The organism is Streptococcus sp. AM43-2AT, assembly GCF_003603405.1.
GTDB classification, from domain to species: Bacteria; Bacillota; Bacilli; order Lactobacillales; family Streptococcaceae; genus Streptococcus; species Streptococcus ilei.
The window spans coordinates 115,344-216,764 of record NZ_QTND01000004.1; the positions used below are offsets into that span (position 1 = coordinate 115,344).

The 101,421-nt window shown below is 41.8% G+C and carries 115 protein-coding genes, 4 tRNA genes and 4 pseudogenes (1 of these 123 cut by a window edge); 14 read left to right on the forward strand and 109 right to left on the reverse strand.

Features of this window, described 5'->3' with window-relative positions:
* The 6 genes from DW930_RS08835 to DW930_RS08865 all read right to left on the reverse strand — a co-directional run.
* Positions 1–430 carry the 5' end (the start) of a sensor histidine kinase gene (locus DW930_RS08835; RefSeq protein ID WP_123159828.1) on the reverse strand. 890 nt of this gene lie to the left of the window's left edge, so 430 of the gene's 1,320 nt are visible here — the first part of the coding sequence; its start codon is at positions 428–430; the stop codon falls past the left edge of the window.
* Positions 430–1,416: a substrate-binding domain-containing protein gene (locus DW930_RS08840; RefSeq protein WP_120701342.1), complete on the reverse strand. Its 987-nt coding sequence runs from the start codon at positions 1,414–1,416 to the stop codon at positions 430–432. Before DW930_RS08840 ends, DW930_RS08835 begins: the two co-directional genes overlap by 1 nt.
* 220 nt (positions 1,417–1,636) lie before the next feature.
* Positions 1,637–2,032 (reverse strand): single-stranded DNA-binding protein, encoded by a 396-nt coding sequence (locus DW930_RS08845; protein WP_120701343.1) that lies wholly within the window; start codon positions 2,030–2,032, stop codon positions 1,637–1,639.
* Between the two features lie 236 nt (positions 2,033–2,268).
* Complete coding sequence (ytpR, locus tag DW930_RS08855; protein ID WP_123159829.1) at positions 2,269–2,895, reverse strand: YtpR family tRNA-binding protein; 627 nt, start codon at positions 2,893–2,895, stop codon at positions 2,269–2,271.
* Positions 2,896–2,909: 14 nt separating this feature from the next.
* Positions 2,910–3,227, reverse strand: a complete 318-nt coding sequence (locus DW930_RS08860; protein ID WP_123159830.1) for a thioredoxin family protein — start codon at positions 3,225–3,227, stop codon at positions 2,910–2,912.
* Positions 3,224–3,514, reverse strand: a complete 291-nt coding sequence (locus DW930_RS08865; RefSeq protein WP_023022087.1) for a DUF4651 domain-containing protein — start codon at positions 3,512–3,514, stop codon at positions 3,224–3,226. The genes DW930_RS08860 and DW930_RS08865 overlap by 4 nt, the downstream gene beginning before the upstream one ends.
* Before the next feature lie 147 nt (positions 3,515–3,661).
* Here DW930_RS08865 and pepA point away from each other — a divergent pair, with 147 nt between their 5' ends.
* Entirely contained in the window at positions 3,662–4,726 is a 1,065-nt protein-coding gene (gene pepA, locus DW930_RS08870) for a glutamyl aminopeptidase (RefSeq protein WP_123159831.1), read from the forward strand.
* Between the two features lie 160 nt (positions 4,727–4,886).
* On the forward strand, positions 4,887–6,371 hold the full coding sequence (locus tag DW930_RS08875; protein WP_023022085.1) for a DUF1846 domain-containing protein: 1,485 nt from the start codon (positions 4,887–4,889) through the stop codon (positions 6,369–6,371).
* Between the two features lie 109 nt (positions 6,372–6,480).
* On the opposite strand, the gene DW930_RS10475 is transcribed toward DW930_RS08875, so the two are convergent.
* The 68 genes and pseudogenes from DW930_RS10475 to DW930_RS09185 form a co-directional block, all read right to left on the reverse strand.
* Complete coding sequence (locus DW930_RS10475) at positions 6,481–6,636, reverse strand: hypothetical protein (RefSeq protein WP_165851221.1); 156 nt, start codon at positions 6,634–6,636, stop codon at positions 6,481–6,483.
* Between the two features lie 342 nt (positions 6,637–6,978).
* Positions 6,979–7,803 carry a 2-amino-4-hydroxy-6-hydroxymethyldihydropteridine diphosphokinase gene (gene folK / locus DW930_RS08880; protein WP_023027571.1) on the reverse strand — a complete coding sequence of 275 codons (825 nt, stop codon included), beginning with the start codon at positions 7,801–7,803 and terminating at the stop codon, positions 6,979–6,981.
* A 26-nt stretch (positions 7,804–7,829) separates the two neighbouring features.
* Positions 7,830–8,384 (reverse strand): GTP cyclohydrolase I FolE, encoded by a 555-nt coding sequence (gene folE, locus DW930_RS08885; protein WP_123159832.1) that lies wholly within the window; start codon positions 8,382–8,384, stop codon positions 7,830–7,832.
* A gap of 1 nt (position 8,385) precedes the next feature.
* Positions 8,386–9,690 carry a folylpolyglutamate synthase/dihydrofolate synthase family protein gene (locus tag DW930_RS08890; protein WP_123159833.1) on the reverse strand — a complete coding sequence of 435 codons (1,305 nt, stop codon included), beginning with the start codon at positions 9,688–9,690 and terminating at the stop codon, positions 8,386–8,388.
* 16 nt (positions 9,691–9,706) lie between these two features.
* Entirely contained in the window at positions 9,707–10,663 is a 957-nt protein-coding gene (gene folP / locus DW930_RS08895; protein ID WP_165851222.1) for a dihydropteroate synthase, read from the reverse strand.
* A 158-nt stretch (positions 10,664–10,821) separates the two neighbouring features.
* Positions 10,822–11,496, reverse strand: coding sequence for a type II CAAX endopeptidase family protein (locus DW930_RS08900; RefSeq protein WP_227877753.1), 675 nt, complete (start codon positions 11,494–11,496; stop codon positions 10,822–10,824).
* 152 nt (positions 11,497–11,648) lie between these two features.
* A complete protein-coding gene (locus tag DW930_RS08905; RefSeq protein WP_120701350.1) occupies positions 11,649–12,845 on the reverse strand; it encodes an acetate kinase in 1,197 nt (398 codons plus the stop codon).
* Positions 12,846–12,893: 48 nt separating this feature from the next.
* Positions 12,894–13,847 carry a class I SAM-dependent methyltransferase gene (locus DW930_RS08910; RefSeq protein ID WP_120701351.1) on the reverse strand — a complete coding sequence of 318 codons (954 nt, stop codon included), beginning with the start codon at positions 13,845–13,847 and terminating at the stop codon, positions 12,894–12,896.
* Positions 13,848–13,878: 31 nt separating this feature from the next.
* Positions 13,879–14,310, reverse strand: coding sequence for a competence type IV pilus minor pilin ComGG (comGG, locus tag DW930_RS08915; protein ID WP_335926151.1), 432 nt, complete (start codon positions 14,308–14,310; stop codon positions 13,879–13,881).
* Entirely contained in the window at positions 14,291–14,743 is a 453-nt protein-coding gene (gene comGF, locus DW930_RS08920; protein ID WP_162614527.1) for a competence type IV pilus minor pilin ComGF, read from the reverse strand. Before comGF ends, comGG begins: the two co-directional genes overlap by 20 nt.
* The gene (gene comGE, locus DW930_RS08925) at positions 14,727–15,020 is read right to left on the reverse strand and encodes a competence type IV pilus minor pilin ComGE (RefSeq protein ID WP_123159834.1); all 294 of its coding nucleotides are present in this window, start codon (positions 15,018–15,020) and stop codon (positions 14,727–14,729) included. Before comGE ends, comGF begins: the two co-directional genes overlap by 17 nt.
* Positions 14,986–15,411 (reverse strand): competence type IV pilus minor pilin ComGD, encoded by a 426-nt coding sequence (gene comGD / locus DW930_RS08930; RefSeq protein ID WP_042361330.1) that lies wholly within the window; start codon positions 15,409–15,411, stop codon positions 14,986–14,988. The genes comGE and comGD overlap by 35 nt, the downstream gene beginning before the upstream one ends.
* A complete protein-coding gene (gene comGC / locus DW930_RS08935; protein ID WP_123159835.1) occupies positions 15,380–15,649 on the reverse strand; it encodes a competence type IV pilus major pilin ComGC in 270 nt (89 codons plus the stop codon). The genes comGD and comGC overlap by 32 nt, the downstream gene beginning before the upstream one ends.
* Positions 15,650–16,423: 774 nt before the next feature.
* The gene (gene acrIIA6, locus DW930_RS08940; protein WP_123159836.1) at positions 16,424–16,972 is read right to left on the reverse strand and encodes an anti-CRISPR protein AcrIIA6; all 549 of its coding nucleotides are present in this window, start codon (positions 16,970–16,972) and stop codon (positions 16,424–16,426) included.
* 27 nt (positions 16,973–16,999) lie between these two features.
* Positions 17,000–17,344, reverse strand: coding sequence for a hypothetical protein (locus DW930_RS08945; RefSeq protein ID WP_123159837.1), 345 nt, complete (start codon positions 17,342–17,344; stop codon positions 17,000–17,002).
* Positions 17,345–17,515: 171 nt separating this feature from the next.
* Entirely contained in the window at positions 17,516–18,400 is an 885-nt protein-coding gene (locus DW930_RS08950) for a hypothetical protein (protein WP_123159838.1), read from the reverse strand.
* A gap of 11 nt (positions 18,401–18,411) precedes the next feature.
* Positions 18,412–18,759 carry a hypothetical protein gene (locus tag DW930_RS08955; RefSeq protein ID WP_123159839.1) on the reverse strand — a complete coding sequence of 116 codons (348 nt, stop codon included), beginning with the start codon at positions 18,757–18,759 and terminating at the stop codon, positions 18,412–18,414.
* 12 nt (positions 18,760–18,771) lie between these two features.
* Positions 18,772–19,236 carry a hypothetical protein gene (locus tag DW930_RS08960; RefSeq protein ID WP_123159840.1) on the reverse strand — a complete coding sequence of 155 codons (465 nt, stop codon included), beginning with the start codon at positions 19,234–19,236 and terminating at the stop codon, positions 18,772–18,774.
* 16 nt (positions 19,237–19,252) lie between these two features.
* Entirely contained in the window at positions 19,253–20,008 is a 756-nt protein-coding gene (locus DW930_RS08965; protein ID WP_123159841.1) for a CHAP domain-containing protein, read from the reverse strand.
* Between the two features lie 63 nt (positions 20,009–20,071).
* Positions 20,072–20,350: a phage holin gene (locus DW930_RS08970; protein WP_123159842.1), complete on the reverse strand. Its 279-nt coding sequence runs from the start codon at positions 20,348–20,350 to the stop codon at positions 20,072–20,074.
* Position 20,351: 1 nt separating this feature from the next.
* Positions 20,352–20,768: a hypothetical protein gene (locus DW930_RS08975; RefSeq protein ID WP_123159843.1), complete on the reverse strand. Its 417-nt coding sequence runs from the start codon at positions 20,766–20,768 to the stop codon at positions 20,352–20,354.
* A 15-nt stretch (positions 20,769–20,783) separates the two neighbouring features.
* A complete protein-coding gene (locus DW930_RS08980; protein WP_123159844.1) occupies positions 20,784–21,389 on the reverse strand; it encodes a hypothetical protein in 606 nt (201 codons plus the stop codon).
* A 5-nt stretch (positions 21,390–21,394) separates the two neighbouring features.
* On the reverse strand, positions 21,395–21,610 hold the full coding sequence (locus DW930_RS08985) for a hypothetical protein (RefSeq protein ID WP_123159845.1): 216 nt from the start codon (positions 21,608–21,610) through the stop codon (positions 21,395–21,397).
* A gap of 10 nt (positions 21,611–21,620) precedes the next feature.
* A complete protein-coding gene (locus DW930_RS08990; protein ID WP_123159846.1) occupies positions 21,621–24,860 on the reverse strand; it encodes a phage tail spike protein in 3,240 nt (1,079 codons plus the stop codon).
* On the reverse strand, positions 24,857–25,570 hold the full coding sequence (locus DW930_RS08995) for a distal tail protein Dit (RefSeq protein ID WP_123159847.1): 714 nt from the start codon (positions 25,568–25,570) through the stop codon (positions 24,857–24,859). The genes DW930_RS08990 and DW930_RS08995 overlap by 4 nt, the downstream gene beginning before the upstream one ends.
* Positions 25,570–29,205 carry a tape measure protein gene (locus tag DW930_RS09000; protein ID WP_123159848.1) on the reverse strand — a complete coding sequence of 1,212 codons (3,636 nt, stop codon included), beginning with the start codon at positions 29,203–29,205 and terminating at the stop codon, positions 25,570–25,572. The genes DW930_RS08995 and DW930_RS09000 overlap by 1 nt, the downstream gene beginning before the upstream one ends.
* Positions 29,206–29,769 (reverse strand): Gp15 family bacteriophage protein, encoded by a 564-nt coding sequence (locus DW930_RS09005; protein ID WP_123159849.1) that lies wholly within the window; start codon positions 29,767–29,769, stop codon positions 29,206–29,208.
* Positions 29,770–29,778: 9 nt separating this feature from the next.
* Positions 29,779–30,249 carry a hypothetical protein gene (locus DW930_RS09010; RefSeq protein WP_123159850.1) on the reverse strand — a complete coding sequence of 157 codons (471 nt, stop codon included), beginning with the start codon at positions 30,247–30,249 and terminating at the stop codon, positions 29,779–29,781.
* A gap of 65 nt (positions 30,250–30,314) precedes the next feature.
* Positions 30,315–30,767, reverse strand: coding sequence for a phage tail protein (locus DW930_RS09015; protein WP_123159851.1), 453 nt, complete (start codon positions 30,765–30,767; stop codon positions 30,315–30,317).
* Between the two features lie 18 nt (positions 30,768–30,785).
* A complete protein-coding gene (locus DW930_RS09020) occupies positions 30,786–31,196 on the reverse strand; it encodes a minor capsid protein (RefSeq protein WP_123159852.1) in 411 nt (136 codons plus the stop codon).
* Positions 31,193–31,543 (reverse strand): minor capsid protein, encoded by a 351-nt coding sequence (locus tag DW930_RS09025; RefSeq protein WP_123159853.1) that lies wholly within the window; start codon positions 31,541–31,543, stop codon positions 31,193–31,195. The genes DW930_RS09020 and DW930_RS09025 overlap by 4 nt, the downstream gene beginning before the upstream one ends.
* The gene (locus DW930_RS09030; protein WP_123159854.1) at positions 31,543–31,890 is read right to left on the reverse strand and encodes a putative minor capsid protein; all 348 of its coding nucleotides are present in this window, start codon (positions 31,888–31,890) and stop codon (positions 31,543–31,545) included. The genes DW930_RS09025 and DW930_RS09030 overlap by 1 nt, the downstream gene beginning before the upstream one ends.
* Positions 31,880–32,269 carry a hypothetical protein gene (locus tag DW930_RS09035; protein WP_123159855.1) on the reverse strand — a complete coding sequence of 130 codons (390 nt, stop codon included), beginning with the start codon at positions 32,267–32,269 and terminating at the stop codon, positions 31,880–31,882. Before DW930_RS09035 ends, DW930_RS09030 begins: the two co-directional genes overlap by 11 nt.
* A 31-nt stretch (positions 32,270–32,300) precedes the next feature.
* The gene (locus DW930_RS09040; RefSeq protein WP_123159856.1) at positions 32,301–32,504 is read right to left on the reverse strand and encodes a hypothetical protein; all 204 of its coding nucleotides are present in this window, start codon (positions 32,502–32,504) and stop codon (positions 32,301–32,303) included.
* A 179-nt stretch (positions 32,505–32,683) separates the two neighbouring features.
* Positions 32,684–33,553 carry a capsid protein gene (locus DW930_RS09045; protein ID WP_123159857.1) on the reverse strand — a complete coding sequence of 290 codons (870 nt, stop codon included), beginning with the start codon at positions 33,551–33,553 and terminating at the stop codon, positions 32,684–32,686.
* 23 nt (positions 33,554–33,576) lie between these two features.
* On the reverse strand, positions 33,577–34,140 hold the full coding sequence (locus DW930_RS09050) for a phage scaffolding protein (protein WP_123159858.1): 564 nt from the start codon (positions 34,138–34,140) through the stop codon (positions 33,577–33,579).
* A gap of 203 nt (positions 34,141–34,343) precedes the next feature.
* Positions 34,344–34,535 carry a hypothetical protein gene (locus DW930_RS09055; protein WP_123159859.1) on the reverse strand — a complete coding sequence of 64 codons (192 nt, stop codon included), beginning with the start codon at positions 34,533–34,535 and terminating at the stop codon, positions 34,344–34,346.
* A 121-nt stretch (positions 34,536–34,656) separates the two neighbouring features.
* A pseudogene (locus DW930_RS09060) lies at positions 34,657–35,742 on the reverse strand (phage minor capsid protein); the annotation flags it as partial.
* Between the two features lie 2 nt (positions 35,743–35,744).
* Positions 35,745–37,256, reverse strand: a complete 1,512-nt coding sequence (locus DW930_RS09065) for a phage portal protein (protein ID WP_279387283.1) — start codon at positions 37,254–37,256, stop codon at positions 35,745–35,747.
* A gap of 15 nt (positions 37,257–37,271) precedes the next feature.
* The gene (locus DW930_RS09070) at positions 37,272–38,579 is read right to left on the reverse strand and encodes a PBSX family phage terminase large subunit (protein ID WP_123159861.1); all 1,308 of its coding nucleotides are present in this window, start codon (positions 38,577–38,579) and stop codon (positions 37,272–37,274) included.
* Positions 38,569–39,051: a terminase small subunit gene (locus DW930_RS09075; RefSeq protein ID WP_123159862.1), complete on the reverse strand. Its 483-nt coding sequence runs from the start codon at positions 39,049–39,051 to the stop codon at positions 38,569–38,571. Before DW930_RS09075 ends, DW930_RS09070 begins: the two co-directional genes overlap by 11 nt.
* 212 nt (positions 39,052–39,263) lie before the next feature.
* Positions 39,264–39,713, reverse strand: coding sequence for an ArpU family phage packaging/lysis transcriptional regulator (locus DW930_RS09080; protein ID WP_123159863.1), 450 nt, complete (start codon positions 39,711–39,713; stop codon positions 39,264–39,266).
* Between the two features lie 9 nt (positions 39,714–39,722).
* Positions 39,723–40,085: a hypothetical protein gene (locus DW930_RS09085; RefSeq protein ID WP_123159864.1), complete on the reverse strand. Its 363-nt coding sequence runs from the start codon at positions 40,083–40,085 to the stop codon at positions 39,723–39,725.
* Between the two features lie 423 nt (positions 40,086–40,508).
* Complete coding sequence (locus tag DW930_RS09090; RefSeq protein WP_123159865.1) at positions 40,509–40,688, reverse strand: hypothetical protein; 180 nt, start codon at positions 40,686–40,688, stop codon at positions 40,509–40,511.
* Positions 40,685–40,873, reverse strand: a complete 189-nt coding sequence (locus DW930_RS09095) for a hypothetical protein (protein WP_123159866.1) — start codon at positions 40,871–40,873, stop codon at positions 40,685–40,687. Before DW930_RS09095 ends, DW930_RS09090 begins: the two co-directional genes overlap by 4 nt.
* Entirely contained in the window at positions 40,873–41,259 is a 387-nt protein-coding gene (locus DW930_RS09100) for a YopX family protein (protein WP_123159867.1), read from the reverse strand. The genes DW930_RS09095 and DW930_RS09100 overlap by 1 nt, the downstream gene beginning before the upstream one ends.
* Positions 41,243–41,521 carry a hypothetical protein gene (locus tag DW930_RS09105; RefSeq protein ID WP_123159868.1) on the reverse strand — a complete coding sequence of 93 codons (279 nt, stop codon included), beginning with the start codon at positions 41,519–41,521 and terminating at the stop codon, positions 41,243–41,245. The genes DW930_RS09100 and DW930_RS09105 overlap by 17 nt, the downstream gene beginning before the upstream one ends.
* Positions 41,511–41,729 carry a hypothetical protein gene (locus DW930_RS09110; protein ID WP_123159869.1) on the reverse strand — a complete coding sequence of 73 codons (219 nt, stop codon included), beginning with the start codon at positions 41,727–41,729 and terminating at the stop codon, positions 41,511–41,513. The genes DW930_RS09105 and DW930_RS09110 overlap by 11 nt, the downstream gene beginning before the upstream one ends.
* A complete protein-coding gene (locus DW930_RS09115) occupies positions 41,719–41,967 on the reverse strand; it encodes a hypothetical protein (protein ID WP_123159870.1) in 249 nt (82 codons plus the stop codon). The genes DW930_RS09110 and DW930_RS09115 overlap by 11 nt, the downstream gene beginning before the upstream one ends.
* Positions 41,964–42,548, reverse strand: coding sequence for a DUF1642 domain-containing protein (locus DW930_RS09120; RefSeq protein WP_165851223.1), 585 nt, complete (start codon positions 42,546–42,548; stop codon positions 41,964–41,966). Before DW930_RS09120 ends, DW930_RS09115 begins: the two co-directional genes overlap by 4 nt.
* Positions 42,541–42,813, reverse strand: coding sequence for a DUF1372 family protein (locus DW930_RS09125; protein WP_123159872.1), 273 nt, complete (start codon positions 42,811–42,813; stop codon positions 42,541–42,543). The genes DW930_RS09120 and DW930_RS09125 overlap by 8 nt, the downstream gene beginning before the upstream one ends.
* 99 nt (positions 42,814–42,912) lie before the next feature.
* Positions 42,913–43,194: a hypothetical protein gene (locus DW930_RS09130; RefSeq protein WP_123159873.1), complete on the reverse strand. Its 282-nt coding sequence runs from the start codon at positions 43,192–43,194 to the stop codon at positions 42,913–42,915.
* Positions 43,195–43,596: a hypothetical protein gene (locus DW930_RS09135; protein WP_123159874.1), complete on the reverse strand. Its 402-nt coding sequence runs from the start codon at positions 43,594–43,596 to the stop codon at positions 43,195–43,197. It lies immediately after the preceding gene.
* An 8-nt stretch (positions 43,597–43,604) separates the two neighbouring features.
* Positions 43,605–43,781, reverse strand: coding sequence for a hypothetical protein (locus DW930_RS10480; RefSeq protein WP_165851224.1), 177 nt, complete (start codon positions 43,779–43,781; stop codon positions 43,605–43,607).
* An 11-nt stretch (positions 43,782–43,792) separates the two neighbouring features.
* Positions 43,793–44,218 (reverse strand): annotated as a pseudogene (gene ssb / locus DW930_RS09140) (single-stranded DNA-binding protein).
* A 15-nt stretch (positions 44,219–44,233) separates the two neighbouring features.
* On the reverse strand, positions 44,234–44,881 hold the full coding sequence (locus DW930_RS09145; protein ID WP_123159875.1) for a hypothetical protein: 648 nt from the start codon (positions 44,879–44,881) through the stop codon (positions 44,234–44,236).
* 3 nt (positions 44,882–44,884) lie between these two features.
* Positions 44,885–45,538, reverse strand: coding sequence for an ERF family protein (locus DW930_RS09150; RefSeq protein WP_123159876.1), 654 nt, complete (start codon positions 45,536–45,538; stop codon positions 44,885–44,887).
* Positions 45,539–45,548: 10 nt separating this feature from the next.
* Positions 45,549–46,022, reverse strand: a complete 474-nt coding sequence (locus DW930_RS09155; RefSeq protein WP_123159877.1) for a siphovirus Gp157 family protein — start codon at positions 46,020–46,022, stop codon at positions 45,549–45,551.
* Positions 46,006–46,143: a hypothetical protein gene (locus DW930_RS10485; protein WP_165851225.1), complete on the reverse strand. Its 138-nt coding sequence runs from the start codon at positions 46,141–46,143 to the stop codon at positions 46,006–46,008. Before DW930_RS10485 ends, DW930_RS09155 begins: the two co-directional genes overlap by 17 nt.
* Positions 46,140–46,331 carry a hypothetical protein gene (locus tag DW930_RS09160; protein WP_123159878.1) on the reverse strand — a complete coding sequence of 64 codons (192 nt, stop codon included), beginning with the start codon at positions 46,329–46,331 and terminating at the stop codon, positions 46,140–46,142. Before DW930_RS09160 ends, DW930_RS10485 begins: the two co-directional genes overlap by 4 nt.
* On the reverse strand, positions 46,321–46,467 hold the full coding sequence (locus tag DW930_RS10490) for a hypothetical protein (protein ID WP_165851226.1): 147 nt from the start codon (positions 46,465–46,467) through the stop codon (positions 46,321–46,323). The genes DW930_RS09160 and DW930_RS10490 overlap by 11 nt, the downstream gene beginning before the upstream one ends.
* Positions 46,468–46,477: 10 nt before the next feature.
* The gene (locus DW930_RS09165; protein ID WP_123159879.1) at positions 46,478–46,729 is read right to left on the reverse strand and encodes a hypothetical protein; all 252 of its coding nucleotides are present in this window, start codon (positions 46,727–46,729) and stop codon (positions 46,478–46,480) included.
* Position 46,730: 1 nt separating this feature from the next.
* Positions 46,731–46,874 carry a hypothetical protein gene (locus DW930_RS10495; protein WP_165851227.1) on the reverse strand — a complete coding sequence of 48 codons (144 nt, stop codon included), beginning with the start codon at positions 46,872–46,874 and terminating at the stop codon, positions 46,731–46,733.
* A gap of 48 nt (positions 46,875–46,922) precedes the next feature.
* Positions 46,923–47,264: a hypothetical protein gene (locus tag DW930_RS09170; protein WP_123159880.1), complete on the reverse strand. Its 342-nt coding sequence runs from the start codon at positions 47,262–47,264 to the stop codon at positions 46,923–46,925.
* Positions 47,265–47,276: 12 nt separating this feature from the next.
* Positions 47,277–47,414 carry a hypothetical protein gene (locus DW930_RS10500; protein ID WP_165851228.1) on the reverse strand — a complete coding sequence of 46 codons (138 nt, stop codon included), beginning with the start codon at positions 47,412–47,414 and terminating at the stop codon, positions 47,277–47,279.
* Positions 47,411–48,205, reverse strand: coding sequence for an ATP-binding protein (locus DW930_RS09175; protein ID WP_123159881.1), 795 nt, complete (start codon positions 48,203–48,205; stop codon positions 47,411–47,413). The genes DW930_RS10500 and DW930_RS09175 overlap by 4 nt, the downstream gene beginning before the upstream one ends.
* A 3-nt stretch (positions 48,206–48,208) precedes the next feature.
* On the reverse strand, positions 48,209–49,030 hold the full coding sequence (locus DW930_RS09180) for a phage replisome organizer N-terminal domain-containing protein (RefSeq protein ID WP_123159912.1): 822 nt from the start codon (positions 49,028–49,030) through the stop codon (positions 48,209–48,211).
* A gap of 41 nt (positions 49,031–49,071) precedes the next feature.
* Complete coding sequence (locus DW930_RS09185) at positions 49,072–49,287, reverse strand: helix-turn-helix transcriptional regulator (RefSeq protein ID WP_123159882.1); 216 nt, start codon at positions 49,285–49,287, stop codon at positions 49,072–49,074.
* Positions 49,288–49,451: 164 nt separating this feature from the next.
* Between DW930_RS09185 and DW930_RS09190 the strand changes: the two genes are divergently transcribed.
* The 4 genes from DW930_RS09190 (at position 49,452) to DW930_RS09205 (ending at position 52,314) form a co-directional block, all read left to right on the forward strand.
* Positions 49,452–49,817, forward strand: coding sequence for a helix-turn-helix transcriptional regulator (locus tag DW930_RS09190; RefSeq protein ID WP_123159883.1), 366 nt, complete (start codon positions 49,452–49,454; stop codon positions 49,815–49,817).
* Positions 49,814–50,191, forward strand: a complete 378-nt coding sequence (locus tag DW930_RS09195) for an ImmA/IrrE family metallo-endopeptidase (RefSeq protein ID WP_123159884.1) — start codon at positions 49,814–49,816, stop codon at positions 50,189–50,191. The genes DW930_RS09190 and DW930_RS09195 overlap by 4 nt, the downstream gene beginning before the upstream one ends.
* Positions 50,192–50,205: 14 nt before the next feature.
* The gene (locus DW930_RS09200; protein ID WP_123159885.1) at positions 50,206–50,745 is read left to right on the forward strand and encodes a hypothetical protein; all 540 of its coding nucleotides are present in this window, start codon (positions 50,206–50,208) and stop codon (positions 50,743–50,745) included.
* 132 nt (positions 50,746–50,877) lie between these two features.
* Positions 50,878–52,314: a recombinase family protein gene (locus tag DW930_RS09205; RefSeq protein WP_123159886.1), complete on the forward strand. Its 1,437-nt coding sequence runs from the start codon at positions 50,878–50,880 to the stop codon at positions 52,312–52,314.
* 63 nt (positions 52,315–52,377) lie between these two features.
* Here DW930_RS09205 and comGB read toward each other — a convergent pair whose 3' ends face one another.
* From comGB to pbp1b, 10 genes are all read right to left on the reverse strand, one after another.
* Positions 52,378–53,400, reverse strand: a complete 1,023-nt coding sequence (comGB, locus tag DW930_RS09210) for a competence type IV pilus assembly protein ComGB (protein ID WP_023027560.1) — start codon at positions 53,398–53,400, stop codon at positions 52,378–52,380.
* Complete coding sequence (gene comGA, locus DW930_RS09215) at positions 53,324–54,283, reverse strand: competence type IV pilus ATPase ComGA (protein ID WP_123159887.1); 960 nt, start codon at positions 54,281–54,283, stop codon at positions 53,324–53,326. The genes comGB and comGA overlap by 77 nt, the downstream gene beginning before the upstream one ends.
* 104 nt (positions 54,284–54,387) lie before the next feature.
* Complete coding sequence (locus DW930_RS09220; protein WP_123159888.1) at positions 54,388–54,765, reverse strand: DUF1033 family protein; 378 nt, start codon at positions 54,763–54,765, stop codon at positions 54,388–54,390.
* Positions 54,766–55,123: 358 nt separating this feature from the next.
* Positions 55,124–56,227 (reverse strand): glycosyl hydrolase family 8, encoded by a 1,104-nt coding sequence (locus tag DW930_RS09235; protein WP_123159889.1) that lies wholly within the window; start codon positions 56,225–56,227, stop codon positions 55,124–55,126.
* A gap of 8 nt (positions 56,228–56,235) precedes the next feature.
* Positions 56,236–57,546: a glycosyltransferase family 2 protein gene (locus DW930_RS09240; protein WP_123159890.1), complete on the reverse strand. Its 1,311-nt coding sequence runs from the start codon at positions 57,544–57,546 to the stop codon at positions 56,236–56,238.
* A gap of 142 nt (positions 57,547–57,688) precedes the next feature.
* The gene (locus tag DW930_RS09245; protein ID WP_123159891.1) at positions 57,689–58,477 is read right to left on the reverse strand and encodes a hypothetical protein; all 789 of its coding nucleotides are present in this window, start codon (positions 58,475–58,477) and stop codon (positions 57,689–57,691) included.
* A gap of 2 nt (positions 58,478–58,479) precedes the next feature.
* Complete coding sequence (gene wecB, locus DW930_RS09250) at positions 58,480–59,631, reverse strand: UDP-N-acetylglucosamine 2-epimerase (non-hydrolyzing) (RefSeq protein WP_123159892.1); 1,152 nt, start codon at positions 59,629–59,631, stop codon at positions 58,480–58,482.
* Between the two features lie 387 nt (positions 59,632–60,018).
* Positions 60,019–63,672, reverse strand: a complete 3,654-nt coding sequence (gene rpoC / locus DW930_RS09255; protein WP_123159893.1) for a DNA-directed RNA polymerase subunit beta' — start codon at positions 63,670–63,672, stop codon at positions 60,019–60,021.
* A 150-nt stretch (positions 63,673–63,822) separates the two neighbouring features.
* Positions 63,823–67,392, reverse strand: coding sequence for a DNA-directed RNA polymerase subunit beta (gene rpoB / locus DW930_RS09260; protein WP_123159894.1), 3,570 nt, complete (start codon positions 67,390–67,392; stop codon positions 63,823–63,825).
* 422 nt (positions 67,393–67,814) lie between these two features.
* Complete coding sequence (pbp1b, locus tag DW930_RS09265; protein ID WP_155223262.1) at positions 67,815–70,265, reverse strand: penicillin-binding protein PBP1B; 2,451 nt, start codon at positions 70,263–70,265, stop codon at positions 67,815–67,817.
* 208 nt (positions 70,266–70,473) lie between these two features.
* Here pbp1b and tyrS point away from each other — a divergent pair, with 208 nt between their 5' ends.
* Together tyrS and DW930_RS09275 are read left to right on the forward strand one after the other, a co-directional pair.
* Positions 70,474–71,730: a tyrosine--tRNA ligase gene (gene tyrS, locus DW930_RS09270; RefSeq protein WP_123159896.1), complete on the forward strand. Its 1,257-nt coding sequence runs from the start codon at positions 70,474–70,476 to the stop codon at positions 71,728–71,730.
* Between the two features lie 56 nt (positions 71,731–71,786).
* A complete protein-coding gene (locus DW930_RS09275) occupies positions 71,787–72,629 on the forward strand; it encodes a putative RNA methyltransferase (RefSeq protein ID WP_023027550.1) in 843 nt (280 codons plus the stop codon).
* A gap of 52 nt (positions 72,630–72,681) precedes the next feature.
* Here the strand turns inward: DW930_RS09275 and DW930_RS09280 are convergent, their stop codons facing one another.
* The 10 genes from DW930_RS09280 to DW930_RS09325 all read right to left on the reverse strand — a co-directional run bounded on the left by DW930_RS09280 (position 72,682) and on the right by DW930_RS09325 (position 87,033).
* Positions 72,682–73,980, reverse strand: a complete 1,299-nt coding sequence (locus DW930_RS09280; protein ID WP_120701365.1) for a response regulator transcription factor — start codon at positions 73,978–73,980, stop codon at positions 72,682–72,684.
* A gap of 12 nt (positions 73,981–73,992) precedes the next feature.
* Positions 73,993–75,639 carry a sensor histidine kinase gene (locus DW930_RS09285; protein ID WP_123159897.1) on the reverse strand — a complete coding sequence of 549 codons (1,647 nt, stop codon included), beginning with the start codon at positions 75,637–75,639 and terminating at the stop codon, positions 73,993–73,995.
* Positions 75,640–75,641: 2 nt separating this feature from the next.
* Entirely contained in the window at positions 75,642–76,253 is a 612-nt protein-coding gene (locus DW930_RS09290; protein WP_123159898.1) for a DUF624 domain-containing protein, read from the reverse strand.
* Between the two features lie 196 nt (positions 76,254–76,449).
* Positions 76,450–77,931, reverse strand: coding sequence for an ABC transporter substrate-binding protein (locus tag DW930_RS09295; protein WP_123159899.1), 1,482 nt, complete (start codon positions 77,929–77,931; stop codon positions 76,450–76,452).
* A gap of 63 nt (positions 77,932–77,994) precedes the next feature.
* Positions 77,995–78,927 carry a carbohydrate ABC transporter permease gene (locus DW930_RS09300; protein WP_023022064.1) on the reverse strand — a complete coding sequence of 311 codons (933 nt, stop codon included), beginning with the start codon at positions 78,925–78,927 and terminating at the stop codon, positions 77,995–77,997.
* A 13-nt stretch (positions 78,928–78,940) separates the two neighbouring features.
* Positions 78,941–79,870, reverse strand: a complete 930-nt coding sequence (locus DW930_RS09305) for a sugar ABC transporter permease (RefSeq protein ID WP_023022063.1) — start codon at positions 79,868–79,870, stop codon at positions 78,941–78,943.
* A 212-nt stretch (positions 79,871–80,082) separates the two neighbouring features.
* On the reverse strand, positions 80,083–81,963 hold the full coding sequence (locus DW930_RS09310; protein ID WP_123159900.1) for a beta-N-acetylhexosaminidase: 1,881 nt from the start codon (positions 81,961–81,963) through the stop codon (positions 80,083–80,085).
* On the reverse strand, positions 81,957–82,826 hold the full coding sequence (locus DW930_RS09315) for an ROK family protein (RefSeq protein ID WP_123159901.1): 870 nt from the start codon (positions 82,824–82,826) through the stop codon (positions 81,957–81,959). The genes DW930_RS09310 and DW930_RS09315 overlap by 7 nt, the downstream gene beginning before the upstream one ends.
* Positions 82,827–82,921: 95 nt before the next feature.
* Positions 82,922–85,567: an alpha-mannosidase gene (locus DW930_RS09320; protein ID WP_123159902.1), complete on the reverse strand. Its 2,646-nt coding sequence runs from the start codon at positions 85,565–85,567 to the stop codon at positions 82,922–82,924.
* A gap of 185 nt (positions 85,568–85,752) precedes the next feature.
* A complete protein-coding gene (locus DW930_RS09325; RefSeq protein WP_023022059.1) occupies positions 85,753–87,033 on the reverse strand; it encodes a glycoside hydrolase family 125 protein in 1,281 nt (426 codons plus the stop codon).
* Between the two features lie 193 nt (positions 87,034–87,226).
* Here DW930_RS09325 and DW930_RS09330 point away from each other — a divergent pair, with 193 nt between their 5' ends.
* Positions 87,227–89,305 carry a GH92 family glycosyl hydrolase gene (locus DW930_RS09330; RefSeq protein ID WP_123159903.1) on the forward strand — a complete coding sequence of 693 codons (2,079 nt, stop codon included), beginning with the start codon at positions 87,227–87,229 and terminating at the stop codon, positions 89,303–89,305.
* 61 nt (positions 89,306–89,366) lie between these two features.
* On the opposite strand, the gene DW930_RS09335 is transcribed toward DW930_RS09330, so the two are convergent.
* From DW930_RS09335 to DW930_RS09385, 11 genes and pseudogenes are all read right to left on the reverse strand, one after another.
* Complete coding sequence (locus DW930_RS09335) at positions 89,367–89,912, reverse strand: DUF6287 domain-containing protein (RefSeq protein WP_117745002.1); 546 nt, start codon at positions 89,910–89,912, stop codon at positions 89,367–89,369.
* A 272-nt stretch (positions 89,913–90,184) separates the two neighbouring features.
* Entirely contained in the window at positions 90,185–91,684 is a 1,500-nt protein-coding gene (locus DW930_RS09340) for a zinc ABC transporter substrate-binding protein AdcA (protein WP_123159904.1), read from the reverse strand.
* A gap of 8 nt (positions 91,685–91,692) precedes the next feature.
* Entirely contained in the window at positions 91,693–92,496 is an 804-nt protein-coding gene (locus tag DW930_RS09345; protein WP_023022055.1) for a metal ABC transporter permease, read from the reverse strand.
* On the reverse strand, positions 92,489–93,193 hold the full coding sequence (locus tag DW930_RS09350; protein WP_023027537.1) for a metal ABC transporter ATP-binding protein: 705 nt from the start codon (positions 93,191–93,193) through the stop codon (positions 92,489–92,491). Before DW930_RS09350 ends, DW930_RS09345 begins: the two co-directional genes overlap by 8 nt.
* Positions 93,193–93,630 (reverse strand): zinc-dependent MarR family transcriptional regulator, encoded by a 438-nt coding sequence (locus DW930_RS09355; RefSeq protein WP_023027536.1) that lies wholly within the window; start codon positions 93,628–93,630, stop codon positions 93,193–93,195. Before DW930_RS09355 ends, DW930_RS09350 begins: the two co-directional genes overlap by 1 nt.
* A gap of 406 nt (positions 93,631–94,036) precedes the next feature.
* Positions 94,037–94,168: pseudogene (locus DW930_RS09360) on the reverse strand (ABC transporter ATP-binding protein); the annotation flags it as partial.
* 125 nt (positions 94,169–94,293) lie between these two features.
* Positions 94,294–94,383, reverse strand: a pseudogene (locus tag DW930_RS09365) (winged helix-turn-helix transcriptional regulator); the annotation flags it as partial.
* A 27-nt stretch (positions 94,384–94,410) separates the two neighbouring features.
* Positions 94,411–94,974, reverse strand: coding sequence for an NAD(P)H-dependent oxidoreductase (locus DW930_RS09370; RefSeq protein WP_120701374.1), 564 nt, complete (start codon positions 94,972–94,974; stop codon positions 94,411–94,413).
* Positions 94,974–95,567, reverse strand: a complete 594-nt coding sequence (locus tag DW930_RS09375; RefSeq protein WP_120701375.1) for a TetR/AcrR family transcriptional regulator — start codon at positions 95,565–95,567, stop codon at positions 94,974–94,976. The genes DW930_RS09370 and DW930_RS09375 overlap by 1 nt, the downstream gene beginning before the upstream one ends.
* Positions 95,568–95,910: 343 nt before the next feature.
* Positions 95,911–96,531 carry a tetratricopeptide repeat protein gene (locus DW930_RS09380; protein WP_120701376.1) on the reverse strand — a complete coding sequence of 207 codons (621 nt, stop codon included), beginning with the start codon at positions 96,529–96,531 and terminating at the stop codon, positions 95,911–95,913.
* A 163-nt stretch (positions 96,532–96,694) separates the two neighbouring features.
* Complete coding sequence (locus DW930_RS09385) at positions 96,695–97,141, reverse strand: helix-turn-helix transcriptional regulator (RefSeq protein ID WP_000287814.1); 447 nt, start codon at positions 97,139–97,141, stop codon at positions 96,695–96,697.
* Between the two features lie 320 nt (positions 97,142–97,461).
* On the opposite strand from DW930_RS09385, the gene DW930_RS09390 reads away from it, so the two are divergent.
* The 5 genes from DW930_RS09390 to DW930_RS09410 are packed head-to-tail and all read left to right on the forward strand — an operon-like array spanning position 97,462 to position 100,952.
* Complete coding sequence (locus tag DW930_RS09390; protein ID WP_123159905.1) at positions 97,462–97,935, forward strand: hypothetical protein; 474 nt, start codon at positions 97,462–97,464, stop codon at positions 97,933–97,935.
* A gap of 40 nt (positions 97,936–97,975) precedes the next feature.
* The gene (locus DW930_RS09395; protein WP_123159906.1) at positions 97,976–99,172 is read left to right on the forward strand and encodes a replication initiation factor domain-containing protein; all 1,197 of its coding nucleotides are present in this window, start codon (positions 97,976–97,978) and stop codon (positions 99,170–99,172) included.
* A gap of 2 nt (positions 99,173–99,174) precedes the next feature.
* Positions 99,175–99,561, forward strand: a complete 387-nt coding sequence (locus tag DW930_RS09400) for a hypothetical protein (RefSeq protein WP_006595173.1) — start codon at positions 99,175–99,177, stop codon at positions 99,559–99,561.
* 59 nt (positions 99,562–99,620) lie between these two features.
* Positions 99,621–99,815 (forward strand): DUF3173 domain-containing protein, encoded by a 195-nt coding sequence (locus DW930_RS09405; protein WP_000598356.1) that lies wholly within the window; start codon positions 99,621–99,623, stop codon positions 99,813–99,815.
* Between the two features lie 3 nt (positions 99,816–99,818).
* The gene (locus tag DW930_RS09410) at positions 99,819–100,952 is read left to right on the forward strand and encodes a site-specific integrase (protein ID WP_123159907.1); all 1,134 of its coding nucleotides are present in this window, start codon (positions 99,819–99,821) and stop codon (positions 100,950–100,952) included.
* Between the two features lie 74 nt (positions 100,953–101,026).
* On the opposite strand, the gene DW930_RS09415 is transcribed toward DW930_RS09410, so the two are convergent.
* The 4 genes from DW930_RS09415 to DW930_RS09430 form a co-directional block, all read right to left on the reverse strand.
* Positions 101,027–101,110 (reverse strand) — tRNA-Leu (locus tag DW930_RS09415).
* 9 nt (positions 101,111–101,119) lie between these two features.
* A tRNA-Gln gene (locus DW930_RS09420) sits at positions 101,120–101,191 on the reverse strand.
* A gap of 13 nt (positions 101,192–101,204) precedes the next feature.
* Positions 101,205–101,277, reverse strand: a tRNA-His gene (locus tag DW930_RS09425).
* A gap of 12 nt (positions 101,278–101,289) precedes the next feature.
* Positions 101,290–101,360: transfer RNA gene (locus tag DW930_RS09430), tRNA-Trp, on the reverse strand.
* Between the last annotated feature and the right edge of the window lie 61 nt (positions 101,361–101,421).

Here is a 101,421-nt window from a genome sequence, read left to right on the forward strand (position 1 = left end):
TCAGAAGGATAAAGGCAAACCAGTAGCGCCTATCTTTGGAACTACTAAACTCTTTGGAACCGTAAAAGATATCAGCAAATACCAAGAGGATGATCCCATTGTAGGAGAAGCTGAGGGCCATCATGACACCTAGCATCAGCAGTATTTCTAGAATATTCCATTTGTCAAAAACTGACCACTCCTGTGTCCCTTGACGCATCCGATAAAAGGTAATGAGAAGAATCCCTCCAAAGAGAAGAATGGAGATCCAAAAATTCTGAGCTGGTGAACTCGGTATTGCTCTTAATTGCTCCAATAATTGATACCCTTGCCCCTTGGCAATGATGTAATTGGTCGCATGTAGGTAGAGCGAACTGCTAAATAAAATGGCGATGAAATTAATGATTTTTAATAAAATCAAACTATAACGAATACCACGGAGCTTGGTCATTACTGCCACCCGTTGACATCGTATCGGTCAACATTATCCTTATCAATCATCTCTACTGGGATCTTATATTGCTCCTTGTAGGATTTACCTGTCCTCATGCACTCAATCACTTGCATCACCTGTCTTCCCATTTTAAGAGGAGATTGAGCAACTGTCCCTTCAATATCATCCGTCGTCGAAAGCAAAACCTTCATATCCGGAGAGCCATCGATTCCATAAATAGAAATCGGCATAGCTAATTGATTTTCCTTAATCGCTGCTAAAGCTCCGATGGCTGCCCGATCATTTAAGGCCACGACAGCATCAAATGCAAGACCGTCCTGAATGACCTGGGAAACAGCTGGCAGGGCCAATTCCGTTTGCCCACGAGTCTCTTCTCTCCCAACAATCTGATAGGCAGGTTCCGACTGAATCGTATCTAAGAACCCTTGAATCCGTTGCTCTGCCGATATCGTCCCCTTATGCTCTAAGAGGAGGATTTTCGCCTCTTTTTTCTGCTTCATCAAGCGCTGTGCTACCAAGACCCCTGCTTGGTAATTATCCGACACCACACTGGCATCCACCGTGAAATGGCTGAGCTGACTGTCCACTGCAATGATTTTAATCCCTGCCTGTTGGGCTCTCTTTAAGGAAGCAATGATTTTAGGGCTATCTCCTTTTACAGGATTAATCACAATCACATTGACCTTTTGTTGACGAAAATAATCAATCTGTTGACTTTGTTTTTCTTCGTCTAACTCTGGATTACGAACTAGAAGCAAGTCCCCTTTTTCGTCAGCCACTCGTTCAATTTCTGCATTAAGTGTTTGATAGAATTCATTGTTCATGGTCATGTAGGTCACGCCAATCCGCATCTGACCACGCACAGGCTTTAGTTGACTAGCATTCAAGTAGATGACCCCTACCACAAAAACCAGGCTCAAAAATATCGTATAGATCATCGCTCGATCGCGTTTCTTTTGATCAGTTCCCTCTTCCAACCCCATCTCTTCTCCTCTTAAAAACGAATTATTTTACAACATCAAACCTTTTCGTTCGCATTTAATACCTTTTATTATAGCATTTTTTACCAAGAGCTTGAAGGTCTTACGGAAATGAATGCGTTTTACTCCTCTTTCTAGACGATAACTTTTCCCTGCAACTTCAGCGAGAAGTTTTCGAAAAAGAAAAAACGACACAGCTTAGCAACTGCACCGTTTTCGTCTTTTAAAATGGAAGTTCTTCCTCTTCGAGGATGAGATCCGCTAGATCCCCTCCCGCTCCATTAGCCCGCATCGCTCGTTGAGCGCGACTTTCTAAGAGCTGGAAGCCTTGACAGAGCACTTCTGTCACATATTGTGTCGCCCCATTTTTCTCATAACGTCTGGTTCGAAGCTCGCCATCTACTGAGAGCAAGCTCCCCTTGTTGGCATAGGAGACAAGGGTCTCTGCTAATTTCCCCCAGACCACTAGGGTGATAAAGTCCGCCTCCCGCTCGCCATTTTGATCCTTGTAACGCCGATTAACAGCCAGAGTTGCACGGGCAACGGACTTGTCTGTATTGGTCTTATGAAGCTCTGGGTCTGCCACAAGGCGCCCGATTAAAATTACTTTATTGTACATATTTTTTCCTCCTACTTATATAATTCGTAGTTTTTTAGCCATTTGAGGAAAAAATAAAAAAGAGAGTGGGACAGAAATCGGTCATTCGTTAGAATTCGATTTCGTCGTCCCACCTCCGCACAGTTGAGTAGGGCTGTAAAAGCTGATGAAATCAGCGTAGTAGAGCCCACTCAACCACTGCGTCTTGCTCGACAATCCAAAGACAATTGAGAGGTTAGGACTTTTGTCCCACTCTCTTATCCTTGCCAGTGACGGGTGGGGTCAAATGGAGTTCCCACCTCTTCTGTATCTTGCAATTCAATAATCCCACGTTTTTGTGGAGCATTTGGTAAGTGCAATTCGCGTGGGCTACACATCATCCCAAAGCTCTTTTCTCCACGAAGGGCCCCTGGGAAAATCAAGCTTCCATCTGGCATCATCGCACCTGGTAGAGCCACGATTGTCTTGAGACCTTCACGCGCATTTGGCGCACCTGCTACGATCTGAACCGTCTTGTCTGGTCCGACAGCCACCTGGCAGATGTTGAGGTGGTCACTATCTGGATGAGCAACCATTTCAACGATTTGCCCCACGACAAACTTAGGCTCCTTGTCATTGACCAAGACTTCTGCAAATCCTTCCGCTTGCAATTCTTGATTGAGACGTGCAACTTGCTCATCACTCAAGAAAATTTGCCCCTTGCCATCAAGTGCAAAGAAAGTCGAAGCCTCAAAAATATTCCAGGCCACTGTTTCTTGCTTGTCTTCACGGTAGACACGGGCTACTTTGCCTTTGCGCTCTGCTGCTAATTTGGCATCCCCACTGTTTTTCAAGGTAAGCATTAAGACATCGCCGACTTGTTCTTTATTATAGGTTACAATCATTTTTTCTCTTTCTCCTACTTCAATCCTGCTAAAAATTCTGAAATCTGAGCCTTGGTTTTACGGTCGCGATTGACGAAACGACCCAGTTCCCGATCCTTGTCTAGGACCACTAGACTCGGAATGCCATAGATATCCCAAAGCTTAGCCAGGTCTAGATACTGGTCTCGGTCAACCAAAACGAAGGTAAATTCAGGGTATTCCGCTTCAATCTCTGGCAAAAAGGGCTGGATATACCGGCAATCGCCACACCAATCCGCTGAAAAGAAGAAAACCTTCTTTCCTTCTTGCTCGACGTAGCTGGCTAATTCCTCTAAAGACTGTGGTATGATCATAGTTTTTCCTCTTCATACTGAAGAAGGCCTTCTTCATAGACAAAGCGATAGTGGCGCTCATCCTCAAATACGAGCCCTCCTACCAGACGTTCTTCGCTTGATTCATAGAGTTCCACATAAAGGGTCGCAATCTTTCCCATATTCTCCATCTGCTCACGGACTTCTGCGACTAACTCTTCTTGCGTCCGCAGACGTTTTTGATCTTTGGCAATTTTATAGGCCCCAAGGGCAAGAGCACTTGCACTAGCTGCTGCAAGGCTGGATAAAATGATTTTTTTAGCTTTCATACCTCATATTGTAACACAAAATACAAGCTGGGACAACGAAAGGAGAATACTGCTACCAACAATTACGATCTGCTCTCATCCCCTTCAACTGCCACTACCATCTCGACTAAAAAAGTGATAAAATAACAATCAGAAAGAAGGTAACTTATGACTGATTTATTTTCTAAAATCAAAGAAGTAACAGAACTTCCTGCCATCTCTGGCCACGAAGCGCCTGTTCGCGATTATCTACGCAAACAGATCACTCCACATGTGGATGAAGTGGTCACAGACGGCTTGGGAAGCATCTTTGGGGTACGTCACTCAGAAGCGGCTCACGCTCCTCGCATCATGGTCGCAGGCCATATGGATGAAGTTGGCTTTATGGTCAGTGAGATCAAGGCAGACGGCACCTTCCGCGTGGTTGAAATCGGTGGTTGGAACCCTATGGTGGTCAGCAGCCAACGTTTCACCCTTTTGACACGCGATGGCCGGTCTTATCCTGTCATTTCCGGATCTGTTCCCCCGCATTTGACACGTGGCGCAAACGGTCCTACACTTCCAGCAATCGGGGATATTGTATTCGATGGTGGCTTTGCCAACAAAGAAGAAGCAGAAAGCTTTGGGATCCGTCCAGGCGACACCTTGGTCCCTGAAAGCACTGCAATCTTGACAGCCAATCAGAAAAACATCATTTCCAAAGCTTGGGACAACCGTTATGGGGTCTTGATGGTCAGCGAATTGGCACAAGCCCTTTCTGGACAAGCCCTAGCAAACGAACTCTATGTCGGAGCGACTGTCCAAGAAGAAGTCGGACTGCGTGGTGCAGGGACTTCTGTGACCAAGTTTGATCCAGAAATTTTCCTGGCTGTTGACTGTTCTCCAGCTGCAGATGTCTACGGAGGCCAAGGAGCTATCGGTGAGGGTACCCTCCTTCGTTTCTTTGACCCAGGTCATCTCATGTTGCCAAATATGAAGGACTTCCTCCTAACCACTGCTGAAGAAGCGGGTATCAAGTACCAATACTACTGTGGAAAAGGCGGAACGGATGCTGGAGTGGCCCACTTACGAAGTGGTGGAGTGCCATCTACAACCATCGGAGTCTGCGCGCGCTACATCCACTCTCACCAAACCCTCTACTCTATGGATGACTTCCTTCAAGCCCAAGCCTTCCTTCAAGCCTTGGTTCAAAAATTGGATCGTTCAACGGTTGATTTAATTAAGAATTATTAATATTTTTCTCAAAATAATTGTTTTAAACCCCCATCTGGGGGGTTTTTTTGATATAATACTGAATGAATATTGCAACGGGTGTTCTTTTGTACTCCCCTTTCCTTATATGAAAGGCGGAGTACCGCTAAAGATCACCCTCGCTTCTTTATTGGAGGTTTAAATGAAGAAACAAGCTTTTAGTTCCGAGAAGTATTTGAATTTGCAACGTGATCACATCCTCGAGCGCATCAACCAATTTGATGGCAAGCTCTACCTAGAGTTTGGGGGAAAAATGTTGGAAGATTTCCACGCTGCACGTGTCCTTCCTGGTTATGAACCAGATAACAAAATTAAGCTTCTCCAAGAACTTCGTGACCAAGTGGAGATTGTTATCGCTATTAATGCCAATAACATTGAGCATTCAAAGGCGCGTGGTGACCTAGGAATCTCTTATGACCAAGAGGTCTTTCGCTTGATCGATAAATTCAACGAATTGGGCATCTATGTTGGTTCTGTCGTCATCACTCAGTATGCTGGTCAACCAGCCGCAGATGTTTTTCGTAAACAGTTGGAAAAGAATGGCATCGCCTCTTACCTCCACTACCCAATCAAGGGCTACCCAACGGATATGGATCACATCATTTCTCCTGAGGGAATGGGGAAAAACGACTATATTCAGACTAGCCGCAATCTCGTTGTCGTGACAGCTCCTGGTCCTGGTTCTGGTAAATTGGCTACTTGTATGTCCAATATGTACCATGACCAACTGAATGGCATCAAATCCGGTTATGCTAAGTTTGAGACTTTCCCAGTTTGGAACTTGCCTTTGCACCACCCAGTGAATTTGGCCTATGAAGCAGCGACAGCAGATCTAGACGATGTCAATATGATTGACCCCTTCCACCTCCAAACCTATGGCGAAACAACGGTCAACTACAACCGAGATATCGAAATCTTCCCTGTCTTGAAGCGGATGTTGGAACGCATCCTCGGAGAATCTCCTTACGCTTCCCCAACGGATATGGGAGTGAACATGGTCGGCTTTGCCATCGTGGACAATGACGCAGCGATTGAAGCCTCTAAGCAAGAAATTATCCGCCGTTACTACCAAACCATTCTGGATGTGAAAGCGGAGCGTGTTGGCAGTGGGGCTATTAAGAAAATTGAACTCTTGATGAACGACTTAGGTATTTCACCAAAAGATCGCCAAGTCACCATCCTTGCCCGCCAAAAAGAAGAAGAGACTGGTGATCCTGCCTTGGCCCTCGAATTACCAAATGGAGAAATCGTGACAGGTAAGACCTCTGACTTATTTGGTCCAACGGCAGCTGTTCTCATCAACGCCATCAAGAAATTGGCCAATATTGATAAAGAAACTAAGTTGATTGAGCCAGAATATGTGAAACCAATCCAAGGCTTGAAGATCAACCACTTGGGCAGCCGCAACCCTCGCCTCCATTCAAATGAAATCCTCATCGCCCTAGCCATTACCGCCATGAACCATCCAGAGGCTAATCTTGCCATGCAAGAATTAGGTCGATTGAAAGGGAGCGAAGCTCATTCAACAGTGATGTTGACAGACGAAGATAAGAACGTTCTTCGCAAACTGGGTATCCATGTAACCATGGATCCAGTTTACCAATACGATCGCTTGTACCGCAAATAAAGAAAACCAAGGCTAGACCGTTGCTCTTAGCTCCATATACAAAAAATCCCTTGAGTACCCGAAACAGTTGGCACCCAAGGGATTTTTCGTATGTTAGTTGGATGGGGAATTACTTTTCCTTAAAAAGATAGAGCCCCACAACCAGCATCAGGACAAGGAGGATTGGATACACTTCTTTTGGAAGTAAGTCCGTTTCCAAACTCACCCAAAGAAAAAGAACAGCCAAGACAATCGCGATCAACCATTTTACAAGATAAGATTTCATCAGCCCCTCCACTCCTAGTCTAGTTAAGCTCAGTATAGTCCTGCTCAAACAACTTGTCAAGGTGAAAAAAGGTAGTTGACCCTTGGATCAGCTACCTCTGATTGAATACAAAGTAATCTTAGAAACTTTCCTTAGGTGAGTACGGACGTCAGCGAACTTCGAAGAAGTTCCATGACTTAGTTTTGGATCTAAGGTTCCAAAACTCCCGAGTGCTAGAAACACTATTGTTTCTAGCACTTTTTTCACCGCTGAAAGTTCCTGTACATGTTTGAATAAACCTAATAATATGGAGCATTTGCTTCTTTTCAACATCACTTAGGTTGTTTTATATCAAGAAACAGTTTATGTATCTTTTGTTTCTTTCACAGTCTCCCACAGTTGTCGGATCTGTTTTCTTTGGACAGGATCCACAAAGTAAGGAGCAATTTCATTTAAGGATTCTAGGACAAATGCTCGTTCTGCCACATAAGGATGTGGGAGAATCAAATCTGTACTATAGAGGATCAGATCCTCCATATAAAGGAGATCTAAATCGATGACACGTGGTCCCCATTTCACCTCACGGACCCGGCCCATTTCTCGTTCGATTCCGAGTAGCGTATCGATGAGATCTTGGGGCGTAAACCAGCTTTCGACCTCTACAACTTGGTTAAGGAAGCTATCTTGCTCGACCCCTCCCCAAGGCGCTGTCTCAATCTGAGAAGAGGTTTGGAGAATAGTGAGCCCCTTTTCTTCTAATTTGGATACAGCTGTTGCCAACTGGTGTCCCTTATCGCCCATATTGGTTCCCAAACCAATAAAGGCCCGTCTTTTTTCTCGTTCAATCGTGACCGAACAAGTATCCAAAGGCAGAGGGACTGGAGCCCAAGGTTTTTTCAATTCGAGTCGAACCTTTCTGACAAATTCATAGGTCGCAAAAATCTTCTCCACTAGCTGAAAAGCCACTGTCTCAATCAAATCGATCTTCTCAGCTTGAAGCCAGTCTGTCAGTTGCTCAGCTAAGATTCCATAATGGATCGAAGCCGTCAAATCACCCGTCCGCGCCGATTTTGTCATCTCATAATCGACACAAACATCCAGGACAAAACGCTGCCCCAATTCCTTTTCAGCGGAAAAAACACCATGATAGGCATAAATTTCCAAATCTTTGATCCGTAATTGATCCACGATAGTCACCTCAGTTCATCTAGGGGTTAGTGTCCCATCAGTTTATAGGCTTCGTTTTTCAGGTCTTTATCTGTCTCTAACAAGCCACGCGCCGCTGTCGTCACAGTAGCCGTTCCTGGTTTCCGCACTCCACGCATGTTCATACACATGTGCTCTGCCTCTACCCAAACAAGGGCTCCCTGCGCTCCCAGATACTCCATCAAGGCATCCGCGATTTCCACTGTCAAGCGCTCCTGGATTTGAGGTTTTTTGGCGTAGACTTCCACCGTCCGAGCTAGCTTAGAAAGGCCCGCTACGCGCCCGTTAGGGATATAGGCAATGTGGACCTTACCATAGAAGGGCAAGAAATGGTGTTCGCACATAGAGTGGAAGAAGATATCCTTTTCCACCACCATATTATTGTCCACAATCTCAAAAGATTTTGATAGATGGACTTCCGCAGTTTGGTTGAGACCTGCAAAAATCTCTTGGTACATCTTGGCAATGCGTTCTGGAGTTTCTTGCAAGCCCTCACGGCTTCCGTCTTCACCGACTGCGTCGATAATCATCTTCACGGCTTCTTGAATTTTCTTTGTATTCATGTCATCTCCTACTGATTTCTTCGATTAGAAAGGCTCTTACATGAGCCAAAAAGTACAAGGATCCCGTCACTAAGAGGAGATCAGATTGTTGCGATTCTTTTTCTATATAATTCGTTAAAAATAGCTTCCACTCTTGATAAGGCAGGCCTTTTTGATGGGCTATTTCCTGCATTTCTTTTGTGGAATAGGCCCGTGGGTCTTCAAAGGTCGTCAAGGTCAACGAACTCTTTTCCAGTCCACTCCACAGTTCCAGCATCTCCTCGATCGCCTTGGTCTGGATACAGGTAAACAAGACTTGCTTGTCCAGTTGTCCATAACGTTCTTTCATGGTGGTTACAAGAGGAGCTACTGCATGCGGATTATGGGCGCCATCTAGAATGATGAGAGGCTGACTAGAAATGATCTCTAGGCGACCTGGCCACTGGACTCCCTTCCAAGCTTGGAGGATTTCTTCTTGGCTCAAGAGGGAGAGTCCTTTTTCTTGACAGAAGGTATCGCAGAGAGCTAAGGCCAGACCAGCATTGTCTACTTGATGAAGTCCCAATAACCCTGTCTTCAGTTGCAGTTCTTCCCGATACTGGCTCCGATAATGAAAAACTTCTCCATCAGCCAAAGATTCTTGGTAGCCAACTAAAAAGTCCTGTCCTAGCAACTCTACTGGTGCAGATAGGCGGCGGGCCTGCTGCACAATGACTTCTTGGGCTTCCAGTTCCATCCGGCCTAGCAAGACCGGAATCTTTTCCTTGATGATCCCTGCCTTCTCCCGTGCAATCGAGGCTAAATCCGGTCCTAAGAGTGCCACATGGTCCAGGCCAATCGTCGTGATGGCTGTCAAAATAGGCTGGCAAACATTGGTACTATCGAGACGACCGCCCATCCCCACTTCCATCACGACCACATCTGGCTTCTCTGCCGCAAAATAATCAAAGGCCATGACCGTCATCAACTCGAACTCGGTCAAGCCACGTAAGGTCTGATCAGAACTGTTTTTTGCAAGTAACTCCTGATAGAGGGACAGATAAGTCTCCACATCTCGGTCCGAAATGGGAATCCCATCGATACTGATTTGCTCATTAAAGGAAACTAGATAGGGGGAAGTGAAAACACCAACCCGCAACTCTTTAGCTTCTAGTAAAGACCGCAAATGAGCTAGGGTTGATCCTTTCCCATTGGTCCCAGCTAGATGGATTACAGGACAGGCGAGGTGAGGATTCCCCCTCAAGGCTAGCAGGGCTTCCATTCGTTCCAAGCCGAAATGGGGCTCGGAAGAACGATACCTAGCTAACCAACTGAGATCTACTGTCATATCTCTTCTCTTTTCTTTAGCGATATTGTTTTAAATGAAGGTCCGGCGCTTGATCAGCTTGGTAGATCGCACTACCAATAGCTACTGCCATCTTATGAAGAGGTATATCATGCACGCGAACGATTTCTACCCCTTGGCTGGCAGCCATACTCGTTAAATGGCTTGAGGCCAAATCCCGATTGTAAAATCCTTCTTTTGTTTCAGGGTCGGTCTCAAATCCCTCTTCTTCTAGAATATTGACCACAAAGCGCTTACGAGAGACTCCTAAAAAGATCGGATAGCCCTTGGCATGAATGGTTTTTAGGTTCTGCAAGAGTTGGAGGTTTTCCCGCTTGGTCAAGCCAAAACCGATCCCAGGATCTAAGAAGAGTTGATCCTGACTCAATCCTGCTTCCTCTGCCCTCTCAAGACTCTTGTCAAAGAAGGCCCACATACAGTCTTGGATAGGAAGACCTTCAAACTGCGCTAGCTCCTCCGATGAAAAGGCCGGCTCAAAACCAAAGGACGGAAAAATCACAGAACTTGGATGATGAGGACGAGCCATGACTGGATTAAACATAACAACGGCTCCAGCACGAGCTTCTGCAATCACCCTCGCCATTTGCGGATCCCCAAGCAGGCCTGTAATATCATTGACCAAGTCTGCTCCAGCTTCTAGAGCTACACGAGCAACCTCTGACTTCCAAGTATCAACCGATATCAAGATATCACTCTCTGCTCGAATCGCTTCAATCACTGGTACGACCCGCTGGATCTCTTCTTGGATCTCTACGAAGTGACTCCCTGGACGTGTGGACTCTCCACCAATATCCAGCATCCTTGCCCCTTCTGCAATTAGCTTGCGAGCCTGTTCCAGAGCTCTTTCTACCGTTTGGTAACGCCCCCCATCTGAAAAGGAGTCGGGGGTGACATTGAGGATGCCACATAGAAGGGTCCGATCCTTGCCTAGTTGTCTCCATTCACTCTTTGACATATCTTCCTTCATCTTTCTAAGAAAAGCCAACCAAGCATAGAAAAGAGGTTAGAATGATTCCAACCTCTGAGTTTGTCTCTATCTGCGCCTAGATGCTTCTTTGGTAGCTGACCAAAGCTTCTGAATAAAACCCATTGGTCCTATCATTCTACCATATTTTAAGCAGGAAGAAAAGAAACCAGAACAGTTATCAGAAAGGCAAAAGCATTCAAGGTAAAGTGCAATAAAATAGAATATTCTACTCGTTTGTAGCGGTAGGCGACCCAAGTCAAGATGAGGGACATGCCACCATAGATGACCCAGGAACCAAGATTACTTGGTGTGTGTAAATAGGCAAAAACAACAGCCCCAACCAAATAGCCAATTTTTTCGTATCCCTTAAAGATTAAGCGGGGAATCACAGCCCGACAGATAATTTCTTCTCCTAAAGGTGCCACTACGACAATGAGCAACCCCATTGCCAGCTGAGGGGCCACTGAAGAAATCCCCTGAATTGTTTCCTGATTGGCTGTAGTGGTCTCTCCTATATTCCGAAGCACTGTAGCCCCCACAATATTATTTGCAAGTAGAAGCAAAAAGAAAAGGAAATTTCGTCCAATATCTCTGCCTGTAATCCGTGAAAAATCTAGTGGATCGAGTGGACTCCATTTCATAAACCACCAAAGCAAATAGACGAGAATCATGGTAACCCCAAGGACCAGGCTATTAATTGTCCAATTTGACCAAGCATTTTCAATCCCCAAAATCAAAGCGACCATCGGTAGTTGAGTTGCAAATAATAGCGGTATTCCGATTAGTAACCATAAACCATTCGAAACCCATTTTTTCTCCATCCAATTTTCCATTATTTTACCTCGATTATCAAACTATTTTTCTAGTATAGCATAGATGGCCAACTGGAGCAAGCCCAAGTAGAAATCGCAAAACAGAAAAAAGAGGCGCTTCGAATCAGCCTCTTCTCTCTTCTTTCTTTAGAATAAAAGTCTTATCCCTTGTTTTTAAAACGTTCTACATCACGTGCAATGACTAATTCTTCATCTGTTGGGATTACCAAGACTCTCACTTTGGCATCTGGTGTTGAAATATCCCCTTCTGCACCAAAGACATTCTTTTCTGGATCCACATCACAGCCGAACCAAGTCATCCCGTTAATGACTTGTCCACGGATCGTTTTAGAGTTTTCTCCGATACCAGCTGTAAAGATGATGGCGTCTGCTCCATTCAAGACAGCAAAGTATTGCCCGATGTATTTCTTAATACGATCAACAAAAATATCGTTTGCCAAAAGCGCCTTATCATTCCCATTGCGCATGGCTTCGTGAATATCACGCATATCACTAGAAAGTTCAGACACTCCTAGAAGACCAGATTCACGGTTCAAGATACGACTGATATCTTCTGGATTTTTGAAATCTTCTGTGTTCTCCATTAAGTACGGAATAATGGCAGGGTCAATATCCCCTGTACGTGTTCCCATCATGATTCCACCAAGTGGTGTGAAGCCCATAGAAGTATCTACTGAAATTCCTTTGTCTACCGCTGTAATAGAAGCCCCATTCCCAATGTGACAGGTGATTAATTTCAACTCTTCGATTGGTTTTCCAAGAAGCTTAGCCGCTTCGTGGGCTACATACTCATGGCTAGTCCCGTGAGCTCCATACTTACGAACCTTGTTTTCAGTGTAATATTTAGTTGGAAGAGGATAACGATAGGCTTTTTCAGGCATTGTTGTATGGAAAGAAGTGTCAAATACCACCACGCTAGTGATGTCTGGCAACAACTCTTTAAAGGCGCGAATTCCAGCAGCGTTTGCAGGGTTATGCAAAGGCGCTAATAAAGAAAGTTCTTCTACCTTTTGAAGCACTTCTTCATCTACAAGAGCAGACTCTTTGAAGTACTCACCACCTGCAACGACACGGTGTCCTACTCCAGTGATTTCATCATAGGAAGCAATAATATTAAAACGAATCAAATCATCTAGAAGGATTTTAACCGCTTGTGTGTGGTTCTCAATGTCTAAAACTTGTTTTTCTGCTCGACCATCAAATTTTACTGTGGAAATGGAATCTTTGAGTCCAATTCTCTCGATGAGACCTTTTGCCAAAACTGTTTCTTCTGGCATTTGGTATAATTGCCATTTCAAACTTGAACTACCTGCATTAATTGCAATTGTTTTCGTCATTTTTTTACCTCTTTAAGCGTTTTCACCCCTATTATAGCAAAATTTTGTTTAAATTTCACTTTCTTTATTCCAGTTTTGAAAACTTTCACGGAATTTCATGACGTCTTCCTGATTTTGCAAATCGGTTAAGGGATAGACAAATGGTTGGACCACTGCTTCTTCTTGCTTGCGCAAAACAAAGATGGTTTTTGCTAGATTAGCTGATCGAAAGAGGTTCTCTGGCAAGGTAACCATGGCCAAGACCTGAGCATGATCCTGCATCCATTTTTTCAAGAGAGGGCTCTGCTCGCTCGTCAACAGATCATTCGGAGCTAGAAAAATAGCGATACCACCCGGCTTTAAGTATTTTAACGATTGTTCGATTAATAAATGATGGGCATAGGTGTGGCCCTGAGGGGAAGCGACCTGATAACGACTTGCAATGGCATCATCTGGATAATAACCGACAGGTAAATCACTGATAATCACATCACTCTCTTTCAAAACCTGTGGACGAACCGCATCACCTTGGGCGAACTTCACATCCGCCTTCATCACTTCTGCCATACTGGCCGCAAGATCAATCAACAGATCATCGATTTCCAAGCCCAAATAATCTAGCGAGCGCTGGCAGTTGTTCATTAAGGTTTGGGCTAAGTTTCCTGTTCCGCTTCCAATTTCTAGCACATCTACTTTATCAGAACTAGCCAACTGATCCACTAGAAAGACCAGAAGAAATCCAATCCCATCTGGGGTAAATTGGTGATTGGCTTGTAGGGGCTCTGTTTGGGCCGCCTTCATCAAAAGATATTGGAAGGAGCGACGCCACTCTTCTTTGTTCAAATTCAAGTCCTTCAGCCGCTGGTTGTTTTCCTTCACTAGAGTCAACTCAGTCTGCCCATCCAGATAGATTGCATTCTGCTCCACTAGAGCATCATAAAAGTTGGTCTGCAAATCATTTTGGATGGTTTGGGTATTTTCTAATAGATAGCCATAGGCTTTCTCAATTTTTTCGAAATTCATACTTTCCTCCATCTCTTAATCATATCAAATTTTAAGAGTTTTCGCTATGCTTTTCGAAGACTTCCACACTCGATTCCTCCGTTGTAGTTGGGAGGTTTGTGACCAAATCAGGAGCTCGCTTCTCCTTTTCCTTCTTATCGGTTTTTTTCTTCTCACTAGGGGAAAGGGCAAAGGTGAAATGGTAGATCGTGCCATCCTGTAAGTGACTGCTGACGTTGGCAAAACCAGATCTTTCTTCTAGGTCGACTCGCCCAGTTGAGAAAATCATTGTATTCTCTTTCCGATCCCAAGTATCAACAGCCAATTGGGCTTGCGCATAGGCTTGGATACGTTTCTGACTAGCAAGGAGGATTCGTCTCTCTGCTACTTGTCTATTCAGATAAAACTGAAGCAAGAGACTGAAAACTGCTGACATAAAAAGGGCATAAAGGAGAATTCCTGCCTTAATCTGCTTCTTTTTTATCCTTATCCACCACACGGTAGACCACCTCCCTTTCTAATCCTTCTGCAAAGCGAAGTTGAATAGACACCAAATCTCCTCTTTTTTCAATCAAGGCGGATTCGACTCCGTCTATCATCGGTTGATAGCCACGGCCAGTCGCATCTGTCTTTCGGAGATCTCCCCCTTTAGCCAATCCAATGGCTATAGGTTTCTGATCCTGAACAAGATAGAGTTTATTGTCTCTGACCCCTTCAAATTGGCTGCGAGATAATTCAATGTCCAGTTGATCCTGAAAAAGCAACCACTCTTCTTGCTTGATTTGACTTTGGTACTGGAGTTCTTGACGCAAGAGGCTTGTCAATCCTTGAAACACCAATAAACCACCGCTAATGACAAGGAGGGCAACCAAGGCCTCCAGTAAAGTAAAGGCTGGAAGTTTATTTCTTTTCAACAGCAATCACAACCTTTCCTTCCTGGTAGACCTTTAAGGACTTAGCCGATTTCTCCACTTGAACACTGACCTGATTGATGGTTAATTGATCCTGCCTTGTCTGGATGGCCATTTTTGCGACTCGCAAGACTTCTGCTTGTCTCAACTCTTCTAAGTGTTGCTGCCGTGACTGGCCTAGCTCTCCTAGCACAAGAGTCGTGAGGACGCCAAACATCGCTAGGGCGATTAGCCCTTCTAACAAGAGACTAGCGAGGAGCTGTCGATTTCTTAATTTTTCCATTCCCAATTGCCAACTGATAGGTCACCACCTCTTTCTCTGTCTGAAATTGAATCTTGGTCAAGCTTGAATTGCCTCCTGCTGGATCAAACGTTAGTTGCTTCTCTTTAATCAGTTTCACCCCTTTTGGAAGTGGCAGTTCTTGATAGGGGCTGTGAACCCCCACATGGTCGATGGAAAGGAGGGTTCTTTCCTCTCTTGCAATGCTCATCTTTTGTGTCTCTTGATAGACCCGTTCAAATTCTGAGAAAAACAATGTTTCTTCCACCTGCCCAAAGCCCTGATGAACTGATCCAGCTAGCAGCCAGCATAAAAGGCTGACGATACCTAGAGTTAGTAAGCTCTCTAGAAGGGTAAAAGCCTTAATCTCCAACCGCACGGTGATCACCTGCATTCTTCACATAGTGAGCACGGTAGGCTTCTGCTTGTTTTTGAGTGATTTGTCCTTCTGCGACAAGCTTAGAAAGACTGGCTTTTTCATTCTGATGATTGAGTTCATAGAGCTCAGCCTGACTCTCCACAACTTTGACAACTGCTCGATTTCCTGTATCCGTTACCGAATCTTTCTGCTTGGTCAAGTTTGGAACAAAGAGCAAGAGAAGAACACTAATAATCAGCAAAACAACTAGCATTTCAATCAAGGATAGTGAAATTATTGCTTTTTCGAAAAGAAAAACCCTTGCAAGGAGCAAGGGTATACACAAACTTTAAACAATCTATTAAATGAGCCTTCGCTCTACTTCGATTGTACGCAATTTATTGACCGATAGCCTACCACGGTCTGAGCCATAAGGAGCGACCCTATAACTTCCGTAGCGATTTAATGGCTAGGCACGACTGGTTACGTCCAACTTTCACCCGACATTCAGATTAATATTTTAGCACAATATATCTTGTAAATTCTCTGCACAATTTGGGCTACTTGTACTTATCTTTGGTGTTATTGGCTGATGTCTCAACCTCAAGTGCAAAACAGTTTATTATAGCTTTTCTAGTTTGGTTCTTACTGCTACATAAGGCCTTGCTAGATTATTCTTCCACTGGAAGCGTCTATTGTCACTGCCACCGTCTGATAATGATCTAATTACGCACAACCTCTATACTACATACACCCTCAATCTTCTTACACTTCATGATCTCTTTCGATCACTCAAAAGAGAATTACTTATCTTCCCACAATATCTCACGGGAAGCGTAACGGGAATTATGTATACAATCCAAGCAAGGTGTCACCCTATCTTCACTTGGTTATTTAGTAGATTGTTCAAAATCTGTGTACAATTATTATAGCACTATCTATTAAAAAAATCAAGAGCTTATAAGGTAAATTGTCTGTTATAATAGACAATTTTAAGATTTTCCGTTATAAACACAAAAAAGGCCACCTCAAGGGTGGCTTATTTCAATTATCGTATATTCTCTAAATTCTTCTCGATCCATTCAAGGCGATTTTGACGGCCTGATGGTATTGGTCTAGGGTCTTGAGAATAATTCTTGAACCGCAGTTGAAGCATATAACTGTCCTCGACTTTGCTACTTTCCAAGGCCACCTCAAGATAAGCGTTAGCAATCCAATTTCCGCTCGCCGTGTACATTCTGCCAGTACCCCCGATGATATCGTCATGGCTATTCTCAATCCATTTTAGGAGTTGTTGCTTCTTAAATTGGTCATAGTAAGCATGGAACGTCATATTCATTTTAAGCGAATTGCTGAAATAATAGTAATCTTGAGCCTTACCAATCATAGCAAGCTCGAAATCATCAAACAAGCAATCTAGCATGGCATTGACCCTTGATGCCCCCATCTTCTCGATAGAAGTTTCGCCATTCTTGAATTTCTGCCAGTTAGCGTCCGTGAATTTGATATTAGGAAGACGGTAGAAGTCGTTCTCATAACGGAAATACCGCCCCACATATTCCAAAATTAAGCCTTTAATATCATTGTTGATTTCCATTTTATTTCTCCTTTTTATTTAAAAAAATTAAGCGAGTACGCTCTTTGGATACCATTTAGTAGAAGTGCCATAAGGTGTTACGATTTCAAGTTTAACGGCTTTTTCAGTCTCTTCGACCAAATCTTTAACGCTAATTGCAGTAACAGACATGAACGCCAAATCTTTCTTATTACGTCCATAAAATTCTTTTTCAGCGAACCATTTCTTGACACCTTGGAATTTAACATTTGAAGAACGGAAGAAATAGAAATCATCTGCCATGTATTGGCGTTTAACAGTCTTCCAAGCCAATTTCAATGCAGTTGAGAAAGTTACGTCATTTTTTTCATTTTTGAAGATCTTCCATGCTAGGCTCATTACTTGTGATTTCATTTTGATTTCTCCTTTATTTATCTTACATGTTCATTATATATCATTTATGATAGTTTGTCAATACTTTTTATCAAAATAATTAAAGATTTTTTATTCTGGAACTAGTTTCAGAGAAAGGCAATAAAAAAAGCCCTCCCGAATTGGGAGGGTGCGTCTTATATGTTTATGTTTTTATAAAGTTTCTGGCCACGGGTCGTCTGTGGTATAGGACATATTAGTAAAACGTAGGTCTCCGATGTCTCGGTCGGTTGGCACTGGATCGTCAAATTGCAAGCGTAACTGGTTGCCATCACCCGGCCCGCCTAAATAGAATGTTCCCAAACGTTTACCCTTGTCATTGGTCATAATGCCCAGTTTTGAGCTAGTGGCACGAAAACCGACGGGTATACCGCCGACGTTTAAGATCACCACGTTTCGCTCACGGTCAGATCCTTGTGGAACGTAGCTGGGCGCACCTCGTCTCACGATACCAAACCAGCCCCACGATAGACCACCGAAGCCGACCTCTACCGTGGAGTTTATACGTCTAAACTCGACATACGCATTGTTTTGGCTCGATGAAATTCTTGGCTTGTGTTTGACATCGCCAAACAATACAGACCAAGCATTAGAGCCAGTTCCAGCAGTTTTCTTGATCCACTTCACCGCTCCGTTTTTTGCCGTGGTGTCAGTGTATACTGTACCGATGTCAGCGTTTAGATTGTATGGGAAGCCTTGACCTTTCAGTTCTGTGCCTGTACCACTTCCACCCGTTCCGACCTTGCGTTTTAGCTCTTCCAAGTCATTCTTGGTCGCTAGTTGACTAGTGTCTACAACTGGGATTTTAGAGCGAGTGACGAACGGATCACCACCGTTTTTCAGCTTATCGTCAATCAGAGCATCCAGACCTAACTCAAGGTGTTTCTCCTTGATATTATTGGTCATTTGAGATTGAAGTGTGGCATATGTAGGGAATAGCTCATACGCTTTAGTTTGTGTCAGATTGGATGCTTGTCGGTCTTGAAGCACCCCGACGTCATGGCCTATCAGCTTGATAGCTTCTTTTAATTTCTCCATGCGTCACCTCCTTAGAGGGTGTTTTTGGCAGAATTATAAATCTGTACAAAGTCAGTATTTTCTAGCGTGGTAAATTTCTCACCCAATTCGGTCATTTTAGACACAATCGCACTGTCTGGGTTTTCGCCAGCTTTGATTTTGTCAGCGATCTCTTTTAACGTGTCCAGCTCCTCTGGTACGCCTTCGCCAAGAATTGCAGTCTTCACACCTTGAATAGCAGTGTTAAGTTGCTCTTGTGTGATGCCTCCTTGACCGACTTCTGATTTTTCAGCCTTGTTAGCGAGTTGCGTTTTGATATCTTTGATATCTGTCCCGACTGCTTGGGCGAATTTGGTTAGTTTTTCTGTATTTAAAGTCATTTATATGTCCTTTCAAATTTTAGCAAGATTGTACAGCGTGGTTAAATCTGGCAATTCTTCCGTCTGTGGGCCGTTTGGATGCTCTGCAATGTACTTGTCGATTTCCGCTTTGACATCGTTTTTGACCAAGTCAAGCAACTCACTACTTGTGTATTCGTCAGCCGATTGTGTAACTTCTAGTGTCGTTCTACGGTCACTAGGGAACACATACCCACCAGCCACTACCTCGACTGTATACAGCCCGATAGGGAGTGGTTTAGCGAGTTTAAAAGTGATACCAGAGTTAGTAACCGATGTGTCTATACTTACCTTGCCACTCGCATTATATAGCGTTATTTTGGCATCTGTGCCATTTAATTCTTCTACTGGCTTGTGGTCTTCGTCAAGCAACTTATACTCAAAAAGAGAGGCGCTATCGCCTTGTTTGACGATTTTACCACCACCCACTTGTTTTAAGTTGGTAGAGTTTAATCTCAATGTTCCACCTCACAATCTAGGCGAATGAGCCAAAGTCTGTGATGCGTTTACCATTTTGTGATTGACCCACTGCTACATATCTACGATTGCCAGACGCTCCAATGTACGTGATCCAGATATATCCATCATTATCAAGCCATCCGTCGTAGTTGATAACTTGACCAGCGGTATACACTGCTACAATCTCGCCTAGAAGCCCAGCAGAAGCCCGTACATTGAGTGCAGATACTTCTACGGTAAATGTACCTTCCTCTGGGTTAAACTCGCTAGAACGGACTGTGAGAGGCTCTGACGGGGTGATTGCTTCTACTTGTGCTGGTTGACCATCCACTGGGAAATAGAACCATCCGACAATAGCGGTAAAATCACGGGTATTATATCGTGCTGGGCCACCTACATAAAGGCTATCCGCATTACCGTCTATATTCTGCTCGATAGTACGCATGGTATATCCATCGCTATCTTCAATCACTAGGCCAGTATGCCCGTATGGATGCCCGAATAGATAGATAGTCTCTTGCACGAATACCGCCCCAGCTCGTGGCCGACTGTTAACATTGCCCTCTTGGTTGTATTCGACCTCGTAGCCTAAATCACGGGCAGAATTGAGTAGATCAATAGCATTCCCCCAGAGAGCCTTACCAAAGAAATTGGTAGAAATAGAGTTGGGTAAGTCCACGCATTGAGTTCCGTATGCTCCATCCGCATCCGTTCCGATGCCTTGATTGGCCAGACTTTCAGCGTATCCTAAAATGTCGTTTAAAGTAGCCATTACTGCTCCTTTCTTAAATCAAAAGCGACTACCCAAAAATAGATAGTCGCTAGTAGAAATATATTAATCTTGGCTAGGTTCTTCATAGCCTAATGCTCGTGTGCTGTCTCCCAACCCAGCGGTAGTAGGGTCTGGAACAATATTTAATGCGTTGAATACTGTTAAACCTACAAGATAAGGGTTTGATACAAATTTACCAAGTAGGGCAAACACTGCCCCCCAACTTGTCAAATCTTCGAATTTGATACCAAAGTAAGCCAAGATAGGCAATACCAAGGCAAGCGCAAAACGTGTTACAAATGCACGGTTTTTAAAACGTACTGACCAGTTAATTTTATTCATGTTATTTCCTCACTTCTAAATTATTGTATTTGTTATAGAGGGCATCAATGTAGCCATTTCCACCCAATTTCTTATAACTCTTGTGCATCTTGTGAATGATATCGCTCTCATGGACTGTGGTATATCCACGGTCGATAGCAGTCGTGATGTCACGCTCTAGCCTTAAATACATAGTGACTAGATGCGCTTCATCGTGTACTACTAGCTTGTCATTCACTTCATCGATTTTTCTGTTATTGTCCTCACCCACTGACTTAACAGTTTCAACCGTCCTATGGATTGTGCCTAATTCGTCTTTCAACTCGTTAAACTGTTCTTTGTTGAGGTTTGCAGACTTACTAGCCTTCATCCCAAACCAGCCAGTAGCAATCACGCCAAATGTTGGGGCGAGGTGTGCGATTAAATCAGAGAATGTCACCCAATCACCTCAATTCTATGCAAGTGGTTGAGTTTCCAAATCTGTATTTTCTTTTGGCTTAGTCCACTTCCAGACTGCTAGCTTACCGTTTTGTTCAAGGCTTGCGAGTTGGTCAAGCGTTTCACCGTTATAGGTAAAGTCAGAGTTAACTTGCACCATAACACGGTTGCCCTCACCATACTGTGCGCTGTGTGTTGCGTCTTCGATCGTAAAGATTTCTTGCGACTTATAAGTCTTGCCACTTTGTCCTAAGTCAACCAATTCAAGGCCACGCTTGTAAATTGTAGGGTCAAGTGGATTATCTGTATCAGTAACCCGTGCCAAAACTGCCCAATCTGCTACTGCCTTAACTTCCGCAATTTTAGTATCTTTCTCAGCTAGTTTTTGCTCGTAGCTCTCTGCTTGGACGTGCAAGTCTTCTTGTAGCTTCTTCACGCCCTCTGCCGGGTTAAATTCAGTGGCAATTTGACCTAATACCGCTTGGATAAGTGAGTCATCTGACTCATTGGTACGGTCACCAATCAGCACACGGTCAAAGGCTGTATATGGTGCGTCTTGTCGGATTGCGACAAATGTTTTACCAGCTTCTTGTAAATACTTATTAACTACTTTAAATGTCATATAGATTATTCTCCCTTGTGTTGTGTTTGTGCTACTTCATCGAATAGCTCTTTCAATGCCTCATCTGCCTCTAGGGTTTGGCTTACTTCGTTTAGTCGTGCTTGTACTTGCTCAAGCTGTTCTTGTACCTCTTCGTAGAGTGCCTTATAATTAGCGCACTCGATCACCTTATTCGCAAGTTGGACTGCGACATCGTTGATAATTCTGTCTGTTGTATTCATTCATTACCTCTTATTTAAATCCATATTTATCAAGTACACCTTGGATGTGGTTAGACGCACCCGAAATTGTGCCGTGACGTTTTAGCATACCGAGACAAGTAAGTAAATCCCAAAGATATTCTGCTACGTCAACTCCACCTCTCATATAAAAGTGCTTAGAATAAATTCCCTCAAGGAAAAAGTCACCACGTCCAATATAATGCTTAACATTATTTTGGTTCATCGGTAACAGATAAGTATTCCCATCATTTGTATTCCCGTGGAAGTTCCAAGGACTACGGTTGCGACCATTGTTATATATCAACACACGGTCACCGATAAATTCAGTGAGACTTTCTTCTTTTCCGTTGCCTTTGCCAGACCAAACCCGAATACCTGCAAATGTATCATTGTCGTGTCGTTCAACCTCTTTAGGGTCTTTGTTGTGGTTTGTTCCAAAAACCATGAGTGCAGCATTGCTATCTCTAAACTGTTCTGCGATAAAACCACTCTTTTTGAGAGATATGAATTGTGATGAGCTAGTTTCGTCAATCCGTCTGATTGTAGCTTCATTGTTGAGTACATTATATTGCCCGTTCTGTAAGTCAATATTCATCTTACCGTTCAAGGATTCGACCCGTCCACCTCGGACGGTCATACCAGTTAGCGTACCAGCTAGGACATTGCTCGCATTAACGTTAATCACATTGATTTGACTTGCATCAATCGTGCCACCCGTGATTTTATCAGCGTTTAAGTTAGCAATCATACCATCCTTAATCACTGCATTGTCAATCTTGGTCTGACCAGTGATATGCGTCAACCGCCCATCTATTCGATTTGTGCCATTCGCAAGTACGTTGATTGAGTTGAGTACATCACCATTGCTATTGAGGTTACGCACTGCCCACGATCCGGCAAGTTGACTAACTTGTGTCCGCACTGCATTATTATCAGCAAATACATCGTCGAACTGACTAGGCTTATAAGGCCCAGTATTCGACCCACGCACCAAAATAGGCTCTTTAAATTCTATCCAGCCATTCTTAGCGAGGAAGATATAAAATGGATAGTTTGCGTCTTCACCAAAAGTAAAATCTTCCTGAATGGTAAAAGTCTTTTGAAACTCGTGCCATTCATTCAAAGCTGGTCGATCTTCTCCGATATTAGCCCATGTTAGGGTTTTATTTAACCCGTGGTTCTTTACGTTGAAAGCAAAAGACACATCTGGATACTCTCTAATACGATACTTAAAACCAAGTGTGTAAGTCTCACCGTGATAGATTTTTTTAACATAAATAGGTAAAGTAAAACCTGACCAGTTGTAACCAGTCAGGCCTTGTGCTTTGATTGTAAAAATGCCATCACTAACAGATACACTTGCATTTGGGTTGCTATTTCCGACAAGCGTATTCTTGTCCATCGTCATGGAATTAACAATCAAGTTGTTATCATCCGTGACGTACTTCCCAACTTCCGTTTGGAATATATCGCTAGACATTACCAAGCGTGATAGCTTGTCTGGTGCGTCCGTTTCAGATGTTCCGATGATACGCTCGTAGAGTTTATTGCTTTCAGTCAACTTCTGAAATTCTACGGTTTGTTTTGATATTTTTTGGTTAATACCAGCCAATACCGGCCCAATATCTTTCTGCTCGACAAACTCGTTTTTGACATTCTGCAAGATTTTGTTATAGATAACCCCGCTGTCTGTCTGGTTGAGCGTTTCCGTGACTTTTTGGTTCAAGTCTGGGCTATTTAAGATGAGAGTTTTAATCTGTTCAGATAGCTTACTAGCATCTGGTATCGTGCCAGCTTTAACTAAGGCCTCTTGTGCCTTTGCATTTGCCTTCTCAATCTCGATAGCGGTTAGCTTATTAGCTTCTTCTAATTGCTTATCAACCTCTTTCTTGACCTTGTCAACATCTTCGGTATCGATGCGTTTCTCCCACATCGACCCGTTCCAAATATACATTCGGTCATAGAGGCCATTCTTTTCAAACCAGATATCACCAACTTTATGCTCAATGGTATCATCTGGATGGTTATACCAGACCTTATTACCTTGCGCATTTAGTAGATAGTTTGGTAGGCTATTTTCAAAGCTCTGTTGCGCCTTTGCGATTTCGTCAACCTTACCGGCCAGACCACTTTGCATCGTAGCACGCACATTCGTACCGATTTCGCCAAACTCTACGCTGGCATTTCGCTCGTTTACAAAGTCATAAGTAATAGTGGTTACTTTAGCGGTCTCGTCTGTCAACCCAATCTGTGGATAATAGATAGGCACGATATCGCATAACTCTAGTTCTTCAATCCAAGCACGATCTGCATAGTCTAGCGTTTTGGCTAAATCTACGTACTCGATTTTGGTATTGATTTTAGGCTTACCGATTGCATTACGTTCCATGTAGTCGCTGGCTAGTTTTCGTAACTTGTCAGCGGTTGGAATGTTTTTCTTTTTGCTATCAGTGCTAAACTCGCTCGAAAAATCAATAACCTTGATGCGTCTGTGAGCATACAAGGCCTTGTATTTACTATCTACATAATTTTCTGGGATTGTGACCGTGATAGGGTCTGGTTGACTATCGCTTGTGTCTCCCTCTGGCTTCTCTGGGGTGTATGTCGCAAAAGGCAGTACACTTGTATACGCATCTTCGATGGTCTCGTCTGTTTCAGCAGATAAGATGTTGCGACCATACTCTAGTACGGTTGGAGCAGTACGCCCTAACTGTTTATGTAGTCTGACTGTCATATTATCAAACTCATACTCACCGCCCCAGATATCAAGGATAGAGCCTTCTACACCACCAAGAGCAAGACGGGCATTAGTAACCTTGTCAATACTTAATTTAGTAGTAGCGTCTGTCCAAATATCAGACCATACATCAAACCGATAGTCACCAATTAGTGCGCCCCTCCAAATAGACAGGGCATTAAGTGCAGTGCCGTTTAAGATCGTGCCATTTCTAATAGCCATGTATTCCAGCTTGTGTGAGATATGTTGACCGTAGATTTTAACGATGTTACTGCTATCTTTGACGATGCGAGAGATTTCGAACGTCTGATTTTTGGTGCGTAGCCCAGCATCAGCTTTCAGCTTCATCTCTTTTTGCAAGATTGAGACCATAGGGTCATTGACGGGAATTTCTGCGTAAAGCGTATAATTCCCGTTGCGTTCCCTTGTGACTGTACCTTTTGTTACGTTTAGCTCACCAAGGCCATACGTGTCAAAGGCCGTCTCATTTTTATTGAATAGTATAGGCCTCATAACTTAACCCCCCAGTTCGGGATCATAAACACTTCAAAATTGCCATCCCAACTAATCAAGTTTCTTCCAGCGTCCAGATAAGGCATTTGGAATTGTGGAGACCTTACAACCTTATCCCATGCTGGCAATCTATCCTTAAATACTTGGTTAGCTTGCATATCAAGCGTTATCTTGCCTTGTACGTCTCGCAACTTAGTTTTACGACCATTGATAGTAAGCGTGCAATCACCCGAACCGACAAGTGTGATGATAGGTTTTGCGTTGACATTGCCTAGACCGTTAATGGTTGCACCGTTCGAAAGTGTTTGAGTCGCACGGCCTTGCTTGTAGAATTTGACTGGATAAGTCAAAAAGTTAAGTTTGACCTTGCCAAACTGTCGCATGATGCTTGCGATTTCAAAACTTTCAAGATAAGCAGAACGATAGATAAAATCTTTATCCCACGATAGCGTCATATCTTTGTAGCCTTCTACATTAAGCCAATTACTGATATCACCTTCAATATCTGACAACTTCAAGTTAGAGGAGATAGTGCAAGGCAATTCCAGAGTGACTGATTTTAGGCGATTGTTAGATAGTAACAAGTCACCATCTCGACCAGCTACAGATACTGTTGAAATATCTTGGCCAGTGGAATTGATTACATAATCACTTGTGACACGTAGCCCGTATTTACTGCTATCCGTGCCATTAAAATTAAATGTACTCATTAAGCCATCTTACCTCCTTCTAAATTAGTGTAGTATGCCATTTCACGTAGAAGCCTACGCATATTTTCTGGGATGAAGAAATTATCGTTAGCTGTACCATTCGCATTAAGCGTATAGTTGTTAGTCACGCTTGAGTTAGATACATTACTAGCTCCGAAGCTAGGACTAATTGAGCCAGTGAGACCTAAGGCGCTCTCTGGTGTGAATGATACCCGGTCAGCAAGCGCCTTACCAGCATCTATCACATCCTTACTTAATCCAGTCATGCTATCGTCTACGTAGTAGCTAAACTTTTCGATACCGATTGCCATACCTTCTGGGATTGCTCGTCCGATTTGGTCACGGAAAACTTTGGAAGGTGAGTTGATGCGTAGGGCAGAACGTGCAGCACCTACCGCAGCACTCGCTATGGATGCGGCTGCACTTGCTACTGATCCAGCCATAGCATAGATACCAGCACTTAGACCTTCACCAATCGAGAGACCAGCACTGTACGCACCACCAAACCCACCTTGAAGATGAGCATTAGCAGTATGCTTCAAGCTAGAAGATGCACCGGCTACTGAACCACCTCTTGAAGAAATTCCACTAGCTAGACCGCCTCCGAATTGTCCACCGGCACTACGACCATCTGACCCAAGAGATGCTATGCTCTGCTTAGCAGAGGACTGCAATCCTCTGGAAGATGAGCTTACTTGACCTTGTTTTAGTCCAATACCAAGAGAGATACCACCGCCAAATTGTTGCCCGGCTGTCATACCTTTAATAGACATCGATATCATTTGGCCTGCTGCTGCAAGCGTCATGCCAAGACTAGCGCCCGTTACTGATCCTTGAGACGAATTGATACCAGTAGAGATACCACCACCAAAATTAGACCCAGCGGTCTGACCCTCACCAGCTAGCGTACTCATAGCACCTATAGCAGTAGATTTGATAAAATCACTAGCAGTCTGTACGAGCGGTGAGCTTTCAGAGATACCTTGAGCATAGTTACCACTGACTTGCGACCCGCTATATTTAGCCTCTGTTGGCAAGTTATTAAATGCTTGCTTAGATGCCTCTGTCATTTCAGACGATGCTTGTGCTACGTCCTCTTTACCAGCACGGATGCCGTCAGCGGTCTGCTTAGGAATTTCACGGGCTTTCACATCAAATCCAGCTTCTGCAAGTGCGCTTCTAAACTCATCACCAATAGCCGTAACCATCGCTTGCACTTCTGGAGCAAGTTCTACACCAGTGGCACGGATGCCTCGTAGGAAGCCTTCCTTGGCTTTGTCGCCCGCTTCTGTCCACTTACCATTCAATGCTCCCAACTGTTCGTCAGAGGCATTTACAAGGGCTTGCGTTTGCTCTGCCATCTTAGGCCCAGCTTGTCGCATCTGCTCGATAAGACCTTGATCTAGTCCACGTTGAGCTAAAATCTCAAGGTTCTGCGACCACTTGTCAACTGCGTCAATATTCTGTTGCAAGTTAGCGGTCATCTGCTCTGCGGATAAGGCTGTCTGTTGTTCGATGGCTTGAAAGGCGTTCTGTACATCACCTCTTAGAGCTTCATACTGGGCTTTCATGTCTTCTACCAGCTTGCGTTGGTCTTCATCCATCGTGTCCCACGATAGCTTCATGCGACCAGAAGCATCCTCTACGGCCTTAGCTTGTGCCTCATTAGCGCTAGCGATTATGTCAGTAGCTCGCTGTTCAGAGTCAGCAAGTGACTCCTTGCTTTCTTGAAGAGACTTGATCGTTTTTTCGGTTTCTTCATTGATCTTATTCCGGTACTCTTCTTTTTGAGCGTTGGATAAAATGCTAGTGCCGTATTTGCCCTCTGTATTATCAAGTTTCTCTAATTCTTCTTTTTGCCTCTTTTTGGCATCTGCGATCTTGTCATCGACTTCTAGCCGTTGTTTGGCAATCTCTACAAGTCGTTGGTTCGCTGCTTCTGCCTCTGCAGATTGTTTTGATATTTCAATCTGCTTACGGATAGCATCTGCAGTCATGTTGATTGTGCCAGTGGCTTTGTCGTAAGCGATATTCAAGCCGTCAATACGTGAGTTAAGTATTTCAGCCGATGAGGCAAGCTCTTTTTTCTGTGCAGCGGTCTTGTTTTCGACTGCACTTAGTTCTTCAATCTTCTTAACAAGTCGTTCGTTATCTTCTGCAGTGGCTTTGATTTCTCTTCTACGGTCTTCGTAGCTCTCGTTGCCAGTCTTGACGCTATCATTAAGGTTCTTGATTGATTGTTGATATTCCTCTGACCTTGCTTTAGCTTCCTTCATTGCCTCACTATCTTGCGATAGGGCAGTAGCTAAACCGACCAAAGCACCGATAACCATCAAGACACCGCCAGAGGAAAGCGTGGCCAAAGCACCAGAAAGGCCTACTGTCGCTCCTTGAGCAACTATTGACGTACTAGCTAGCGTAGTTAGTGAGGTTACAAGGTTACCGATTAGGCCACCTATACCCTTGATGATAGCAAGTCCAAGCATAGCGCCTTTAAAGGCTAGGATTGCTACGACTGCCCCGCCCAAAGCACCTAATAACGGGTCTAGGATAGGTTTTAGATGTCCTAGCGCTTGCACAAAGCCTTTTAAGATAGGCGTAGCACCATTGATAGCATCTACAATAAATTTAAACACGCTATTTACTACTGCTTTTATACTGTCCAAATTTTGGGCAATGCTTTTGCCAGTAACTGCCTTACTTAATTTATCGAAGGCATCAATCACGTTAGCGATACCTTTGGCAACTGCATTCACGATATTACCAAATGATGTACGGATACCCTCGCTGTTCTTACGGGCCATTTCAGCAAAGCCATTAGTGCCTTTGTTTAACTCAATCAGACGCTTGCTAAAATCTTGGAATGTGATTTGACCACTTTGTAATGCTGCATAAAAGTCTTTCTGGGCCGATGCACCAGCAAAACCGAAACTTTCAGCGGTCTTCTGCAAAGCATAAGGCATGGTCTCTTGCAATGTCTTCCATGATTGCATATCAACCTTACCAGCAGATAGCATCTGTGTGTATTGTTGCAATCCACGACTGGCATCTTCTGTAGATGCACCAGAGGCCAAGAAAGCATTATTAAGAGCGATTGTCAACTTGGTTGATGTCTTTAAATCGCCCGTCATAGAGGTTAGTTTTTGAGTTGTTGCTACAACCGTATCCAGTGTTGTAGGCAAGCCCTCAATGCCGTTTGACAGCTCCTTAGTTGACTGTGCTACGTCCTTGGACGAATGCCCCAGTGACTGCATAACCTTTGGAAAGCGTTGCATTGTATCAAAGCGATCAATAGCCTTATCAAGTGATGATGTGATTAAATCAAGGCCAGCGTTAACTGCCTTGAATGCAATCGCACCGACAGAGAAATTTTTGATGCTTTCTTTTAGTCTATCAAAACCACTAGTGGCTTGTTTGGCTTTCTCACCGCCTTTTCCAGCGTCATCACCAGCCTTTTTAAAGCCTTCTCCAGCCTTACTAGCTTGGTTGCCAGCATTCTGCAGTGTCTGACTAGCAGATTTGAAACCATTAGAGGAGCGTGTCGCATCCGACTCTAGCTTTTTTAGGTCACTAGCCAGAGCAGATAGCTTATTACCATTGACTTGCACGTCAATGACTATTTTTCCGTCTGCCATCTATTCCTCCTCTCTATCTAATCTGTATTTGTTTTGTAGTTTACGCATATTAGCTTTATATTCTGCCGGATCGTGAGGCTTAGGCTTCCAGTCTCTAATCTGTATCAAGCGTGCGACTGGTGTGTTATCCGGCATTCCATTTAGCAATGCAGAAAATTCTTGCCATGTCATTTTCCCTTGTTCTTCAAAGAGGTTGATGCCATAAGCCATTCTAAAACTAGCGTAGATGTCGCTTGCGTCTTCTTCGATGTCTAGTAGCCTTACCTTGTCTATTTCTTCCTTTGGTACGGGCATAGGATTGCCATTTCTATCAAGTACGGGCTTTTCTTTCCGTGTCTTGATAAAATGCTCGTCTATGTATTCCCAGACCGTGAGAAAGGTAAGAGCGTCTGTGATATGTTGACCGGTCATAATTTGTACTGCCACTTGGAATTTTTCCAACTCATTTAGTAAATCATCTGCGAATACCTCAAAGACATCTAGCACCGTGTCAAAAGAGCAGTCAATATCATACTCGATGCCGTCCAGCTCAAAGCTATTAAGTAGAGGCTCATTCAGTTTCATGAGCGTGTCCTACTTTTTTGTTTTGCGTTTTTTCTTCTCTGCCTTTTGGAGATACTGACTAGTACGTTCATTAACCTTGTTAGCACGCTCTTCTGTAATTTTTTTAAGTTCTTCACCGATTAAAATATCAGCTTGATTTAGTGCATCGTCAAGTGCTAGGTAATCTGGGTACTTCTCGTACAATTTAGCAAACGTACCATCTCCGAATAACGCATCGTATTTGATTTCTACTTGCTTTCTCTCTAGTTCAATAGCTTGCCCGATGACTTCTTCTGTGATTTCACCTTTTTTAGCATCATCAAATTCACCCTTTGCAGAGCGTTCTGAAATTTCAGCGAGATAGGCGTTGTATCGGTCATTGACAATCTGGTCAATGTTGATAAAGTGTTGCATTGCCTCGTTCGAGGTGTCAAACCAAAATTCAAACTCCCCAATTTTTACGGAGAAGCCAGAGCGCTCAATGTTAATGTTAATAGTCATTTTAAAATCTCCTTTCACTACAAAAAAAGAGCGCTACCTAAGATAGATAGCGCCTCGATAGGGAATTATCCCACAACTGCGGTAGTTTCTGGAAGCGTATTATAAGAGATTTTGCATCCAAATTCTTCGTAGTCTGCAGCAGCACCAGAACCCGCCTTGATATCAGAGACAGTAGCAATACCAACTGTCTCGTTCTTATTATCAGCATCTACGACTTTGTGCCAAACTAGACGGTCATTACCAAGTTTATATTTAAGCCCAGCGATGTGCTTCATTGCTGGGTCTTCTTTGTCGTAAGTGCCTTTAAAAGTGTAAGAGCCTTTTACAGAGGTAACTGTTGTTTCTTCTGTACCGTCTCCATCATAGTAAGCTACAGAAGTAGTAGCCTCATCTGTGTCGTCCGTTACGTCTTCAATCCATTTAGCCAATTCCAAGTATGCAGATTTCTCTGGCTTTTGTTTTGGATCAGTTACGGGTGCGATAAAATGCCCACGGAGGGCGTTTTTAAAACGTGCCATATTTTAGTTATGTTCCTTTCATTTCGAAAATACTGTGATATTCGCTTGAATATCTTGTAAATAGATGTAATATCCTTGATCGTCTCTGTCGTTTAAGAACGGCATAGTGACTGTTAGATTGTCAAACTCATAAGAGCCATTCTTACTTGGCAGTTCCAGACTAAAATCTGAAAGTGCCTCGTTGATAGCCCAGATACAAGTGTTTGCTTTGTTGTGACTTTTCGTTTTGATTGCAATTTCAAAAGGCAGTGTGACATCTTTTGCCTCGTCCATATAGAGCGTATTGACTTTTCCCCCAGCGAGGGGATAACAGACTAGGCTCTCGTCCTCGTCTAAGTAGTCCATACGGCAAGGGATAGGAAGATTGAGCGTATTGATAAAGCTATTGAGCTGTTCCAAAAAGTCGTTTTTACCGATGTTTTTCGTCATAATCCCATAGCCTCCTTGCCTTTTCTAGCCCAATCGCTACCATATATAGCAGAGGCTTTCTTGTCCCACCGTGGGCCAGTTCCGGCCTTTTTACCTTTAGACCAGTGCCAAGAGCGTTTTTTATTATATGCACCGCCATAAAATTGCGCTCTTGCGTAGACTATGTTGTAAATGACCTTGTTACCAGATACGTATCTAGAACCTACTAGATTGCCGTCTCTAAAAGGGACGAATTGCTCCATATCTAACGCTGCTTGTGTTGCGATAGCATATTCAGCCTTTTTTACGTTCGCACCAGATATTTTCTTTTCAATCCCACTCAAATCAACCTTAATAGTGATACCCATTAGATCACCTCGATTTCATAAGTCAAAATACGCTTATTCAGAGGGTGTCTGTTTGGAATAATTCGACTAATAATATAGGCTTGTCCATCTACAATCAACTGGCCATCAATGTATGATGGGTCAATCTCTACATTGCAGTAGTCCGTATCGATGTATAGGACACCTATGTAGTTAACTGTGCGGTTCTTACTTGCACCAGATTTCTGGGATTGTACGTGATTTGTACTTTGGTCAAACCGACAAGGCTTGATATACAAGTCCTCGCTAAACAATTCAGCGCCCCACTCGTCCATACCTACCCGCTTCTTGATGATAGCTTCATCTACTAGCATTCGTTTATCGATCATAGCAGACCCCACTATAATTAAAGCCAGCCATATTCAGCCAGTTTTCAGCGTCAAGCGATAAGTTATACCGCTTGCCAGCCGTAGCCGTCTGTGTACTATTCTGATAGCTTACAGTGGTACGTCCAACCGTCACGCTAGAAAGTGATTGCTTCTCTTCTGCACTCATTATTCCAGTGCGTTCGAGATAGTTAATCTGGTTAGCGACTGCATTCTTCACCGCTTGCTTGCGTGGTTCAAAATCGCTATCAAACTCTCTATATGCGTAGAAATTGCGAATATACAAGTTAACAGTCATTTCTGCTCGCTTGTATAATTCGTCAAATCTGTCTGTCACATCAAAACCTAAGTCAAGATATTCATCGTAAGACAAATAGGCCATGTCATACCTCCTTTAAAATAAAAGAGGTTGACTATGCTTCAACCTCTTCTGTCTCTTCTTCGTTATTGTCAACCCGTACTAGAAACGGGCTTGCTTCTGGGTGCGATAAAGCACCACGTTTATTCAAATCATCTGCAGTCTTAACTGGTAAGTCGTAGATTTCACCTTCAATAAAGGATTGATCTAATTCATCACCCGTGAAGACAACATTTGATGTTGCTTTAAATTTAGCCATCTAGTCACTCCTTCTCTTCTTTCTCACTGGTAACAACTTGATGACCAATGTTTTTGTTTATTTCTTCTGCTCGTTTTTTTGTAACATCAATGATTGAGCCTTCTGCCACAAATTCATCTTTTACGATATCCCAAAAATCGCAGAGAACCTTAAACTTAGCGATCTAAATCACCTCCAAATTACCCTCCGGGTACTAACTTAGCCTTGAGAATACCTACTTTGTTTTCATCAGCAATATACTTACCGTACTTGCCAGCACCTTGGATAGCTACACCGTAGAAGTCATCTGCATCAATAGTACGAACAATTTGCAAACCAACCCCAGCGATACCCACACCATCTGCAGCGAACATGACTTGTTCACCGGTTTGGAAGTACTCGTCTGGTGTTTCTTCTAGTACAAAGCCTTTGAATTTGTACATTGTTTGGTCATCAATGTTAGCAGATGAGTTTTTGGCGGTCGTAGCAAGTTTTGAGTCAATCAAGAAGTCATAAACATCAGAAGTAACATAAGCCACCCATGCGATATTCTTAGAAATTTTGTTGTTGACAAATTTCTTGTGAGCAGTAGAGAATACTTTTGTCACACCCTCTTCTGTAAGTTGTCCATTGATTGTTTCGCTTGCATTTTCTGACAATGCTTTAGCAAGCAATTCGTTGATGTATTCTGTTTGTGCCAGAGCGTTTTCTTCCAAGCGTTCTGCCACTACTTTGTCTGCTACATCGTTAACGGTTACGTTGTCGATACCTTCATGGATAGAGATAGGTGCTTCGTAAGGTACAGTCTTATCAATTGATTTAATTTCTGTACGTTGACCGAAGCGGTTGCTTGAACCAGTACCAGTTCCAAAGGCCACGTTTTCGCCTTTGTCGTATTTCTTAACAACTGCCTTAGTGTTGTTAACTTTCAAATGCAACATTGTGTCAGAGTCTGAAACTCCGTCAAAAATCTGGATTTGACCACCGAATGATCGCAAGAAACGAGAGCGTGTTTCAGTGATTTTAGCCAGCATGGTCATGTATTGTTTTGTATATAGTTTTGTAGACATACTACACTCCTTTGTTTTAAAATTTAGTATTTGCTCAAGATTTCATCAAAGGCATCACCTTGTTTATCCGAGCCAGCGGTAGGATTGCCACCGACTGTAATATTCGGTTGCGGTTGTGGTTCTTGTGCTTGGAATAAGTAAGGGCTTGTCTCTCGTAGACCATTGATCGTATCGTCTAGCAAAGGTTTGCCAGCTTCATCAAGTTCAATCTTGTCTAAGTCGATAAACTTCATAAGATCATTAGAGTTAAACGCTCCTACATCTTTCAAAGCTAGAGCCACTGCATTAGTTTTGGTCACTTGCGCAAGGTTAGCTTCACTATCTAGCTTGTATTGCTCAAATTGGGCTTGTAAGTCAGCAAGTTGTTGTTTGCTCTCTTCACTCGCTCCCTCTTTGGCTTGCAAGTCCTTGATAGCTTGGCTTTGTTGTTCAAGTTGGCCTTTTAATGTTTCGTTTTCAGCTTGTAACTCTGACTTAGCTTGTGTCTTTGCATTCTCAATCCCTGCACCGTACGCTTGCATGATATTGTCAATGACTGCCTTGTCTTCGATACCAGCTTCTACTAACATTTCTCGTTTTAAACTCATTGTCTAAAACTCCTCTCTTTTTACGTCACATGGACAAGATTTGCTATTTTACGTTTAGCCAAACGAACACGCCCAGCAAGGTGCGACCTTGCGACTGTAGGAGACGACCAGCCTTTTCACAAAAATGAGCGCAAAATAAAAACCGTAACAATGTACGGTCTAGCGGTCTATTCCCACCCGTCAAGATATGGATCACCTCCTATCTATTTAGCAAACCATGATTTCTTGTGCTTCTTGATAGTTTCCAAGTCTTTATTGACTTTATCCAGTCGCTCATTTGTAGCTTGCACATTGTGAGACACGACTTTTTCAAGCCGTTCTACAATGTTCCAGAGTTGATTGTTCTGGTCAATCAAAAAGTTCATTGTGCCTTTTTTCTTAATTCGCTTGTTCATCACTTCCTCCTAGCTTTCTTTTTAAAATTGTTTCTGTTTTAGCCTCTGAAATAGGATTGCTGTAGTATTTCTCTCTGCTGTAATCACGATGCAAGAATGGCTTACCGGCCAAGTATGACCGCATAGCCCCTTGTTGGTTTCTTATTTGGCTCTTGTACTTGTCTATCAAGTCCTTGTCACCTAACTTCTTAGCTACGTGTAGAAACTCCTTAGACCGTCTTATTTTGCGTTCTAAGGCTCTTTGTTTGGCTTGTGCATTAGCATTCGCTATAGCCTCGCTAGGGCTTATATCCTTGACGTCCGGCCCTAAGTCTGGCAACTCATTGAAGCCTACTACAAAAGGCGTTATATCATGCCCGCAGTTAATACCCAGACACCCAGCGGGTGTACCGTATCCGTGGTCAGCCATTGATAAGATAGTGATGCCATCTTCTTCTCTCTGTGGGCCATAGGTTACTATTTGGTGTTGTAAGGGTGCGCAAGCCTCTCTGGCAGTGGCCTTTTTAGAAAAGTAAAAGGTGTCAATATCAAATTCTTTAGCTGGTGCGGTTCGCATTTCACGAAAAGCCCGCTTGACCGTTGACCTTATAACCGTTCTAGCGTAACTATCAGCTTTCCATTGTTTACCTTGGCTATCAGTAAAACCATAGAAGCCCTTATCAAACCATTTCATGATAGTGTCGTTTAAGGCTCTCTCTGGCGTTGTAATACCTGTTACAACCTTACCCACACTTTCCTCTATGACTGATTGAAAAACGCTTCTCACGCTCTCTGGTAGCGTTGTATTGATGAGATTGTGTACATCTGTCAAGGCTTGGTTAGCATACCCAGCTAGATTGTTTTGAATTTCCAGATTATCGTCAAGATCATCTGCTCCTAAAGTCTCTGCTAGTTGGTCTCTGGTGGTCTTATAAACCTTGTAGCCCTCTCCTTCGATAACGCTCCTTAATTGCTTCTCTGCTATTCCAGAATATTCAGCAATCAGCTTCACATTGTCAGCATTGAGCAAGCCCATCTGGTTCATCTTCTCTAACTGCCAGATATAAGGATTTTCAGCAAGGCTTACCGACCCACGTTCCAACAGTCTATCCACCACTTGGTCGAAGAGTTCAAGGGTTAACTTGTGATAAAGTTCTGATACTTGACTAGCGTCTAGTGTGAGTTGCTGGTCATTCAACTTTATCTTTCTGTTAGCGCTAGTCTTCATGCTTATTCTCCGTAAATGTCAATGTCCGTCTGGTCACGCTCGCTATTAGCCTCATCTAGCGTGTGTCCGTGGACTTCACTTTCAATCTTCATCGCTTCTTCTGGTGTCACGTTCAGCACTTTCTCAATAGCCATTGCATGAGTTCCAAAGCCAGCGGTAACTACCTTGATCCAGTAGTCTAATTCAGCGTTGCGATCAGTAAATACGCCATCATCAAGATTGATACTAATATCTTCCATGTCTGGAATGTTGCCATTGTATAGCTTGTATGCCTTAGCGAGTTCAAGCATGGACACTATCAACTCTTTCAATGAATGCTCAACTAGACTTACGATACTGTTGCGCATCTGGTAGGTGTCAGAGTTCTCTGATACAATTTCAGTAGCAGTCTTCATTGATTTTCCATCAAAGCTAAACATACCAGCGGATACGCCTATTTGCATCTCAAAGAGAGCCAATCCCTCATTAATAGCCTTGATATAGTCATCTGATCGAATAGGTGTAGTTAAGTCTGTGATGCTTACTGGATTGTCAATGCCACCACCATCTAGTTGTTGATAAACATTTTGACCAGCTTCAAACTCACGTCTAACAGTGACCTTGTCGCCTCTTTGGTCAAATTCAGTTTTGACTAATTGAGCTGGTACTAATACCCGTCTTTGACCCATCTTCACTTCCCACATAAATTCATCATATGTTGTGTTGATAAAGTCAATCGTAGTCTTAGCATTATCAAAGATAGACAAACCCAAAGGGCTGTTAATATCCTTGTTATTCATCCCAGAAGGTTTTAAATACGTAAACAGTGGCCGTGATAGGTTCTTCACTTCCACGGTCTCCTCTAAGTCCTCATAGATTTCAGATAGTGGTACTCGTGAGCCTACAATTTTTTGATTGTCCGACTTATACAACTCATTCGTGATTGTATAATGTCCATCTTTCTTCCACTCATGCAGTTCAATGAGCGTATAGTATTTCTGTTTCTTACCTTCTGCCTTGATTGTCTTGGTTACGATTGCTGCAGAAGAAATATCTTGCGTGTTCGACTGCAAAGGGAGAAATACTGGTGCTTGTACGAATGAAATACGCACCTTATCTTTATCAATGTAAGGACGCATAGCAAGACCACCAAGAGCCAAACAACTTTCAAGATAACGCTCGAAGTTCTTCAAAAAGCGGTCATTTTTAAATTGCTCTTGAATAAACTCATTAGCTTTTTCATCATCCACTTTGATTTCTGCTTGTTCATTAAATACAAGGCTAGCAATCTTCTTCGATGCAGTGCGAGCCAGTGGCAAGTGATTGAAATCACGCTTGCATACTGTACCGTTGCTATCCTTGTACACTACCTTATTAAACCGACCAGCAAAGTAGTTTAGGTTCTCTCTAATTCGGTTGTATTCGTCCTCCGATACTGCTATCTTTGGGTGGTCAGTGATTTTAGTAAGGTTTTCTGTTGTCATTACGTATTTTCCTCTTTTAAAAATATCCTTAATGGTTTCAATTATTCCCATTCTTTCTATTGCTCCTTAGGCTTTTAAGTCCAGCATCTGTGCATTGTCCAAGACGAAGTATTGTAGCGCATCGCACGTATGGTCTTCCTCTTTGATGACTTTTGGGTCATCATTCATGATTGATTTCTCTTCCCACTGATATTTCTTGTGTTCTTCTATGAAGTATTTAATATTGTTTTCTGTTGGTAAATAAAAAAATCGCCCTTCTGCTAGAAGTGACTGCACATATTCGGTCATGACTATTTTCTTCTTCTTAGCTACTGGATGCCAGCGCTCGCCAAAGTCTTCATAATACTGATTTCTCAAAGCCCCTTCCGCACTATCTATTGTCATGTTTAGAATAGGCACATTAGGGAATTGCTTGGCTTGCGCTTCTACAAAGTCATGTAACTCTTTAGACAAGATGCTAGGCGCTTTCTTGTGAGTCTTACCCGCTGGACTGTAATAATAGTTATCAATCAGATACACATTGTTAGCATTTGTTAAAACTAGATGCAAGCAAGTGGTAGCAGACTGTTGATGCCCACTATCGACTGCAAAGAATTGACCTATGACACGCTCATTATCTGGTACTTTGTCCGCTTCTTTAAACAAGGCCATGTTATACACGTTCGTACCAAGTCCGACTGGCTCACCCAGATAGATATATCTGTAATAGTCGTAGTCATTCTCTTTGATACGCTCAATGTCTTCTAGCATCTGTTCTGTAACAAAGCCCAGTCTATCATCAAGATAAGATGACGAATGCACTAGATAGCTATCGTTATCTTTCAATTCCTCTGCCCACTCATTGATCCATGAATACGGGTTGCGTGGTGGATTGTACGACCAGAAGAATTTCACAAAGCTAATGTCAGGATGCTTCTGACGCATAAAGGTTACATTTGACTGGTCAAAATCTTCTTTGTTACTAAACTCTGCTGCTTCCTCATACCATACCGCTATAATGTTCCCAATGTCATTTGATTTCAATTTCTGAAAATCATCTTGACCGTAGAAGTAGAAGCATGAGCCAGTAACCGTATCTTGTATTTTAAAAGGTGATACCGTGGCTTTAAATCGTCCAGACAGACCAAACTTATTCAATGCCCACTGTATTTTAAGAAACACACTATCACGAATAGTATTCCCGACTTTCCGAATAACAACCACATTCGCCTTTTTACCAGCAATCAGAAAAGGTATCATCATATAGACAAGTAACAAGGCTATCACGGATGATTTAAAAGAGTTTCGCCCGCCTTTTAAAACATTATAAGGTTTGCTAGTAGTCCAAACACTCTTAAAATGAGGGTTCACATTTGACTGGATGTTAACTTTCATCTTTCGACCACTCGTCTATGATTGTGATATTCACATCCGATACCGTACCTTGTTCCATCTGTGTCCGTAGCTTCTCTATTTCGAGCTCCAACTTCTCTGCTTGCTTAGTAGTTGGGTAGCGTTTCAGAATTTCTTGAATAGCCTTGATAACAGTCGCATTGTCAGCCTTTTTAGTCAGTCTCTGGACTTCACCCGTTGCTGGGTTCATAAGCAAGACTTCTTCGTCTCGCTTGCCTCTAGCTATGTCAGAGAGGATTGATAAGGCTTCCTCTGCACTCATGATGTTCTTAGCTTGCAGTTCTGCCATCTTTTCTTCGATATAGGCTTTAATTTCTAGTTTTTTCAAGTTTTGACCGGCAATTCTACCAGCGGTCTTTTTGCTATACCCAGCCTTGATAGCAGATTGTGTAGCATTCCCAGAGATGATGTACTCCTCTGCAAAGCGTTGTTGTTTTAGCGATAACTTAGCGATGTTCCATCACCTCTTTTCAATGCAAAATAAAAAACCAGATTATATCTGGTCTAGTTGTACTAATTAAAAGGCAAGGTGAAACGTAACTGTAAAATGAAAATAACTAATCATAAGGAGATACAAAATAGTTTAACCGGAGTTCTTTGGCCTACTGTGTGTGTTGTTTTTACTTATCCTTGTCTTAATACCATAATACCACATAAAATAGACCATTAACTCCCACAAATCTCTTGAATATCTCCCAAATTAAAGGCTAGCAATTCTCCACCCTTATACGCTTCTGCAAACTCATAGAGTGCTTGATCTAACAACCGATAATACTCGCTAGACGAATAGCCCAAAGCTGGGTATATCTCCTTGTCTTGTTTAAACCGTAACCGACAATATCGCTCAACTAAAATCTGCGACAAGTTAGCATCTGACAATCTGTTGATAGCATCTGCGATGTGTTCAAGTTCTTGCTGGGCGCTTACCCGTCTAAGCACCATGTTTTCAGTTTGACGACTTGGAGAAGATGGGGCACTCTTTGGCTCTAGTGAGTATGTAGCAGTCACCTTTGGACTGTATTCTTCTCCAGCGATCCGCAAATAGTTTCTGTACGTTTTGAGCGTTCTCTTTGCATTCTCTTTTGTTTTGTTTTTCAAAAGTTCACTAAAAAACATTATCCCTCCCTAAAGTGTATCCAGTAGTTGTTGTTGCAATCTAATTCTCTTATATTGCTTGCGTAGCTTATACGTTGGATCATTCATGATTTCTTCACTGTGCCTATTAAAAAACTCTTCAATCATTCGTTCATGGTTTCCGTTGCTTACTTGCTTAATCTTCAAAAGGTTATACAAAATAGCTGGCTCTATGTATCCTTCAAACTGCAACACGATTGCAACCGATGGTATCTTGTTTTTTCTCTTAGAAGCATAAAATTGGTTCTCTGCATAGTCTGGGCACTTACATTTAAACCAATTCGCTAGCCGTCCTTTCTCTTCTTTAACTCGCATTACTTCCTTGTAAAATAGCTCTAATGCTTCACTTTCCATTCTTCATATCCCTCTCTTAAAATCAAGCCCTTGGCACACTGGATGTTTTTGAATTATCATGATTTTATATATTTTTGATTTATGAATTTAGAGAGGCATCTCCTTTCGTTTATATTAGCCCTTTAAACTCTATGACAGTTTGACCCAACCATAGAGTAAGCACACGGTCAAGTGCTACATGATAGAAACACGTTTAGAAAGAAAACTCCTTTTTTATTTTTTTTTAGTTTGACCGTAAGAGTGCGAGTGTTAAGAGTAAAACCAAAGTTTAATTATTGATTTCCTCGCACTGTATGACCTACTAACCGATTAAAGTTAGTAAGCCTTGTCTTTCTGCCACTTAAGACTGATATTCTATTTGTATTACAGTATTTTTTCTATTTATTTTTTTTGTGGCATATGACTATAGAAGGGGCGAACCCTCTACAGCCCTGATAGCTCCTCAATTTGTCTATCTAAATCTTTTATTTTTCGGCGCAACCACTCACGGTTAGCAGTAGCATTATTCTTTCCGACTGTCTCGCATAATTCACGATATGCGTTCTTGTCTTCTAGCTTTCGTTGGTATTTATTGCGGGTGGTCACTAGTTCTTCTAGGTTCATTCAGCATCTTCCTTGACTGTGACTTTATAACTCATTCCGTTTTTTAATTTGATTGGGATTACTACCTTTTTCGCACCGTCAAATACAATAGTAGCTAGAGCTTTTAAAACATTTTGACCAACCAACACTTCCAAATCAAGCGTGCTTTCAGTAATTGCGTTGTACTCTCTGTTGCCAATTTCCATCACTCCACCTCCAATAATCCTGTATTTTCGTAAATGTTGCCGATAACCTCACAATTAGTATGCCGTAACCACAATTCGCAACCGTGTTGGTTAGATTCAAGACGATATGCTCCTCCTCGATGCCTTATAATTTCGTAATAAGTGAGGTCAGAATAGACATCCTTAGCCATTTTGACTATATCCCCTTCAAAGATTTCTTGCCCATCTTTATCAAGCACCCCTGTTGATTGCATGAGTTCGATTTCTTCTACAGAATATTGGAAACTTACTCCACCTACCGTTCTGCGCCCAATAAACTTAAGATTTCCTTCGAAAAAAGTCAGGTCACTAACATCATCAACCATTACATTATATTGTTTCAACCACGCTCTAAATTTTGGAATCATCTTGCACCTCCTCGGCATTTTTAAGAGCAAATCCAACTCCATACATTAACAAGTAATTTTGAAACCTTACAAAGTCTTCAATCAATTCAACTTCTTGTACATCGTATTCAGCGATTTCATCCAAAAAGTAATATATATCATCATGTTGCACACTGCCGTATCCAGTTTTTGTGTGGTTCATTTCAAATTCGTAACCATCTACATCGATTATGTAATGAATGCCATCTATCGAATTTTCGTATTTATAATCTTTAATAATCATCACTTCGCCCCCGATTTCTTATCAAAACCTTTTCAACGTTATATAACGTCCCCAAAGTAGTTGGAATCATACGTGGAATCTGTGCGTCATGCGCTTTAAGACATATCACGCCTTTCACAAAATCCACATAAGCCACTTCGTCAATATCTATACACTCTTCAACCCACCCATATCTTGTGAATGCGTCTATAAATACACTATCGCTCATTCTTCCGCCCCTTTTCTCTCATAAATTTAGGCATATCACCACAATATTCATCACAAAACCAATACTTTCTACAACATTTGTCGTAGTCATATTCTTCTTTAACCCTTAATTTTTGTTTTAGTGCTTTTCTGTATTTTTTATTACATGAAAGCGAAAAGTTTTCATCATGTTTATTAAACCAAGCCATGAAAAATCTGAAAGAGTATAGGTAATGTTTTCTTTTTTGTCTAAGGTTCATTCTTCTACCTCCGCAATCTCAATGCCCTCACAATTGAATACCCAGCCAAAACCGGCGTCTTCAAGCTCTTTGCGGGTGTGTTTTGCACGATAAGAAAAAGCCTCTTCACGCCCACTAAAAAACCAATTATCGGTTTTTATATTGTGCTTTAAATATCTGGCAGAAGATGTTATACCTTTCATCTTCACCAGATACCGCTTCTCTTTCTCGACCTCGTAGCCGAATTGGTGCATATTGACAAGGATTTGGAATGGCTTTGTATGTTCATCTACTAGCCATTCTTCAAATTCGCTCAATTCTTTTTCCTCATAGATGGAAGGCATCAAGTCGATAGATTGAAAAAGAGCATTCTCAAAATCATCTTTGTTTTTCTCGTACCAATCTGCTACGAACTGCGGTACTACCAGTTTTTGCGGTACTCTATCCAAAACAATACTTCCCCTTTCGGTCTTCAATTCTAGCGACACTTCATTACTCTTTGCGCTTTCTGTTATCGAAAAAATAGGTAGTGTGTATATCGTATTTCTTAAGCACTCATCCAATGTATTGCTGATATGTTCAATCAACTCTTGTTTATTCATGCTGCCATCCCTTCCCAATAATTGCTCTATCATACTGCTCTTTATTCACCAAAAACTTGCCATAACCACTAACCGTGATACTGTATCTATTCCCGTCAAACTCCTTGCCAGTCACAATACCAGCAAGACCAGAGCCAGCATTATCAACTTTATAGATAATTTCTGGCCGTCTAGCTTCTAGACTTTTAATTTTGTCTGCTTGTTCAGCAATCAAATAAAGTAGGCAGAATAAGCAGAGATAAATAAATATGTTATTTTTTTTCATCTTTCACCTCGATTTGCTACTACTGCCAACCCGATAGCCCAGAAGAGGGCTACAAGATTAGTAATTCCGATGATTGACCATAAAATTAGTTCCATGTTCTCACCATAAAATACCTTTAAATTTCTTCATTTCCTCTTTGGAGAAATCTTGTTTTAGAGTTACTTCAAATTCTTTAAGGCCAAATCTATCAGAGGATAGTTTACTTGTATTAATGCTTCCAGAGGCGATGTTCTTAGTATTTGGAATGTAAGTTTCAACAATATTTCCTAGGGCAATAAAGGTCTTACCACCATCTGCGCTGAATTTCAAACCTATTGGATAGCTGTTATATAATTTACGACACTTCTTAATCAATCGTTTTCTTGTTTTATTTAAAGACATCTATTCATCTCCTGTCTCCATGATTTCTAATTTGATTTTGTAATTATCTGTGCCAGACTTCCCACCGTGTAAGAAGCTAACCTCTTTGATAATGTTGTAATTATCGTCTGTCCAAAATTCTGCATCTGTCAGACCGTCTAGCAATGCTTTACTAGTGGGCGACCAGTTCGGAGGGTCATACTTTCGCATCGTTGGAGAAAATATAACCACTCGCACCTTGCAAGGCTTATCCTCGCTAAAAGGTAACCCGTACCAGTCTTTGAGGGTGTTTTGACCCTCGTATTTTGCTAATTCTCGTAGAAAGCGTGTTATTTTAGCTTTCTGTTGAAAGTGCAGTCTGTCATTAGCAGAAATCATCTGCTTGCGAGATAATTCAAAAGTAAGTATGATAGGTTCTTTCATGTTCGCTCCTAATCAAGTGCCACCAATCGTCTGCCCTTATTATGGCTTGTTCGCTTCGTGTAAGATGGTGTGTTGTAAAAAGCAATAGTCTTTGGCTTCACACCAAACTTTTCAGCAAGCTCTTTTTTTGTTCCGATTTCTAGCAGTTCATCGCCCTTATATAAGGCATACACTTTAGATTTCATCTGCATACCTTTTAGAAGGGCAAATCGCTATCAAGGATATCCATTGGATTGCTTTGCATTGCCCCATTGCGTCCAAAGTCTGGCTGGCTATCCCCTTGCGATTGATTGCCACGCTCTTTTTAGCTTTCTAAAAGTTGGAAGCTGTCCGCTACAACCTCTGTCACATATACCCTTTGACCTTGCTGGTTTTCATAATTTCGTGTCTGGATGCGTCCAATGATGCCGATCAAAGCCCCTTTTTTAGCCCAATTCGCTAAATTTTCAGCTTGTTGACGCCAAATCACACAGTTAATGAAATCTGCTTCACGCTCTCCATTTTGGCTTTTGAAATTACGATTGACAGCCAAGCTAAAAGTTGCTACTGCTTGATTGTTTGGAGTGTAGCGTAATTCTGGATCTTTGGTAAGTCTCCCGACAAGTACGATACTGTTTAACATTTATTAGTTTCCTTTCTAGTCCAGCCCATCATATAGGCTTTTTCCTAACTCTTTTTCAAAATCTTTTTGATTTTTAGGGTCTAGCATTGCTAGATTTGTTACAATTTTTATTTTCGTTTCTCTGCACGGTTGATATCCATATCGTGCATATCTCATAACTCTGTTGAACGTACTCACTGGATATATCATTTCATCATCAATAACCAGTCGTTTTGTGTGCAAGTGTTCAAAAAAATCTTCATGGAAAATTATTTCAAACACTGCCATATAATTTTCTTCGTCGACATTGTCATAGTTTTTATAGTAAGCAAATTTTGTTATTGTGAAATCAAATTCAGAAATAACTTGTTTAGGTTTCCCAAACGTGCTTTTTACAAGCTCTAGTCTCACTTTTTCCTTGTTCGAATATACCGACCAAACTTTTTCATTTTCATATACAAATCGCCAATCACTCGGATGTTCTTTCATTTCCTTTTTATAGTAAGAAATAGCTTCCAAGCAATCTGCTTTATTTTCGAAAAAGATATCAACATCTTTCACTCGCTCGTTATTGAAAATATTTTTAAAACACCCACCAGCGATATATCCTTTATGACCTATCAACAGTTTATCTAGCCACCACAACTGTCTGTAGTTGTAAGTGTCAGCGATTTTAAAAACCATCTTTTATCCTTTCAATTTTCCTAAAAGCATTTCTGCTTGCTCTACTTGTGATTGTTTAATCTGCTTGTAGTCTGCTACGTTTAAATGTTGCAAGAACCATCGAGCGATTGAACCATCTTCTTTTCCTTTTGCTTCTGCAATAATAGCGATCTCTTTCAAATAGTAGTTGGCTTTTTCGATTGAGATAACGGGTTCATCTTTCTTCTTTGCGGGTGCTTGCTTTTGGTTTGCTCGTCCACTTTGGATATAATCGGCATCCGTGTCAGCATCCTTGCTATCGTCAATCAAGAACATTTGACTTAATGCATACTTAGTAGCGTAACTTTGTGCTCCGCCCGATACTTGAGAAGCATCCATACCTTTTTTTGTGCGTTCTTCCCTTGCTCGCCCGATAACTGTAACCATGTTTTCACTATCCCAATCCATGAGCGAAACAGTAACTTTAGTGATAAGTTCGCTTGCCAATTCTTCAGTCGTTACTTCTGAAATCAAGCACGTTGCACGATATTTCAAACAGATAGGCTTCAATGCTTCTTCAATATCTTCTGCGTTTCGATAGTTATACTTACCGAAAGAGTTATACTGATTTTTAGGCGCTTTTAACTCATTTTGAATATTCGCCAATTTTTCAAAAATACTTTGTTTTTTTTCTACCATTTCTAAATTCCTATCTGATACTCAAATTCTTACGTTCTACCAATTCAGCGCCTAAAATTTCAAGTCCGTTTTTCAAGTCTTCTTTCAAGCGCTTCTTGTCAGCTTTCCACGTTGCGAGTTTGTAGGCTTCTGGAAGGAGAAAGTCATCTACTTCCACGGCTTCTGATTTTCTGAATGACACCTTGAATAGCGTTGTGTCAACTTTCTCATGTCCAGTCAATTCCATGCTAGTCGCTAAATCTGTTTTCATCCGCTCTTTCTTCGACTTGTCAGCATCGTTTAACTTCTTCAAGCGGTCAATTTCATTTTTACGGGCTTCAATGTCTGCATCAAGGTTTTTCATGACTTTGACATATCCCTCTACCTTGTTTTCGTAGTCTTCTGTCCAGTCAATACTCTCCAGTGTGTCTAGTTTGGTTTCATCGTCCATGTCCATGTCATAGATTTGTTGATAAATTCCAGTTAGTTCATATAGTGTTGCCATTGTATTCTCCTTTTAAAATTTCATCTTCCACCCACTGGTCATAAATCGCATCTTCATCCTCATAAGGTTCTTGATACGCCTTGGGTGGTGTACTTAGCCATGTATCATAATCAAACATCATTCATTCTCCCGATAGATCACCGATTTATAGAGTTCAAGCAGTTCATCCATCTTTTTAATTTTCTTTCTGGCTTCTTTGATCGTGTCGATATTCCATCTGTTGATAAGATTATGATGCTCATTGATGCGCTTCAAGTGTGCTATCTCTTCTGCTTGCTCTTTGATGAGTCTTGATTTTCTAAAAAACATCGTTCAATTCCTCATGTAGCTTGAATACTTCGGTCTCATATTTCAACCGACTAGCCATTTTCAAACGCTCTAAGCGTGTAGCTTGTGCATCTGTTAAGTAAGTCTTTATTGCCTCGTGCATTGCTTCAATCGTCATATCGCACCTCTTAGCAAGTTTTAAAATCGTTATCGCTCACCGAATACTTGCGATATTCTGCCAAGTCATCCCACACGCTCGATTTGATTTCTTGCTCATAGCCTTTTTGAATTTCAAGCAGTTCATTGATTTTAGCTTGTTTGCGTTGCTCTTTTTCTTTTTTCTTCACATCTAAGTAGCAAGTCACAAACCCAGCCACAAAGAAACTAACTGCGATCAACCCAGCCCCTAACAACTGGCTTGTCAATGATGGTTCTAGCATTTTATATCTCCTTATTTATGCGTCTAATAGCGTTGTAATAACCGCTATCCTTTGGGATAATGTACCCCGTCAAGTCTTCTAACTGGCTACCGTCTGTCATCACATTAATGATGCGTGGTTTCCATTGATTTTTTGATTTTTCCATGTTATAATGTCCTTAGGTTTTATCTCTGCCCTTTTAGTATTCGCTGTACTAAAGGGCTTTTTTATTTTTCCAAAAGTCTTCAAGATCAATAGATTGAATAATAGATAGGTTCTTCTGCTCGGTCAATATTTGTCGCTTGTAAGGGCCTAGCCCCTCACTGCGTTCTTCTTCATTCCGTGGGATATAGTAACCATTCGGATTGAATTTCTTAGCTACGATAGGCACTCTGAAATTAACCCGTAGACTTTCCACTATATTTTCAAGTTGTCGCTTACTCACCCCAAACCGTCCTCTAATACGATGCGCTGGGATAGGTTCTTCACAAGTTCCAGATAAAATCTGACTGAATACATTTGCCTCTAGCGTTGTCATGTCTCGACTAATTGTCATATACTCTCCTTTCTAACTCAATGCACATAGCATCAAGTCTTTAATTTTCTTTTCAGCAACTACTGGATCACTTGCCAGTAGTTTTTCTTTTAGCAACTCTGATAGCGGGTAAAACATCCGTTCAAAGAGTTTGATATCTTCTTCAATCAAAATGGTAGCTTCCTCCTATCCTCTGCATTATCTGGATACTTAAAGTACAAGTCACGCCCACCTTTTGTGATACGACTGACTAGGCCAGTTTCAAAAAGTGATTTCATTTCTGAACCGACTAAGTTAGTAGTGATGATCGTCGCTTCTCGCTCGTCTAATAAGCTATACAGGAAGTCCTGCTTCCACTGTGCATTGTCAGACCGTCCTAAGTCATCTAAGACCAGATAATCAACCTTTTTCAATAACTCAAGCCATTCATTGCTAGTCATTCCCTCTTTCCGGTTGAAAGAGTTTTGAATTTTGATAAATAAAGCTGGTAAGTTGATAAATAAAATACTCTTAGGTAGACTGTTAGCTTTCCAGTCAGCGTTTAGCTTGCTTGCTACTGCCATCGCTAGATGCGACTTACCTCGTCCAGCCTTACCCATGATAAGAGCGTTGCCCTTGCCATCGTGCAAGTAATGAGACACTAGTCGTAGTGCGTAGTTTCTGGCTTGTTGGTCTATCTCATTAGACACTGTAAAGTTTTTAAAATTCGCTTTCTTTAGGCCACTTGGAATAATGCTATTCTTATCTAGCACATCATAGGTAGTGCGTAGTGTGGTAGCAATTTCTGCTTGGCCTATCTTTTGTTTTTCCTCCTTTTCCATCTTTTCCCTCTGACACTCTGGGCAAAAGGTTCTATTCCTTTCTTCCTTGAGTGGGATATCATCATTTAGAGACCATTTGAAGCATTGATGTATGTCACAAGTCTCTTGCTCGTTGATATGATAGACAAGTGGTAAATCCATAGGCTACTCCTCCTCGTCTTCTTCCCAAGGTAGCTTGTCAGTGTAAGGACTAAACACTGGGTTCTTAATTGGATAAGTTCCAGTGTATTCAGTCTTGTTTTGTTTGACTTGTCGTTTCTTCTCATGCTCCTCAACTTCTTCTAGCGAGGTAAAACCTTCTTTCTTCCAGTTTTCCAAAATTGCTTTTAGATATTTAAAGCTAGGTTGATGAGTTTCAGAAGTTAGATCAATAGCACGATTGAGCATTTCAAAAGTCATTCCATCAAGTCCGACATAGTCTAATAATTGTTGATGTTGTTTTTCCGTCAGACGGACACCACTCTGTTTCAAGTTGTTTGCTAAACTTGGACTTAGAGAAAATCTATTATTATTATCTATCTCTATATCTTTATCTATCTCTATATCTATATCTCCATTACACTTTGTTACTTCGGTGTTACATTGTAACGCTTTATGGTTTTCTCGATGCTTACGAACCCTACGGGCACTAGCAGTTTCACTACCTATCATTTCTGGCACTTGCTCCAGATTGAATTGATAGTTATCGGAAGTGGTCAGCAGTTTTTTCTTAGTGAGGAACATCAAAGCCATTCTGATTGCTTCTGGGTCTTCATCTATTAGTAAGGATAATTCCTCTGCCAGATCTTCTGCCAAGCCTTCAAAATAAATTTTTCCTTCATCTCCGAGACTAACAAGCATAATTTTTAGATAGATGATTGTTATTTCTTCGCCCCCCGGCAACTTTCTCATAAGTTTCATTTCTTTTGATTTAAAGAAATCTTCTTTGAGTTGCAACCAGTAGTAGCGCTTGTTTGAAAATGCTATGTCCACCATCTCCTTTCTATTTACTTTCTGATTTGTCGCATTTATGCGACTGTCTCGCTAAAAAAAATGGCCATAGCTTCATCTTTTGAAAGATTGAGGGCTGACACGATCAAATTAACTTCCTTGATCGAAAAGTTGCCATTTTGCTTCATTTTGCGGTAAAACGTGCTTTTTGTAATACCAATTTTACTTGCAAGTTCTTCTTGCGTGGTATTTTCTTCTACGATTTTACCTTTTAACTTTGATACGTTAACCATGTGTGCTCCTTTCTTTTTGTCGCACTTCTGCGACTTGTTGAATTAAGTATAACATGACAAAAAGTGTTTGTCAACAAAAAAATCGCATTTTTGAAACTTTTTTTATTGCATTTTTGAGACTAAAGGTGTAAAATTAGTGTGTAATATATAGGAGGCGAAAAATCATGAACGTTGGAGAAAGAATAAAATTAAGACGAAAAGAATTAAAAATTTCTGCTGACACCCTCGCTGAACGTGTGGGAGTTTCACGCTCGACTATATTTAGATACGAAAAAGGCGATATTGAAAAAGTAGGCCCAGAGGTGCTTAAAAAGATTTCTGAAACTTTGAATATATCACCCGCTGACCTCATGGGGTGGGAGGATGAAGCGAAAAGTGAAATTGGTTCAAGTTCATCTTCCGACTATTCAGAAACCGACTTACGCAAGATGGCAGAGAATGCTAAAACATTTGATGGCAAGCCTCTTAACGAGAATGATATACAAGCGATCCAGAACATTATAGAAATTTACTTACAAGGCAGATTATGAGTATTGAAGAAATTTGCGATCTTCATGGTGTCCGAATAGCCTATTTTGACAAGGAATTATGGCATAGGCACGGCATCTATGTAGATGAGATAAAGATAGTATTTGTTAACAAGGCACTATCTAGTGACGCACAGAAAAGGGTCATATTGCACGAATTAGGCCACTTAAACCACACCGAGGCCAATTATGCTAATAACCCGATAAAGTGCGAAAACGAGGCTAATAGGGCCATGATACACGAATTATTAAGGGAGGAATTAAACCAGATAGACAAGGAAGACTTCAACTACTTAAACTTTATGGAAAGGCACAAACTAAAATCAGTGACCGATGAATTGATGGTCATTGATGAATTTTATAGGCTAGTGGGATAGCCTGGGAGGTAAATATGAAAAAGGTAACATTTATGGCGATTGCAGCACTCACACTCTTAATAGCTGGGTGCGGTCAGCAAGAAGCAGATACAGACCAAGGCCAAGAAGAAACAACCGAGCAAGTGACAACTGAGTCTAGCTCTGAAGAATCAAAAAAAGAAAAGGCTTGGGAGTTAGTAGATAAGGCTAAAGCCAAAAGCAAACAAGAAAACCAAGGAGAGGAACAGTATAGAAAAGCCACTGGGATAGTTAGTGGCAATAGACCGCTACTAGATCAGTTTGCGAACTCTTACAAGCAATGGCTTGACTCAAGTCAAATAGAGGTATACTATCGTAGCGATAGAGTGGCGGTATTGCTACCAGTCACATCGTCTGAATTGACAAATGACCAGTTACATCAGACAGCGGACGGCCTACTTAAAATCAAAAACGATGTCGAAAAGACATATAAAATCACTGATAAAGATTTTACGGCACCGCCCGTTTATGTGCATGATACGAACGAGGTACAGCTTGCACACGAAGAAAATGGCGTGATGATTTACGACAAATAAAAAAGCCCCACGCTCTCAAAGTTTGGCGACTTCAAGCGTGAGGTTTGAAAAGATAAAGAAAGGATTTCAAAATGTTTTATTTTGAAAGGGTCTTTCTGTACTCTATTTTACCAGAAAGAGGGTACAAAGACAATGAATAAAGTAGCTGTTTATGTTCGAGTCTCTACTACTTCCCAGTTAGAAGAGGGATACTCAATAGAAGAACAGAAGGCAAAACTAGAAAGCTACTGCGATATTAAGGACTGGAATATATATAAAATATATACCGATGGTGGCTTCTCTGGATCAACTACTGACCGTCCGGCACTTGAGCAGTTAGTACAAGATGCCCAGAGCAAGCTATTTGACACCGTGCTAGTATATAAGCTAGACCGATTGAGCAGAAGCCAGAAAGACACTCTATACTTGATAGAGGATATCTTTTTAAAAAATGACATCGAGTTTGTGAGTTTGCTTGAAAACTTCGATACCTCAACCCCATTCGGGCGTGCCGTTATAGGTTTGCTGTCCGTGTTTGCTCAACTTGAGAGGGAGCAGATAAAAGAGAGAATGCAACTAGGCAAGCTAGGGCGGGCTAAGTCTGGAAAGTCTATGATGTGGGCTAAAACCTCTTATGGGTACGACTACGACAAAGAGACTGGATCGATGACCGTCAATGAGTTTGAAGCCTTAGCAGTCAAAGAGATATACGCTTCCTATCTATCTGGCATATCAATAACTAAATTGAGGGATAAGATGAATGCCGAATATCCCAAAAAGCCCGCATGGAGCTACCGGACAATCAGAGGAATACTAGCCAATCCAGTATATTGCGGGCTTAACCAATACAAGGGGCAGACTTTCCAAGGCACACACAAGGCTATTATCTCACTAGATGATTTTGAGGAAACACAAAGGGAATTGAAAAAGAGGCAACAGACTGCACAAGAGAGGCTAAACCCTCGACCATTCCAAGCTAAATATATGCTCTCTGGCCTCGCTCAATGTGGGTACTGCCACGCACCCTTAAAAGTCGTACTAGGCCAAAAGAGAAAAGATGGTACACGCACTAAAAGGTATGAATGCTACCAAAGGCATCCACGCACTACAAGGGGTGTCACGGTTTATAACGATAATAAAAAATGTAACTCTGGCTACTACTACATGGATATACTAGAGCATTATGTCCTAACTCGCATAGCCATGCTGCAGAATGACCCAGACAAGATACAAGAGATATTTTCAGGCGGTACAAGTCCAGTTATTGACAAGCAAGCTATCCAAAAGCAGATAGATAGCCTATCGCTTAAATTAAGCAAGTTGAATGATCTATATTTAGATGACCGCATCACACTGGACGAATTAAGAAGCAAGTCGTCCGATTTTATCAAGCAAAGGGCCATACTAGAAGAAGAAATAAAAAAAGCCTCGACTGATAAACAAGTAGGCCGAAGAAAGAAAATTGAAAAGCTGTTAGATGCTAGCAGTGTTTTTGAAATGTCATACGATAACCAGAAAGTCATTGTCAGAGAGTTAATTGAAAAAGTGCAAGTCACGTCTGACAAGATAGTGATCCGCTGGAAAATTTGATAAATTTGGTTACGTTCATTTCAATCAGCGTAAAAGCTTTTACTTTGAGTGTACGCAATGATTTCATAAAGGAACCTCCAAATTTTCATAAATAGGCAGCAACATGGCTGCATAGAGCAAAACAATCATAAGGGCGACAAAGACAAAGACCAGTGGTTGGACGACATTCATAGCCTTGTTCAAACGATGGAAAAAGCCTGCCCAGGTCTTGTCTGCGTAGATCTCCAGCTCACTACCGAGCTTGGACTTGGCCTCTCCATATTCAATCATGAGGGCCAACTCTCGCTTAAAGAAAGGATAGGTCTGAATATGGTCAGAAAAAGAAGTCCCCCGAGCCAATGCTACTTCCAAATCCTGTCCAATCTCACGAAACAGACGGGAACGTTGCCCCTGCATCATAGGAAAGATTTGATTCAGCTCCAACCCTTGGGCAATCATACTCCCCCATTCTCGAGCATAAAAAGCCGTCAGATAATCCTGTAAGAAGGGGCGAAGAAAAGGAAGGGTAGCCAAAAACGAAACAAGAGCCAGACGCTTAGCTCGACGACCTAGGAAGAGGAGAATCAAAACTCCAATTGCTAGTAACACACTTCCTAACAAAACATACTGTGGAAAGACACTGATCAATCGTGTCGCACCATTTTGACTCTCCAACTGAGGCAAGAGATAGTTTTTCAGACCCAGCATAATGAACATCAAAAATCCCAACAATAGTACTGGATAGGTGGCCACCTCAACTAGTTTCTTTCGAACCTGGGTCAGATTTTCCAGGTAGCTACGGATTTTTTCTAAACTTAAGGTGACATTTCCATGCTGCTCTGCCAGTGCTAATTGAGTCGTTACTTGATCGGAAAAGCCTAGATCAGAAAGAATGGCTGACAGGGGCTTGCCGTTGGCAAGTCCAACTTGCATTCTTTCAACAAAATCTGCCTCTACCAAATGGCTCCGACGTAGGAAGTCGATGACCTCTGATAGATGAAAGCCACTACTGTAGAGATTGTGAAAGAGCTCAATGACATGCTCTTGCTTGGCAATCGATAATTTTTTCGGCCTGCGCCTGATCCAACTCAATATGTCCCGCTTCATAAAGTGCATCAATTTGCTGGTTCCACTTTTGACTGGAATGGTTTTGGTAATCTTGGATGACAAAGTCAGTGACACCTCCTTCCTTTATCAAACGCTGGTAACAGATCCCTTGAAGGACAATCCGTAACTCCTCCTCACTCACCCCCAACTCCAATAGGCGTTCGTACACCCCAGGGATGCTCTTGGCATGGATGGTGGAAAAGACTGTCACACCTGTCAGACTAGCCCGAATAACTGCACGAGCTGTCTCCGTGTCGCGTATTTCTCCGATGAGGAGAAGATCCGGACGATGGCGCAGAGAAAGTTTAATCAAGCTATCATAGGTCATGCCAATCGCTTCATTGAGTTGCAATTGCAACATTTCTTCTTGCTTAATTTCTACCGGATCTTCAATCGACATGACTTGTTGCCCCGAAAATTTTTTCTTGGCTAGGGCATGCATCAGTGTCGTCTTCCCCGATCCGACTGGACCCGCAAATAAGTAGAGCCCCCGCTTACTCACCTTCTCTTCTAGCTCTTGCAGTTGGTCAAACCAGAAACGGAGCTCCCGGTTCTCATTGTGGAGCAGGCGAATGACCAAACTTTCATATCCCCTATAGTCCCCCACTGTGGACAAGCGTAAGGACAGGACCTTATCTCCTAGAGAATAGTCACAGGAACCTAGCTGACTCCTCCGCCTCTCCCCCACGTTCATCCCTGCCATAAATTTAAAATGGCTGATGATCGCTACCATTTGTTCTTGCGAATAAGTCTCAATAAACCGTCGCTCATCCCCAACCCTTAGAAAGAGCTGATAGTCTGACGCTCGAGGAACAAAATAAATATCCTGAGCTTCGGCACTCGAGGCCATTCGAATAATGGATTGTGCAATTTCTTGAACCATATTTCCTCCTTTCACTATATAATTCGCAAATAAATAGCCAACTAGCACCGGATTTGGAAAAAAAGTAAAAAAAAGAAACTCAACTACATATTGAATTTCTCTTACTATAACTGATTTGACTCGTTGTCTAGCTTACAAGAGCGATGAGCCGTGTGAGCATTCTCCTTTTCGTAGCCTGGACGGCGCTTGCTTCTCGGAATCTGCTGGTCATTCTCTAATAGGGCAACCGAATGGTACTGCTGCACATATTCCGCACATTCTTCACACCAGCGGCGATCCTCAGGATCCCAAAAAATTGTCATTAAATCACTTCTACTTTTAAATAATGGAGATTGCTCTCTTAAAAGTAACCATTGGCGTTTGTAATATTTTAGGGCTTCATAATAGTCATCAAATCTTTGACTAGCGACAATGTCCTTCTCCCAATCTTCTAAAAACCACCAGGGTTCGAAATCCCCATACATTTCAATCACTTGATACATGTTTCTCTCCGTCCTTTGTATCCAATATTATATATAAAATCCTTTGATAACAAAAGAATTCTGCTCATGAAAGGAAAAAGTGGTAAATTTCCCGAACGTTTTCACGATTTTCTTTCAAAATCTTCCCTTATAGAGGAGAGACAGGCCATTTTTTGATAAGAAAAAGAGGCTGGGACAAAAGTCCTAGCCTCTCAATTGTCTTTGAATTGTCGAGCAAGACGCAGTGGTTGAGTGGGCTCTACTACACTGATTTCATCAGCTTTTACAGCCCTACTCAACTGTGCGGAGGTGGGACGACGAAATCGAATTCTAACGAATTACCGATTTCTGTCCCACTCTCTTTTCAAGCGATGATCGATTAGAACAATTGAAGGGCATTCATGATTGTCATGGTTGCATCGTAATAATTATCTGTTGATAGATCTTGCATAAAGATAAACTTGTTCTGTTGCACTAACTTAAGATAGCCATCTCCATTTTCAGCCGCATAAGATACCGGAGCAATGAAGCTAGCTGCCTGATACTGATGGAGGGCATTGCCTTTAAGATCATAGCCTGCATAGATATTTCGTTGCTTCATGAAGAAGTCCAGCATCTTCTTGACCAATTTTTGACTGGTCTTATCTTGGCTTTGAGCCAAGTTGTATGGCAGGCGACAAGCGTTGTAAGAATAGGCGCCATCGTACTTGGATTCGATAGTATCCGGGTCCGCCACACGCGCCCCTTGTTCATCTACCCACATAAAGTCTGGCAGAAGCCCTGTCTTACTTTGCGAACTAATAGCATCAAGCTGTGCCAACATCTTCTCTTTGATACTCAACCATCGTTCATTACCAGTCAACTCATAGAAGGATTGGAAAAAGGATGGAAGGGTATCAGAGGTTCTCATCAAGTGATAGAATTCGGAATTCTGATCAGCCCAATTCCCAACTGTCAAGACACCCGTTTTCTCATTGTAGTTGTACTTGAGGATGTCTTCCAAGATAGCCTTGGCTTGCTTTTGATAGACATCACCTTTCTCAGGCCACTGTTTTGCGGCCTCCATCAAGGCATAGGCAATATATAGATCGCCGTCCGTCGCATTTTGATGCTCAGATGACAGCTTCCCTTTTTTGATGATTTGTTTCCAGGCCATCAATTGGGTGTCATCAAAGCGATTGTTTTGATAATAACGATACAGACGGTCAAAATCCTCTTGATTGGCTAAGTCTTTCTTAGCAGCCTCTACTGTGATCAGCATGCCATAACCTTGTGCTTCTGATAAGACAACCGTTTCTTGGTCGCTGTTTGTTGTACGAACATAGGACTGTTTTCCATCCGTCACGAGGTAGTGTTCCGTCCATTGCCGATAGAGGCGATTCCGCATCTCCACCTTACTTCTTGACCGAGCCAAAAAGAGAGTCAAACAAAAGACTGCCAGGATGACCACAAACCATAAATATTTCATTTTTTTTGTTCTCATAAGTCCTCCTAACTAGCAAACCGTTTCGTTTTCACCCACTTGGTTCCCTCGCGGTGAAGCAATTTATCCATGATGATCGATGAAATCGAATCAATCGAAACAATGATAAAGAGTTGGGAATAGCTAAAGTAGGCTGCTAGGGCCAACCAAATCTGTTTCACTGTCGCCTGACCAAATTGAGAAGCCATGGCAATATTGATTTGCAACAAATACAAACCAATCATCAGCACCCAGTTAAAGAGCATCAATTGGGCAATGTAGATATTTTCCGAGTCAAAAGCAAACGGAATATGTACTCCAGGAGCAAAAAGATGGATAAACATGGCAGCGACATTGGCAAAGAAAATCAAGTCTGATAAGACAATCGCTGCATTAAACCAGAAGAAAATACATGAATAGTTGAAGACCTCTAATTTTACCCGCCAGTTTGCTTTTCCGAATAAGTGTTTAAAGTTAGAAAGTACAACCTCATAGTTCCCTTTTGCCCAACGTTTCCGTTGCATATAGTAAGTTTTTAAGGTCTCTGGCTCTTGTTGGAAGGCTTCCGAGTTGTAGGCTAAAGCGATCAACTTTCCGCTTTGCATGATTTTGAAGGAAATATCCGTATCTTCCGTCAAGGCACCATTCTTCCAACCACCAATACTTTTGACAAATTCTGTTTGAATAATAAAGTTGGTTCCTGGAATCCGTCCAATTTTGAAAAGATTCCACATACCGACGTGATGAACCCGCTGGGTCACGACGATTTCTTGGTTGATACAACGCGTCAAAAAGTTCTGGTTAGCATTTCTCGTCTTGTTGCGTCCAAATGAAGCCACATGGCGTTCTGGATCTTTAAGAACTTCCTTAACCAAGAAATAAAGAGCATTTTTCTCAGGCATAGCATCCGCATCATAGACGCAGATATAATCTCCTGTCGCCATCTTCAAGGCATCATTCAAGACCCCAGCTTTTCCACCTGTACCAGTACGATCAATAATGGTCACATCCCGTCCAGCGTATTCAGGAAGGGCTTTGACAGCCAGACACTCCTCATAGGTACGATCTGAGCAGTTATCGGCAAAGAGAAGCAATTCCACACGATCATGAGGGTAATTCATATCCAAAATAGCCTTAGCAGTTTGAGCAATGACCACATCTTCGTTATGAGCGGGTACCACAATGGTTACTTTTGGATAATAGAGAAGCGGGCTCGTATCCACACGGAAATCACTGTGTTTCAACCAGAATTGAACTGCTGAAATCAGGATCACCAAGCCCCAGGCTAGAGATAACCAGATAGAAATCAAGGTGAAAATCATTAAAATTTGACTAATCATGGTCCACCGCCTTAAAGTTTTTGTTTACCCAATGGTAGATGACCAAATAGGCAATAAATAATGCACAAAAGCATACAGCAAAGAATAGACTAATCCCTAGGGCCAGCCCAAAAAATAGATTTGTAAGAGTCATCGGTCCCTCCTAATATTCCACAATAATATCCGTTTCAAGTTGACGTTTCAAGTTACTAATGGCTTCCTGGTAGCTATGGAATTTCGTCCGATTGGTCGCATCCACTACCAAGTAGCCTTTTTGGAATTGAATGGCTTGATTGCCATCTTCTCCCTTAAAGACCAGAGATTCTAATTGATTTTTTAAATACAACTGATAATATTCTTGCAAATTTCGTTGCTGACTATTGGTGAGCACTAGGAAATTGCCGTCTGAAACATAATAAAGTCTCTCATCTTGGATCAGATGGTGGCCAATCAGATAATGAATTTGGTTCAGCGTTCGATTGTACTCACGAGGATGGATTTGATAGAAGAGTTCCTCATGAGACCAATGAATTAAGAGGGCTTGTAATTTCTGCTCCTGTTGAAAGCCAGAACTTTCAAGTAAAGATCGGTAGGCGACTTCCGCTTCCTCTTCTTGGTTTTGAACCTTAGCAACCTCTTTAAACAGGTAGTAGCGAATTTTCGACAGAATTCCAACAAGAATCGGGAAAGAGAAAAGCAATAACAGTGCTTGGTTTGCAGGGATATACACGACCCCTGCTACCAGAAAGACAATTCCTAAACCGACTGAAATTAAAATCGTCCAGGTAAGCAGCAAATTGGATAAGACCAGTGAAGCAAACAAAGCTAAGACGAGAAAGAGAGCTTCCTCAATGATAATTTCACGTGCAAAGAATAGACAGTACAGCAGGACGGCCAATTCAAAACCGACCAAAATAAGCATCCAGTCTCCTAAATGATTCCTTCTTTTCATTCCTAATTCTCTCCCTCTATAAATTCAGACACCACGTCAACGAGTCCATAATAGTGCTGAATGGCTTGAACAATCCGCTCAGATGCCTTCCCATCTCCATATGGATTTCGGGTCGAAGACATTTTTTGATACAGATCTGGATCCGTCAACAGAGCAGTCATTTCTTCCTTCACTCTCTCAGGATCCGTTCCGACCAATTTTAAAGTTCCAGCTTTGACACCTTCTGGACGTTCGGTCGTATCCCGAAGGACTAAGACAGGCTTGCCTAAGGAAGGGGCCTCCTCCTGAACTCCTCCCGAATCAGACATAATAAAGTAACTTCTCGATGCTAGGTTATGAAAATCAAAGACGTCCAAAGGAGCAATCAAATGAATACGGTCGTGATCTCCTAAGATCTCCTTAGCCGCCTCTTGAACAGCCGGACTGAGGTGGACTGGATAAACAACCTCCAACTCCGGATGAGCATCTACCATTTCTCTCAAGGCAGCAAAGACAGCTCGCATCGGTTGGCCTTGGTTTTCCCGACGGTGCATGGTCACTAGGACCAGTTTCTTCTGTGGATCTAACTGATCAAGCACCTGGTGGTGATAATCCTCTTGCACGGTTAATCGCAGGGCATCAATCGCCGTATTCCCCGTAATGAAAATGGACGACTCTGGATGATGTTCCATGAGAAGATTGGCCTTGCTTTCACTGGTTGGAGCAAAATAGAGATCTGCTAGGTTATCCGTCATTTGACGGTTCATTTCCTCAGGGAAAGGCGAATACTTATCGAAGGTTCTGAGACCCGCCTCTACATGACCAATACGGACTTGATTATAAAAAGCAACAAGACTGGCTGCAAAAGTCGTCGTTGTGTCCCCATGGACCAAAATTATATCCGGTTGCACTTCTTTCACAACTGGGTCAAATTTTTCAAGGATTTTAGCAGTAATATCTAGAAGAGATTGGTTTTTCCCCATAATATCTAGATCGTAATCCGGTTGAATACGGAAGGTCTCTAGCACTTGATCTAACATTTGACGATGCTGAGCAGTCACCACTGTAATCGTTTCAATGGTCTCACTTTGCTTTTGAAGCTCTAAAACCAGGGGAGCCATTTTAATCGCTTCTGGGCGCGTTCCAAAAACAACCATCACTTTAATCTTTTTCATCATCTCACCTTTTTAACCTTGTGAATTTTTTAACAAAATCGACGACACTTTTCCCATCCATTCTACCTTCAATAGCTTCAAAAGTCAAACTATCTCAATGCTTTCGTAATACATTTAATCGAATTTTAATAATCTGTAATTTATATGTAACATTCGAATCTTTCGAACCCTTAAAACCCTTGAAATAGCTGGTTTTTATACTATTTTTTTTTAACATTCAAACCTTTATGAAGTTTCATTTTCATTACTAAAATATTCATTATTTTAAATATATATTTTTTTTGCGCATATTTTTAAACTGATATTATAGGAAAAAGCGGTGACCATATGGTTATTTTTAGGCATAAAAAGAAGCCCTACTGAAAATCAGTAAAGCTTCTTTTAGGATTAATTTTCTTCCACTACAATTGATTCAACAGTTTCAGTTGCTTCTTCTGTAACAGGAACTTCTTCGATAATTTCGACTTCATTGACTGCTTGTGGTTCCAAGTTACGATAACGAGCCATACCTGTACCAGCAGGAATAATCTTACCAATGATAACATTTTCCTTGAGTCCAAGGAGATGGTCTTTCTTACCGCGAATCGCTGCGTCAGTGAGGACACGAGTTGTTTCCTGGAAGGAAGCCGCTGACAAGAAACTATTGGTTTCAAGAGAGGCCTTGGTGATACCCATAAGGACTGGACGAGCCGTTGCAGGAACCCCACCAGAAATGACCACATCACGGTTAGCATCTGTAAAGTCTGTAATATCCATGAGGGTACCCATGAGAAGGTCTGTATCTCCTGGATCCATAACACGAACCTTACGGATCATTTGACGCACCATTACCTCGATGTGTTTGTCGCCGATTTCTACCCCTTGGCTACGGTATACTTTTTGTACTTCCGCAAGGAGGTAAGTTTCAACAGACAAGACATCACGAACGGCAAGGAGACGTTTTGGTTGGATAGAACCTTCTGTCAATGCTGTACCACGAGAGACTTGATCTCCCACTTCGACTTTCATGCGGGCTGTGTAAGGGACAACGTATTCTCCCTCACCAGTCGCACCACGAACAAAGACTTTCTTGGTACGTGTAGAAGCATCTTCTTCAATGGCTGTGACTTCCCCTTTAACCTCAGTGATGACCGCTTCCCCTTTTGGATTACGGGCTTCAAAGATTTCTTGGACACGGGGAAGACCTTGCGTGATATCGGTATTTGAGGCAACCCCACCCGTGTGGAAGGTACGCATTGTAAGCTGTGTACCAGGTTCCCCGATAGATTGGGCTGCGATGGTTCCGACTGCTTCACCAACTTCAACTGCATCACCAGTCGCCAAGTTGATACCGTAACAGTGACGGCAGACACCATGGCGGGTGTTACATGTAAAGACAGAACGGATAGTGACTTCTTCAACACCAGCATTGACAATTTCACGTGCTAGGTCTTCTGAAATCAAAGTATCTGGACCAACAATGACTGCACCTGTTTCAGGATGTTTGACAGATTTCTTCGTATAACGACCTGTTAAACGCTCTTCCAATGGTTCAATCATTTCTTTGCCATCGGTAATCGCACGGATCACGAGTCCACGGTCAGTTCCACAGTCATCCTCACGGATAATGACGTCTTGAGCAACGTCAACCAAACGACGTGTCAAGTAACCTGAGTCGGCTGTCTTGAGGGCCGTATCGGTCATCCCTTTACGAGCACCGTGAGTAGAGAAGAACATTTCAAGTACTGACAAACCTTCGCGGAAGTTTGAAAGGATCGGCAATTCCATAATCCGTCCGTTTGGAGCAGCCATCAAACCACGCATACCGGCAAGCTGTGAGAAGTTTGAGATGTTACCACGAGCTCCAGAGTCCATCATCATAACGATTGGGTTCTTCGGATCTTGGTTATCTACCAAACGTTTTTCCAATTTCTCACGGGCTGCACGCCATTCAGCTGTAACGGCATTGTAACGCTCATCATCTGTAATCATCCCTTTACGGAACTGTTTGGTGATTTGTTCTACACGTTTGTGAGATTCTTCAATGATTTCAGCCTTATCTTCAACAACTGGAATATCGGCAATCCCCACTGTCAAACCAGCAAGGGTTGAGTGGTGGTAACCTAAGTCTTTCAAACGGTCCAAGAAAGCAGATGTTTCTGTTGTACGGAAGCGTTTGAAGATTTCTGCGATGATATTTCCAAGATTTTTCTTCTTGAATGGAACGTTTAATTCCAATTGCTCAATCGCCACTTTGACATCTTGACCAGGCTCCAAGAAGTACTTAGCTGGAACACCTTCTGTCAAGTTGGCATTATTTGGCTCTTGGAGGTATGGAAGTTCTGCAGGCATGATATCGTTAAAGAGAATCTTACCAACCGTTGTCAAGAGAATCTTGTGTTGTTGAGCTTCTGTCCATGGTTTGTTCAAGCTATCCGTCGCAATTCCGACACGTGTATGCAAGTGAACATAACCATTGCGAAGGGCCATGACCGCTTCATCGCGGTCTTTGAAGACCATTCCTTCGCCTTCACGACCAGCTTCTTCCATAGTAAGGTAGTAGTTCCCCAAGACCATATCCTGAGATGGGGTAACAACTGGTTTACCATCTTTCGGGTTCAAGATGTGCTCAGCAGCCAGCATCAAGATACGGGCTTCTGCTTGGGCTTCTTCTGAAAGCGGTACGTGGATGGCCATTTGGTCACCGTCAAAGTCGGCGTTGTAGGCTTCACAGACAAGTGGGTGCAAGCGAAGAGCTTTCCCGTCAATCAAGACTGGCTCGAAGGCTTGGATCCCCAGGCGGTGGAGGGTCGGTGCGCGGTTCAAGAGAACTGGGTGTTCTTTGATGACTTCTTCTAGGATATCCCAGATACGCTCATCGCCACGTTCCACCAAGCGTTTAGCTGCTTTGACGTTTTGCACGATATCACGCGCAACGATTTCACGCATGACAAATGGTTTGAAGAGCTCGATAGCCATTTCACGTGGCACACCACATTGGTACATCTTAAGGGTTGGACCAACGGCGATAACGGAACGTCCTGAGAAGTCTACCCGTTTCCCGAGCAAGTTTTGACGGAAGCGTCCTTGTTTCCCTTTGAGCATGTGGCTCAATGATTTAAGCGGACGGCTACCTGGTCCTGTGATTGGACGACCACGACGACCGTTGTCGATCAAAGCGTCAACCGCTTCTTGAAGCATCCGTTTTTCGTTTTGCACGATGATACCAGGAGCATTCAACTCAAGCAAACGAGCCAAACGGTTGTTCCGGTTGATCACACGACGGTAAAGGTCGTTCAAGTCAGAGGCAGCAAAACGGCCACCATCCAATTGGACCATCGGACGAAGATCTGGTGGAATAACAGGAAGGATGTTGAGAACCATCCATTCTGGTTTGTTTCCAGATTTGTAGAAGGCATCTAAGACATCCAAACGGCGAACAGCCTTCACACGTTTTTGACCAGTTGCAGTCTTCAATTCTTCTTTCAAGACAGCAATTTCAGCTTCCAAATCCACTTGTTTCAAGAGGTCTTGGATCGCTTCTGCCCCCATCTTGGCAACAAAGGAACCTGGTCCGTATTCACGCAAGCGTTCACGGTATTCGCGTTCTGTCATGATGGATTTGTGCTCAAGCGGTGTATCTTTTGGATCGATAACCACGTAAGCTGCGAAGTAGATGACTTCTTCAAGGGCACGAGGACTCATGTCCAAGGTCAATCCCATACGAGAAGGGATTCCTTTGAAGTACCAGATGTGTGATACAGGAGCTTTCAACTCGATATGCCCCATTCGTTCACGACGAACCTTGGCACGTGTTACTTCCACACCACAGCGGTCACAAACAATCCCTTTGTAACGGATTCGTTTGTATTTTCCACACGCACATTCCCAGTCTTTTGTAGGACCAAAGATGACTTCATCAAAGAGACCTTCACGTTCTGGTTTCAATGTACGGTAGTTGATTGTTTCAGGTTTCTTGACCTCTCCATAAGACCATGAACGGACCTTACTTGGAGAAGCTAGGGTGATTTGCATACTTTTAAAACGATTTACATCAACCACTATTTCTTACCTTTCTTTATGTTCATTATCGATTGTATGTTCTTTTGCTTTTTGTGAAGGTGAGAAGGACTTTCCTTCACACCTTCAAGCCTAAAGCTTCGAGATAGACAACCTTCTCAGGCTTTCTACTCTCTTGAACTACATATTTTATTAATCTTCTTTCCCTTCAGCTTCGAAAGCTGCGCGAGCTTCCTTAGCTGCTTTTTCACGTGCCTTTTCTAGATCATCTACGTGGATAACATCGTCGTCTTCCCCTTCGTCAAGGTCGCGAAGTTCAACTTCTTTGTCATCTTCATCTAGGACACGCATATCCAATCCAAGTGATTGCAATTCTTTCACGAGTACTCGGAAGGACTCTGGCACACCTGGTTTTGGAATTGGTTTTCCTTTGGTAATCGCTTCATAAGCTTTCAAACGTCCGTTGACATCATCTGACTTGTAGGTCAAGATTTCTTGAAGGACATTAGACGCACCATAAGCCTCAAGGGCCCAAACTTCCATTTCCCCGAAACGTTGTCCACCAAACTGAGCTTTACCTCCGAGTGGTTGTTGGGTAACCATTGAGTATGGTCCGACAGAACGAGCGTGGAGTTTATCATCAACCATGTGGTGAAGCTTGATCATGTACATGACACCGACAGAAACACGGTTATCAAATGGCTCACCTGTACGGCCATCGTAAAGAATGGTCTTAGCATCGCTATCCATACCTGCTTCACGAACAGTATCCCAGAGGTCTTCTGAGCTTGCTCCGTCAAAGACTGGTGTTGCGATGTGGATGCCCAAGTTACGAGCTGCCATACCAAGGTGAAGTTCCATAACCTGTCCGATATTCATACGTGATGGCACCCCAAGTGGGTTCAACATGATATCAACCGGTGTACCATCTGGAAGGTATGGCATGTCTTCAACAGGAACAATACGAGAAACAACCCCTTTGTTTCCGTGACGACCGGCCATCTTATCTCCGACGCGGATCTTGCGTTTTTGTGCGATGTAAACACGAACCAACATGTTCACACCAGATTGCAATTCATCTCCGTTTGCACGCGTAAAGATCTTGACATCGCGAACGACTCCATCTCCACCGTGAGGAACACGAAGGGATGTATCACGCACTTCACGAGATTTATCTCCAAAGATGGCGTGGAGGAGACGTTCTTCGGCAGAAAGGTCTTTCTCACCCTTCGGTGTGACCTTACCAACTAAGATATCGCCTTCTTTCACTTCCGCACCAATACGGATAATTCCCATTTCATCAAGGTTTCTGAGGGCATCTTCCCCTACGTTTGGAATTTCACGAGTGATTTCTTCAGGGCCTAACTTGGTATCGCGCGTTTCTGATTCGAATTCTTCCAAGTGAACAGATGTGTAGACATCTTCTTTGACCAAGCGTTCGCTCATGATAACGGCATCCTCGAAGTTGTAGCCTTCCCAAGTCATGTAGGCAACGATTGGGTTTTGACCAAGGGCCATTTCCCCTTTTTCCATAGATGGACCGTCTGCGATAAAGTCACCTTTTTCAACGACATCGCCAACTTTCACAAGGGTACGTTGGTTGTAAGCAGTACCTGAGTTTGAACGACGGAATTTTTGGATGTGGTAAACATCAAGGGATCCATCTTCCCGACGAACTTCTACCTTGTCTGCATCCGCATAAGTAACCTTACCATCGTGTTGGGCAATGACTGCAGCTCCTGAGTCATGGGCTGCTTGGTATTCCATACCAGTACCCACATAAGGCGCTTTTGGATCGATCAATGGCACAGCCTGACGTTGCATGTTGGCACCCATAAGGGCACGGTTGGAGTCATCGTTTTCCAAGAAAGGAATACATGCTGTCGCAACGGCAACTACTTGTTTTGGAGACACGTCCATGTAGTCGACTTGATCAGATGGGAACTCTTGGTTGTTACCACGGTGACGTCCCATAACGATTGGCTCGGCAAAACCACCTTTTTCGTTCAACTTAGAGTTGGACTGTGCTACGATGTACTCATCTTCTTCATCAGCTGTCAACCAAACGATTTCGTTAGTCACCACACCTTTTTCACGGTCTACTTTACGGTATGGTGTTTGGATGAAACCATATTTGTTCAAGTGTCCGTATGAAGACAAGTTATTAATCAAACCGATGTTTGGTCCTTCAGGTGTTTCGATTGGACACATACGACCATAGTGAGTGTAGTGCACGTCACGGACTTCATATCCAGCGCGGTCACGCGTCAAACCACCAGGCCCTAAGGCTGACAAACGACGTTTGTGGGACAACTCAGAAAGTGGGTTGTGTTGGTCCATGAACTGGGACAATTGTGAAGAACCAAAAAATTCTTTAATCGCTGCAGTCACTGGACGAATGTTGATGATTTGTTGCGGTGTTAATACTTCGTTATCTTGAACAGACATGCGTTCACGGACATTACGTTCCATCCGTGAAAGTCCAAGACGCACTTGGTTAGCAAGCAATTCACCAACCGCACGGATCCGACGATTTCCAAGGTGGTCGATATCATCGACACGGCCAAGACCTTCAGCCAAGTTAAGGAAGTAGCTCATCTCAGCAAGGATATCGGCTGGAGTGATGGTACGAACCTTATCATCTGGATTTGCATTGCCGATGATAGTGACAACGCGGTCTGGATCAGAAGGAGCCACAACCTTGAATTTTTGAAGAACGACTGGTTCTGTCAAGACTGCTGAATCATTTGGAGTGTAGACAATCTTGTTCAAGTCACCGTCCAAATGTTCTGAGATGCTATCGATGACGTCGCGCGTCATCACTGTTCCAGCTTCTACAAGGATTTCGCCTGTTTCAGCATCTACCAATGGTTCTGCGATTGTTTGGTTCAACAAGCGGTTCTTGATATTGAGTTTCTTGTTGATCTTGTAACGACCAACTGGTGCCAAGTCATAACGACGTGGGTCAAAGAAACGGGCTACCAACAAGCTACGTGAGCTTTCCGCTGTTTTTGGCTCACCTGGACGAAGACGCTCATAAATTTCTTTGAGGGCTTCATCTGTTCGTGAATCCATTGGGTTCTTATGAATATCTTTCTCGACAGTGTTGCGAACCAATTCGCTATCCCCAAAGATATCAAAAATCTCATCATCACCAGAGAAACCAAGGGCACGAACCAAGGTCGTAAATGGAATCTTACGCGTACGGTCAATACGAGTGTAAGCAATATCTTTTGAGTCTGTTTCGAGCTCTAGCCAAGCTCCACGGTTCGGAATAACTGTTGATCCATAGCCAACCTTACCATTCTTGTCCACTTTATCATTGAAGTAGACACCTGGTGAACGAACGAGCTGGGATACGATGATCCGCTCTCCACCATTGATGATAAAGGTCCCCATCTCAGTCATGATTGGGAAATCACCAAAGAAAACTTCTTGGGTTTTGATTTCTCCTGTTTCCTTGTTAACCAAGCGGAAGGTTACAAAGATTGGAGCAGAATAACTCGCATCATGGATACGTGCTTCTTCCAAGGTATACTTTGGTTCTCTGATTTCATAGCCGACAAATTCCAACTCCATTGTGTCGGTGAAGTTCGAAATTGGCAATACATCTTCGAAAACTTCTTTCAAACCATGATCCAGAAAATCTTTAAATGAATCCGTTTGGATTTCAATCAAATTTGGTAAATCAAGAACTTCTTTGATTCTTGAAAAACTACGACGGGTCCGATGTTTCCCGTATTGAACGTCATGTCCTGCCAAAGTTTTAACTCCTTTTTCTATACTAGGATACCAGCTAGGGGAAGCCCCTCTCTGAAGATCCGGTTTCTAGATCGCTTTTGACTACATCAGAATAGTTCTCATCCAGTCGAAACGATGTTATGAAGGGGGTGTGATTTACATCACGTGAGAAGAAATCTCCTCCGTATCATTTATCCTTTTTGGAATTTTTAGAAAGATTAAGTTTGTGTAACAAACCCAGTTTTTTCTAAAAATAGGCACAAAAAGAGCAGCTAAATCGACTTTTATAAAGTTTGATTTAACTGCTGTAAGCTTCTATTTGGACAATATTTCAAATAAAGCGCACGACAAATTACTTGTTCTTATTATATCGTATTTTCACAAAAAACACAAGGTTTTCTCTAGACATGAAAACGATTTTATGGTATTGCCCCTAATGATTTTTATCGGTTTTGACCACTAGATGATGAACTGCTTGTCGTGTTCGAACTACTTGTCGTGTTTGAACTGCTTGTCCGGTTGGTATTTCGATTTCCATTGGAAGTACCCCCTGAACCGCCTAAGATTCCAGCCCAGGCACTAGCATAATCACTATCTGATCCACCAATCGCGAAGCGATAGGTCGTTTGTGGAGCGCCATTTTTAGCCCAATAGCTCGTAACCGTTGCACCTGACAGATCGATATCACGACCATTGACATTGACACGACCAGGTCGTTGTCCGGTAGATTTCAGGACAGTAGATGAAATGACACTGCTATCTAGAGTGAAGCGGTCTTGCACTCCCCAAGCATTTGGATCCGCCTGATAGATGGCATTTGCTAAATAGGCCATGTAACTTGCGTTATTATTGTATCCTGTCAACGGAGCCATGGAAGCATTGTTATCGTGTCCAATCCAGCCACCTAAGGTGAGATTTGGAGTAGAAAGCATGAGCCACATATCTCCATTCTCATTGGTGGTTCCGGTTTTTCCAATCCAATCAGCATTTGCAAGGGTTGGATTGACCTGGCTAATCCGGCTCTTAAAGGTCGTAGTCGCACCAGAACTGATGACCCCTCTTAACAGATCTTGCATGATGGTCGCAGCTGCCGCTGAATAAACCCGTGTTGGCTTGCTTTCATGCTGGTAAACAACTTTCCCATCTCGATCCATGATTTTTTCAATCATGTAGCGCTTTTGGTAATTCCCATTATTGGCAAGGGTTTGATAACCATTTGTATGTTGAGCAACGCTTACTTCGATTCCGCCTCCCATTGGCAGACTTTCAATCCCATACTCAGCGATGTCGTAGCCCATTTTTTCCATATAGCCTGGGACATCGACACCCTTTTCACGAAGAGTACGATAGGTCCAATAAGCTGGGATATTCCATGAGGTGTTGAGGGCCTCTCTGAGGTCCATCATCCCAGTCCCTCGATTATCCACGTGCATAATTGGCTCTCCACTAGAGAAGTTGGTTGGGTAATTGGAGAGGATACTATTGCTTCCCATCAAGCCTTGGTCAATGGCAATTCCATAAGCTAGCAAGGGTTTAATGGTAGACCCTGGAGAACGCTCTGTGTCAAAAGCATGGTTATTTTGATTCCCGTCAAAATTCCGTCCCCCAACAAAGCCAAGAATAGCCCCTGTTCGGTTGTCCATAAGGACATTCCCTACTTCTACCGTACCTGTTCCATCGTCCAAGATGCCTCCATAATTGGCAACGGCGTCTTGCATGGCATTGTAGATAGCTTTGTTAATAGTGGTTTGGACCGTATAGCCACCCTCTCTCAATTCTTTCTTCGCCAACTCTTGATAAGATTTAACGGTCGAATTGTTTTTTAGGTCGTGGCTAGAGACGTTGTCTCTCTTGATTAAATACTCATACATGGCTTCTTCCGCTTCACTGACGGCTTGGAAATACAAGTAGTCGTGTGGCGTCTTCTCGATGCCATTTGACGGAAGGAAATCCTTACTTAAATCATATTGACTATATTGGTCGTACTCTTCCTTAGTGATAGCCCCTGTCCGATACATATTGTACAAGACATCCTTTGCCCGATCCAAGCCTAAAGCTTGATTTTCTGGAGTTTTGAGACTTCCATCAGAAGCATAAGGTGAGTAGACAATTGGGCTCTGTGGCAAACCAGCAATAAAGGCCGCCTGTGGAATGGTCAAGTCTTTGGCAGAAACTCCAAAAATCCCTTGAGCTGCCGCTTCTACTCCAGCAATATTTTGTCCACGGTTGTTTCGACCAAATGGAGATACATTGAGGTAGGTCGTTAAAATTTCGTCCTTATCCATTACCCGCTCAAGAGCAAGGGCATCGATAATCTCCGCAGCTTTCCGTGAGAAGGTCGGTGCATCTCCCACAACTTGTTGTTTGATCAACTGTTGGGTCAAAGTCGAACCCCCACTAGAGGACCCTACTCCAGCAACTGAACCCAAGGTAGCCCGGATTACTGCTTTTGGAACAACCCCGTTATGGCTGTTAAAATTCTCATCTTCTGTGGCAATGACGGCCTTTTTAACATTGTCCGAAATCGCATCCTTTTGAACAGGAATCCGAATGAGGTCACTGTCAATATCAGAAATGACACTCCCATCTGAGTAGGAAATCTTTGAAACACTGGAAATGTTTCGTACTTGTTGAACCAGCTGTGTTGGATCCGGTGTTTCTGTCGCATTAAATAGACTGGCCGCATAGCCAATCGCAATCCCTGCTCCAAACAAGAGGCCACCTAAAGCAAACACTAGTAGCACATCCCAAAGGAGCTTCATGGTTCGGAGAACTGTCGCTACGAAATCTCCTAATGACCAGCCCTCCTTGTTTTCTTTCTCATTGACTTCAACAGTCATTTTGGCAAAGAAGCCTTTTATTTTCTTCCCGCACTTTGTAAAAAATTCTCTCATTTGACTCACTCTATTTCTCCTTGTCCTTCCTATTATACCAAATGGACTACTTTCTTTTCAATTCCTAAAGTTGAGAACACTGTTTCCAATTGGATTTTTTTCGTCCATTCATTGCTATTTCAAGTCATTATGGTAAAATAGAGAGAAACCATACAGATACTGGACTGTTTTCATCGATCTGGCCAGTAGCTTAGAAAAGGAGAGAACGATGCACATTTTTGATGAGCTAAAAGAACGTGGTTTGATTTTCCAAACGACTGACGAAGATACTTTGCGTAAAGCCCTAGAAGAAGGACAAGTATCGTATTATACTGGCTACGATCCAACTGCTGATAGTTTGCACCTTGGGCACCTTGTTGCCATCTTGACCAGTCGTCGCTTACAATTGGCAGGCCACAAACCTTATGCGCTTGTCGGTGGTGCGACCGGACTCATTGGAGACCCTTCTTTCAAAGATGCCGAGCGCAGTTTACAAACTAAGGAGACTGTAGACGGTTGGGTCACTTCTATCCAAGGGCAATTGTCTCGTTTTTTAGATTTTGAAAATGGGGAAAACAAGGCTGTCATGGTCAACAACTATGACTGGTTTGGCAGCATCAGCTTCATTGACTTCCTTCGCGACATCGGAAAATACTTTACTGTCAACTACATGATGAGCAAGGAATCTGTGAAGAAACGAATTGAAACAGGGATTTCTTACACTGAATTTGCCTACCAAATCATGCAAGGCTACGACTTCTTTGTCCTCAACCAAGACCACAATGTCACTCTGCAAATCGGTGGTTCTGACCAATGGGGAAATATGACAGCTGGTACTGAGTTGCTTCGTCGGAAGGCTGACAAGACTGGTCACGTTATCACTGTGCCCCTCATCACAGATGCAACTGGTAAGAAATTCGGTAAATCTGAAGGGAATGCTGTTTGGCTCAACCCAGAAAAGACTTCTCCATACGAAATGTACCAATTCTGGATGAACGTCATGGACGCTGACGCAGTTCGCTTCTTGAAAATCTTTACCTTCTTGTCACTGGATGAGATTGAAGAAATCCGCAAACAATTCGAAGCAGCTCCACACGAACGCTTGGCTCAAAAAGTCCTTGCTCGTGAAGTCGTGACTCTGGTTCACGGAGAAGAAGCCTACAAAGAAGCCCTTAACATCACTGAGCAACTCTTTGCAGGAAACATCAAAAGCCTTTCTGTCAAAGAACTCAAACAAGGACTTCGTGGTGTGCCAAACTACCAAGTACAAGCAGACGAAAACCACAACATCGTAGAATTGCTCGTATCATCTGGCGTAGTTAACTCAAAACGCCAAGCCCGTGAAGACGTACAAAACGGAGCTATCTACGTCAACGGTGACCGCATCCAAGATCTTGACTATGTCTTAAGTGATGCAGATAAGTTAGAGAACGAACTCACTGTTATCCGCCGTGGGAAGAAAAAATACTTTGTCTTGACTTATTAAAAAGAAGACCTCTGAAACTATGACTTTCAGAGGTTTTTTGGTACACTAGAAGTATCATGACGATCAAACCAAAATTACAACGATTTCAGACCGCAACAGCTTTTGCCTGTCCCATCTGTCAGGAAGCCCTTGACCTGGTCCAACAAAGCTTGACTTGTCCCAACCGTCACTCCTTTGACCTTGCTAAGTTTGGCTATGTGAACTTGGCTCCACAAGTGAAGCCCTCTAAGGACTATGACAAGGAGAGTTTCCAAAACCGGCAACTAGTTTTAGAGAACGGCTTCTACGACCATATCCTTACTACCCTATCAGAATGCTTGTCTCCACTGGACCATCCATCCAACATTTTAGATATTGGTTGCGGGGAAGGGTACTATTCTCGCATCTTACAAGAACGGTATCCAGACCATTCCTTTTACGCCTTTGATTTGTCTAAGGAATCGATCCAGCTGGCTGCTAAGAGCGACCATGAATGGAAGGTCAAGTGGTTTGTCGGGGACCTAGCTCGCCTCCCTCTTTTAGACCAGAGTATGGACCTTCTTCTAGACATCTTTTCGCCAGCGAACTATCAGGAATTTAAACGGATCCTGGCCCCAGACGGTCGCCTTATTAAGGTTATCCCAACACCAAGCCATCTGCAAGAAATTCGTCAGAAGGTTAAGGAGCACCTCGATCAGGCCGATTATTCCAATGAGCAGATTATTCGACATTTCTCTGATCATTTTACGGTTGAACAAAGCCTCCATTGCCAGGAAACTTTCGAACTCACACCAGCATTGCGGGAGGCTCTTCTGAGCATGACGCCTCTCCTCTTTCATGTCGATGCATCTCAAATCGACTGGAGCGATTTGACTCACATCACGATTTCTGCCACTATTTTGGTTGGAAGAAACAACTAACAAACACCCTCCATTGATTGACAAATGGAGGGTCTTTTTTTATGTTTATAGATTAGTCACTTTCCTCTACGCCGATTTGTTGACGGTAGGCTTTGGGCGACTTGCCACACAACTTGCGGAAAACCTTGTAAAAGTAACCGACATTACTGTAGCCTACTTCATAGCAAATATCTTCAATACTTTCAGTTGTGGATAAAAGTAACTGTTGGGCCGCTTTGATCCGTTGTTTATTCAAGAGCTCAGCAAAGGTGGAATTGGTCTCACGTTTAATCAATTGTCCTAAATAAACGGGATTGATATAGAGATCTTTGCTGATATCCTTGAGCGACAGTTCCTTCCGATAGTCACGTCCGATAACTTCCAAGACAGTCGCCACATTATTGTTCATTCGATATTGAGAGAAGAAATTCTCCAATTGGTTCCGAACGCAGGTAACAAGATCCTCGAAAGTCGTTGTCTCATGAACAGTTTTCACAACTTCTGTCAGGTCATCTCCATGCAAGTGTTCAAATAAATGAAAGACATCCATAATAAACTGAATAAAGAGTTGCTTGGCTATCGCCACTTTTGGAGTATGGCTTTTCACGGTTTCCTCCAACCAGTTCAACTCCTCTAAAATCTGTTGGATATTCCCCTGGATGATGACACGGTAGATGGGTTCGTAGTAATTAAAGACGCCATCTTCTTCTTCCAAAGGGAGATCCCCATAAAATAGACTTCGTTCAACAAGCTCTTTAAATTGTTGAAAATGTTCCTTATAAGGTGCTTGGAAACGACGCTGTAGGAAAGCCCCCTCATCCTCATCTGAAAGATAGAGTTGAAGATTTTGTCCCAAGACCTGATAAGACGAACTGGCAAAGCCTTTCCTTTCCTTATCCACTCCAATCCAGAGTTGCTTTCTTCCTCGGATGGCCTGCTCAAACTCTTCTTCTGACCAATCTTCATGAAGGAGCCGATTGGCCGTCTCTTGATCTGGGTTTTTCAGAGTTTGAGATAATTTTTCTAGGATATTCCCCAACTCCACCTTATTGACAGGCTTTAACAGATAGTCTGCTACCCGGAGGTTTAAGGCTTTTTTTACATAAGCAAAATCTTGGTAACCTGACATAATGATATAAGCTGCATGGGGAAGAATGGACTGCATTTGATCAATCATTTCCAGACCAGTTTTTCCTGGCATATTGACATCCGTAATCACGATATCTACTGGATAATCCGCAACATAAGCCAAGGCCTGATCCGCATCCTCTGCTGTGTACACAACCTCCATGTCCCATTTTTCAAAGGGAATCAGTTTTTTCAACCCCTCAGTAATCATATATTCATCGTCAACCAATAAGACTTTATACACGATTTCTTCCTCTTAAGTGTCCTCGATGGTAATCGTATAGAGGACACCTTTTCCTTTTTCTGATGTAATTTGAATGTGGTAACGATCCCCAAAGTAGAGAAGGAAACGCTCGTGGACATTGACAATCCCAATTGATTGTCGTTCCTTACTCTCTTCTACTTCTTCTCGAGGATCCCTATGACTCAATATTTGTTGGATCCGTTGCAACTGGTTCGGTTCCATTCCTCTCCCGTTGTCCTGAACACGAATCTCCACAGCTTCTCCAACACGACGGACTTTGATACTAATGACATTGTCCTTGCGTTTGTGATCAACTCCATGAACAAAATAATTTTCCACTAGTGGCTGAAGAGTAAACTTCGGAATAATCATCTCTTCCAGACCGGGTTCAATTTTAAAGCCATAGGCAATCGATTTTGGATAACGTACCATACAGAGATAGCTGTATTTTCTACAAAATTCCAACTCATTTTCTATGGTCGTCTCTTTCTCCTCTGAAATATTGTTTCGAAGGAGACTGCTGAATTCGTAAATAATATCGGCTAATTCTTCTTGATCCTGCATGACTGCATACATGCGAATAAACTCCATGGTATTATACATGAAATGCGGATTAATCTGCGCTTGTAAGGCCTTCATATTGGCATCTTTTTGGCTCAGTTGTAGCTGATAGATATCCCGAATAGACTTGTCCATATTGTCCAACATGGTATTGGTCATTTCTGCAACTAGGAGGAGCTCCTGCTCTTTGGTATCCACATTGATCCGTCGCTCAGAATCCCCCTGGCTGATGGCTTCCATGGTATCTACCAAATCCAAAACTTGTCTTTGGTAATTACGGAAAATTCGTTGAAGCAAAAGATACAAGACTAAGACCAGGATTAAGGCGACCGAAATCATCCAGGTAAAACTAAATAAGGCTGTTCGAACCGTGTAAGAGGTCGGAATCCCAACCCAGATTTGATAACCGTAAGCAGTATCCCGCACAATCCACTGACTATGATCTTCTGGATTGATGTCTCCCCTGTGGTAAAAAACCTTCCCCAAGGGATTATAAATCTGGACGGCAACTGGAATCGTGTCTTGAATATTGTCGACAACAGAATCTAAAAGCGCCGGATTGATTTTAATATAAGCCAGTCCAATATCTTCGCCAGTCGTAACATCCGTCAAGGAAACTGGAATCGCTTGTGAACTAGCCACGTATTGATCCGCTGGAACTTGTTGCCCTCCTTTTTTATTCTTACTGGAGACAAAGACCGTTGTGTAGTCATTTAACACCAAATCAATTTCATCCAGGGCGTCGTGTTCCAAGTAAAGAGTCTCAACATTGCGGTGCAGGGAGACTTGAATATAGTTGGAAAAATAATGATCCAGTCGCCAACTTTCGTATTCAGAAGGTGTCAAGGAAAAATATTTATAAACACCTTCAAGTTTGGCTGGATTTTCAACCAGACTCTTCCCCCATTGAGAAGATCTCTTATAAATATCCTCTACCTCAGCAGTCAAGCGAGAGGAAATCAACTGAGCGATTCGATCTGTCTCTGCCTTCTGATTATGCCAATAAATCAAAGAAACCGTCACACCTAAGGTCGTGATAATCCCGACCATGATATAGGCATAGAATTTCAAAAGTGTTGCTAACCATATTTTTTTCATAATTAAGAAACCACTTTAGACCGAATTGTTTCATAGACGGGTTGAAAAATATCATTGACAAAGAAATGCCACAAGCCCAGTAAAACAAAGAAAAATAAAGCTGGAACAAAATGGGTGACAACCCCAAGAAGAAAGGTCCCCAAGAGAAACTTCGTCACTGCACGAATATCAAGAAAAGCACCAATAAAGCTCAACTTCAAGCTATTGAGATAGGACAACTCAAAATGGACCTGAAGCTTGAGGTAGACTGCAAAAGTCAAGGGAGCTACCAACAAGAAAATCAAATTGACCAATAAGATAAAAATCTGAAATAGGGACAAGTGGGGCAATTGAATCATCAGATACATACCATAAACAAGAATGGCTTCAATCAAAAAAAATGTATAGAAAACCTGGTTGGCAGGACGGAAGTTTTCTTTATAGAGGGACCAAGCTTCAGACCAACCATATTGCTTGTAATCAGATCCATGTTCAGCATATAGACTCATAATCGTTGCGCTAGCTGGCCCAAATCCAAATAAGATTCCCCCACAAAAAGTTAGCGCCCAAAAAATTCCTGTTGCCAGCATGGCTAAGTAGACTCTTGTAAAAATAAATTCAATCATTCTTCCCATAATTTGTCTCCATATTCATTTGCTGTAGAGGGGAACTTCCATCAAGTTAGTATAGTTTCCCTAGTACAAATGATGATTATACCCTTTATTATAGCACATTTCCCCTGATGCTTTCGATTCTAAATCATCAACAGAAAAGACTTTGAAGTACGAAGACCTCAAAGTCTTTTAATAGACTTAAGCAAGTATTGTTAGCTTATTTCTTAGCAGCAAGGTACTCATCGTATTGTTTTTGAATTTCATCCAATACTTTTTGGTAGGCACCTTCTGATTTCAATTTTTCAAGCATCTTAGGAATTTCAACTTCAGGATCTACTGTACCTGTATTGATAGCACTTGTGAATTGGTTCAAAGTGTTTGTGAGGGCAGTGATTTCTGATTTCACATTTTCAGTGTTGAAGATGAATCCAAGCGCTGGAGATTCTTTTGCAGTTTCCAAATCTTTCTTAGATTGTTCAATTTGCTCATCCGTTACGTTTTCGTTGATGTAAAGAATCCAGTTGTTACCAGTGTTCCATCCAGACATGTGAGTGTTTCCGTTGTAGCCATCCAAGACTCTTACACGGTTTTCTTTACCTTCAACTTTTTCCCAGTTTTTGCCTTCTGGTCCGTAAACAAGACCGTTCAAGAGTTCTGGGTTTGTATTCAAGAGGTTCAATACTTCCATTGCTTTTTCTTTGTTCTTAGAGTTGTTTGAGATAACAAAGTTTGCAACTTGAGTAGTGTTATTTTTCTTGTAAAGTTGAGTGAATGGTTTGATTTCAATCTTACGGTTTGCTACACGAGTAAGCAAGCTGTTACCGTAGTCAGCAGGTCCTACTGTTTCTTCACGTACCAACCAAGTATCTTGAGAAAGGTCATATCCAGTGTCACTTGTAGCTACGTCTTTTGGAATGTAACCAGCTTCATAGTATTTATGAAGAGTCTTCAAGTTTTCAACATAACGTGGAATAGTGTAACGGTCAACGATCTTAGTTGTGTCACCTTGCAAATCGACAACGAATGGAAGACCATCTACTGCAATGTAATCGAAGTCATCAGAAGGTCCACCGTAGCTCTTGTTCATTGCGAATGGAACAACGTTTGGATCTTTTTCTTTGATGGCTTTCAAGACTGGTTCAAGTGAAGCGTAGTCTTTCACATCTGAAATATCGATACCATATTTTTCAAGAAGTGGTCCGTTGAAGGCAAAGTTTTGTGAAGATGCAACGTTAGCTGCAACTGGAACAGCATAAATCTTGCCGTTTACAGTATTCCCTTTGATATAAGCTGGGTCAAGTGCTTCATAAAGCTCTTTCCCTTCTTTCTTATACAAGTCTGTCAAGTCAGCATAAGCACCTTTTTGAGCGTTGATGACATAGTTGTTTGCAAAGGCAATATCGTAGTTTTCACCAGATGAAATGATAACGTTCATCTTCTTGTCATAGTCACCCCAACCAAGGTATTGGATGTCTAATTTAACACCAGCTTTTTCTTCGATGATCTTGTTAGCATTTTCTAACAAAGTATCCAAGTTATCAGGTTTGTCACCGATTTGGTACATTTTGATAACTGTTTTACCATCTTCACTCTTAGATGATTTTTGGTTATCACCTGTCAAGTTACCACAAGCAGCAAGAGTTGCTCCAAGTGCGAGAACGCTAGCAGAAGCTAAAGCATATTTTTTCCAATTTTTCATGAGAAAAACTCCTTTTTTATTTTTCTTTATTAACATTATGAAGGGTGGATGAACAAGAGTTGCTTACTCTTTAACACCACCGATGGTCAATCCTTTTACAAAGTAACGTTGGAAGAATGGATAGAGGATAGCGATTGGAACTGTTGCCACCACCACCATGGCCATCCGTCCAGTTTCCTTAGGAAGGGATTGGACCGCACCAGCGATTTGACTAGATGCACCGACTGATTTAGAAATGTAATCCATATTATTTTGGATTTGCATCAGCAAGTATTGAAGGGGATAGAGATTTTCACTCTTGATGTAGAGGAGGGCGTTGAACCAGTCATTCCAGAAGCCGAGGGCTGTGAAGAGACTGATGGTCGCAATTCCTGGGAGAGAAAGTGGCAAACAGATCTGGAAGAAGATCCGTGTTTCACTCGCTCCATCTATCCGAGCAGACTCAAGAATGGCTTCTGGGATTGTCCGTTTGAAGAAGGTCCGCATCAAGATGATGTTAAAAGGACTCAATAACATTGGAATGATGAGGGCTCCAACGGTATCTCCTAAATGAAGCAACTGAGTAGTAACGATATATCCTGGTACCATCCCTGCACTAAAGAGCATGCTCAAGAGGGCAAAGACAGTAAAGAAGTTTCTGTACTTAAAGGTTCTACGAGAGATCGCGTAGGCGTAGGTCGTTGTAATAAAGACATTACATGCTGTCCCTACAATCGTTACAAACAGGGTAATGAAGAGGGCTTGAAGAATCTTATCCTTAAATTGAACAAGGAAAAGATAGCCATCTGCACCGAATTTAGCAGGCCAAAATTGGAAGCCGTGAATTGCCAAACTTTGTTCATCTGTCAAGGAAATCATGACAACGAAGATGAAGGGTAAGATACAGGATAGCGCAACCAAGCCGACGATGCTACTAAAGAAGATGTCTGCTTTCTTACTGAAGGAGTGGATCCCAACATTATCAACTTTTTCTTTTTTAATTTTTGATTTTGCCATGGTATCCTCCTTTCTAAAAGAGCGCTGCATTCTTATCAATCCGACGTGCTACAATATTAGAAAGTAAAACGAGAATCAATCCGACAACTGATTGGTAAAGACCAGCCGCTGCAGCCATCGCAATATCCCCTGATTTAGCAAGTCCGTTGTAGACATAGACATCAATTACGTTTGTCACACTGTAAAGAGCACCTGAGTTATGTGGGATTTGGTAGAACAATCCAAAGTCAGCACGGAAGATATTTCCGATGGCAAGGATGGTCAAAACCGTAATCAAGGAAGCCAACTGAGGAATGGTAATGTGGCGAATTCGCTGCCACTTAGATGCTCCATCCACTGTTGCTGCTTCGTAGAAGGTTGGATCAATTCCCATGATGGTTGCATAGTACATAACACTGCTATAACCAAAGCCTTTCCAGATTCCTAAGAAGAGGAGAAGCGCTGGCCAAATGGCAACCTCTGTATAGAAGTTGATTCCTTTCATCCCAAGTGATGTTAAGATATGGTTAATCAAGCCTTTATCGACGTTTAAGAAGGCATCTGTAAAGAAGCTGATGATAACCCATGACAAGAAATAGGGGAACAACATTGATGTTTGAAACACTTTAACCAACCGTTTGGAACGCATTTCACTAAAGATGATGGCAATCCCAACGGAAACAATCAAGCCCAAGAAAATAAAGGCTAGGTTGTAAAGGACGGTATTTCTTGTAATAATATAAGCATCTTTAGAACTAAAGAGGAATTTGAAGTTGTCAAATCCTACCCACTTACTCTTCATTACACTATCAATAAATCCCTCTCCGGTGATATGATAGTCTTTAAATGCGACAACGTTTCCCAAAACAGGTATGTAGAAGAATAAAATCAACCACGCTGCACCTGGTAAAACCATCAAGAAGAAAATAAGATTTTCTCTCAAGGTCTTAACAAACTTTTTCATCTGACTCCCCCCTTTGTCATTTTATTTTTTTGGTAACGTTTACATTTTTTATTATAAAACTCTATGAAAACTTTTTCAAACTCCTAATTATAGAAAAAATTCTACAAATTTATGACATAGCCTTAAAAATGGAGAAAAAAGGAGAAGAAATGTCTCCATCGGACATCTTTCTCCTCCTTCAACAGCATTTTCTTTAAAGACAGCCTTTTGGATTAGGTCGTATAAATGGTCGAAGCTGTCGCAATGGTATGCCACTGGTTGGCTGTTGTGGCTGCGAAGTCCTTATCTCCGTAGAAATCATTAAATGGCAAGATCTCTACTTCTAGTTCGTCGATACGAGAGATTTCACCTGCTAGGTAGTTTTCAATACGGCTTTCTGCTCGCTTAATCCGTTGCAAGAGCCCACCCATACGGATATCTACTGTATCCAAACCAAAGACCTTGTTTTCTTTCAACCATTGCTGGCTAAAGAGTTTGTGGAAGGTTTCAATCTGGCTTCTGAGTTTTGGCAATTCTTCTCTGGCGATTTGTTGCAAACTCTCTTTATCATCTGCTTGATAAGCTTCCCGAATGCGGCGTCCTACATCTACTTTACTACTTAAAATAGCATTCAACTGAGCCTGAGTCTCAAAGAGATAAGCGTAGACTCCAGCTTTTTCTTTAATGTCAGACAGAATCTCAGCTGCCTTAGCAAAGTGGGGTTTGTCCTGTTCAGGAGTCATGTGCTTGTCAAGGATTGGGCAAAGAACATCTTGATAAAAGACATAGCGGTTAGGATTGATGCCACTGAGATTGTCTGGTAGATATGGTAAGAGGTTGGCCAAATCCAGCTGCATAAAGTCCTCAGCTGATAGACCTGTATTGGTCTTTAAGTGAGCAGACAAGCGTTCTAAATCATTACGATAGCTGAGTTCTGCCCAGATTTGCAAGCTCGGTAAAATAGAGAACTGGGCTGTTTCACCACCATTATCTCCCCAACCAGTCACAATGACTTCTTTGATTTGATTGGCACGGCAGGCTTTATTAGCTTCGACTGCGATGAGACGACTGAAATGGTTATGAGGCGTGAAACCAATCCACTTCCAAGCACCACCTGCAAAGGCGATATCCTGGCTAATCTTGTGGTGGTTACGGAAGTTCCGGTTGTATTTTTCCTCACTATCTTGGTAATAATCCCAGTAAACCAAAGTCACACGGTCTTTGAGACGGTCTAGATAAACACGTGTTTCCTCTGGAATCTCCACATCGCGGTCATACTGACCATCTGCTGACATGAGCTTGAAGAACATATCGCTCCACATCTGGCAGTGGAAACCATACTTGTCTGCGATATCCAGCACGCGCTCCAAGTGTTGGCACATAAGGAGACTACGATCAACCACACCGTTTAGGATGAGGTAGCGTCCCAAACCAACTAGGTGAGCTTCGTCCATTCCGATATTGACCTTGCGAGTCTGTAGCTTAGATAGCGTCGCAAACATGCCATCAATCAGGTCATAAACCTTTTCTTCGCCAATGAGGAGAATGTCCTCTACATCACGAAGTTGCTGGACTTCTCTGACACCCCATTTGACAAAGGCTGATAAGTGAGCCAAGGTCTGAATACAAGGAACAAAGGTCATATCAAACTGCTGGGCGTAAGCTTCGATTTCCTGTAATTCTTCAGCTGAGTATGCTCCACGGAAATAACCAAAATAAGGTTGCCCCTCAATCTGATAGGTATCTTCCATATAAAGCTCAAAAGTTGAATAACCCATGAGAGCCAAGACTTCAATCATCTGCTTGGCAGAGGCGACATTCATTACAGCATTACGGGAACAATCCGCCATATAGGCCAACTCTTCATAAGCCGCTTGCTCCTCAATCTCCACCTTGTCACCTTCTTCTAAAGCTGTTGCTAGAACAGACAAGGCGCGATAGAGTTGGTGAGGTTTGCGATAAGTCAATTGATATTCTCCGCCCTCACCCTTGATAGAGATAGAAGCTTGGTCAGACTGAGCGACTGCCACTTCTACATCTGGTAGAGAAATGCGATTTTTTAATACCTCAATAGCTTTCGCTTGTTTGGGACTAAGTCCTGTAAAACTTACCATTGGTTTTCCTCCTGTAACCAGTTGACAAGAGCACCGTAGAGATTAGCATCTGCCTGATAGGTGCAGGCTTGGATGACTGGTGCAATTGTATATTCTTCATATCTTTCCACAAAAGCATCTACTGCTTTTTGCACCCCGTTGATAAAATCTGGGTTCTGACTGATAGAACCACCTAGGCTAATGACATCTGGGTCGATCAGGTACTGGATATTGAGTAGTCCTTGAGCAAGATTGCGGTTCATACGCTCAATAGCTTCTTGACAAAGGACATTGCCTGCTGCAGCCTCTTGGTAAATCTTGCGTCCGTCCCAGTCAGTCTGACCAGATTTTTCAATCACGTATCGTACCATATTTCCAGTTGACGCTAGTTGCGACCAGTTGTTGAGTTTTTCTGCTGGTTCGATGGTTGTCATGTAGCCAAATTCACCACCTAAACCATGACGGCCTCGGTGAAGTTTCCCATTAATAATCATAGCCCCACCGATTCCTGTACCAATGACAACACAAGCTGCATTTTCAATCTCGGGATGAGCTAGCAGTTCACTAAGTCCAACACAGTTAGCATCATTTTCTAGATGGACAGGTAGCTGATGATGAGCAAGGGCCTCATACCATGAAAAACCATGAATATAAGGAATGGCACTAATCCCCTCAATGACACCTGTCTCTTGATTGACCGCACCTGGCACACTCATAGCAATCCCGCGATAGTCCTGTTCTGACAAGCGTTGGTCCAACCAAGCCAACAAATCTTCTAGAGTCTCTGGAGTTGGGGTACTGGTCTTATCTAAAATCTTTCCATCAGGAGTCAGACTAGCAAACTTAATGCCAGTCCCTCCGATATCAATCGTTGCAATGGTCATTACTTTCACCTGCAAAAAGGAGCGAGTCAGCAGTTGGTTCTTACTTCTTCGCTCCTCCTTTCTTTTTCTGTTTACTATTTGAAATTAAATTGAAATTAAATTTCTTCTTTTTGAATGAATTCTGTACGAATTTCCTGTGGTGCCAATAGTCCTGAATGAACTGGGTATGGGCGTTCCAGCAAATCAAGAATGGTTTGTTGTTTTTCAGAAACGCGAACATTTTCTTGACTCATATTGTAGTAACGAAGGACATAACCTTCTTCATTCTCAGCCACCTTAAATGCCGTTGGGCAGACTTGTGGTAAGTTCAGTGCCGCATGGTTAAAGAGGCTACCCGTTGCGGCAACACTACCCTCTTGTTTTGCAACTTGAAGAGCTGTAAATGGCACCTGGAAGGCTTTGGCACGACGGAAAGCTGAGAAGCGTTCGCCTGCTTGGTGGCATTCTACTGCAAACTCAACTTCGATATCACGTAAGCACTGAGCTTCCGGCGTTGGGAAATAGCCCCAGTCACCGAGTTCCCCTGAAGCACGAAGAAGAGTTACAGCCATGGTGTCGTCTCCGAGGATTTCATACTCGTGCAATCCTTTATTGGATACGGTCACTCCTTTGACATCATCATACAAGCTGACAAAGGCTTGTTGGTGTTGTGGATTTTCAGGATTTTCCCAAGAAGCCGCTGGTTTATTTGGTCTTGTCACAACTTCATAAATGCTTTCAGAATCATTGCTTGGACGAGTGTTATGAGTTTTGACCAAGAGACGGATACGGTGATCTTTAGCAGTATTGGTAAAACGAGTTTTAAAGCGAATCTGTGGATTATCCACAAAGACGGTCATCTCAGTTTCAAGAGGAATTGTTGTCAACTCTTCTGAACGACCAGCATCTCGTTTCATAAACTCGATAATGCCTCTTTGTTCAGCATCCAATTTTTCATCTGCACTGACTGGAATCGTCAAGTCATGTTTGAGCAATACCTTAGCATAACGAGCGTTGTTTGCTAAGACATCGTATCCTTTCAATTGAGCATAGATTGGTTCGGTTCCTTTTGGTTGGAAGTAAATATATTCGTTACCAATATCTCCACGATCCTCAAAGCGGATAAAGTCTTGGTAAGCTTCGTTTGTAGTCTTGTCATAGACGGTGATGCCTTCATCTACACTCACAGTTATAAACGGTGTATCAATCACTCCATTTTGATAAATACCATCTCGGTATTCTACTTGCCCTTCAATCAATTGGAAGCTTGCCCAAGAAAGTGGAGCCAGATGAACTGGGATTGTCACGCGCACTTGACGAGCAATATAAGGTTGGCGGAACTTATCCTTGGGTAAAGTGTAGCCAAAACTTGCTCCCAAGTCTTCAATCTTGGCTTCAATGACATGACCATCCAAATCTTCAACATGGTACTCTGGCAAGGACATGGCTGCCATCTTCTTGTAGCCTTCAGTTGGATGTAACTCTTTGAAATCACAAGTAGCAACATCCACCACAACACTCACAGTATCTACCTTGTCATGTAAAGCTGTGTTAACAACGGTGAAGAGGTGTTCGCTTTGTGCATTTTGGGTAGCCAGTTTGCCCTTCCATTCATTAAGAAGGTTGCTCTTAACAAAATTTCCGACTTGATTGACCTTGGCAAAACGAGTTTCCATTTCACGGTGGACCTCGTCTATACTACAGCCACAGATACTATCGTGTGGCGCATTTTGCAAAAGCACTTTCCAAGCATAGGTCAATTGATCCTTATGATTATGACCTCCTGTGAGAATGGTCAATGGTTCCACGACCTGCTCGAGCAAGTTACTATTTTCTTGGAAGGCTTGCTTGAGGTAAATACGAGATGAAGAGGTGTTGGCAAGAGTGTACCAACCATCTGTTTCCTGGCTGGTCAATTCTCCTGTAACCGTTGATAGGTGTTCAGGAAGTGCACTTTCCACTGCTTGCACATATTCGTCAAAAGAGCTATGAATAAAGGTCACGTCAGGGAAGAGTTCGTTGGCCACACGAATGGCTTCACTAATATTTCTCTGTACAGGCTGGTGATCACAGCCGTTCATCATCAACCATTGGTTGGTCGATGCATAGTCACGGACGTCTGCTAATTTTTGCTTCCAGAAAGTCAAAGCTTCATCTTTATCCACTGGAATTTCATTCCCGTTACTGTACCAGTTTGCAAAGAGAATGCCGAGTACACGGCTACCATCAGCCCCCTGCCAATACATCTCAGAAAATTGAGAGGTAAATTGCTCATCTTCGAGGACTTGGTTGTCAAATCCGATTGGCTTGACACCACGACCAAAGGCTGCTACGTGAATGCCTGATTTTTGAAGGATTTGAGGAGCCTGCCCCATATTTCCAAAGGTATCTGGGAAGTAGCCGATTTGAGTTGATGTGCCCCATTTGGCACATTCCGCTTGTCCAATCAAGGTATTGCGGACGTTCGCTTCACTGGAAATCAAGTAATCATCCTGCAAGATATAGAAAGGACCAATCTTGAGTTTTCCTTCGTCGATATAACGCTGCACCTTGTCACGATTTTCAGGGCGAATTTCTAAATAATCATCAAGGACGATGGTTTGTCCATCCAAGTGGAAGCTCTTAAATTCAGGATCATTTTCAAACAGATCAAAAAGATTGTCAAAAAGTTCCACCAATTGCATCCGGTGACTCTCAAAAGGTAGATACCACTCACGATCCCAGTGGCTGTGAGAAATAATATGTACAACAACATTTTCCATGAGTAAAACCTCATTCTAACTTAAATTTAAAAATAGATTTGTGATTCTTTACCAGAATCAGTTGAGCGAAAACGTGCTCCTTATACTCAATGAAAATCAAAGAGCAAACTAGGAAGCTAGCCGCAGGCTGTACTTGAGTACAGCAAGGTGAAGCTGACGTGGTTTGAAGAGATTTTCGAAGAGTATTAGCGAATATCCAGGTAATCCAAGACTAACTCACAGAACATCATATTGGCCCATGAGAACCATTCACGCGAGTATTTAGTTGGATCATCTACGTGGAAGCTTTCGTGCATAACACCTGTTCCGCCATCACATGCAACTAGTTGGTCTAGCAAGTATTTTTTCTCAGCTTTATCTGTAGCTGTTAAGCCTTGAATTGATAGGGCAATCGGCCAGATATAACGATAGAAGGTATGAGAGCTTCCGAGACCGCTAGCGTATTCTCCTTGGTAGAAGTATGGATTTTCAGGGCTCAGGATGGTGCAACGAGTGGCTTGGTACACTTCATCGTTCACATCACAGTAACCAAGATAGGGAGCAGCTAACAAGCTTGGTACGTTAGGGTCGTCCATGATGCTAGCATTTCCCAAACCGTCTACTTCAAAGGCGTAGATCTTTTCACCCTTGCTGTTGGTGGTGTAGGCGTAGTTTTCGATTCCTTCTTGAATCTCAGCTTGGAGACGTTTGGCATCAGCAATAATACTCTCGCTATCAGCTAGATTCAATTCTGCAAAAATTTCCTGGACATATCCCAAGACAACGACTGCAAACATATTTGACGGAATCAAGTAGCTATATTGACAACAATCATCACTTGGTCGAAAGGCTGACCAGGTCATTCCTGTCACGGCAAAGTCAGGACCAAAACCATCATTTACCAAAGTGTCTTCCTTACGATCGGTATCCCGAACAAAGCGATAAGGGGAGTTCTTATGATCTTGTTCCACCGTCCAAAGATGAAGGATCTCCTTGGTCGCTGTAACAAAAGTCTCATCAAACTGGCTGGTTTCTCCTGTTTCTTTCCAAAGGAGATAAGCCAACTGCAAGGGATAGCATAGCGAATCCACTTCATACTTGCGTTCCCAAATCCAGCCATTGAGGTCTGTATGGTCTGTCTCATGATGCCCCTTCCAGTTCTCCTCAATATTAAAAGAGTTAGCATAGGGATCCTTAAGGATCAAGGTCATCTGACGTTTGACCAAACCTGCAATAGTCTGACGTAAACGAGGGTCTCTTTTTGCCACATGAAGGTAGGGTCTCAGCTGAGCAGTCGAGTCCCGAAGCCACATAGCTGGGATATCTCCTGTCAGGACAAAGGTCGAGCCATCTTCCAAAATTTCAACTGTATTATCTAAGGTATCTGTGTAGCAACGTTCAAAGACATCCACCCATTCAGGGTAATCCTTAGCACGTTCTGCTACTTGATCCAACCATTCTCTGACGATTTCTTTTGAATAGGTCATTTATTTTCCTCACACGTATCGATTCTTTCCTATTCAGTATAAAAGATTTCAAAGGGGAAATACATACGCAAATTATAGCCCTTTTTCTACAAACTTTTCTAGTTTTAAAAATTGCTTTCAGATTCTAGTAGCTTCTGCTAAAATAAAGAAAGAAAAGGGCTTAGAAGCTCTACTTTAATACAGGAGGTCCTTTATGAAGACCGATTTGACTTGCATTGATACCCGCTTAGGAACAGACAATCACCCAGCTTATTCCAACGGCAACACCCTCCCTTACACAGGAGTTCCTTTTGGGATGAATTATTTTCTCCCACAGACGACACATGAACAGGGTGCTTGGTTTTTCAACCCCAACCTTCCAATCTTTCAAGGCATTCGCTTGACCCATCAGCCGAGCCCTTGGATTGGGGATTTTTCTTGGTGTCTCCTCACCCCACTAACAGACATACCAACTCAAGAAGACCTCTATTTTAGACAGAGCAGTTACCGGATCCAAGAAGCTATCTTTCAGCCCCATTATTTAGCCCTCACCTCAGAGCGCTATCAAATCCACACAGAGGTGACGCCCAGCCTCTATGGAGCCTTCCTTCGCTTTAGGGGGCCATCTGAACTAGCACTTGCCTTGCACTGTCCCAATGGACTAACTGAGCTAGAATTCGGAGAAACAAATCTTCACTTCCACATCCTAGATCAAAATCATACAGACCAACATGACTTTCCGTTCTATCTTCATTTCGAATTTGACCAAGCTATCACTCGAACTCACTGGCTAGGGCAGGATTTGATCCTAGAGTTTGACAGCCCCATACTAGAAGCTCGATTAGGCACTTCCTTTATTAGCCCTGACTTGGCCAAATCTCACCTCCCTAAAGCTAGCTTTGAAGATATGAAAGAAAAAGCCGGTCGCAAGTGGCAAGAGCTAATGGACCGATTTGAAATTTTAGATACGGGCGGAGAGGATCGAACCTTTTTCGATCACTGTCTCTATCGTAGTCTGCTCTTTCCTCAGACTTGTTATGAAGTGACCCCTGAAGGGAAAGCAGTTCATCGTGACTTCGCCCACAACCGCATTCAAGAAGGAAAATACTTCACTAGTCTGGGCTTCTGGGACCTCTTTCGGACCACCTTTCCTCTTTATAGCCTGGTCTATCCTGAGCTCTATCAGGAATTTCTCGAAGGCTTCCTTAACCATTACCGGGATACAGGCTTCCTCCCTAAATGGCTAGCGCCAGACGAAAGAGGCATGATGCCTGGGACACTCGTTGATGGGGTCATTGCAGATGCCATTCAGAAAGGCCTGGCTCCCGACCTTCACACGGAACTTTTTGAAGCCATGCTGGATACAGCTAGGAAGGAATATCCAAATGGTCATTACGGTCGACGAGGAGCGAAAGAGTACAAAAAATTAGGTTATCTATCCACCGACTATCACGAAAGCGTGAGTCATACCATCGACTTCTCCTATAGCGACTTTTGTATCGCCCAAACTGCTCAGATACTTGGCAAGGAAGATCTTGCCAAAGAATATGCCCAATCTAGCCTTTCCTACCGAACCCTCTTTGATCCAGAAACAGGTTATATCCGAGCCAAAGATAAGAAGGGTCATTTCAGACCAGACTTCTCTCCGATCAGTTGGGGACGCGACTATGCAGAGTGCTCTGCCATTCAGGCAACCTTAGGCGCCCTTCACGACATAGAGGGACTCAAGCAACTCTTTGGAGGAGAAGAAGGCTTTACCCACTACTTAACCCGACTGGCAACCCAAGCACCACATTATGAAGTGACGGGCTATGGCTACGAAATTCACGAAATGAGTGAGATGGCCCAAGCTCCTTTTGGGCAAATTGCCATTTCGAACCAACCGAGTTTCCACATCCCCTATCTCTTTCGCTATAGCCAACACCCAGAATACACTAGCTTACTGATTCAAGCCATTCGCAAAGAAGCCTTCCAGTCAAGCTTCCAGGCCTATCCAGGAGATGAGGATAATGGCAGTCTATCTTCTTGGTATATCTGGTCAGTTTTGGGACTCTATCCGACTTGCCCCGGAAAACCAGTTTATGACCTGGGGATTCCTCTCTTCAAACACCTACGCCTCTATCTCCCTCAAGAGAAAAAATGGATCCATATCCATCGTACAGCCCACACAGCTCAGGCACACTTCCTTCAAGATGTTTCACTTGATGGGAAAAGAATCGACAGAGTGAGTCACCAAGACCTCTTGAAAGCAGAGAAGCTGGATTTCCACCTCTCTTGGCTCCCTAAGATCTAGAAAACGAAAAAGAATGAAGAGTTGGACACTCTTCATTCTTTTTCTATGGCACTAATATTCCCTAATCCCCAACCTTATAGAGGAAAGACCCTTGTTCTGTAAAACTGTACATCCCAGTTCCAGTCCAGAGACGGTCTTTACTTGCATCAGAGTCATCATGGAAGACGACTTCTCCATTTTCGTCCGTTTGATCATCAATCGTAAGCCCGGCAGGGATGAATTCCATTAAAAATCCACCTGTGATTCCTCCGTAAACTCCTCCCGAAACAGTCCCATAATCCGTCAAGGAGAGACCGTAAGATTCATATTCGTTAGAGACCAAACCATTTTGATCAAAGACCAATTTATTTCCCTTATCATCTTGCCAGACACCAGCTACGCTACTATAATCCCCTTGAGCGATTGCTTCAATATCCATCTTTGTTTTCTCTTTCTTATCACTCGAACTTTCAGCTTTCTTTGTTTCACTAGTAGCTGAGCTATCCTTCGATTGACGAACCGTACTTTCTTTACTTTCAGCCCCTGTCTCCTGCTTTTTCTCACCGCAGGCTCCAAGGAAAAACAGTAGAGCAGAAAGCAACAATAACAAACGATACTTTTTCATCATGAATCTCCCTAATTCAAACTATTCTATAAACCTAATTTTATCCTTTTTCTAGCAAATTGACAAGTTTCTTTTACTATCAAAAAATGAGGCTGGGACAAAAGTCCTAGCCTCTCAATTGTCTTTGGATTGTTGAGCAAGACGCAGTGGTTGAGTGGGCTCTACTACGCTGATTTCATCAGCTTTTACAGCCCTACTCAACTGTGCGGAGGTGGGACGACGAAATCGAATTCTAACGAATGACTGATTTCTGTCCCACTCTCTTCTCTATTTGATTAATGGGCTAACATTTCCTGTGCAATTTCAAATCCTGTCAAGTCACTTGGGTAGTAAGTAGGCCAATTTTCCAATTCATTGTAAAGAGCCTCTTGGCTTTCTCCACCGAAGAAAATATGGAAGTGAGCTGCCTTATTGGGAGCAATTTGATGATCACTAAATTGAACATACTTGAATTCACCCGCATTCGGATCAGTTGCTTCAAAGAGATAACGCACTCCACGATTCCCTTTTGTATAGGTCAGCGTATGCTTCCCTGCGTAGCGGTATTCGAACTTCTTCTCTTCTCCATTCTTATAGAAGGTCATGGTTTTGTCGGTAATGACAATCCGTTCGACATCCGTTTTATAGCCTGTGGTGTAGTAAGCTTTATACTCTTCAGCTGTTTTGGACTTGGTTAGTTTAGCTTTGTAATCAAAAACTTGATCCAAGGTGCCATCTTTTAGATAAGGATACACAGATTGCCAGTCTCCCGCATAGTCTGAGAGAGTTCGGTCCTTAATAGCACTGTCTTCAAAGTAGCCATTGGCTACTGTTTTGGTGTCTTCTTCCTCTTCTGGAGCGATTTCCTTCCCTGCTTGAGTCGTTGTTAACTCTAAAGATTTGAGGTTGGCTCCCATGATAGAGATGTAGTCTTCACCATCTTTCATCTGTTCATCTGTCAAGCTCTCTAGTGGATTCAAAACAGCTAGATCTACACCGGTTTCAGCAGACAAGGTTTTCGATAAGGATTTAGAAGCATTTTCTTCAAAGTAGATGACCTTGATATCGTTCTTCTTGATGTACTCTGTCAATTCACTCAAACGACTCGCAGATGGTTCACTATCCGGTGACAAACCTGAAATAGAGACTTGATTCAAGCCATAGTCCAAGGCCAAATAACGGAAAGCCGCGTGCTGCGTTACAAAGTTTTTCTGTTTCGCTGCAGATAGGCTCTTCGTATAGCTGTCATCCAATTTTTTCAACTTAGCAATATAAGCGTCCGCATTAGCTGTAAAGCTATCTTTTTTATCTGGGTACTGTTTCACCAGTTGATCACGAATCGTTTCCACCATTTTAATGGCTCTCTGTGGAGACAGCCAGACATGGGGATCGTAGTCATGATGGTGTTCTTCCCCTCCCTCATGGTCATGCTCTTCTTCACCACCTGGTAAAAGAAGCATATTTTCAGTCGCTTTGACAACCTTGGTTTTCTTGCCATCCATTGATTTCAACAACTGAGGCACCCAAGTTTCCATGTTCTCGTTCTCATAGACAAAGACATCTGACTCTTGAATTTTTGCGCGACCTTTGGCAGACAATTCAAAATCATGGGGTTCCGAACCAGACCCAATCAAGAGCTCCACATCTCCCTCGTCTCCGATGACTTGCTTAGTAAATTCATAGACAGGATAGAAAGTAGTCATGACTTTCAATTTCCCTGACTGATTTTGACCGCCACTACAAGCTACTAAAAGAAGACTACAGAAGGCTAACACGAGCCATGCAAGTTTTTTCATAAGATCACCTATTTTCTAAATTTAACAAAAAGATTTGAGAGCAAAAAGAAGGATACAAATAAGAGAGTGATGGTCGCACTAACCGGTGTATCCGGGTAATAAGAAAGAATGAGACCACTGACCATCCCCACAAAACCAATGACTACTGCCAACAGCATGACTGAACGGAAAGTTTTTCCTAGCTTTAAAGCAATACTAGCTGGCAAGACCATAATAGTAGATACCAACAAGGAGCCTGCAGCCGGGATCATCAAGGCGATAGCCACTCCTGTCACAATATTAAATAGGATAGACATGAGACGTACGGGTAAACCATCTACATAAGCTGTATCCTCGTCAAACGTAAGGATATACATAGGACGAATAAAGAGAACCGTCAAACATAAAACAATCGCCGCAATGACAAACAAAGCTAGCACTTGCTCATCAGTAATAGTCAAGGTGGAACCAAATAGGTACTGATCCAAACTCATGGAACTTTTACCACCACCCTTCATGATCACTAGGGCTAAGGCCAAGCCAGTCGACATGAGAATCGCTGTCCCGATTTCCATAAAATCTTTATAGACTGTTCGTAAATACTCTAGAAATACAGCCGCTATGATTACCACAATGACTGTCGAAATAGTTGGAGAGAAACCAAGGAAGAGGCCAAAAGCGACCCCCGATAGAGAAACGTGACTCAGTGTATCACTCATCAAGCTCTGACGACGCAAAATCAAAAATACACCTAAGATAGGGGAGAAGAGACTCATGGCAACCATCGCCAACAAAGCCCGTTGCATAAAGTCATATTGAAATAAACTAAGCATGCTCCTCACCTCCATCTTTCTCATGGACATTAAAGCAACGCCATGGAGAATTTTGTTTTCTCACCAGGTGAATATTGCGATCCGCGTAATGGCTCACCTCTTCGGGATCATGCGTAATCATTAAAACAGCCTTCCCATGGTGGTGGGCACTGTGATGCATCAATTCGTAAAACTCATCCTTACTACCAGCATCCATCCCAGTAGTCGGTTCATCCAACACAAAAATATCTGGATCAGACGCAAACATTCGTGCAATAACAGCCCGTTGCTTCTGACCACCGGATAGAGCCCCTAACGGTTTATCACGATGCTCTAACATCCCAACAGAAGATAAACTAGCTAAAATGTGCTCCTCATCATGATGATTTAACCGACGAAACCAGCCCTTACGAGGATAACGTCCCGATTTCACAAACTCATAAACAGAACTTGGAAAGCCAGCATTGAAACTTGCAATTTGTTGCGGAAGATAAGCGATTCGTAATTTTTTACCCGCTACATTTTCCTTAGCGATTTCAACAGTTCCTACTTTGGGTTTTAAAATTCCAAGACTTGCCTTAATCAAAGTAGATTTAGCAGCACCATTCTCACCCGTCAGGGTCACAAACTCCCCACTATCCAAGTAATAATTCACACCTTCTAGAACAGGCTCTCTATCATAATAAAATGAAAGATCTTTAACAGTAATATAACGCATTAACGAAGATCCTCCAATAAGCGCGATAAAAATTTAGAAATAACCATCTGTTCTTCTTGAGAAAATTCACTCAAAACTTGATTATACACAGCCAAAGTATGATCATGATGATGAGAATGTTCTTCAGCAACCGGACGCCCTAAATCTGTTAACCGATACAAAACAATACGAGCATCTTTCTCGTCTTTCAAAGCTTCCAACATGCCAAAAGAAAGTAATTGCTTAACTGCTTTGGTCACAGCAGCTTGACTGACATTTAGCAATTTAGCAAGCTCAGAATTTGAATAATTATCTTTTGAAAGTAACATTAGAATATGCTCTTGCGTGTTGGTTAAAGAAAAACCACTCGTACAGGAACCAATCAAAACTTCATGCTGATTCTCAGAAATAAGTAAAATAGAATTTAAAAAATGTTCAATCTGATTAGCAACTTTCATATGTATTTCCTTTCTGTTAACCGGTAAATACTTTACCGGTTAATTATAACACAGTAAAGGAAAGTAGTCAAAGTATTTTCAGAAAACAATGAGAATAAATTTAAGGAATTTATTAGTAACTCACCAGTAAAAATTCAACGAATAAAAGAAAAAGACAAGGTCCGAAAACCTTGTCTTTAATACTATACCGGCGGCCGGGGTCGAACCGGCACGTCCTTGCGGACACTGGATTTTGAGTTCTATGAACCCATTTTTTAAATCTTATAACCTTGATTTAATAGGGTTTTAGAACTTTTGAATCTTGCAAAATAGACTCATTTTTTAAATTTTAGTAACTTTTTGGTAACTCATCTTTCTCTCTTAAATAACTACTTCCATAAATAGTGAGTCAATAATCTTATTTCTCAGTCGTTGATTTCCTTGCCCCATTTGGTCCTAGAATCGCATTAAACGTTCCCTTTTCAAACTGTAGGTGAATATGATCAACCACTAGATGATTTCCATACCGTTTACTGATGTTTTTAGCTGGTAATATCATGTTCTCTCTCCTTTTTGACAGTATCAGTCTAGCAAAAAAGCCGTTTAAAAAACGGCCTTTTGGGATAAGCGGTCAAAATGAGAACCTAAGTGGCAAGATGAAAGTGACAAAAAGAAGAAGAAAATTTAATGCAACCATTCTTTCCCCCATTGATTCAAGTCCTTTAAAATCGGCATCAGCGATTTCCCTTTTCCTGTCAGCTCATATTCTGTATGCTCTGTCATGACTTATAACGCACGTTTTTATATCCTTTTGGCTATCTGTGCGATTTTTTCGAGTTCTTCTTTCCGTTGACGATCACTCATATACTCCACTCGTGTAACTTGTGTCATTTTAACCGGTTTAATACCACAGGGTTTCAAGATTTGAGATTTTAGAACCTTTGCGTAGTCTTGAGAAAAAGGAAGAAAAATTTTTGGCGTATTATGCGTCGTAATGATCCACGCTTTTCCATCTAGTTTCCCCACCGGACCTCGAGGTCCATTCTGATAAGCAAAACCTGCAACAAAAACACGATCAATAAAACCTTTTAAAATAGCTGGCATTCCACTCCACCAAGTAGGGAAAATAAAAATCAACTGATCCGCCCAACTCAATAAATCTCTATATGGTTTCATGTCTTCATTATGCTGTAAATTTCTCCTTTTATGCGTTTCATCAAAACGTAAAACCGGATCAAAGTTTTCTTTATATAAGTCTATTATTTTAACTCTATGCTCTGGTGCTAAATGCTTTTGCACAGTTTGAAGGATTGACGCATTATAACTTGTTTCATTCGGATGTGAATAGATTATTAAAACATTCATCAGCTATCTCCTTTTATATAAATATCAAGCATCGTTCTGACGGTCTTTTGAACATCATTTTCTTTAAAGTTTTCTCCAACAGGACTCCTTACCAATAGAGCCAAACCAGCAATAAAACTCCAAAAATTGATCAATATTTCTGCGTCACTACTAGAAAGATTTTCCTCATCTTTAAGTCTTAACGCTACCGACTTAAAATGTTCAAATCCTGGTAAAGAGGAGTTGACTGAAATAGTTTCCTGGGATAACTCCATATAGTTATATGGAAATTTGATAAATAATGCTTCAAATAGATAGGTTTCCTCTTGGGCAAACCATACAAAGTTACAGCCCATCAGAGTTAGTTGAGTTCTTGCATCTATGGAAGTATCAATTCCAAGTATCATATTTTTCAAAAAGAACATTGATAAGTGTTCCATAACAACTTGAATATATCTATCTTTACTTCCAAAATGCTTATAGGGAGCTCCATGAGTCACCCCACATTTTTGAGCTATTGTACGCATAGACATCCGGTCAATCCCGTTAGTTCTGATTTCTTCAATGCCAACCGAAATTAACTTTTCTTTCAGTTCTTCCGTATTCCGTTTCATTTGACCACCTTCCCTTATCAAAGTATACGTTGTCTACTTTTTATAAAGTATACACCGTCTACTTATATTTGTCAAATAAAAAAATACTCAAAACTTAGCTTTAGAGTCCCTAACCTTCTGTTATGTACTCTCCTAAGGAAAGTTTCTAAGAAGATTTTATCTTCAATTAAAAGGCTGAGACTACTGTCCCAGCCTTTTACTCATCCTTATTGACATTGAAACAAAAGCAATACTAAAACGACAAAGACAAGGATAAAACACCTTGTCTTTTTAAAATACTAGCAACTTAGACTAACATAGTTTCAAAGCAAAAACAAACTAATGGCAAAATCTAAATGTCAAATCATTCATTAATCAATTCCTCAATTTCCTTTATCCCTTCAAACTCTCCAACACTTTCGAAAAGTTCTATAGCTCGTTTGAAATGTCTATTGGATAATTCCGTATCTTCCAAGGCTAAACAGATTTCACCTAACCCTCTATAGCTACAAGCTTGAGAAATCACGTCATCAGTCTCTAAAGATTGTTCCAATGACAGATTCATGAATGTAAGTGCTTCATCAAGGTTGTTTAATTTAAATCTCACATAGCCTTGTTCGTAGTTATTCACAGCTTTCTTTAGATTATCGTTTGGAAAATACTCTTCAACTATCTTCTCTTCGTCTTCAATGAGTTTTAAAGCCTTATGAAAATCACCCTGTTCTCTGTAGATCATCGCTAATTGATGTAAGCCAATATGTTCATTTTCTTTATCTTCATTTTGTTGAGCTAATAAAATGTATTTCTCAAAGATATGGGTACACGAGGCATAGTCTTTTTCTGCCAATAATAAATACCCCATCAGATTTAAAAGGCTAAAATCTGTACAGGTATCAATGGAAAAATCTTGTTCAACCAACTTTTTAGCTTCTGATGTTTTTCCCTCCAGAAACAAGTCCCAAGCTGTATCAATTTTAGAGACCATCTATTTTCCCCTTTCAACTATAAACAACCTTCATAAAATAAAATCACTCAACAAGAATATACTAATCTTTACCTATTGAAACTTCTAAATGTTCTTTCTTTAATGGAATTCCGTCAATATTTTAGACACATTTTGGGAGGAAATTTTGAAGACTAGCGTCCTTCTAGTTTTCCCAATAAGTTTTAACTTCTTCAAAAATCTTATTCAAAAGTTCTGCATCTTTTTCTGACAACTGATTTTTTTCTATAACTCTATCTTTTAGTTCTGTTGCCTTTATTTTATTTCTTGCCACCGAAACTGCTATTGAATGTTTCAAAATATCAAACTCATCCTTTGAAAAGTTTGCAATATTGGTAAGATCTAATTGTTCTAGAGGTAAACTACTGATAATTGAATAAGGTTTTTGTCCCAGCAAATAATCTGTAGTAGTACCAAAGATATTTGCTAATTTCACAACGAATTCTAATCCTGGTTCTAACGTTCCATTCTCCCACCGAGAATATGTCCCTTGTTGAACTCCAATTAATTCCGATATTTGTACTTGAGTTAACTTTTTTGATTTTCTGAGAGTTTTTAACCTCTCTGAAAATTTATAATCCTCTGTATACATAATTCTCCTATAGATATTCTTATTCGTATATTTTTGCTTGACAAAATATTCTAAACGGTATAAAATAGAATTATTCCATAAGGAATATTTATTTTAAGATTAAATATTCCATTGAGAATATTATAGCATAAAAGGAGGTAAAAGCGTATGTAACTAGTAGTCGATTTAAAAAATTTTAATAAAGGAGGTAAGATTCGACAAAATAAAAAAATCTTGAAACAAATGTGCCGTTCGTTCCAAGATCAAAACATATTATGTAACAATTATACCACAGAAAACTCTTCAGTTGCACAAGAAAATTTCGGAGGTTTCGAAAAAAGATGACCAATAAAGAGTTAGTCAATCAAATTTCTGGCCTAAACTCTACCTCTACTCTTAAAAATTGGATCCAACTGATTAAAGAGATAAGTGGCAAGGAATTTAAGAAAATTAAAATTCCTATCAGTAGAAACCCAAGAACTCATCAATTAAGTTATACAGTTGCCTATGACTTTACAAACGAAGACCTTAGACAATTTCAAAAGTTAGCTAACCTAAAACTTGAAATAGGTCTAAAAGAGGCTATACAAGCCGTATTTGGGAGTCTAGCAGACAATGAGCACGAATCCCTAAACCAAGTAATAGATGAGCTCTACGATGAACTGAGCGCCTTAAAACAGGAATTTAAGCGAGAAATACGACTGATAAGAAATGAGAATGCCAGTCTAAAAAAGAAAATCCAAGATATTGAAGAGTCGATGCAAACCGGCTTATTAGGGTTTGTTCAGAAGAGGTCAAAAAATAGGTTCGGCTAATAGCGAGTTTTCGGCTGAGCCATGAGGCAGAAAGCCGAAAATGAGCGTAGATGCGGACGGACCATTTTTGACCGATAGGGTGTGTAGTAACACCACCCTCTGCAAGTTAGGTGTACCATCGAAAAAATTCAGTATTACCAAGGGTTTCGGAGATTTTAAGGGTGGCAAAATTAGGCAAAAAGTTGAATCAAAATCTATGGCAAAAAATGAGCATTTACGTTCTGTATTTGACTGGATTCAAATTCAGTTTGATAAGACTGAATTTTCACCAAAAGAAATAATCGAAGATATCCTATTTCTTGACTTTGACCTATTTATTGAGAATAAGGGGAGCCTTAAATACTATAACTATGATAGCCAGCTTCATTATGGGAATATCCGTATCTACTATGGATCGAAAGAGTCGTCCTACATGCTTGTCATGTCAGGACAGGCACTTGAATTCTATAGAGATATGGTATTAGATCCAAATAGTCTATCCGAAAGACAGTTTCTGGACAACCTCTACTACAATTTCCATCGTTTTTCAATCAGACGAATTGATATTGCAATAGATGATTTTAATGAAACACCCTATTTCACTCCTAATCAACTTCTAAAGATCTGTCAGAAGAAACGCTTTATATATGGAAAAAGCACCTACTACAATACCTATGGAGATGAAACAATCGGTCAGACCTTATATTTAAGAAAACCAAATGATGATGAAAGACTTAGAATTTACGATAAGCGCTTAGAACGAGCTGAGAAGCTCGGTATCAGCAAGCGGTATATAGAAAATTGGATAAGAACTGAGTTAGAACTTAGGAAAGAAAAAGCTCACTACTTCATTCAAGAATGGTTGCATTCGGAAATAGATCTTCTCAACTTTACCAAGGGATATCTCAAAGAAAAAGTAAGGTTCTATAGTGATAGTCACTTCTCAAAACCTTTGAGATCTTGGGAAAAGTTTTTAGGTCACTCAAAACCTGTCTCTATCATTATTCCAAAACCAAAAACAGAACTAGAACAAAAATTAGAATGGTTTACCTATAAAGGTTCTGGAGCTATTCTAAAAGCGTATAAATTTCTATACGACAATAACTTACTGCATGAGTATGAGAAGTCTAACTATCTCGCACTCAACAATATGGAATATCCACCAGATTTAGCAAGTGGATTAATAGAACGGGCAATTCTCTTTAAAAGAGAGGATTTAATCCCTACAATCAAAGAAAATATCAAAAGGAGAAATTAACTATGGCAAAAATGCTTTCACAAAATGACTGGAATTTTAATAACATTGGAACAAAATTTGAATTGGATGAAGTTATTCCAAAATTTGAAACGGAAGTCCGAGCAGATGCAAACGGAGAAATTATTAAAAACCGAGATGGTAGCGAAAGACGTTTTAATACCGATAAAATCATTGGTTGGAAATACAATGTAACGATCAAGGATGGACAATTCAAAAAGAAATCAACCCAAGTCTCAGTAGATAATCCAGAAGCTTTAGTCGATAATGACTATATCCAAGCAATGGACGAGGTACCAGTTACATTTGACAATTTACAAGCCACTATGATTAGTTCAACGATGTATTACAAGGCGGATGCTATCCATTTAGTAGATGTAAAACAAAAATAAGTATTAGACAAGGGGAGCTAATCCTCCCCTTACTTAATCTAATCAGAAAAGGAGATCACATGATTAAAACTGTAACAAAAGATGACCTTATCGAACTTGGATTTGCTCCAGGAACCGCAAGAAAGATTATCCATACTGGCAAATTACTATTAGTGAATCGTGGTTTTAATATCTACGATAACAAACGGATTGGTACAATTCCAGCCAGTGTCGCTGAAGAACTACTAGGAATTGAACTCCAGAAAGAAGCATAATGAATGACTATTCGTAAAGCTAAAAGTGGTAAATGGACTGTTGATGTTTCTAACGGTTTCCACCCAGTCACACAAAAAAGAATACGTATTATTCGTAAAGGATTAAAATCTAAAAAAGAAGCCCTAGAACTTGAACAACATATTAGAGTTGTAGAATTAAAAGAAAAACAATTTGACTTTGTAGTAACAACGGATATGTTATTCGACTTACTTGAAGAAGATGATTTGAAAAATGGCAGAAAAGTAAGCTACACAAGTACACAAAGAAACAATTATGAGCGTCATATTAAGCCATATTTTAAAAATACAAATTTAAATAAATTAACGTATGACCATATATTCGAATTTCGTGAATACCTAAAAACAAAACCTAAAAAACAAAATGAAAATGAAGTTTTAAGCTATAATACAATTAATAAGGTTCTAATTTTACTTAAAAAAATTTTTGATACTGGTATAAGAAAATCCCACATTGATAAAAATCCTGTTGAGAATCTTAGAAAATTACCAATTAGGAAGCCTAATATCAAATTTTGGAGTATAGAAGAGTTCACGAGATTTAGAGAACTTATTCGAGATGATGAAATAAGCTATGACCTGTTTTTCGTAATTGCTTTCTTTACTGGAATGAGAATGGGAGAAATACTCGCATTAAACTGGAATGATATAAATCTTTTAACAAATACGATTTACGTTACCAAAACGGTATACTTTGTCAATAATACAAGCTACATTAATACAACAAAAACACGATCAGGAACTAGAAATATAACAATAAATCAGAAATTAGCAGAAATGCTAAAAGACTGGAAAGTAAAACAAAAAGAAAAACTTGAGGAATTTACGAAAAATACTGAAGAACTACAAATAATACAGAGTACACCAATAACAATTACAAAAAATATGATTGATAAGAAGTTTAAGCAAATACTAGAAAGGGATAAGGATTTAAAGAAAATAAGAATTCATGATTTGAGACACTCTCATGCATCATTACTTATAAATCAAGGAGAAGATTATCTTGTTGTCAAAGAAAGATTAGGACACGCATCTATTACAACAACAATTGATACTTATTCTCATTTGTACCCTAGCAAACAGAAAACATTGGCTAATAAACTTGATGATTTATTTTAAAATGGAAAAAATTGGTAACTCGACACACAACAAAGAAAAAAAGACAAGGTCCGAAAACCTTGTCTTTATTACTATACCGGCGGCCGGGGTCGAACCGGCACGTCCTTGCGGACACTGGATTTTGAGTCCAGCGCGTCTGCCAATTCCGCCACGCCGGCAAAGTATAACTGGGGTAGCTGGATTCGAACCAACGCATGAGGGAGTCAAAGTCCCTTGCCTTACCGCTTGGCTATACCCCAATAATATAAAATAGGCGAGTGATGGGGATCGAACCCACGCATGCCAGAGCCACAATCTGGTGTGTTAACCACTTCACCACACCCGCCATATTCTTATACACGGGCAGTAGGAATTGAACCCACACTGAAGGTTTTGGAGACCTTAGTTCTACCTTTAAACTATGCCCGTAAAGGATGGAAGGGGAGGGATTCGAACCCCCGAACCCGAAGGAGCGGATTTACAGTCCGCC

Coding starts and splice junctions, on each gene's coding strand:
- DW930_RS09120 (WP_165851223.1), bottom strand. CDS start 42,548: ATGAATAAACAAGAGTTGATTGAACATATCAGCAATACATTGGATGAG.
- DW930_RS09185 (WP_123159882.1), bottom strand. CDS start 49,287: ATGGTTAACGTATCAAAGTTAAAAGGTAAAATCGTAGAAGAAAATACC.
- DW930_RS09375 (WP_120701375.1), bottom strand. CDS start 95,567: ATGAAACGGAATACGGAAGAACTGAAAGAAAAGTTAATTTCGGTTGGC.
- DW930_RS09350 (WP_023027537.1), bottom strand. CDS start 93,193: ATGCGTTATATTACTGTTAAAGATCTTTCATTTTATTATGATAGAGAG.
- pepA (WP_123159831.1), top strand. CDS start 3,662: ATGACTGATTTATTTTCTAAAATCAAAGAAGTAACAGAACTTCCTGCC.
- DW930_RS08865 (WP_023022087.1), bottom strand. CDS start 3,514: ATGAAAGCTAAAAAAATCATTTTATCCAGCCTTGCAGCAGCTAGTGCA.
- DW930_RS08995 (WP_123159847.1), bottom strand. CDS start 25,570: ATGAGTACATTTAATTTTAATGGCACGGATAGCAGTAAATACGGGCTA.
- DW930_RS10475 (WP_165851221.1), bottom strand. CDS start 6,636: ATGAAATCTTATCTTGTAAAATGGTTGATCGCGATTGTCTTGGCTGTT.
- DW930_RS09055 (WP_123159859.1), bottom strand. CDS start 34,535: ATGAACAAGCGAATTAAGAAAAAAGGCACAATGAACTTTTTGATTGAC.
- DW930_RS09395 (WP_123159906.1), top strand. CDS start 97,976: ATGAGCGTAGATGCGGACGGACCATTTTTGACCGATAGGGTGTGTAGT.
- comGB (WP_023027560.1), bottom strand. CDS start 53,400: ATGAAGCGGGACATATTGAGTTGGATCAGGCGCAGGCCGAAAAAATTA.
- DW930_RS09080 (WP_123159863.1), bottom strand. CDS start 39,713: ATGTTTTTTAGTGAACTTTTGAAAAACAAAACAAAAGAGAATGCAAAG.
- DW930_RS09105 (WP_123159868.1), bottom strand. CDS start 41,521: ATGATTATTAAAGATTATAAATACGAAAATTCGATAGATGGCATTCAT.
- DW930_RS09380 (WP_120701376.1), bottom strand. CDS start 96,531: ATGGTCTCTAAAATTGATACAGCTTGGGACTTGTTTCTGGAGGGAAAA.
- DW930_RS09155 (WP_123159877.1), bottom strand. CDS start 46,022: ATGGCAACACTATATGAACTAACTGGAATTTATCAACAAATCTATGAC.
- DW930_RS08890 (WP_123159833.1), bottom strand. CDS start 9,690: ATGACAGTAGATCTCAGTTGGTTAGCTAGGTATCGTTCTTCCGAGCCC.
- DW930_RS08950 (WP_123159838.1), bottom strand. CDS start 18,400: ATGGAGAAATTAAAAGAAGCTATCAAGCTGATAGGCCATGACGTCGGG.
- DW930_RS09310 (WP_123159900.1), bottom strand. CDS start 81,963: ATGGTAAGTTTTACAGGACTTAGTCCCAAACAAGCGAAAGCTATTGAG.
- DW930_RS09085 (WP_123159864.1), bottom strand. CDS start 40,085: ATGGAAAGTGAAGCATTAGAGCTATTTTACAAGGAAGTAATGCGAGTT.
- DW930_RS09305 (WP_023022063.1), bottom strand. CDS start 79,870: ATGAAAAAGTTTGTTAAGACCTTGAGAGAAAATCTTATTTTCTTCTTG.
- DW930_RS09165 (WP_123159879.1), bottom strand. CDS start 46,729: ATGCTAGAACCATCATTGACAAGCCAGTTGTTAGGGGCTGGGTTGATC.
- DW930_RS09150 (WP_123159876.1), bottom strand. CDS start 45,538: ATGGTAGAAAAAAAACAAAGTATTTTTGAAAAATTGGCGAATATTCAA.
- DW930_RS09190 (WP_123159883.1), top strand. CDS start 49,452: ATGAACGTTGGAGAAAGAATAAAATTAAGACGAAAAGAATTAAAAATT.
- DW930_RS09325 (WP_023022059.1), bottom strand. CDS start 87,033: ATGACCTATTCAAAAGAAATCGTCAGAGAATGGTTGGATCAAGTAGCA.
- DW930_RS09090 (WP_123159865.1), bottom strand. CDS start 40,688: ATGAACCTAGAAGAACTAGTGACCACCCGCAATAAATACCAACGAAAG.
- DW930_RS09220 (WP_123159888.1), bottom strand. CDS start 54,765: ATGTATCAAGTGATTGAAATGTATGGGGATTTCGAACCCTGGTGGTTT.
- DW930_RS09295 (WP_123159899.1), bottom strand. CDS start 77,931: ATGAAAAATTGGAAAAAATATGCTTTAGCTTCTGCTAGCGTTCTCGCA.
- DW930_RS10495 (WP_165851227.1), bottom strand. CDS start 46,874: ATGGAAAAATCAAAAAATCAATGGAAACCACGCATCATTAATGTGATG.
- DW930_RS09340 (WP_123159904.1), bottom strand. CDS start 91,684: ATGAAAAAACTTGCATGGCTCGTGTTAGCCTTCTGTAGTCTTCTTTTA.
- DW930_RS08945 (WP_123159837.1), bottom strand. CDS start 17,344: ATGAAATCACAAGTAATGAGCCTAGCATGGAAGATCTTCAAAAATGAA.
- DW930_RS09385 (WP_000287814.1), bottom strand. CDS start 97,141: ATGTATACAGAGGATTATAAATTTTCAGAGAGGTTAAAAACTCTCAGA.
- DW930_RS09175 (WP_123159881.1), bottom strand. CDS start 48,205: ATGGATTTACCACTTGTCTATCATATCAACGAGCAAGAGACTTGTGAC.
- DW930_RS09170 (WP_123159880.1), bottom strand. CDS start 47,264: ATGACAATTAGTCGAGACATGACAACGCTAGAGGCAAATGTATTCAGT.
- DW930_RS09010 (WP_123159850.1), bottom strand. CDS start 30,249: ATGACTATTAACATTAACATTGAGCGCTCTGGCTTCTCCGTAAAAATT.
- DW930_RS09025 (WP_123159853.1), bottom strand. CDS start 31,543: ATGGGTATCACTATTAAGGTTGATTTGAGTGGGATTGAAAAGAAAATA.
- ytpR (WP_123159829.1), bottom strand. CDS start 2,895: ATGATTGTAACCTATAATAAAGAACAAGTCGGCGATGTCTTAATGCTT.
- DW930_RS08980 (WP_123159844.1), bottom strand. CDS start 21,389: ATGACATTTAAAGTAGTTAATAAGTATTTACAAGAAGCTGGTAAAACA.
- wecB (WP_123159892.1), bottom strand. CDS start 59,631: ATGAAAAAGATTAAAGTGATGGTTGTTTTTGGAACGCGCCCAGAAGCG.
- DW930_RS09195 (WP_123159884.1), top strand. CDS start 49,814: ATGAGTATTGAAGAAATTTGCGATCTTCATGGTGTCCGAATAGCCTAT.
- pbp1b (WP_155223262.1), bottom strand. CDS start 70,265: ATGAGAGAATTTTTTACAAAGTGCGGGAAGAAAATAAAAGGCTTCTTT.
- folP (WP_165851222.1), bottom strand. CDS start 10,663: ATGTCAAAGAGTGAATGGAGACAACTAGGCAAGGATCGGACCCTTCTA.
- DW930_RS09050 (WP_123159858.1), bottom strand. CDS start 34,140: ATGAGTTTAAAACGAGAAATGTTAGTAGAAGCTGGTATCGAAGACAAG.
- DW930_RS08910 (WP_120701351.1), bottom strand. CDS start 13,847: ATGAATTTCGAAAAAATTGAGAAAGCCTATGGCTATCTATTAGAAAAT.
- DW930_RS09335 (WP_117745002.1), bottom strand. CDS start 89,912: ATGATGAAAAAGTATCGTTTGTTATTGTTGCTTTCTGCTCTACTGTTT.
- DW930_RS09290 (WP_123159898.1), bottom strand. CDS start 76,253: ATGGGAAGAATGATTGAATTTATTTTTACAAGAGTCTACTTAGCCATG.
- DW930_RS09095 (WP_123159866.1), bottom strand. CDS start 40,873: ATGGAAATTGGCAACAGAGAGTACAACGCAATTACTGAAAGCACGCTT.
- DW930_RS10485 (WP_165851225.1), bottom strand. CDS start 46,143: ATGATGTTTGATTATGATACATGGCTAAGTACACCACCCAAGGCGTAT.
- DW930_RS09390 (WP_123159905.1), top strand. CDS start 97,462: ATGACCAATAAAGAGTTAGTCAATCAAATTTCTGGCCTAAACTCTACC.
- DW930_RS09070 (WP_123159861.1), bottom strand. CDS start 38,579: ATGAAAGTTAACATCCAGTCAAATGTGAACCCTCATTTTAAGAGTGTT.
- folE (WP_123159832.1), bottom strand. CDS start 8,384: ATGAATACAAAGAAAATTCAAGAAGCCGTGAAGATGATTATCGACGCA.
- DW930_RS09400 (WP_006595173.1), top strand. CDS start 99,175: ATGGCAAAAATGCTTTCACAAAATGACTGGAATTTTAATAACATTGGA.
- DW930_RS09000 (WP_123159848.1), bottom strand. CDS start 29,205: ATGGCAGACGGAAAAATAGTCATTGACGTGCAAGTCAATGGTAATAAG.
- DW930_RS09005 (WP_123159849.1), bottom strand. CDS start 29,769: ATGAAACTGAATGAGCCTCTACTTAATAGCTTTGAGCTGGACGGCATC.
- DW930_RS09020 (WP_123159852.1), bottom strand. CDS start 31,196: ATGACGAAAAACATCGGTAAAAACGACTTTTTGGAACAGCTCAATAGC.
- DW930_RS09275 (WP_023027550.1), top strand. CDS start 71,787: ATGACGATCAAACCAAAATTACAACGATTTCAGACCGCAACAGCTTTT.
- DW930_RS09300 (WP_023022064.1), bottom strand. CDS start 78,927: ATGGCAAAATCAAAAATTAAAAAAGAAAAAGTTGATAATGTTGGGATC.
- DW930_RS09145 (WP_123159875.1), bottom strand. CDS start 44,881: ATGGTTTTTAAAATCGCTGACACTTACAACTACAGACAGTTGTGGTGG.
- DW930_RS08860 (WP_123159830.1), bottom strand. CDS start 3,227: ATGATCATACCACAGTCTTTAGAGGAATTAGCCAGCTACGTCGAGCAA.
- DW930_RS09245 (WP_123159891.1), bottom strand. CDS start 58,477: ATGAAAAGAAGGAATCATTTAGGAGACTGGATGCTTATTTTGGTCGGT.
- DW930_RS08875 (WP_023022085.1), top strand. CDS start 4,887: ATGAAGAAACAAGCTTTTAGTTCCGAGAAGTATTTGAATTTGCAACGT.
- DW930_RS09035 (WP_123159855.1), bottom strand. CDS start 32,269: ATGGCCTATTTGTCTTACGATGAATATCTTGACTTAGGTTTTGATGTG.
- comGC (WP_123159835.1), bottom strand. CDS start 15,649: ATGCTAGTTGTTTTGCTGATTATTAGTGTTCTTCTCTTGCTCTTTGTT.
- DW930_RS09015 (WP_123159851.1), bottom strand. CDS start 30,767: ATGGCACGTTTTAAAAACGCCCTCCGTGGGCATTTTATCGCACCCGTA.
- DW930_RS09040 (WP_123159856.1), bottom strand. CDS start 32,504: ATGGCTAAATTTAAAGCAACATCAAATGTTGTCTTCACGGGTGATGAA.
- DW930_RS08985 (WP_123159845.1), bottom strand. CDS start 21,610: ATGAATACAACAGACAGAATTATCAACGATGTCGCAGTCCAACTTGCG.
- DW930_RS09320 (WP_123159902.1), bottom strand. CDS start 85,567: ATGGAAAATGTTGTTGTACATATTATTTCTCACAGCCACTGGGATCGT.
- DW930_RS08990 (WP_123159846.1), bottom strand. CDS start 24,860: ATGAGGCCTATACTATTCAATAAAAATGAGACGGCCTTTGACACGTAT.
- DW930_RS08965 (WP_123159841.1), bottom strand. CDS start 20,008: ATGGCTACTTTAAACGACATTTTAGGATACGCTGAAAGTCTGGCCAAT.
- DW930_RS09345 (WP_023022055.1), bottom strand. CDS start 92,496: ATGCTTAGTTTATTTCAATATGACTTTATGCAACGGGCTTTGTTGGCG.
- DW930_RS08840 (WP_120701342.1), bottom strand. CDS start 1,416: ATGGGGTTGGAAGAGGGAACTGATCAAAAGAAACGCGATCGAGCGATG.
- DW930_RS09405 (WP_000598356.1), top strand. CDS start 99,621: ATGATTAAAACTGTAACAAAAGATGACCTTATCGAACTTGGATTTGCT.
- DW930_RS09100 (WP_123159867.1), bottom strand. CDS start 41,259: ATGATTCCAAAATTTAGAGCGTGGTTGAAACAATATAATGTAATGGTT.
- DW930_RS09370 (WP_120701374.1), bottom strand. CDS start 94,974: ATGAATGTTTTAATAATCTATTCACATCCGAATGAAACAAGTTATAAT.
- DW930_RS09030 (WP_123159854.1), bottom strand. CDS start 31,890: ATGATCGATAAACGAATGCTAGTAGATGAAGCTATCATCAAGAAGCGG.
- DW930_RS08955 (WP_123159839.1), bottom strand. CDS start 18,759: ATGACTTTAAATACAGAAAAACTAACCAAATTCGCCCAAGCAGTCGGG.
- DW930_RS08900 (WP_227877753.1), bottom strand. CDS start 11,496: ATGGAGAAAAAATGGGTTTCGAATGGTTTATGGTTACTAATCGGAATA.
- DW930_RS08970 (WP_123159842.1), bottom strand. CDS start 20,350: ATGAATAAAATTAACTGGTCAGTACGTTTTAAAAACCGTGCATTTGTA.
- DW930_RS10490 (WP_165851226.1), bottom strand. CDS start 46,467: ATGACGATTGAAGCAATGCACGAGGCAATAAAGACTTACTTAACAGAT.
- DW930_RS09355 (WP_023027536.1), bottom strand. CDS start 93,630: ATGAAAGTTGCTAATCAGATTGAACATTTTTTAAATTCTATTTTACTT.
- DW930_RS09045 (WP_123159857.1), bottom strand. CDS start 33,553: ATGTCTACAAAACTATATACAAAACAATACATGACCATGCTGGCTAAA.
- comGE (WP_123159834.1), bottom strand. CDS start 15,020: ATGGAAAAATTAAGAAATCGACAGCTCCTCGCTAGTCTCTTGTTAGAA.
- DW930_RS10480 (WP_165851224.1), bottom strand. CDS start 43,781: ATGAAATCTAAAGTGTATGCCTTATATAAGGGCGATGAACTGCTAGAA.
- comGA (WP_123159887.1), bottom strand. CDS start 54,283: ATGGTTCAAGAAATTGCACAATCCATTATTCGAATGGCCTCGAGTGCC.
- DW930_RS09330 (WP_123159903.1), top strand. CDS start 87,227: ATGAAGACCGATTTGACTTGCATTGATACCCGCTTAGGAACAGACAAT.
- DW930_RS09065 (WP_279387283.1), bottom strand. CDS start 37,256: ATGGGAATAATTGAAACCATTAAGGATATTTTTAAAAGAGGAAAATAC.
- DW930_RS09240 (WP_123159890.1), bottom strand. CDS start 57,546: ATGATTAGTCAAATTTTAATGATTTTCACCTTGATTTCTATCTGGTTA.
- acrIIA6 (WP_123159836.1), bottom strand. CDS start 16,972: ATGGAAATCAACAATGATATTAAAGGCTTAATTTTGGAATATGTGGGG.
- DW930_RS08845 (WP_120701343.1), bottom strand. CDS start 2,032: ATGTACAATAAAGTAATTTTAATCGGGCGCCTTGTGGCAGACCCAGAG.
- DW930_RS09205 (WP_123159886.1), top strand. CDS start 50,878: ATGAATAAAGTAGCTGTTTATGTTCGAGTCTCTACTACTTCCCAGTTA.
- DW930_RS09115 (WP_123159870.1), bottom strand. CDS start 41,967: ATGAACCTTAGACAAAAAAGAAAACATTACCTATACTCTTTCAGATTT.
- DW930_RS09315 (WP_123159901.1), bottom strand. CDS start 82,826: ATGACCATTGCAACGATTGATATCGGAGGGACTGGCATTAAGTTTGCT.
- DW930_RS09200 (WP_123159885.1), top strand. CDS start 50,206: ATGAAAAAGGTAACATTTATGGCGATTGCAGCACTCACACTCTTAATA.
- tyrS (WP_123159896.1), top strand. CDS start 70,474: ATGCACATTTTTGATGAGCTAAAAGAACGTGGTTTGATTTTCCAAACG.
- DW930_RS08905 (WP_120701350.1), bottom strand. CDS start 12,845: ATGACGAAAACAATTGCAATTAATGCAGGTAGTTCAAGTTTGAAATGG.
- comGD (WP_042361330.1), bottom strand. CDS start 15,411: ATGCAGGTGATCACCGTGCGGTTGGAGATTAAGGCTTTTACCCTTCTA.
- DW930_RS09130 (WP_123159873.1), bottom strand. CDS start 43,194: ATGTCTTTAAATAAAACAAGAAAACGATTGATTAAGAAGTGTCGTAAA.
- DW930_RS09160 (WP_123159878.1), bottom strand. CDS start 46,331: ATGTTTTTTAGAAAATCAAGACTCATCAAAGAGCAAGCAGAAGAGATA.
- DW930_RS09410 (WP_123159907.1), top strand. CDS start 99,819: ATGACTATTCGTAAAGCTAAAAGTGGTAAATGGACTGTTGATGTTTCT.
- DW930_RS09285 (WP_123159897.1), bottom strand. CDS start 75,639: ATGAAAAAAATATGGTTAGCAACACTTTTGAAATTCTATGCCTATATC.
- DW930_RS09125 (WP_123159872.1), bottom strand. CDS start 42,813: ATGAAAAAAAATAACATATTTATTTATCTCTGCTTATTCTGCCTACTT.
- DW930_RS09135 (WP_123159874.1), bottom strand. CDS start 43,596: ATGAAAGAACCTATCATACTTACTTTTGAATTATCTCGCAAGCAGATG.
- DW930_RS09110 (WP_123159869.1), bottom strand. CDS start 41,729: ATGAGCGATAGTGTATTTATAGACGCATTCACAAGATATGGGTGGGTT.
- DW930_RS09235 (WP_123159889.1), bottom strand. CDS start 56,227: ATGAGAACAAAAAAAATGAAATATTTATGGTTTGTGGTCATCCTGGCA.